78 protein-coding genes, 1 tRNA gene and 2 pseudogenes are annotated in these 84,267 nt (G+C 69.8%); 21 read left to right on the top strand and 60 right to left on the bottom strand.

Annotated elements, in window-relative coordinates:
* Positions 1 to 537: 537 nt before the first annotated feature.
* Positions 538 to 1,587, top strand: a complete 1,050-nt coding sequence (locus AB0B89_RS03255; RefSeq protein ID WP_358547371.1) for an AI-2E family transporter — start codon at positions 538 to 540, stop codon at positions 1,585 to 1,587.
* A gap of 9 nt (positions 1,588 to 1,596) precedes the next feature.
* On the top strand, positions 1,597 to 2,268 hold the full coding sequence (locus AB0B89_RS03260; RefSeq protein WP_358547374.1) for a DUF6597 domain-containing transcriptional factor: 672 nt from the start codon (positions 1,597 to 1,599) through the stop codon (positions 2,266 to 2,268).
* Between the two features lie 93 nt (positions 2,269 to 2,361).
* On the opposite strand, the gene AB0B89_RS03265 is transcribed toward AB0B89_RS03260, so the two are convergent.
* The 5 genes from AB0B89_RS03265 to AB0B89_RS03285 form a co-directional block, all read right to left on the bottom strand.
* Positions 2,362 to 3,981: an AMP-binding protein gene (locus tag AB0B89_RS03265; RefSeq protein ID WP_358547377.1), complete on the bottom strand. Its 1,620-nt coding sequence runs from the start codon at positions 3,979 to 3,981 to the stop codon at positions 2,362 to 2,364.
* A gap of 75 nt (positions 3,982 to 4,056) precedes the next feature.
* Positions 4,057 to 5,301: a hypothetical protein gene (locus AB0B89_RS03270; protein WP_358547380.1), complete on the bottom strand. Its 1,245-nt coding sequence runs from the start codon at positions 5,299 to 5,301 to the stop codon at positions 4,057 to 4,059.
* A gap of 133 nt (positions 5,302 to 5,434) precedes the next feature.
* Complete coding sequence (locus AB0B89_RS03275; RefSeq protein WP_358547383.1) at positions 5,435 to 7,201, bottom strand: glycoside hydrolase family 18 protein; 1,767 nt, start codon at positions 7,199 to 7,201, stop codon at positions 5,435 to 5,437.
* A gap of 80 nt (positions 7,202 to 7,281) precedes the next feature.
* Entirely contained in the window at positions 7,282 to 8,619 is a 1,338-nt protein-coding gene (locus AB0B89_RS03280) for a cellulose binding domain-containing protein (protein WP_358547386.1), read from the bottom strand.
* A 137-nt stretch (positions 8,620 to 8,756) separates the two neighbouring features.
* Positions 8,757 to 10,316 carry a cellulose binding domain-containing protein gene (locus AB0B89_RS03285; RefSeq protein ID WP_358547388.1) on the bottom strand — a complete coding sequence of 520 codons (1,560 nt, stop codon included), beginning with the start codon at positions 10,314 to 10,316 and terminating at the stop codon, positions 8,757 to 8,759.
* A gap of 502 nt (positions 10,317 to 10,818) precedes the next feature.
* Between AB0B89_RS03285 and leuE the strand changes: the two genes are divergently transcribed.
* Positions 10,819 to 11,487, top strand: coding sequence for a leucine efflux protein LeuE (leuE, locus tag AB0B89_RS03290; protein WP_358547391.1), 669 nt, complete (start codon positions 10,819 to 10,821; stop codon positions 11,485 to 11,487).
* Positions 11,488 to 11,501: 14 nt separating this feature from the next.
* Here leuE and AB0B89_RS03295 read toward each other — a convergent pair whose 3' ends face one another.
* A complete protein-coding gene (locus tag AB0B89_RS03295; protein ID WP_358547393.1) occupies positions 11,502 to 11,840 on the bottom strand; it encodes a luciferase family protein in 339 nt (112 codons plus the stop codon).
* 278 nt (positions 11,841 to 12,118) lie between these two features.
* On the opposite strand from AB0B89_RS03295, the gene AB0B89_RS03300 reads away from it, so the two are divergent.
* Positions 12,119 to 12,775, top strand: a complete 657-nt coding sequence (locus AB0B89_RS03300) for a VC0807 family protein (protein WP_358547396.1) — start codon at positions 12,119 to 12,121, stop codon at positions 12,773 to 12,775.
* A gap of 83 nt (positions 12,776 to 12,858) precedes the next feature.
* Positions 12,859 to 13,578, top strand: a complete 720-nt coding sequence (locus tag AB0B89_RS03305; protein WP_358547398.1) for an SDR family oxidoreductase — start codon at positions 12,859 to 12,861, stop codon at positions 13,576 to 13,578.
* A gap of 32 nt (positions 13,579 to 13,610) precedes the next feature.
* On the opposite strand, the gene AB0B89_RS03310 is transcribed toward AB0B89_RS03305, so the two are convergent.
* From AB0B89_RS03310 to AB0B89_RS03320, 3 genes are all read right to left on the bottom strand, one after another.
* Positions 13,611 to 14,831: a cation:proton antiporter gene (locus AB0B89_RS03310; RefSeq protein ID WP_358547401.1), complete on the bottom strand. Its 1,221-nt coding sequence runs from the start codon at positions 14,829 to 14,831 to the stop codon at positions 13,611 to 13,613.
* Positions 14,832 to 15,069: 238 nt separating this feature from the next.
* The gene (locus tag AB0B89_RS03315) at positions 15,070 to 15,381 is read right to left on the bottom strand and encodes a hypothetical protein (RefSeq protein ID WP_358547404.1); all 312 of its coding nucleotides are present in this window, start codon (positions 15,379 to 15,381) and stop codon (positions 15,070 to 15,072) included.
* Between the two features lie 164 nt (positions 15,382 to 15,545).
* The gene (locus AB0B89_RS03320) at positions 15,546 to 16,454 is read right to left on the bottom strand and encodes an LLM class F420-dependent oxidoreductase (protein ID WP_358547407.1); all 909 of its coding nucleotides are present in this window, start codon (positions 16,452 to 16,454) and stop codon (positions 15,546 to 15,548) included.
* 164 nt (positions 16,455 to 16,618) lie between these two features.
* On the opposite strand from AB0B89_RS03320, the gene AB0B89_RS03325 reads away from it, so the two are divergent.
* Both AB0B89_RS03325 and AB0B89_RS03330 read left to right on the top strand, forming a co-directional pair.
* Positions 16,619 to 18,727, top strand: coding sequence for a hypothetical protein (locus tag AB0B89_RS03325; RefSeq protein ID WP_358547410.1), 2,109 nt, complete (start codon positions 16,619 to 16,621; stop codon positions 18,725 to 18,727).
* A gap of 51 nt (positions 18,728 to 18,778) precedes the next feature.
* Positions 18,779 to 19,216, top strand: a complete 438-nt coding sequence (locus AB0B89_RS03330; RefSeq protein WP_358547413.1) for a hypothetical protein — start codon at positions 18,779 to 18,781, stop codon at positions 19,214 to 19,216.
* 30 nt (positions 19,217 to 19,246) lie between these two features.
* On the opposite strand, the gene AB0B89_RS03335 is transcribed toward AB0B89_RS03330, so the two are convergent.
* From AB0B89_RS03335 to AB0B89_RS03345, 3 genes are read right to left on the bottom strand one after another with little or no spacing between them, the layout of a single operon-like run.
* The gene (locus tag AB0B89_RS03335) at positions 19,247 to 20,158 is read right to left on the bottom strand and encodes a sugar phosphate isomerase/epimerase family protein (RefSeq protein WP_358547416.1); all 912 of its coding nucleotides are present in this window, start codon (positions 20,156 to 20,158) and stop codon (positions 19,247 to 19,249) included.
* Entirely contained in the window at positions 20,155 to 21,303 is a 1,149-nt protein-coding gene (locus tag AB0B89_RS03340; protein WP_358547419.1) for a dihydrodipicolinate synthase family protein, read from the bottom strand. The genes AB0B89_RS03335 and AB0B89_RS03340 overlap by 4 nt, the downstream gene beginning before the upstream one ends.
* Positions 21,300 to 22,451: a Gfo/Idh/MocA family oxidoreductase gene (locus AB0B89_RS03345; protein ID WP_358547421.1), complete on the bottom strand. Its 1,152-nt coding sequence runs from the start codon at positions 22,449 to 22,451 to the stop codon at positions 21,300 to 21,302. Before AB0B89_RS03345 ends, AB0B89_RS03340 begins: the two co-directional genes overlap by 4 nt.
* A 324-nt stretch (positions 22,452 to 22,775) precedes the next feature.
* Here AB0B89_RS03345 and AB0B89_RS03350 point away from each other — a divergent pair.
* A tRNA-Met gene (locus AB0B89_RS03350) sits at positions 22,776 to 22,849 on the top strand.
* 77 nt (positions 22,850 to 22,926) lie between these two features.
* Here the strand turns inward: AB0B89_RS03350 and AB0B89_RS03355 are convergent.
* The 11 genes from AB0B89_RS03355 to AB0B89_RS03405 all read right to left on the bottom strand — a co-directional run bounded on the left by AB0B89_RS03355 (position 22,927) and on the right by AB0B89_RS03405 (position 37,946).
* Positions 22,927 to 23,826, bottom strand: a complete 900-nt coding sequence (locus tag AB0B89_RS03355) for an alpha/beta hydrolase (protein WP_358547424.1) — start codon at positions 23,824 to 23,826, stop codon at positions 22,927 to 22,929.
* A gap of 8 nt (positions 23,827 to 23,834) precedes the next feature.
* Positions 23,835 to 25,658, bottom strand: coding sequence for a prolyl oligopeptidase family serine peptidase (locus AB0B89_RS03360; protein ID WP_358547426.1), 1,824 nt, complete (start codon positions 25,656 to 25,658; stop codon positions 23,835 to 23,837).
* Entirely contained in the window at positions 25,634 to 27,466 is a 1,833-nt protein-coding gene (locus AB0B89_RS03365; protein WP_358547429.1) for an N-acetylglutaminylglutamine amidotransferase, read from the bottom strand. Before AB0B89_RS03365 ends, AB0B89_RS03360 begins: the two co-directional genes overlap by 25 nt.
* On the bottom strand, positions 27,466 to 30,024 hold the full coding sequence (locus tag AB0B89_RS03370; protein ID WP_358547431.1) for a carboxylate--amine ligase/circularly permuted type 2 ATP-grasp protein: 2,559 nt from the start codon (positions 30,022 to 30,024) through the stop codon (positions 27,466 to 27,468). The genes AB0B89_RS03365 and AB0B89_RS03370 overlap by 1 nt, the downstream gene beginning before the upstream one ends.
* Positions 30,025 to 30,186: 162 nt before the next feature.
* Positions 30,187 to 30,780, bottom strand: coding sequence for a YetF domain-containing protein (locus tag AB0B89_RS03375; RefSeq protein ID WP_358547433.1), 594 nt, complete (start codon positions 30,778 to 30,780; stop codon positions 30,187 to 30,189).
* A gap of 47 nt (positions 30,781 to 30,827) precedes the next feature.
* Positions 30,828 to 32,222: an FAD-dependent oxidoreductase gene (locus tag AB0B89_RS03380; protein ID WP_358547436.1), complete on the bottom strand. Its 1,395-nt coding sequence runs from the start codon at positions 32,220 to 32,222 to the stop codon at positions 30,828 to 30,830.
* An 81-nt stretch (positions 32,223 to 32,303) separates the two neighbouring features.
* Positions 32,304 to 33,119: an ABC transporter permease gene (locus tag AB0B89_RS03385; RefSeq protein ID WP_358547547.1), complete on the bottom strand. Its 816-nt coding sequence runs from the start codon at positions 33,117 to 33,119 to the stop codon at positions 32,304 to 32,306.
* Between the two features lie 44 nt (positions 33,120 to 33,163).
* Entirely contained in the window at positions 33,164 to 34,018 is an 855-nt protein-coding gene (locus tag AB0B89_RS03390; protein ID WP_358547438.1) for an ABC transporter permease, read from the bottom strand.
* Between the two features lie 4 nt (positions 34,019 to 34,022).
* Positions 34,023 to 35,285 (bottom strand): spermidine/putrescine ABC transporter substrate-binding protein, encoded by a 1,263-nt coding sequence (locus AB0B89_RS03395; RefSeq protein ID WP_358547441.1) that lies wholly within the window; start codon positions 35,283 to 35,285, stop codon positions 34,023 to 34,025.
* 8 nt (positions 35,286 to 35,293) lie between these two features.
* Positions 35,294 to 36,445 (bottom strand): ABC transporter ATP-binding protein, encoded by a 1,152-nt coding sequence (locus tag AB0B89_RS03400; RefSeq protein WP_358547443.1) that lies wholly within the window; start codon positions 36,443 to 36,445, stop codon positions 35,294 to 35,296.
* Positions 36,446 to 36,512: 67 nt separating this feature from the next.
* A complete protein-coding gene (locus AB0B89_RS03405; RefSeq protein ID WP_358547445.1) occupies positions 36,513 to 37,946 on the bottom strand; it encodes a gamma-aminobutyraldehyde dehydrogenase in 1,434 nt (477 codons plus the stop codon).
* A gap of 265 nt (positions 37,947 to 38,211) precedes the next feature.
* On the opposite strand from AB0B89_RS03405, the gene AB0B89_RS03410 reads away from it, so the two are divergent.
* Positions 38,212 to 38,712: an Lrp/AsnC family transcriptional regulator gene (locus AB0B89_RS03410; protein ID WP_358547447.1), complete on the top strand. Its 501-nt coding sequence runs from the start codon at positions 38,212 to 38,214 to the stop codon at positions 38,710 to 38,712.
* Here the strand turns inward: AB0B89_RS03410 and AB0B89_RS03415 are convergent.
* Complete coding sequence (locus AB0B89_RS03415) at positions 38,691 to 39,581, bottom strand: DivIVA domain-containing protein (protein WP_358547450.1); 891 nt, start codon at positions 39,579 to 39,581, stop codon at positions 38,691 to 38,693. The two genes, AB0B89_RS03410 and AB0B89_RS03415, sit on opposite strands and share 22 nt — an antisense overlap.
* A 112-nt stretch (positions 39,582 to 39,693) precedes the next feature.
* Between AB0B89_RS03415 and AB0B89_RS03420 the strand changes: the two genes are divergently transcribed.
* A complete protein-coding gene (locus AB0B89_RS03420; protein ID WP_358547452.1) occupies positions 39,694 to 40,416 on the top strand; it encodes an ATP-binding cassette domain-containing protein in 723 nt (240 codons plus the stop codon).
* 8 nt (positions 40,417 to 40,424) lie between these two features.
* Positions 40,425 to 41,096 (top strand): hypothetical protein, encoded by a 672-nt coding sequence (locus AB0B89_RS03425; RefSeq protein WP_358547455.1) that lies wholly within the window; start codon positions 40,425 to 40,427, stop codon positions 41,094 to 41,096.
* A gap of 25 nt (positions 41,097 to 41,121) precedes the next feature.
* Here AB0B89_RS03425 and rnhA read toward each other — a convergent pair whose 3' ends face one another.
* Complete coding sequence (rnhA, locus tag AB0B89_RS03430) at positions 41,122 to 41,595, bottom strand: ribonuclease HI (protein ID WP_358547458.1); 474 nt, start codon at positions 41,593 to 41,595, stop codon at positions 41,122 to 41,124.
* Between the two features lie 319 nt (positions 41,596 to 41,914).
* Here rnhA and AB0B89_RS03435 point away from each other — a divergent pair, with 319 nt between their 5' ends.
* Positions 41,915 to 42,169 carry a hypothetical protein gene (locus tag AB0B89_RS03435; protein WP_358547461.1) on the top strand — a complete coding sequence of 85 codons (255 nt, stop codon included), beginning with the start codon at positions 41,915 to 41,917 and terminating at the stop codon, positions 42,167 to 42,169.
* Positions 42,170 to 42,201: 32 nt separating this feature from the next.
* Here the strand turns inward: AB0B89_RS03435 and rlmN are convergent, their stop codons facing one another.
* Positions 42,202 to 43,305, bottom strand: a complete 1,104-nt coding sequence (gene rlmN / locus AB0B89_RS03440; RefSeq protein WP_358547464.1) for a 23S rRNA (adenine(2503)-C(2))-methyltransferase RlmN — start codon at positions 43,303 to 43,305, stop codon at positions 42,202 to 42,204.
* Positions 43,306 to 43,413: 108 nt separating this feature from the next.
* On the opposite strand from rlmN, the gene AB0B89_RS03445 reads away from it, so the two are divergent.
* Positions 43,414 to 44,445, top strand: coding sequence for a suppressor of fused domain protein (locus AB0B89_RS03445; RefSeq protein ID WP_358547467.1), 1,032 nt, complete (start codon positions 43,414 to 43,416; stop codon positions 44,443 to 44,445).
* 23 nt (positions 44,446 to 44,468) lie between these two features.
* Here the strand turns inward: AB0B89_RS03445 and AB0B89_RS03450 are convergent, their stop codons facing one another.
* The 8 genes and pseudogenes from AB0B89_RS03450 to AB0B89_RS03485 all read right to left on the bottom strand — a co-directional run.
* Positions 44,469 to 45,473 carry a phosphatidate cytidylyltransferase gene (locus AB0B89_RS03450; RefSeq protein WP_358547469.1) on the bottom strand — a complete coding sequence of 335 codons (1,005 nt, stop codon included), beginning with the start codon at positions 45,471 to 45,473 and terminating at the stop codon, positions 44,469 to 44,471.
* A 167-nt stretch (positions 45,474 to 45,640) separates the two neighbouring features.
* Positions 45,641 to 46,198, bottom strand: coding sequence for a ribosome recycling factor (gene frr / locus AB0B89_RS03455; protein ID WP_358547471.1), 558 nt, complete (start codon positions 46,196 to 46,198; stop codon positions 45,641 to 45,643).
* A gap of 9 nt (positions 46,199 to 46,207) precedes the next feature.
* Complete coding sequence (gene pyrH, locus AB0B89_RS03460; protein WP_358547549.1) at positions 46,208 to 46,906, bottom strand: UMP kinase; 699 nt, start codon at positions 46,904 to 46,906, stop codon at positions 46,208 to 46,210.
* Between the two features lie 131 nt (positions 46,907 to 47,037).
* Positions 47,038 to 47,871: a translation elongation factor Ts gene (gene tsf / locus AB0B89_RS03465; protein ID WP_358547473.1), complete on the bottom strand. Its 834-nt coding sequence runs from the start codon at positions 47,869 to 47,871 to the stop codon at positions 47,038 to 47,040.
* 114 nt (positions 47,872 to 47,985) lie between these two features.
* Positions 47,986 to 48,900 carry a 30S ribosomal protein S2 gene (gene rpsB, locus AB0B89_RS03470; RefSeq protein WP_358547476.1) on the bottom strand — a complete coding sequence of 305 codons (915 nt, stop codon included), beginning with the start codon at positions 48,898 to 48,900 and terminating at the stop codon, positions 47,986 to 47,988.
* A gap of 289 nt (positions 48,901 to 49,189) precedes the next feature.
* Positions 49,190 to 49,975 (bottom strand): CoA transferase, encoded by a 786-nt coding sequence (locus AB0B89_RS03475; protein WP_358547552.1) that lies wholly within the window; start codon positions 49,973 to 49,975, stop codon positions 49,190 to 49,192.
* The gene (locus tag AB0B89_RS03480) at positions 49,954 to 50,229 is read right to left on the bottom strand and encodes a hypothetical protein (RefSeq protein WP_358547559.1); all 276 of its coding nucleotides are present in this window, start codon (positions 50,227 to 50,229) and stop codon (positions 49,954 to 49,956) included. Before AB0B89_RS03480 ends, AB0B89_RS03475 begins: the two co-directional genes overlap by 22 nt.
* Before the next feature lie 67 nt (positions 50,230 to 50,296).
* Positions 50,297 to 51,040, bottom strand: a pseudogene (locus tag AB0B89_RS03485) (hypothetical protein); the annotation flags it as partial.
* Positions 51,041 to 51,299: 259 nt separating this feature from the next.
* On the opposite strand from AB0B89_RS03485, the gene AB0B89_RS03490 reads away from it, so the two are divergent.
* A complete protein-coding gene (locus tag AB0B89_RS03490) occupies positions 51,300 to 52,079 on the top strand; it encodes a peptidoglycan DD-metalloendopeptidase family protein (RefSeq protein WP_358547478.1) in 780 nt (259 codons plus the stop codon).
* A gap of 23 nt (positions 52,080 to 52,102) precedes the next feature.
* Here the strand turns inward: AB0B89_RS03490 and dprA are convergent, their stop codons facing one another.
* The 17 genes from dprA to AB0B89_RS03575 all read right to left on the bottom strand — a co-directional run bounded on the left by dprA (position 52,103) and on the right by AB0B89_RS03575 (position 67,838).
* Complete coding sequence (gene dprA / locus AB0B89_RS03495) at positions 52,103 to 53,221, bottom strand: DNA-processing protein DprA (RefSeq protein ID WP_358547481.1); 1,119 nt, start codon at positions 53,219 to 53,221, stop codon at positions 52,103 to 52,105.
* A 422-nt stretch (positions 53,222 to 53,643) separates the two neighbouring features.
* The gene (locus AB0B89_RS03500) at positions 53,644 to 55,191 is read right to left on the bottom strand and encodes a YifB family Mg chelatase-like AAA ATPase (RefSeq protein WP_358547484.1); all 1,548 of its coding nucleotides are present in this window, start codon (positions 55,189 to 55,191) and stop codon (positions 53,644 to 53,646) included.
* Complete coding sequence (locus AB0B89_RS03505; protein ID WP_358547487.1) at positions 55,192 to 55,545, bottom strand: YraN family protein; 354 nt, start codon at positions 55,543 to 55,545, stop codon at positions 55,192 to 55,194.
* A gap of 364 nt (positions 55,546 to 55,909) precedes the next feature.
* The gene (locus AB0B89_RS03510) at positions 55,910 to 56,233 is read right to left on the bottom strand and encodes a DUF2469 domain-containing protein (protein ID WP_030511723.1); all 324 of its coding nucleotides are present in this window, start codon (positions 56,231 to 56,233) and stop codon (positions 55,910 to 55,912) included.
* 39 nt (positions 56,234 to 56,272) lie between these two features.
* Positions 56,273 to 56,935, bottom strand: a complete 663-nt coding sequence (locus AB0B89_RS03515; protein WP_358547490.1) for a ribonuclease HII — start codon at positions 56,933 to 56,935, stop codon at positions 56,273 to 56,275.
* 162 nt (positions 56,936 to 57,097) lie between these two features.
* Positions 57,098 to 57,727, bottom strand: coding sequence for a signal peptidase I (gene lepB, locus AB0B89_RS03520; protein WP_358547493.1), 630 nt, complete (start codon positions 57,725 to 57,727; stop codon positions 57,098 to 57,100).
* A 187-nt stretch (positions 57,728 to 57,914) separates the two neighbouring features.
* A complete protein-coding gene (gene lepB, locus AB0B89_RS03525) occupies positions 57,915 to 58,793 on the bottom strand; it encodes a signal peptidase I (protein ID WP_358547496.1) in 879 nt (292 codons plus the stop codon).
* A 153-nt stretch (positions 58,794 to 58,946) separates the two neighbouring features.
* Positions 58,947 to 59,312: a 50S ribosomal protein L19 gene (gene rplS, locus AB0B89_RS03530; RefSeq protein WP_358547499.1), complete on the bottom strand. Its 366-nt coding sequence runs from the start codon at positions 59,310 to 59,312 to the stop codon at positions 58,947 to 58,949.
* A 162-nt stretch (positions 59,313 to 59,474) separates the two neighbouring features.
* On the bottom strand, positions 59,475 to 60,272 hold the full coding sequence (trmD, locus tag AB0B89_RS03535; protein ID WP_358547554.1) for a tRNA (guanosine(37)-N1)-methyltransferase TrmD: 798 nt from the start codon (positions 60,270 to 60,272) through the stop codon (positions 59,475 to 59,477).
* A gap of 23 nt (positions 60,273 to 60,295) precedes the next feature.
* Positions 60,296 to 60,811: a ribosome maturation factor RimM gene (gene rimM, locus AB0B89_RS03540; RefSeq protein ID WP_358547502.1), complete on the bottom strand. Its 516-nt coding sequence runs from the start codon at positions 60,809 to 60,811 to the stop codon at positions 60,296 to 60,298.
* Positions 60,812 to 60,932: 121 nt separating this feature from the next.
* Entirely contained in the window at positions 60,933 to 61,175 is a 243-nt protein-coding gene (locus tag AB0B89_RS03545; RefSeq protein WP_358547504.1) for an RNA-binding protein, read from the bottom strand.
* A gap of 1 nt (position 61,176) precedes the next feature.
* Complete coding sequence (rpsP, locus tag AB0B89_RS03550; protein ID WP_358547506.1) at positions 61,177 to 61,641, bottom strand: 30S ribosomal protein S16; 465 nt, start codon at positions 61,639 to 61,641, stop codon at positions 61,177 to 61,179.
* A gap of 198 nt (positions 61,642 to 61,839) precedes the next feature.
* Positions 61,840 to 63,396 carry a signal recognition particle protein gene (gene ffh, locus AB0B89_RS03555; RefSeq protein ID WP_358547509.1) on the bottom strand — a complete coding sequence of 519 codons (1,557 nt, stop codon included), beginning with the start codon at positions 63,394 to 63,396 and terminating at the stop codon, positions 61,840 to 61,842.
* A gap of 123 nt (positions 63,397 to 63,519) precedes the next feature.
* Complete coding sequence (locus tag AB0B89_RS03560; RefSeq protein ID WP_358547511.1) at positions 63,520 to 64,080, bottom strand: ATP/GTP-binding protein; 561 nt, start codon at positions 64,078 to 64,080, stop codon at positions 63,520 to 63,522.
* Between the two features lie 10 nt (positions 64,081 to 64,090).
* Complete coding sequence (locus tag AB0B89_RS03565; RefSeq protein WP_344949353.1) at positions 64,091 to 64,474, bottom strand: DUF742 domain-containing protein; 384 nt, start codon at positions 64,472 to 64,474, stop codon at positions 64,091 to 64,093.
* A gap of 5 nt (positions 64,475 to 64,479) precedes the next feature.
* Positions 64,480 to 64,893, bottom strand: coding sequence for a roadblock/LC7 domain-containing protein (locus AB0B89_RS03570; protein WP_358547557.1), 414 nt, complete (start codon positions 64,891 to 64,893; stop codon positions 64,480 to 64,482).
* Positions 64,894 to 64,898: 5 nt separating this feature from the next.
* Positions 64,899 to 67,838, bottom strand: a complete 2,940-nt coding sequence (locus tag AB0B89_RS03575) for a nitrate- and nitrite sensing domain-containing protein (RefSeq protein WP_358547514.1) — start codon at positions 67,836 to 67,838, stop codon at positions 64,899 to 64,901.
* 686 nt (positions 67,839 to 68,524) lie between these two features.
* On the opposite strand from AB0B89_RS03575, the gene AB0B89_RS03580 reads away from it, so the two are divergent.
* The 5 genes from AB0B89_RS03580 to AB0B89_RS03600 all read left to right on the top strand — a co-directional run bounded on the left by AB0B89_RS03580 (position 68,525) and on the right by AB0B89_RS03600 (position 73,004).
* A complete protein-coding gene (locus tag AB0B89_RS03580) occupies positions 68,525 to 69,505 on the top strand; it encodes an ABC transporter substrate-binding protein (RefSeq protein ID WP_358547517.1) in 981 nt (326 codons plus the stop codon).
* On the top strand, positions 69,502 to 70,275 hold the full coding sequence (locus AB0B89_RS03585) for an ABC transporter permease (RefSeq protein ID WP_358547519.1): 774 nt from the start codon (positions 69,502 to 69,504) through the stop codon (positions 70,273 to 70,275). Before AB0B89_RS03580 ends, AB0B89_RS03585 begins: the two co-directional genes overlap by 4 nt.
* Positions 70,272 to 71,111, top strand: coding sequence for an ABC transporter permease (locus AB0B89_RS03590; protein WP_358547522.1), 840 nt, complete (start codon positions 70,272 to 70,274; stop codon positions 71,109 to 71,111). Before AB0B89_RS03585 ends, AB0B89_RS03590 begins: the two co-directional genes overlap by 4 nt.
* Before the next feature lie 9 nt (positions 71,112 to 71,120).
* Positions 71,121 to 71,903, top strand: a complete 783-nt coding sequence (locus tag AB0B89_RS03595) for an ABC transporter ATP-binding protein (RefSeq protein ID WP_358547524.1) — start codon at positions 71,121 to 71,123, stop codon at positions 71,901 to 71,903.
* Between the two features lie 96 nt (positions 71,904 to 71,999).
* The gene (locus AB0B89_RS03600) at positions 72,000 to 73,004 is read left to right on the top strand and encodes a methyltransferase (protein ID WP_358547526.1); all 1,005 of its coding nucleotides are present in this window, start codon (positions 72,000 to 72,002) and stop codon (positions 73,002 to 73,004) included.
* 40 nt (positions 73,005 to 73,044) lie between these two features.
* Here AB0B89_RS03600 and AB0B89_RS03605 read toward each other — a convergent pair whose 3' ends face one another.
* The 6 genes from AB0B89_RS03605 to AB0B89_RS03630 form a co-directional block, all read right to left on the bottom strand.
* The gene (locus AB0B89_RS03605; protein ID WP_344949369.1) at positions 73,045 to 73,641 is read right to left on the bottom strand and encodes an ATP/GTP-binding protein; all 597 of its coding nucleotides are present in this window, start codon (positions 73,639 to 73,641) and stop codon (positions 73,045 to 73,047) included.
* Positions 73,622 to 73,963 carry a DUF742 domain-containing protein gene (locus tag AB0B89_RS03610; RefSeq protein WP_358547529.1) on the bottom strand — a complete coding sequence of 114 codons (342 nt, stop codon included), beginning with the start codon at positions 73,961 to 73,963 and terminating at the stop codon, positions 73,622 to 73,624. The genes AB0B89_RS03605 and AB0B89_RS03610 overlap by 20 nt, the downstream gene beginning before the upstream one ends.
* 143 nt (positions 73,964 to 74,106) lie before the next feature.
* On the bottom strand, positions 74,107 to 74,520 hold the full coding sequence (locus AB0B89_RS03615) for a roadblock/LC7 domain-containing protein (RefSeq protein WP_214413570.1): 414 nt from the start codon (positions 74,518 to 74,520) through the stop codon (positions 74,107 to 74,109).
* Between the two features lie 5 nt (positions 74,521 to 74,525).
* On the bottom strand, positions 74,526 to 77,702 hold the full coding sequence (locus AB0B89_RS03620; RefSeq protein ID WP_358547532.1) for a nitrate- and nitrite sensing domain-containing protein: 3,177 nt from the start codon (positions 77,700 to 77,702) through the stop codon (positions 74,526 to 74,528).
* Between the two features lie 239 nt (positions 77,703 to 77,941).
* On the bottom strand, positions 77,942 to 79,372 hold the full coding sequence (locus AB0B89_RS03625; protein WP_358547534.1) for an aminobutyraldehyde dehydrogenase: 1,431 nt from the start codon (positions 79,370 to 79,372) through the stop codon (positions 77,942 to 77,944).
* Positions 79,373 to 79,450: 78 nt separating this feature from the next.
* Positions 79,451 to 80,728, bottom strand: a complete 1,278-nt coding sequence (locus AB0B89_RS03630; RefSeq protein WP_358547536.1) for a glycosyltransferase — start codon at positions 80,726 to 80,728, stop codon at positions 79,451 to 79,453.
* Between the two features lie 134 nt (positions 80,729 to 80,862).
* Between AB0B89_RS03630 and AB0B89_RS03635 the strand changes: the two genes are divergently transcribed.
* Positions 80,863 to 81,477, top strand: a complete 615-nt coding sequence (locus AB0B89_RS03635) for a TetR family transcriptional regulator (RefSeq protein ID WP_358547538.1) — start codon at positions 80,863 to 80,865, stop codon at positions 81,475 to 81,477.
* An 11-nt stretch (positions 81,478 to 81,488) separates the two neighbouring features.
* Here the strand turns inward: AB0B89_RS03635 and AB0B89_RS03640 are convergent, their stop codons facing one another.
* Genes AB0B89_RS03640 through AB0B89_RS03650 form a run of 3 tightly spaced genes read right to left on the bottom strand, consistent with a single transcriptional unit; the run spans position 81,489 to position 84,089 of the window.
* Positions 81,489 to 82,553, bottom strand: a complete 1,065-nt coding sequence (locus AB0B89_RS03640; protein ID WP_358547540.1) for an ABC transporter ATP-binding protein — start codon at positions 82,551 to 82,553, stop codon at positions 81,489 to 81,491.
* The gene (locus tag AB0B89_RS03645; protein ID WP_358547542.1) at positions 82,550 to 83,323 is read right to left on the bottom strand and encodes an ABC transporter permease; all 774 of its coding nucleotides are present in this window, start codon (positions 83,321 to 83,323) and stop codon (positions 82,550 to 82,552) included. Before AB0B89_RS03645 ends, AB0B89_RS03640 begins: the two co-directional genes overlap by 4 nt.
* Positions 83,316 to 84,089 (bottom strand): ABC transporter permease, encoded by a 774-nt coding sequence (locus AB0B89_RS03650; protein WP_358547545.1) that lies wholly within the window; start codon positions 84,087 to 84,089, stop codon positions 83,316 to 83,318. Before AB0B89_RS03650 ends, AB0B89_RS03645 begins: the two co-directional genes overlap by 8 nt.
* 83 nt (positions 84,090 to 84,172) lie before the next feature.
* Between AB0B89_RS03650 and AB0B89_RS03655 the strand changes: the two are divergent.
* Positions 84,173 to 84,267, top strand: a pseudogene (locus tag AB0B89_RS03655) (GNAT family N-acetyltransferase); the annotation flags it as partial.

Consider the following 84,267-nt stretch of genomic DNA (forward strand, 5'->3'; position numbering starts at 1 on the left):
CCACACACCCGCAAAGGCGCATGAAAGACGGAGGTATGCATATTCATGCACTGGCTTTTAACACACTGTTGAGTTCTCAAGAAACGGACGCGTACACCATCACCCGAACCTTCAGCAGGTCCGAACTCCGGGGCTTCCATCTCGTATGTCTTCATCCTACAAGGCCGTTTAACCGGGAGCAAACCGCGCCTTTCCAGGCACTTGACTTCCAGTCACCCGAACCCGCTAGGATTCAGACCACCCTGTCTCCAGGGCAACCCCCCTAACTTACCCGATCGATCCTGGTGGCGCAAACGCCGCCCGGTAGATCTTTAAAGGGGTACCGCCATCATCACCGACCAGCGCCCACGCCGCATCCACCAGAAGTGGAGAGCGGGGTTGTTGGCCGGGCGATGCCGACGACAAAAGATTAGCAGTCTCCGGCCAGCTCTCGATCCACAACGAGCAACGATCGAGTAGAACCTTCCGGCCCTCGCGCCAACGTCAGTACAACAAGCGGTAGAAACAGACGATTCCCCGAACGGATTGAGGCAGGCCGTGAGCGATCGAACGGTACCCCGCGCACTGATCATGTTGCTCGTCGCCGCCACGGCCGTCATCGTCCTGGCCGGCATCAAGGCGATCGACACGATCGTCGGCCCCGTCGTGCTGGCGCTGGTCCTGACGATCGCGGTGTCCCCGATCAGGGGCTGGTTGAGCCGCAAACACGCGCCTGGCTGGCTCGTCGTCGCGGTCCCGCTCGCGGTGGTCATCGTCGTCCTGCTCGGCATGGTCGCGATCCTCACCACCGCCGTCGTGCAGATGGCCGTGCTCGTCCCCAGCTATTCGGACCAGTTCAACAAACTCGTGGCCGACGCGCAGCGGTGGGCGGCCGAGCACGGCATCGCGCCGCAGGTGAACAAGGCCATCCAGTCGCTCGACCCCGGGAAGATCTTCGAGTTCGCCCAGGGACTGCTGTCCAGCGTGCTCGGCGTGGTCTCCAGCCTGCTCCTGATCGTCATCCTCCTGCTGGCGATGAGCCTGGACGCCCCGATCATCTCCCGCGTCATGTCGGCCGCGTCCGCCGAGCGCCCGGCCATCACCAGGGCGCTGACGACCTTCGCCGAGAAGACCCGCCGCTACCTCCTCGTCTCCACGATCTTCGGTTTGATCTGCGCGGCGCTGGACGTCGTCGCGCTGTACGTGCTGCAAGTGCCGCTCCCCCTGCTGTGGGGGGTGCTGGCGCTGATCACCAACTACATCCCGAACATCGGTTTCGTCATCGGGTTGGTGCCACCCGCCCTGCTCGGGCTGCTCACCGGGGGCATCCGGACGATGGTCCTGACGATCATCGCCTACATGGTGATCAACATCGTGGTGCAGTCGTTCATCCAGCCGAAGTTCCTCGGCGACGCGGTGGGGCTGACCACGACGGTGACATTCTTGTCACTGATCATCTGGGCGACGGTGCTCGGGCCGATCGGAGCGCTTCTCGCCATCCCGCTCACCCTGCTCACCCGGGCCCTGCTGATCGACAGCGACCCGAGCGCCAAGTGGTCGGGCGCGCTCGTCTCGGGCGAGATACCGAACGACCAGCCACGCTCGTAAGCTGCACACATGTACGTAGCGTCGGCGCCCGGCCCCTCGCTGGCCGGCCGCGTGGCCTGCCTGTGGACGCAGGACGCCGTGGCCCCTCTCGTCCAGCGGGTCGTTCCCGATGGCTGCGTCGATCTCATCTGGGGTCCCCACGGGCCGCACGTCGCGGGCCCCGACACGGGTCACTTCCTGGCGAGACTGGAGCCGGGCGAGCGGTTCACCGGCATCCGCTTCCGCCCGGGGGCTGTGGGCGAGGTGTTCGGCGTGCCCGCCGAGGGTCTCAGGGACCAGCGGGTGCCGCTGGCCGATCTGCCCACCTTCGAGCTCCGCGGGCCGGACGACCTACAGCGCGCGGTGGCGGCACGGCTGCGTGAGACGCCGGCGCCGGAGGAGTGCGCTCCCGCCATCACCCGGGCGCTCCGGCACGGCTCGACCGTCGCCCGGGTCGCGTGGGATCTCGGTCTCAGCGAGCGGCAGCTGAACAGGCGGTGCGTGCGGGCGTTCGGGTACGGGCCCAAGGTCCTCCAGCGCGTCGTGCGGTTCCAGAGGGCGCTCGCGCTGGCCAGGGCAGGGGCGCGACCGGCCGACGTGGCGGCCGGGTGCGGCTACAGCGACCAGGCGCACATGGCGAACGACGTGCGACGCCTCGCCGGTGTCCCCCTCGGCCGGTTGCTCTCGGGCGAGACCGCCTGACCCTGGCGCGGGGAACACAAACCGAGAACACAAGCGGGGAACACAAGCGGAGACCGCACGCGGAGAACGCACGGAGATCGCGACAGGGAGTGCTCACAGCAGGAAGTGCTCCCGGCCCGACTCGCTGAAGCGCTTCCTGAGCTCGGCGCGGTCGGCGCCGGTCATCGGCATGTAGCGCGGTTCCCGATCCGGCCGCCAGAAGACCGGGTCGGCGCACTCCCACCGTTCTCGGCGCAGGCCCGTCTTGTCCACCTTGTTGGTGGGCGTGAGCGGCATCGCCCCTGTGATCCGTACGAACCGGGGCGCCCACTTGGTCCCCAGATCAGGCTGATCCACGAGGAACGCCGCGAAGCGTCCGGGGTCGAAGGGGCCGGAGAGTTCGAGTGTGGCCATCACCTGGTCGCCGGTCCGCGCGTCCGGCACCGCGTACACCGCGCACATGATCACCGGCGCGTACCTGGCGAGGATGCGCTCGACCGGCGCGGCGGCGAAGTTCTCGCCGTCGACGCGCAGCCAGTCGGCGTCCCGGCCGGCGAAGTAGAAGTATCCGTCCTGGTCGCGGTAGCCGAGGTCGCCACTCCAGTACCAGCCGTCGCGCAGGCGCCGGGCGTCGGCCTCGGGATTGTTGTAGTACCCCTCGAAGGTCGCGCCCCGCCGGACGATCTCGCCGATGGCCTCGTGGGCGTTGACCAGCCTCCGCGTCTCGTCGAAGACGGCGCGGGGGCATTCGTGACCGGTCTTCGGGTCGTGGACGGCGAGGTCGGTGTCGCCGGACGCGAGCCCCAGGGCGTCCGGCGGGGTCCCCGGCGTCTTGCTGATGGAGATCACACCCTCGCTGGAGCCGTATCCCTCGATGGTGCGGCAGCCGAACCGCCGGCCGAACTCGGTCATGTCGCGTGCCGACGCCTCGGTGCCGAACGCGGCGGCCAGCGAGTTGTCCGCGTCGTCCGGACGTTCCGGCGTGGCCAGGATGTACGCGAGCGCCCGTCCCACGTAGTTGAAATACGTAACCCCATATTTCCGGATATCGGGGAGGAAGCCCGAGGCGCTGAAGCGCCGGCGCAGTGCCACGGTCGCTCCCCCGTACGTCGCCATGGCCAGGTTGGCCATCACGGCGTTGCCGTGGAACAGCGGCATGGCGGCATAGGTGACCGCGCCGCGGCCGATGCCGAACGCCATGCCATGCGCCGCGATCATCGCCAGGCGGCCCTGGGAGCAGATGACCGCCTTCGGCGCGCCCGTGGAGCCGGACGTGAACAGCAGGAGCAGCGGGTCGGATTCCGCGACCGTACGGCTCGCGCCCTCATGCGAGTCCAGGGAAGACCGGTAGCCGGGCGAATCCGCGAGCAGCACCGGGACGCCCAGGTCCATGCCGTTGAGCAGGCTCGCCCGCCCGGAGTCGGTGACCAGGAACAGGCAGTCGGTGTGCCGGATGTCGGCGGCCAGCTCGGCACCGCGCCGGGTGGGGTTGACCCCCACCACCACAGCCCCGGCGAGGGCCGCGCCGAAGATCCAGAAGACGTACTCGGGGACGTTGTCCAGCAGGACGCCGACGTGGAACGGGCGCCCGGGATCGCGCATGGCCAGCGCGAACGCCGCCCGCCTCCGCGCCTCGTGGACGACCCGCGCCCATGTGTAGGTCTCGTCCTCGAACCGGAGGCCGGCGTGCCCGTCGTGGGCACGCGCCTCCACCAGCTCCGCGAAGGTCGGCACTCCCTGATTTTGAGCAAGCGCTTGGTGCTCGTCAACCGTCCCCGTGAGGTACGGCCGCGAGCGTGCCCGCGGGGGTCAGGCCGAGGCGGCGACCGGCGAGCGGGGAAGCTCGGCCGGGACGAGGGACGAGCGCCCGGTGCGTCGGGCACCCCATGGCATGGCGGCGACCAGGACCGGAAGGAGCACCGCGGAGCTCATCGCCCACGGCTCGTGCAGGTACCACCACTTCTCGTTGTCGAACTGCGTCAGGTAGAGATACCCGACCGCGGCCCAGGTGGAGGCGCCGATGACGGCGGGCCAGGCGAACCGCGTGGGCCTCGCCACGAGGAACGGCATGAACCACATGAGGTACTGCGCTCCGAGGCGCGGGGTCACCACCATGAACGCCAGCAGCAGGGCCGTGGTCAGGTCGATCGGATCGGCCTTCCGCCACAGGAACCCGACGACGAGCAGCGTGGCGTAGATCATCCACTGGCCGTAGCGGGCGAGGTCGGCGTCGAGCGTCCAGTCGCCGCCCACCATGAGCGCCGTCCACCCCCACTCGCCCACGATCGGGCGCACGTCGCCGATGGTGCGGATGACCGTGGGCAACTGGGAGAGGGACGTGCCGGCGCCGATCGGCAGGGTGACGAGGAAGAAGACGGGCGCCACCCCGGTCGCGAAGAACGCGTACGCCCGGGACCGCAGGTCGGGCAGGAACAGCAGCATCCCGGGAACCAGCCAGATCGGCCAGCTCTTGGCGCACAGCGCGAGACCCATCAGCAGGCCCGCGACGATCGCGTTGCGGACCGGCCGCGAGGTCCTGGCGTTCCTGGCCACGATGAAGGCGGCCACGCCGAAGACCAGCGAGACCGGCTCGACCTGGCCGTGCACCGACGCGACCAGCAGCGCGAGCGGGTTGCAGGCGTACTGGAAGGCGCGGAGCCTGGCGTCCCTGCCGCCGGCCAGCTTGCCGACGAGAGGGATCAGGATGATGTCGGAGACCACGGTGACCAGGCGACCGGCGACTTCCCACGGGATGTGCATCCACAGGAGTAACCCGTAGACGTACGGGATCGTCGGAAGGAAGTGCCAGCCGCCGTTGCTCTCCAGGACCGGATCCTTGTGGGCGAGGATCGCCTCACCCGCCGGTTTGAAGCTGTTCACGAAGTCGACCGGTTGCCAGGTGTCGGTCGCCGACAGGATCATGATGAGGACGCGGAAGCCGATGCCGATCGCGAGAGCGACGGCGAGAGACGGCTTCCAGCCCTTCCACTGTGCGACGACCGCCAGCACGACACCTGATACGAGGACGAACCCCGTGAGAATTGCGTAGTCCATGACGCTCACTAGCCTGCCGGACGACAGGCCAAACCGACCACTCGGGCACGAAAATTGGCACCATCTATCCAGAATTGTTCACACAAAGAAGTGTTTTGACTCCAATGGGTGACGATGGCATGGTCAGTGTGCATCAGGGGAGCGCGTTGAGGTAGGCGCGGTGGTTGAGTGAGAACTCCGATCCGTTGTACCTGTCCCAGTTGATCGACCACGTCATGAGGCCGCGCAGGCTCGGGTAGACCCCGCGCGGCCGGTAGGGACCGCAGTTGGTCCCCTTCGCCAGGCAGTCGAAGGCCTTCTGGACCTCCGCCACCGCGGTGAAGCCGTTCCCCGCGTACGGCGCGGCGGGCAGGCCGATGGCGACCTGGTCCGGGCGCAGCGCGGGGAAGACGTCGGCGGCGTTCCCTCGCACGGGGAAGCCGGTGAGCAGCATGTCGGTCATGGCGACGTGGAAGTCCGCCGCGCCCATGGTGTGGTACTGGTTGTCCAGCCCCATGATCGGACCTGAGTTGTAGTCCTGCACGTGGAGCAGGGTCAGGTCGTTGCGCAGGGCGTGGATCACCGGCAGGTACGCGCCGGAGCGAGGATCGGCCCCGCCCGTTCCCGAGCCGTAGAACTGGTACCCGAGTTGCACGAAGAAGGTCTCCGGAGCCATGGTCAGCACGAACTTCGTGCCGTATTTGGCCTTGAGGGTCCTGATGGCCGAGATCAGGTTCACCACGGCCGGGGTCGTCGGGTTCCTGAAGTCGGTGTCCCCCGCGTTGAGCGACAGCGAGTGGCCCTCGAAGTCGATGTCGAGCCCGTCGAGGCCGTACTTGTCGATGATCGCGCCGACCGACCTGACGAACGTGTCACGCGCGGCGGTGGTGGTGAGCTGCACCTGGCCGTTCTGGCCGCCGATCGAGATGAGCACCTTCTTGCCGGCCGCCTGCTTGGCGCGGATGGCGGCGGTGAAGTCGGCGTCGCTCTCGACGTTCGGGCACTCGCCGGACGGGCACCGGTTGAAGCGGATGTCGCCCGAGGTCACGGAGGTGGGCTCGCCGAAGGCCAGGTCGATGACGTCCCAGGCGTTCGGGACATCGCTCATCCTGATATATCCGGAACCGTTGGCGAATGACGCGTGGAGGTACCCGACCAGCACCCGCTTCGGCAGGGTGTTGGGCGGCGGTGGCGTGGTCGAGGGCGTGCCCGTCACCTCCGCCGACCTCGCCGACTCCCCCGCCGTGTTCGAGGCGCTCACCGCGAACCTGTAGGCCGTGCCCGAGGTCAGCCCCGAGGCGGTGTAGGTCGCCCCGGTGGGGGTGCCGATCTTGGTCCCGTCCCGGTAGACGTTGTACGCGGTCGCGCCCGTGGACGCCGACCAGCTCAGCGAGACGCTGGAGGCGGTGGTGCCGGTGACCGCGAGCCCTGCCGGCACGGCCGGGACCTGGGTGCCTCCGCCGTCACCGGCGGGCCCGTCCAGCACGATGTCGTCGGCGTTGTAGGTGCCCGTGCCGTACCAGCCGTTGACGTAGACGGTGACCGACGTCGTGGCCGAGCCGGTGGTGAACGACGTGGTGAGCTGGGCGTACGCCGAGCCGGGGGTGCCCCAGGTGCTGACGTCGGTGGTGCCGGTGCCGAGCGCGCCGAGGAAGACGTAGCTTCCCCGGACCCACGCCGACAGGGAGTACGACGAGGACGGCTTCACCCTGACCGTCTGGGAGCAGCGGGCGTAGTCGCTGCCCGCCGGGGTGGCCTCCAGCGCGGAGGCGCCCCCGTGGACCGGGCTGGTGACGGTCTTCGCGGTGGACGCGCAGGTCCAGCCGCTGAGCCCGCTCTCGAACCCGGGGTTGGCGGCGATGTTGGCCGCCAGGGCCGCCGTGGCCGGGACCACCACCCCGAGAGCCAGCGCGGCCGTCACGGCGACCGCCTTGAGCCGGGACAGAGGGCCGGCCGCCCTGAGACGTGAGAGGGACGCGGCTGGGAGGCGTGAGAAGAAGGTCATCCGTTGTACCCCGCGAAGATCTTGGAGAAGTCGTACGGCGACTGGGCGATGTTCGTGCACATGTAGAGCGCTCCGAAGCAGGCGTTGCGGTCGCGGGTCATCTCCCAGAAGGCCAGCTCGCCCAGGTGCCTGGTCGTGGCGAAGGCCACGAGCTGCCGGGCGTCGGCCTGGTCGAAGAACCGCCCGTCATCGTTCTGGCCGACCATCGGGGTGACGCCGACCATGCGCCAGATCTGGGCGTCGGTCCTGCCGGGGTAGAGGGACCTGAGCTGGGCGAAGGTGCTCTGCGCCGCCTGGACCGCCGCGTCGCCGTAGTCGGCGGACCGGTAGTAGTCCATCGCCATGACGTTGACGACGTCCAGTGCCACGCCCGCGTCGCGCGCCGACCTCACGACGTTCAGGCCGTCGGCGGTGAGCCCTTCGGGCAGGACGGGCAGGGTGAGCGAGATCCTCAGGCCGGGGTTGGCCTGCTGGAGGCGGGCCAGCGCCTGCGACCTGCGGTTCACCGACACCGGGTCGGCCGTGGCCGCGCCCTCGATGTCCAGGTCGACGTACTTCAGCGCGTACGCCTTGACGACCGCGTCGTACTCGGTGAACAGCGCGTTCACGTCCGAGCACGCCTGAGCCAGCTCGATGCCGCTGGCGCCGCCGAAGGAGATCTTCACGTCGCCGCCGCCCGCGCGGATCGCGTCGATCTGGTCCTTCGCCCAGCCCTGGCGTGGGTCGTAGGCGTTGAACCACATCGCCTTGCAGGAGGAGGCGGTGATGAAGGCCAGGGTGAAGTTCTTCAGACCGGACGCCGACCTCATCGCGGGGATGCTGGGGGTCGGCCAGGCGCCCATGTCGACGTACGGCGCGTGGAACAGTGATCCCGGGCTGCCCGGCGGAGGCGTCGTGGTGGTGGTGGGAGTGGGCGTCGGGGTGGGAGTGGGGCCCGTTCCGCCGGAGCAGGAGGCGCCGTTCAGCGTGCACCCGGCCGGCGCGCCCGTACCGCTCGCCACCCAGCCGAAGGTGGTGGACGCCCCGGGGGCCAGCGTGCCGTTGTACTCGCGGTTCTTGAACGTGTAGTGGTCGCCCGACCGGGTCATGAGCGCGTCCCAGTAGGTCCCTGCCGTGGTTCCGGACGGCAGGTCGAAGGCGACGGTCCAGCCGTTGAGCGTCGCGGAACCCGTGTTGGTGATCGTGAACTGGCCGTTGTACCCGGTGTCCCAGCTCGACGTCTTGGCGAAGACGGCGGTGTCGGCGTACGCGGGCCCGGGGACGGCGAGCGCGGCGGCGACGGTGAGGAGCACCGTGGCGGCGGCGAGGGTCCAGGAAGCGGGGCGCGCTCTCAAGACGCAACCTCCCGAGGGTGAGGATTGAGGTCACAGCCCCCGCACCCCGGGGCGGGCCGGGGTGCGGGGGGATGGGTGTACGGCCCGCGCATCCCCTTGGGGGGACGGAGCTGCGCGGACCGTACGGTCATCGGGGGCTAGAAGCCCGCTGTGATCGAGGTGAACTGCCAGTCGCTCTGGCTGGTGCCGCTGCAGGACTCGTTCACGCCGCCGCCGGGGCAGGGACGGTCGCGGTTGACCGACCAGAAGGCCAGGCGGGCCAGGCCCTTGGACTTGGACCAGTCGCGGATCTGGGTCCAGATCGCCGGGGTGGTGAGCTCCTGCTGGTCGGACAGGCCGTTCATGCCCGAGATGCCCATGTGGGAGTAGGCGGTGGCGTCGGACCAGCCGAAGGCGGTCTTCAGCGCGTTCTTCAGGCCCTCGGAGGCGTTGACCGTGTTCTGGTACATGTTCGCGCCGCCGCCGAAGTCGAACGGCATGATCGTGAACACGTCGATGTTCGCGCCGAGCGCCGCGGCCTGGTTGATCAGGCGGGTGCCGTAGTACGTCGGACCGGTCGTGCTGGTGCCGAACGTGACGATCGTCTTGAGACCGGCGTTGTTCTGCTTGACGATCTTCAGCGCGTTGAGGATACGGTCCTGAACGGCCTCGTTCTCGAACTCGTCGCTGTTCTCGATGTCGATGTCGATGGACTTGAGGTTGTAGGCGCTGATGACCTGCTGGTACGCGGCGGCCAGTGCCTGCGGGGTCGAGCAGTTCGGGCCGAGTTTGTTGCCGCTCCATCCGCCGAACGACGGGACGATCTCGCCGCCCGCGGCCTTGATCTGGGAGATCGTGGTGGCGTCGACGCCGCCCTGGAGCGGGCGCTGGCCGTCCCACGCGGGGTTGCAGCCGCCGCTCGACAGGATGAAGGCCATCGTGAACGCCTTGATCCCGGTCGCGTTCATCACGGACGTCGCGCTGGGCGGGTTGCCCCAGCCCATGTAGAGGTAGGGCTGGCCCTTGCCACCGCCGGGCGGCGGGTTGGTGCAACCGGTGGTCGTGCCGGTGACCGAGCCGCCGGCCGCCGACTCACCGACCGAGTTGTACGCCTTCACGGTGTAGGTGTGGGTCGTGCAGGTGCCGAGAGAGCCGATCGTGGCGGAGGTGCCGGTGACCGTGGCCTTGACCGTCGTTCCCTCGTACACGCGGTAGCCGGTGACGGTGCCGGTCGACGCCCCCCAGGACAGGGAGATCGACGTGTTGGCGGTGCCGGTGATGCTGGGGGTGCCCGGGGCGCCCGGGGCGCCGGGGTTGGTGGTGCCGCCCGAGCAGGAGGCGCCGTTCAGCGTGCAGTTCAGCGGCGCGCTGAAGTTGCCGGGGCTGCCGTTGAAGCCGAAGCTGGTGCTTGCCCCGGCGGCCAGGGTCGGGGCCCAGCTCGGGTTGGAGAAGGTGTAGTGCTGGCCGCTCCTGGTCATCACCGCGTCCCACGAGGTGGTGACCGAGTAGCCGGCGGGCAGGTCGAAGGCGACGGTCCAGCCGTTGAGGGCGCTGGAGGTGCCGTTGGTGACCGTGTACTTGCCTTCGAACCCGCTGCCCCAGTCCTGGGGCTTGGTGAAGGTCGCGGTCGCCGAGGCCGCGAAGGCGGACCCTGTCGTCATGACCAGTACGGCCGCCGCGGCGACCAGAGCCGCGACGCATAGACGGATAAATCGCATTGAAGCTCCTCTTTGAGCCGGTACGACCGGTGCGCGCCGTGCCGGCGGGGGGTGCGAGGGCGGCCCGTGAAGGCCTAGAAGAGGGGTGAACTCGTGGGCCGGGTGGTGGTGGGGCGGCGGCTCACGCCATTGCGTTTCCGCAGCTCAAAGCCTGGTCAGCTCAGGAGGGGGGCGGGCCACGGACGACTCCGTTGGTCATTTCTTTTAGGAAAGTTTCCTAAGAGTTGCCGCGATCGTAGCCCCGCGTCCGCGCGCCCACAAGACCCAAACTCCATGGTTTTCCCGCAGGCAGGGACCTTCTGACAAGGCGTACCGGCTGGTCTACCCGCCTGCCTGGACACGTACGGTCCGCGCCATGGGAGGGCACGCCTGAACCGGCGCCGCCGGAACCCGGTGACGGCCCGCTCCAGGAGCCGCCCGGCGAGCGCCGGGGTCAACGGGGCCCGGGCGGCAGGTCCAGGTATAACGTGATGTATCCCCTCGGACTCTGGAGCTTGGCGGCATGTTCTTCGGCATCACGAATATCTGGGCCTACGTCGTCGGGGCGTTCCTGATCATCCTTCTTCCCGGCCCGAACTCGCTGTACGTGCTGTCGGTCGGCGCACGGCGCGGCGTGCGGACCGGGTACCGGGCGGCCACCGGGGTGTTCGTCGGCGACACGGTGCTGATGGTGCTGTCGGCGGCCGGGGTCGCGTCGCTGCTCCAGTCGACGCCGCTGCTGTTCAACGTCGTGAAGTACGCCGGCGCGGGTTACCTGGCGTGGATCGGGATCGGCATGATCCGGGCCGCGCGGAGATCCTGGAGGAGTGAGCGCGGTGAGCCGGGCGAGGAGGGGAGGCGGGAGCCGGTCGAGGCCGTCGCGGACCTCACCGACCCGTTCAGGAAGGCCCTCACGGTCAGCCTGCTCAACCCGAAGGCGATCCTGTTCTTCATCTCGTTCTTCGTGCAGTTCGTTGATCCGCACTATGGCGCCCCGGCGCTGTCGTTCCTGATTCTCGGGGCGATCTGTCAGCTCTTCAGCGCGATGTATCTCTCTACGTTGATCTTCGGCGGCGTCTACCTGGCGAGCCAGTTCCGGCGGCGCAAGAGGCTCTCGGCGGGTCTCACCTCGGGAGTGGGCGCGGTCTTCCTGGGCTTCGGCGCCAAACTGGCCACCACCAGCCTCAGCTGACCTTCACCGCGCCGCTAGTCCTGGTTGACCTTCAGCGCCACGCTCACCAGCGAGAGGAACATCTCGGCGCCGGCGCGGTCCTCTATCTGGACTCGGATCCATCCGGAGCTGCGGCCGGGCGTCACGCGGTTCGAGTCGGCCAGGACCCTGGCCCACCGGTCGATGACCGGGGCCGTGAGCAGCAGCTCGGCGGTGTCGTCGCCCGACATGCGAATGATTTCACGCCCCCGGGTGCGGAACTTTATGGCCCTGCGGGTACGACTGACCGCGAGGTCGGGCCAGCGTGTGAGCTGGACGGCGACATCGGCCACGCAGCCGGCGGAGCGAACATGCGTGCGTGTGAGCACTGCCATAACTTCATGCTCGCGGGCCGCTCGCCCGGTGGAAACCCTCTGTTCCCGAACCGTTATCCGATGTTCAACCACTCCGGGAGGGACGGGCATAACCGCAGCTCGGGTAGTTGATCCATTAAAACGATCTTTTTCCTCATATGTACCGTTTAATCAGACATTGGGTACGGTGGGCAACCAATGACCGCAATCCGGTGTTTCAGGGGAGTTTCGCCGTTCCCATCTCCGGGTAGTCGCGGAAGCCTTAGCGTCGGTCCTCCGTCTTCCTCCCTGGGAGAAGCATGAACGCACCGTCCTTCACGCTCCCGAGGATCACCGCGCTGCTCAGGCAGGCCGTGCCGAAGCTCCTCGAAGGCGTGGTGGCCCCGCTCGCCGTCTTCTACAGCGCCCTCGCCCTGCTCGGACTCGACGGGGCGCTGATCGCCGCCGTCACGTGGGTGTACACCGGAGTGCTCTGGCGGGTGATCCGCCGCCGGCCTGTGCCGGGCACGATGATCCTCGCGGCGATCGCCATCACCGCCCGTGCCGCGCTGGGCTGGTGGACGGGCAGCGCCGTCGTCTACTTCCTGCAGCCCGAGCTCGGCACCATCTGCATCAGCGTGGCCTTCCTCGCCTCGGTGCGGCTGAACCGGCCCCTGGTCCAGAAGCTCACCCTCGACTACATCCACCTGCCCTCGACCGTGCTCGGGCACGAGCGGGTCAGGCGGTTCTTCGCGCGGATCACGCTGCTGTGGGCGTTCGTGCTGATGGCCAACTCCACCGTCAGCATCTGGCTGCTGCTGCACCAGTCGATCGGCACCTACCTACTGGTACGCACATCGGTGGTCGCGGCCATCAGCGGCGTGGCGGTCGGGTTCTCGATCTACGCGTTCCGCCGGGTGCTGCGTCGCCTGCACGCCGACACCCCCGCGCCCGTCCTGGCCATCACCGCCGGATAGGGCGCCGCGGCGCCGACCGGCCGCGTGGGACGTACGCGGGTGGGCGAGGATGGGTGCGTTTCCACCGTGGAGAGGACAGACATATGGGATGCGCACTCGTCACCGGGGCGTCGCGGGGACTCGGCGCGGTCATCGCCGAGCGGCTGGCGGCGGACGGCTGGAAGGTCGTCGTCAACTACGCCCACGACACCGCCGGGGCGACCGCCGTGGCGGAGCGCATCGGCGCCGCGGCCCACGTCTCCCGCTTCGACGTGACCGACGAGGAGTCGGTGCTGCGGGGCGTCGCCGAGATCCGCGAGAGCGCCGGTCCGATCAGCGTCGTGGTCAACAACGCGACCGGGCCCCAGCCGATGATGCCGATCGAGAAGCAGACGTGGGACGACCACCTCGACCAGCTCCGGTTCTTCGTGAAGGCGCCGCTGCTGCTCCTGCACGCCGTCCTGCCCGACCTGCGGGCCTCCGGAGGGGGCCGCGTCATCAACATCGGCAGCGAGGTCGCCGACCTGGGCAACGCCGACTTCGGGCACTACGTGTCGGCCAAGGCGGCCATGCACGGCCTCACCCGTTCCTGGGCGCGCGAGCTTGGCCCGCTCGGCATCACGGTCAACACCGTCGAGCCCGGCTGGATCCCGGTGGAGCGCCACGAGGGCTCCGACGTGAGCGACTACCGCGACGCGCTGCCGCTCCGCCACATGGGGGTGCCCGCCGACGTCGCCGAGGCCGTCGCGTTCCTGGCGTCGCCGGGCGCCGCGTTCATCACCGGCCAGCGCCTCGCCGTCAACGGCGGCAACACCATGAGCTAGGGCGGCGGGCCTCCCCACCGGGGCCGTCATCCTCAGCGAACCGTCCCGCGTACGTCGCTCGCGGTGACCTCGCGGTCCCGTGACGGGAACAGCGGGGCAGGGAGCAGGCGGACCAGCGCGCCCGAGCGTCCCGCGAGCAGCGGGCCGAGGATGGCCAGGACGAACACGTAGCCCGCGATGAAGGGCGCCAGCCTGCCGTCCAGCCCCGCGGCGATCGCGAGCGTGGCCAGGATCAGCGCGAACTCCCCTCGCGACAACACGGTCAGCCCGATGTTCACCGCCGCCTGCCTGTCGTAGGAGTGCAGGCGGGCCGCGATCGCGCCGGCGGCGATGTTCAGCACGAACGTCAGCGCCACGGCGATGACGACGGGGACCACGACGGGCCCGAAGTCGCCGGGGGCGATCGAGAGGCCGAACGAGAAGAAGAACAGCGCCGCGAACGCGTCGCGCAGCGGGTGGACCAGGGTGCGGATCCGCCCGGCCCCCTTGGTGTTCGCCAGGATGAGACCGATCATGAAGGCGCCGATGGCGTCGGAGACGCCCAGTTCCTCCGCGAGCCCGGCGGTGAGCACGGCGAGGCCGGTGAACATCACCACGAGCAGCTCGTCGTCCCTGGTCTCCACCAGCCTGCCGACCACGCGGCTGCCCCACCGGGCCACGGCGGTCAGCGCGATCAGGAACGCGAACGCCTTGCCGAACGCGACCGCCGCCTCAGCGAGGTCATGCGCGCCGCCCAGCACCGGCTGGAGCAGGGCGAGGTAGAGCGCGAGGAAGACGTCCTCCACGACGATGATGCCGAGGATCAGGCGGCTCTCCGGGTTGCCCAGGCGCTTCAGGTCGACGAGCAGCTTGGTGACGATGGCCGACGACGAGATGCCGATGACCCCGGCCAGGACCAGCGCCTCCCTGCCTCCCCAGCCCACCGCGAACCCGAACGCCAGGCCGCCCCCGACGTTCAGCAGCAGGTAGATCCCTCCGGCCGCGAGCAGCCGCCCGCCGCCCTGGACGATGTCGTCGAGCGAGAATTCGAGGCCCAGATAGAAGAGCAGGAAGATCAGGCCGAGCGCGGCGACGACCTTGAGGTCGGCCGGGTTGTCGACCAGGGCGAGCCCGGGGGTGTGCGGGCCGAAGATGATGCCCGCCAGCATGAAGAGCGGGATGGTCGGCAGCCCGATCTTGGCTCCGAGCCGGGCGACGACCCCCGCGGCCAGGAAGGAGCCGCCGAGGGCGACGAGCTCGTCAGCCAGTGCCATGGTGTCTCCCCTCGCGGGTGAAGACGGGCAGGGCGGGGACGTGTTCGTGGGTCATCGGAAACCTCCGGCAGGTCGTCGTCAGGGTTTCGAGGTGTGGTCCCTGGAGCGCGCGTCACGGCAGGCCTCGCCGCGCGCACCGCTGGAGGGCCGCGCCGTCGCGTGGACGATCTACGGGTACCTCAGGCGCGCGGGATCGCCGCGGCTCCCCGATCAGAGGGGAGCGCGTGACGGCGAGGCGTCAGGGACCCTCGGCCGGAGGGGCGCGGGGGCGGGAGGGCCGGTGCGCCGGGGGTACGGGCGCGCGGGTGCCCCGGTCGCGCGGTACGAGCCCGCGTGTCCCCGCCTGCGGGCCGTACCCGGCGGGAGGCGGCGTGTCCGCCCAGCCGATCTGCGGCGGGACGATCCGGTGGGCCGTACCCGGGATCACCTTGACAAGGAACGGGCCGTCGGCGGCCGTGACGTCGGGTGACCGGTCGTGGGCCCCCGCCGGCAGGGCGCTTCTGAGGCCGTAGGCGGCGACGGCGGCGATCAGGAGCGCGAGCGCCGCCAACGCGAGAAAGGGAACCGCTCTGGGAACGGCGATCGCATCCGATCGTCTCCTCAAGCGCCCGGTCCCCTTTCCTCAGGTGGACCAATTTTAGCATTTGACCCCAAAGCCACCATCCGGGCGATCTTCTCCCTGCCCGGGACGGTGGCCCGGGGACGACCGTCCTTCTAGGCGACGAGGGTCTTGAGGAAGTTCCTGGTGCGCACCGCGTCGTCGCCGGAGACGAATGTCGCGGCGGCGAAGTCGGTCACCCCGATGCCGGCGAGGGCCTCGATCTGACCGGCCACCTCGTCCTCGTCGCCCACGATCGCGACCCCGGACGGACCCGCGGCGCCCTCGCGGTCGAGCATCGCCCGGTAGGACGGGAGCTGGCCGTAGATGGCGAGGACCTCGTCGGCGTGGGCCCTGGCGGCGTCCTTGTCAGCGGTCACGGCGACCGGAAGCGCGCACACGATGCGGGGGTCGGGGCGCCCTGCGGCCCGCGCGGCCTCCGTGATCGATGGGACGACGTGATCGGCGACGGTCTTGGGCCCGGTCATCCATAGCACGGTGCCGTCCGCCATCTCGCCCGCCAGGCGGAGCATCCGGGGCGCCAGCGCGGCGATCAGCACGGGGACGGTGCCCGCTCCCGGGGTGCCGAGGCCCATGTGCGCCTTGAGGGTCTCGCCGTCGAAGTCGGCCTGCTCGCCGCGCAGGAGGGGAAGCAGCACCGAGAGGTACTCCCGCATGTGCCGCGCCGGCCTGTCGAAGCTGTAGCCGTACATGTTCTCGATCACGATCTGGTGGGACAGGCCGATGCCGAGCGCGAGCCGTCCGCCGAGGGCCGTGGCGGTGGTGAGGGCCTGCTGCGCGAGGACGGCGGGGTGCCGGGGGTACGTGGGCACCACGGCCGTGCCGAGCTCGATGCCCGGCACCCGGCTTCCCGCGACCGCGAGCGCGGTCAGCGCGTCGAGCCCGAAGATGTTCGAGACCCAGGCCGAGGCGAAGCCGTCGTCGGCCGCCCTGGCGATGCGCTCGCCCAGCTTGGTGATCGCGTCCGGACCCGAGGGTTCGTTGAGATAAAGCCCGATGCGCATTGTCCTACCCATCTGAACCGAATGAAGTTCTAGTTTGGCTCCGTCATCGTACGCCGCCGGTCCCGTCGACGGCGGGCCGGTGAGCGCGGCCGTCGAGACTATTTTGAGGCAAGCTCATATACTGGCCGACTGGTCCCGCTGCGGTGTGGAGGCAAGCACCGATCATGACGGCGAAGAAGACGATGACGGGCCCGGGTGGTCAGGAGCGGAACGAATCGGCCGTCTCGTTCGCGTGGCTGGCGGACGCCCTCGGCGCCGGATCGGCGGTGGTCCTCGACCGGTGGGCGGAGGCCCGCGACGGCATGCGGCGGTCGCGGCACCGCCTCGTCCCCGCCTCCCCGGGCTCTGTCTCCGATCCCTGGCTGGCCAGGGGCGTACGGGGCGTCGGCACCGGCGGCGTCGCCCCTTCCTGGAACCCCCCGGACAGGATCGACGAATGGCCGGACCACGACGTGAACGCGCTGGTGAAGGGCGTTCCGTCCACCGCGTGGCGCACGCGGCACGTGTCCCTCCCATCAGGCCGTGGAGAGGGCGGGTGTGACGCCGCGGACGCCGTCACCCGCTTCCAGCGCATGGAGGCCGGGGACGTCCTGCGCGAGCACGTCCGTACCTGGCTGAGCTGCGCCGTCGGGCCGCTGCTGCGCGACGTCATGCTGACCCCGGAGTGCGGGCAGGGCGCTCTGAGCGAGGACGCCGCCGCCCGGCTCGCGATCCCACGCCAGATCAAGCTCCCGGCCCGGTGGGCGGCGGCGAACGAGTTCGCCGAAAGGCCCCTCGACCTGCTCTACAACCTGGAGACGTCACCGGACGGGCGGCTGTCCTTCCTGGACGCGGCCGACGTCAGGGCGGGCCAGGGGGAGGTCTGGCGCGGGTACTGGGCCTGGCTGAGCGCCGACGTCCGCTTCGGGGAGATGGCGGAGGCGCTGCGGCTGGCGGCGCGTCTCATGCGCAGCCGTCCCGTGGTCGAGGGCCTGCTCCAGACGGCGGACTCGGACGACCCCCAGCTCAGGATGATCGCTCCGGCGGTCGCGCGGCGATGGCTGCTCACGCTGAAGGCGATGGCCTGGCTGGAGGAGGCCGCGCGCGAACCGTGGACCCATGTGCGGCCGAAGGATCTGGCCTGCTTCGCCTTCAACGCCGTGAAGCCCGCCTGGCGGCGCCGCGTCGTCGGTATCAGCCACCGGTCGGACGACGCCAAGCGGGCCCTGCGCCACCTGGAGCTCTGGTCGTCCAGCCGGTGCGCGATCGACGCCGGGTACGTCCCCTCCTGGGAGACCAACACCGGGATGGTCTGGGCCCTGTACGGCACGACCCCCGCGATCGTACGGGTGCGCTCCCCCGGCTACGGCGAATCGGTCTGGTGCCTGCGGGAGGCCGAGCTGACCCGCCATCTCGTCGAGCGGGCCGACTTCCTGCCGGAGCGGTGGGTGCTGGACGTCGAACCGGCCGACCTCGGCGCCTTCGACGCGGCCTACTCCGCGTGGGACCGTGAGACCCGCGGCTCCGAGACCGTCCCCGTGGTGCTGCCCGAGTTCCCGCCCTCGTGCCGCGTGTGGACGCCGAGCCCGATGCCGGTCTGGGAGGCGGCGATGCTGCGGGCGAGCGCGGCCCTGCGTGTGATCAACACCATGCTGGCCGGCGCCGACCTCACCAACCGCTTCGTCGCCGAGTTCCTGCTCGGCGGCGTCGAGTTCCCCGGCCCCGCGCCGACCGCCGGCCCGGGGGGCTGGAGGGACTACCGGACGGTGTTCCTGCGGTTCCAGGCGCTGTGCGCCGCCGACCCCGCCGAGCCGGGGCTGCGGCTGCCGCAGGGGTACGCGGCCGAGCAGATGGCCCTGGACCTCGACATGCTGCAGAGGATGCCCGACCTGAGCACCGGGACGGCGGACCTCGGTGACCTGCTGGTCGCCTTCGAGTTCCTCCGCACCGAATGGCCGCTCGTGCCCGACGACCACATGGGACGGTTCCTCGCCGTCGACTGCCGAGGCCTGACCCGCGAGCGGTGGGCGCGGGACGAGCGGCTGGCGCTCCAGCGCGGGCTCCTGGCCATCCGCGCGCCCGTCCCCGTGTGGATCATCCAGCTCGCCGGGCAGGCGGTCGAGGACTGGGGGATCCCCGGAGACCACCCGATCTTCACCGAGCACTTCCCTGGGCAGTTCTCGTGGATGCTGGAGGGCTCGCTCGACCGTCGCGGAGCGCAGTCCCTCTTCCCGGCCAGCTCGGGGCTCGAACTCTCGGCCGACGTACGGCACCGCTGCCGCGAGGGCGGTTGAGCACCCCCCGGAAGCGAGCCGCGCGGCCGGATGATCGGTAAAGTGGCGCGGATGCGACGTGTCGGGGTATGTGCCCTCGTTCTGGTGCTGGGCACGGCGTGCGGGGGCGGGCTGACGCTCGCGGAGACGACCGGCGTCCTTCGCGAGGACGCCGCGGTGCTGAGCCGTATGGATCTCGACCACAAGGCCACGGCCTTCACCGACGACCGCTCCGGCTGCGAGGCGGGCACCCGGCGGAGCGTCTTCACGATGACCGGCGACCTGCCGCGGGGCGCCGACCCGGCGGCGGCCTCGGCGGCGCTGGCCTCCACGGTGGCCACCGAGTTCCGCACGATGGGCTACCAGGAGGCCGAGGGCCCGCACGCGCGGTTCGGCGTGAACGTCAGCGTGCTGGAGAAGCAGTCCCTCGGCATCGTGTTCACGGTGACGATGCGCACCGATCCACCGAATGTCGATATATCGGGTAAGACCGGCTGCCTCCCCGAGTGATCACGCGAAGCCGCCCGAGAGCCGCACACCTTAGAGGACCTCGGTGACGTAGCGGCGGATGAGGGTGGCGATCACCTCGTGTCCGTCGGCGGCCCACACGTCGGCGTTGAAGATCTCCACCTCGATCGGCCCCGCGTACCCCGCGGCGTCGACGGCGGACCGCAGCGGCCGGAAGTCGATCACGCCGTCGCCCATCATGCCCCGCCCGAGCAGCACGTCGGCCGGAAGCGGCACGAGGAAGTCGCAGACCTGGAAGCTCGCGACGCGCTCCCCCGCCCGCGCGATCTGGTCGAGCACGTCCGGGTCCCACCACACGTGGAAGGTGTCGACCACCACCCCGACCGCCTCTGCCTGCCACCGGGACGCGAGGTCGACGGCCTGGCCGAGCGTGGAGAGCACGGCCCGGTCGGCGCAGTACATCGGATGCAGGGGCTCCAGCGCCAGCCGTACCCCCGCGCCGAGGGCGTACGGGACGAGCTCGTCCAGCGCCTCCCCGACCCGTGACCGGGCTCCGGCCAGGTCACGCGAGCCGCCGGGCAGCCCGCCGACGACCAGGACCAGGCAGTCCGCGCCCAGGGTGGCGGCCTCGTCGATCGCCCGGCGGTTGTCCTCCAGCGCGGAGGCGAACCCGGCCGGGTCCTCGGCGGTCAGGAAGCCTCCCCGGCACAGCGACGACACGCGCAGGCCCGCGTCCCGTACGAGCTTGGCGCTCGCCGCGAGGCCCTGATCGGCGACCTGCTGACGCCAGAGCCCGATCGCGGGTATCCCGAAGCGGGCGCACCCGTCCACGGCCTCCGCCACCCCGAACCGGCGCGTCGTCCACTGGTTCAGGGAGAGCCTGGCCAGGCGCGGATCCCCCGGCGCGGGCGTCTCGATCGCGGCGGGACGGCCGCTCGGCACGTCCACGGCCGGGCGGCTCGCGCTCCCCCCACGGCCGGTCACGCGGCCACCCCCGCCGTGGCGAGCAGGGCGCGCATGCGGGACTCGGCGAGATCGGGGTCGGGGAACAGCCCGGCCTGGTCCGCCAGGCGGAACACCTCGGCGAGGTGGACGATCGAACGGGCCGACTGCGCCCCGGCGACCATGGCGAACGCGTCCTGGTGCCCGGCGAGCCACGCCAGGAACACGATGCCCGTCTTGTAGTTGTACGTCGGCGCCTCGAAGATCTTGCGGGACAGCGGCACGGTCGGCTCCAGCAGTTCCCTGTAGCGTCCGTTCTCCCCCGCGTCCAGGGCCTGGAGCGCGGCGGAGGCGGCGGGGGCGATCGCGTCGAAGATGCCGAGCAGCGCGTCACTGCCCGACTCGATGAGCGGGGCGTAGTTGAAGTCGTCCCCGGTGTAGAGCCGCACGCCCGGCGGAAGGGCGGCGCGCAGCCGTACCTCGTGGCCGGCGTCCAGGAGCGAGACCTTGACCCCGTCGACGCGGGAGGCGTTGTCGCGGATCAGCGCGAACAGCGACTCCGTCGCCGCCTCGACGTCGCGCGAGCCCCAGTAGCCCCCAAGGGCCGGGTCGAACATCTCGCCCAGCCAGTGCAGGATCACCGGCCGGTCCACCTCGGCGAGCAGCTTGCCGTAGACGGCGTGGTAGTCCTCGGGCGTATGGGCCAGCGCGGCGAGCCTGCGGCTGGCCATGAGGATCACTCCGGCCCCCGCCGACTGCACGAGGTCGATCTGCTCGGCGTACGCGCGCAGCACGTCCTGCGGCGTCCGGGCGTCCGGCGCGTGGTCGGTGCCCGCCCCGCAGGCCACCAGCTCGGCCGGGTCGCCGAACGCCGCCGCCTCCCCGGCCGTACGCCTGATCAGCTCGCGCGTCGCGGCCCAGTCGAGGCCCATGTTGCGCTGGGCGGTGTCCATGGCGTCGGCCACGCGGAAGCCGTACGACCACAGGTGCCGCCGGAACCGGAGCGTGGCCTCCCAGTCGACCGCGGCGGGCGCGCCCGGCGTGTTGTCGCCGAGCGGGTCGGCGACCACGTGCGCGGCCGCGTACGCGACGCGGGAGCGGGGCGGCCCGGGCGGGCGGGGCCGGTCGACGGGCTCGCGCGGTTCGTAGGCCGAGAGCGTTCCCCCGGCCGTGGGCAGGACGATCACAGGGCGATCTCCGGGAGCTCGACGCGGCGGCCCTCGGCGGACGACCGCAGCCCCGACTCGGCGAGCTGCACGCCCCGCGCCCCGGCGAGGAAGTCGTGCGGGAACGGCGTGTCCTGGACCACGGCGCGGACGAACATCTCCCACTGGGTCTTGAACCCGTTGTCGAAGTCCCCGTTGTCGGGGACCTCCTGCCAGTCGTCCCTGAAGGAGTGGGTGACCGGGAGGTCGGGGTTCCAGACGGGCATGGGGGTGGTCCCCCGGTGCTGGATCCTGCAGCCGCGCAGACCCGCGACCGCGCTGCCGTGCGTGCCGTCCACCTGGAACTCCACCAGCTCGTCCCGGTTCACGCGGACGCACCAGGACGAGTTGATCTGGGCGACCGCGCCGCCCGCCAGCTCGAAGATGCCATAGGCGGCGTCGTCGGCCGTCGCCTCGTAGGCCCGCCCGGTCTCGTCGACCCGTTCCGGGATGTGGGTGACCACGCGCGCGGTGACCGCCTCGACCCGGCCGAAGAGGTTCTCCAGCACGTACGACCAGTGGCAGAACATGTCGAGCGCGATGCCGCCGCCGTCTTCGGCGCGGTAGTTCCACGACGGCCGCTGGGCGGGCTGCCAGTCGCCTTCGAAGACCCAGTAGCCGAACTCGCCGCGCACCGAAAGGACGCGGCCGAAGAAGCCGCCGTCGAGCAGGCGCCTGAGCTTGAGCAGGCCAGGCAGGAACAGCTTGTCCTGCACGACGCCGTTCCTGACGCCGGCGCTCCGGGCGAGGCGCGCGAGGGCCATGGCCTCCTCCAGCGTCTCGGCCAGCGGCTTCTCGGTGTAGACGTGTTTGCCGGCCTCGATGGCGCGCGTGATCGCGCCGACGCGCGCCGGGGTGACCTGCGCGTCGAAGTACAGCGCGTTGTCCGGGTCGCGCAGTGCCCCGGCGAGGTCGGTCGTCCAGTTCTTGAGGTTGTGCCGCTCGCAGAGCTCGCGGAGCTTGTACTCGCTGCGGCCGACCAGGACCGGCTCCAGCAGGACCCGCTCGCCGCCGCCGAGGTCGACGCCGCCCTGTTCGTTGACGGCCAGGACCGAGCGGACCAGGTGCTGGCGGTAACCCATGCGACCGGTGACACCGTTCATCACAACGCCTAGGGTCTGTGTGGTCACCCAGGGCCTCCTTTGCTTGGAAAGCGTTTTCCGTGTGCCGCCCGGCGGGCCGGACACCAATCCCTCGTGCTCCGCCGCCGTTGAGGACGCGAGCGCTTCCCGACGCTGGGAAAGCGCTTTCTCGGCGTACCGTAAGTTCCGTTCACATCACGGTCAAGGGGGTCGGCGCACAACATGCCCGGACGGCCGCGGGGGGCGGGCCGCCGGGGTGCCGCCCGCGACGGCCTCCCGTGTCCTCAGCGGCACAGCTTCTCAACGGCGCGGTCGCGGGCTCACGCTCGGTTTGCGTCCCCGGCGATCAGCGGTATGGTTGTGACACACCGACGCGGGGTGGAGCAGCTCGGTAGCTCGCTGGGCTCATAACCCAGAGGTCGCAGGTTCAAATCCTGCCCCCGCTACAAAAGAAGGCCCTGGTCACCGGTTTCCGGTGACCAGGGCCTTCGGCTTTCCGGGGCCGGAGATCGGAAACCCGATCTCAGAGGTGCTCGGTGAGAAAGCGGGTGGTCTCGGTGACGGCCCGCGTGACGTAGGGCTCGGTGTCGTAGAGGTCGATGTGGAGCCTGGCGTCGAGCCACACGAGCCTCTTCGGCTGGTCCATGCGCTTGTACGCCTCCTCGGCCCCCTCCGGGGAGCAGAAGGCGTCGACGACGCCGTGCACGATCAGGCCGGGCTTGGGTGACAGGAAGTCGGCGCCCATCATGTTGTCCACGGTGATCAGCTCGCGGATGGACGTCCGCGTGATCGTGTTCTTCCACGACGGGGACGCCGACCGCTCGGTTCCGTAATAGGCGAACGGCTCCTCCCCCTGCATCGCCGCCTCGCCGAAGAGGGCCACCGCCGGGAAGTACTCCACCTGGCCCCCACGGTCCTGCCGCTCGAAGACCTCGGTGAAGGAGGCCAGCGCCTCCTCGTAGCCCTCGTCGGACATGCCGGACCGCATGGCGTACGGGTTGTTGTACGCGCCGGCGATGCCCACGAATGCCTTCACCCTCGGGTCGAAGGCCGCGAAGCGGAGCGCGTACCCCGCGCCCAGGCAGATGCCCACGGCGCCCACGCGCTCGCCGTCCACCTCGGGAAGGCCACGCAGGTACGACACGGCGGCCCGCAGGTCGCCGAGCTTCCCCTGCGGGTCCTCGTGGTGGCGCGGTGTGCCGCCCGACCGTCCGAAGTTGCGGTGGTCGAACGCCAGCGTGACATACCCCGCCTCGGCGAGCCGGGCCGCGTACAAGCCCGTGACCTGCTCCTTCACGCCCGTGAGTGGCCCGGTGAACACCAGTGCCGGATGCGGGCCCCCGCCCTCGGGCACCCTGAGGTCGCCGGCGAGCGTGATGCCGTCGGCGGTGAACTCCACCTGATCAGCCATTCGGTCAGCCATGCCGGAAGTCAACCGCGAAAGTCGCCGGGCTGTTCCTCGAACCACCGCCCGAGCCACGCGACGACGGCCTCCACGAACGCGATCTTGTTGGCCGTCCTGACCGTCTCGTGGCCCTCGTCGTGGAAGAGCAGGTAGCGGCACGGGACGCCGCGCGCGGTGGCCTCGGCCACGACCTGCTCGGCCTCGTACACGGGCACGTTGGTGTCCTGCGCGCCGTGGACGACGAGCAGCGGCGCGGCCAGCCGGTCGAAGGAGTGGATGGGCGAAAGGGCCCGCAGCAGGTCGCGGTCGGCCACCGGGTCGCCGTACTCGGAGACGGCCGCGGCGGCGATCCACGGCTCGGTGCGGGCGTAGAAGGTCGCGAAGTCGGCCATGCCGCACACGTCCACCCCGGCGCGGAACAGCTCGGGGTAGGTCACCAGGGCCGCGAGCGTCAGATAGCCCCCGTACGAGCGGCCCATGCAGGCCACCCTGCCGGCGTCGGCGACCCCCGTCCGCACGAGGTGGTCCACGCAGTCGGCCACGTCGTCGATGGCGTGGAAGCGCAGCGCGTGGTTGTCGGCGTCGAGGAAGGCGCGCCCGAAGCCCGAGGAACCCCGGACGTTCGGCGCGAGCACGCTGATGCCCGCCGCCAGGAGCCGCTGGAAGAGCGGGTTGAAGGTCGGCCGCTCCTGGCTTTCCGGGCCGCCGTGCAGGTAGATCACACACGGCGTGCGGGACGGCCCGGCGCGGTACAGCCAGCCGCTCAGCTCCAGGCCGTCCCTGGCGGGAAAACAGACCAGCTCGGCCTCGATCTCGTCGGGCAGGGGGTCGTCACCGGCCACACGGCGGTAGGCGCCGGTCGCGAGGTCGCACAGCAGGACGTGCGAGGGCGTGGAGGGGCCCTCCCCCGCGATGACGGCCAGCGTGCCGTCCAGGGACAGCCGCGCGGAGCTGATCACGTCGACCGGCGGCGGCGGGAGCGGCCGGGTGCCGCCCTCGACCAGGTCGGCCACCTCCAGTTCGGAGCGGCCCGCGACGTTCCAGACCAGCAGGGCGACCGTGCCGTCCACGCTGACGGAGAACCGGTCGAGCTCGGCGTCGAGACGCTCGGCGATCACCTGGGGGGCGCCGCCCATGGGCATCGCGAGCAGCGCCATACGGTCGCGGCCGGCGTTGGAGCGGATGTAGGCCACCTCTCCGTCGGGGGACAGCGCGCCGAGGTCGGTCGTGGGCGGCAGCAGCGGCCGTTCCTTCCCGAAGGGCAGGTCGGCGACCGACATCTCGCGCATGCCGCGCGGCCCGTGGCGCAGCAGCACCCGGCGGTGGTCGCGGCTCACCGCGCTCGGCCACATCAGCGGGCCGGCCGCGATGGTGTCGCGGTGGCCGAGTCCCGCGTCGATGAGCACGGCCTCCGTCGAGCCGGACCCGGCCAGCTCGGCCACGAGCAGGGTCGAGCCCTGCCCGGTCCACCGCACGAACACGGCGGAGCCCCGCGCCGGGGTGTCCGTCGGCCCGGCGAGCAGGCGGCGGTCGGTGCCGTCGGGCCGTACGGCCCACACCTGGGTGTGCTCTCCGCCGCCCGGCGAGACCAGGACGGCCAGCCACTCGCCGTCCGGCGACCAGAGCACGTTGCCGACCGGCTCGGGGCCGGTGTCGATCACCCGCGCCCGCGGCGGTGCCGTGGGCGCTTCACGCCCCCCGGCCGCGTACTCGGGCAGGAGCTGGACCCAGGCGCGTGGCGAGCCGTCGCGGTCGCTGACGAACGCGACGGCCCGGTTGTCGGGCGACAGGGCGGGGAACCGGCAGATCCACGAGACGTCGACGGTCAGACTCCTTGTGCTTGAAGCCACATCTCCAGGAGTCCAAGTTGCCACAACGCGTTGGCTCCCAGTGTGGTTCTGTGGTCATCGGGCGCGGCGAGAAGCTTGTCCACCGTCGCGGGACGGAAGAGGCCGCGCGAGCGGGCGGTCGGCCCGGTGAGGGTGTCACGCACCATCTCCAGGAACGGGCCGTGGATGTGGCGGATCGCCGGCACGGGGAAGTAGCCCTTCGGGCGGTCGATGACCTCGTCGGGGACGATGCCCCGGGCCGCGGCCTTGAGCACGCCCTTGCCGCCTTCGGCCAGCTTGAGCTCGGGCGGGCACATGGCGGCCAGCTCGACCAGGTCGTGGTCGAGGAACGGGGTGCGCGCCTCCAGCCCGAAGGCCATCGTCATGTTGTCGACCCGCTTGACCGGGTCGTCCACGAGCATGACGCCGGTGTCCAGGCGCAGCACGGCGTCGAGCGCGGTGTCGGCGCCGGGCATGGCCAGGTGCTCGCGGACGAACGCGCCGCTGACGTCCTCGCCGAGCAGGTAGCCGGGCCCGAGGATCTCGGCGAGTCCCTCGTGCGCGCGGTCGAAGAAGACCTTCGCGTACACGTCGGCCGCGTCGCCGCGCGGCACGTTCTCCATCGGCGGGTACCAGTCGTAGCCCGCGAAGACCTCGTCGGCGCCCTGGCCGGACTGCACGACCTTGACGTGCCGCGACACTTCCTCGGACAGCAGGTGGAAGGCGACGCAGTCATGGCTGACCATGGGCTCGCTCATGGCCGCGACGGCGTTCTGGAGGGAGGGCAGGAGCCGCAGGTCGTCCACGAGGATGCGGTGGTGGTCGGTGCCGAACCGCCGGGCGACCAGGTCGGAGTAGACGAACTCGTCCCCGGACTCGCCGCCCGCCGCGTGGAACCCCACGCTGAAGGTGGCGATATCGCTCTGCCCCTCCTCGGCGAGCAGGGCGACGATCAGGCTGGAGTCCAGTCCGCCCGACAGCAGCACGCCCACCGGAACGTCGGCCACCGTGCGCCGCCGCACGGCCACCCTGAGGGCTTCGAGGACGGCCTCACGCCACTCGACGGGGCCCATCTCGCCCCTGGCGCTCTGGAGCACGTCCAGCTGCACCGCGCCCGGCTGGAGCACGCCCGGCTCCCGGGGACGCGTGAAGGCCGGGTTCCAGTAGTGGTCGTCGTGCGCCGTGCCGTCGGGGTCGATGGTCCGTACGGTCGCGGGCGGCAGCTTCTCCACGCCGGTCAGGATCGTGCGGGGCGAGGGCACCACAGAGTGGAAGGTCATGTAGTGGTGCAGTGCGACGCGGTCGACGTCGGTCCGCACTCCGCCGCCGGCGAGCAGCGCGGGCAGGGTGGAGGCGAACCGCAGCCGCGCCGCGTCACGGGTGAGGTAGAGCGGCTTGATGCCGAGCCGGTCGCGGCCGAGCACCAGCCGCCCGGTGTCCCGCTCGGCGACGGCGAACGCGAACATGCCCTTGAAGTGGTCCACGCACCTGCGGCCCCAGTGGCGGTAGGCCTTCAGCAGGACCTCGGTGTCGGAGGTGGAGAAGAACCGGTAGCCCTCCCCCAGCAGCACCTCGCGCAGTTCGCGGTAGTTGTAGAGGCAGCCGTTGAACACCCCGACCAGACCTGCCTCGGCGTCGACCATCGGCTGCGCCCCGCGGTCGGACAGGTCGATGATCTTCAAGCGGCGGTGGCCGAGCGCCACGGGGCCCTGCGCCCACAGGCCGGTGCCGTCGGGCCCGCGCGCGGCCATGGCCGCCGTCATGCGCTCGACGGCTCCGACGTCGGCCACGCGGCCGTCGAAACGGATCTCACCGCTGAGGCCGCACATCAGACGACCTCCCTCAGCAGCCAGGTGTCCTTGGCCCCGCCGCCCTGCGAGGAGTTGACGATCATGCTGTCGGGCGGGGCCACGCGGGTCAGCGCCGCCTGTGGGACGACCGGGTCCCTGCCGGTGAACACGAACGCGCGCAGGTCGATCACATGCGGGCGCAGGCGCTCGCCGTCGAAGGTGGGGTGCGTGGACAGGGCCACCGTCTCCTGCGCCACCCAGCGTTCCGGAGCGGCGAGGATCTCCTCGCGGATCGCCTTCAGCTCGTCCGCCGAGGCGTCCTGGCCGATGATCACCCCCTGGCCGCCGAAGCCGTCGACCGGTTTGACCACCAGGTCGTCCAGCCGGTCGAGCACGTGCTCGCGGTCTTCCGAGTCGCGGCAGAGGTAGGTCGTGACGTTGGAGAGCAGAGGACGTTCTCCCAGGTAGTAGTCGATGAGGCGGGGCACGTAGCGGTACAGGCTCTTGTCGTCGGCGACGCCGTTGCCGGGCGCGTTGGCCAGCGTGAGCGTTCCCCGCTCGATCGCGTCGAGGAGCGCGGCCCCGATCGGGCTCGCCAGGAGGCCGTCCTCCTCGATCCTTCGGTAGAGCACGTCCACGCGCCGCCCCTTGGCGTACACGACGCCCTCTCTGACCTCCAGGTCGGCGGGCTCGGCGAGGACCACGTCCATCTCCTCGGCGAGCGTCCGGTGCTCGTAGTACGCCGGGTCGTCGGGACCCGAAGTGATCACGCCGAGGGTGGGGTCGCCCACGGGCGAGGCGGCGAGCAGCGCCTCGCGCAGCAGGGACGCGGTGCCCTCGGGGTCCAGGACGGCCGAGCGGTCGAGCTCAGGAAGGACGTGGGCCGCCATCCGGCGGTTGCCCACCGCGTAGCCGATGCCCGAGGGCACCCGCAGGTTGTCCTCCAGCACGACCCACCGTCCCGCGCCGTCGCGGGCGACGTCCAGCCCGGCGACCGAGCATCTGATGGCCCCGCTGTGCACCCGCCAGCCGGCGGGCCGGTAGCCGGGCGACTCGTCCACGGCCCAGGCGGGAAGCACCCGGTCCTTGATCACCTCGCGCCTGCCGTACACGTCGCGCAGGAAGGCCTCCAGTGCGCGGACCCGCTGCGGCATCCCGTCGCGGATCTTCGCCCAGTCGTCGGCGGCGATCAGCCTCGGCACGAGGTCGACGGGCATCTTGCGGGACAGGTCGGTCGCCTCCTGGTCCGCGGCCTCGCCCTCCAGGCCTTCGTCTCCCCCGACCTGGAACGTCATGCCGGACTCGCGCATGTAGCGGTTGCGGGCGATCTCCCGCTCGCGCAGCTCCACCGGGCCGAGCCGGTCGAACGCCTTGAGGACCGGCTGGTAGGGCTCTCGGACGGTGCCCTCGATCACGGCCTCGTCCTGTACCGCGTCGTAGCCCTTGAGCAGGCTCGTCTCCAGGCCGGGGTTGGGGCCGCCGAACTCGGTCTGCCAGCCGTCCGAGCGGGTCTCGGCCACCAGGAGGTCGACGATGTCGGACAGCGTCCCGCCGTTCTCGATCACCCGCCGCTGGCGGGCCGCCGAGCTGCCCCTGCCCAGGGTCTCCTCGGCCAGCGTCGTCACGAGGTCCCAGTCGCCCGTCGCCTCCAGCTGGGGGCGCAGCCCGTCCAGCATCCGCCTGATCACGTCGGCGGCCGGCATCGCCGTGCCCTCGACCGGGTCGACGAGCGTGCCTTCGAGCCCGGAACGGGCCGAGCGCCAGGTCGCCGCGCGGACGATCTCCATGCGGATCGGCGGCGTGGGGTCGTCGTTCTCGATGGCGTGCAGCTCGCGCAGGACCACCGCGCGGAAGACGCCGGCCAGCAGGACGACCTTGCCCACGCTCGGGCAGGCGTCGCACATGCGCAGCTCGACCGTGGAGACGTGCGCGGAGGGGCGCACGTCGAAGTAGATCATGCCCGGGTCCATGATGACTCCGGACCGTACGAGGTCCGCGACCATCTGGTCGTACTCGGCGGCGGACGCGAAGTGGCGGACCGGCCCCGTGGTGGGCCAGCGATTCCAGACCAGGGTGCGGTAGCTGGCGTACCCGCTGTCGGCTCCGAGCCAGTACGGCGAGCTCGCGCTGAGCGCCAGCAGTGGCGGCAGCCAGGGGGAAACGCGGTGCGCCACCTCGACGGCGAGGTCGCGGTTGGCGACGTCCACGTGTACCTGGGCGCCGCAGATCAGCTGCTCACGGGTGAGGAGCTGATAGTCCTCCAGCATCTGCTCGTACCGGGCGTCCGGCGAGATCTTCAATGCCGCCGGGTCCACCAGGGGCACCGCCCCCGCCGCCACGATCCCGAGCCCGAGGCCGTCCGCCGCCTCGATCACCGTGCGGCGCAGGGCGGTCAGGTCGTGCCCGAGATCCTCCAGGCGCACGTACGGACGGCTGTTCGACTCCACCACCGACCGCTGCAGCTCCTGCGTGAAGCGCTCTCCCGGCAGCCGCTGAAGGAGATGACCGGCGCGTGGAACGAGGTGGCGCGTGTCGAGGTCCACGACGTGGAACTCCTCCTCGACGCCAACGGCGACCGACTCCGCGAGACCCGTCATTCCACCATCCTCAAAAAGTCCATCGACCAGGGGCGTTTGATGGGCTTCTGCCCACAAACCGCCTAAATGCACGTCACGACGGAACTCTTCGAATTGTGATTTCCCCGGCACGGGGCGACGGCGACGCGCGCGGGGGAAGACCGGCGCTCGGTCGTGGGCGCCTCAGGAGCCGGCGCGGGGACGGCCGCCGCCGGTGGCCACGAGGGACGCGAGCATGGCGTCGATGGCGTCGAGCCGGCGGTTCAGGTCGGCGATGTCCGCCTTGTTGGCGCTCTGCTCCTCGGGCTTCAGCGTGAGCACGAGCTGGCCGGTGCCTGCCAGCTCGCCGACCGCGACCTCGCTCATGTCGTCGCCGTTCTGCATCCGGACCGCGTGCTCCAGCTCCTGGGTCTGTAACGCGAGGCGGCGCAGGTTCCCGGCCACGGGCCGGCCGTCCCTGATCACGATGGTGGACGTTCCCTGCAGCAGTCGAGAGACCCGCTCGTAGCGCGCCGACAGGTGGTTCAGCAGCTCGTTGGTGGCGACCAGCGTGAGCGCGCCGACCACGCCGCCGGCCAGGCTGTCGTCGTTCCCGATCACGGCGTTCTGCACGACGTTGGAGAGCAGGAAGATGACCACGAAGTCGAAGGTGCTCAGCCCGGCCAGGTTGCGCTTGCCCACCAGCCGGAAGATGAGCACGATCAGCGCGTAGACCAGCACGGTGCGAAGGAGCTTCTCGGCCACGGGGATCTGGAACGTCAGCATGTCGTGCCACACGGAAGGCCTCCTCGTCGGGCTGATCGTGCCACCCTAAGCACGCGCGCCTAGGAGTCGAACCCCAGCCCGAACCTGTCCAGGGTGCGGAGCCAGAGGTTGCGGCGGCCCTGGTGGGCGTCCGCCCTGGCGATCGACCAGCGGGTGAGCTGGATGACCCCCGACCTGATCGGCTCCGGCGGGAACGGCACGGGCTTCTCGCGCACCATCTGAAGCTCGGTGCGCTCGGTCGGCTCCCCGGAGAGCAGGTCGAGCATCACGTTGGCGCCGAACCGCGTCGCCCCGACGCCCAGCCCCGTGTAGCCGACGGCGTACGCCAGCCGTCCCCGGTGGGCCCTGCCGAAGAACGCGCTGAAGCGGCTGCACGTGTCGATCACGCCGCCCCAGCGATGGGTGAACCGCACGTCGGCGAGCTGCGGGAACGTCGTCGCGAAGTGGCCGGCCAGGGTCGCGAAGGTCGCGTCGCGCTGCTCGTACTCCTGCCTGACCATGCCGCCGTTGTAGTACACGGCGTCGTACCCGCCCCACAGAACGCGGTTGTCCTCGGTGAGCCGGTAGTAGTGGAACTGGTTTGCGCCGTCGCCGATGCCCTGCCGGTTGCGCCAGCCGACCGACTCCAGCTGGGACGGGCTCAGCGGCTCGGTCATCAGCGCGTAGTCGTACACGGGCACCAGGAAGTTCCTCAGCCTCCCGAGCAGCGGCGGGAACACGCCCGTACCGAGCGCGACCTTGCCCGCGCGCACCCTGCCGTGCGGGGTCGTGAGCTCGATGGCGGCGCCGTCGTCCTTGAGCGAGCGGACCGGGCTGTGCTCGTAGACGCGCACGCCCAGCGACAGGCACGCCTCCCGCAGGCCCCATGCGAGCCGCGCCGGATCGATCATCGCGCAGCCGTCGCGGTCCCACTGCCCGCCCACGTAGGTCGGGGAGCCCACCTCGGCGCGCACCTGGTCGGCGTCCAGGAGGCTCACGTCCATGCCCAGCTCGCGGGCGATGCCGGTGTCCTCGGCCAGGCCGTCGAGCTGCCACGGCTCGGTGGCCACGTGCAGCTCGCCGGTGCGCTCGAACGAGCAGCGGATGCCGTACCTCGCGACGGCCCGCTCGATCTCGTCGAGGTTCTCCTTGCCCAGCCGTACGAGCGTGGAGATCTCCTGGGGCCAGCGGGCGAGGCCGTTGCCCAGCCCGTGGGTGAGGCTGGCGACGCAGAAGCCGCCGTTGCGCCCCGAGGCGGCCCAGCCGACGCGCCTGCCTTCCAGCAGCACGACGTCGAGGGAGGGGTCGCGTTCCTTGGCCATGAGGGCGGTCCACAGGCCGGAGAACCCGCCGCCGACCACTGCCAGGTCGGCGGCCGTGTTCTCGAAGAGCCGCCGCAACGGCTCGGGTTTGTCCGGACTGTCCAACCAGTACGGCTTACGCTCCGCGTCAGCCAGTGCTTTCAGCGGATCCACGCTTCCACGTCCTTACGAACCACATCGGTCTTGCCTGCCCGGCGGGACCGGTGTCCCGTGCCGGGGGTCTGCCGCCGCGCGTCAGCTTCGGCGACGGGAGGTCACCGTGTTGACCACGGCGATCGCCACGCCGACCGCGAAGATCAGCGTGCCGAGGATGTTGACCTGCGGAGGCACGCCGATGCGCACGGCTCCGTAGATCCACAGCGGGAACGTGATGGTCGCGCCGCTGGTGAACTGGGTGATGACGAAGTCGTCGATCGACAGCGCGAAGGCGAGCAGCGCGCCGGAGACCACGCCCGGGAGGATCATCGGGAACGTGACCCGCCAGAACGTGATCCACGTCGAGGCGCCGAGGTCGCGCGCCGCCTCCTCGATCGACCCGTCGAGGCCCACCACGCGCGCCCGTACGGTCACCGCGACGAACGACACCGAGAACAGCACGTGCGCGAGCACGATCGTCAGGTACCCGGTCTGCACGCCGAGGGCGACGAACAGCGACAGCAGCGAGGCCCCCATGACCAGCTCGGGCGAGGAGATCGCGGCGAACATGATCAGGTTGGTCGGGCCCTGTCCGCGGAAGCGGTACCGGCCGAGGGCGATGCCGAGCAGCGTGCCCAGCACGGTGGTGACCAGGGTCGCCACCAGGGCGATGCTCAAGGAGTTCACCACGGCTGTGGTGAGGTCGGGGTAGTCCCCGAGCCGCCCCCACCACTTGAAGGTGAAGCCCTGCCAGCTGACATTGGACTTGCTCTTGGTGTCGTTGAAGCCGAACGCGATCATCACCGCGATCGGCGCGAACAACCACAGGAGGATCAGCCACGTGTAGCCGAAAAGCAGGCGGTCGCCCCAGCGGGAGCGCCGGCGGCGACGCGCCCCGATCGAGGGCGCGGGCATGCCGTTCGTGGCCTGTGTGGGGAGCGCTGGGCTGACTGGACCGCTCATCGCGCCGCTGCCTCCAGGACGTTATCGGTGCCAAGTGCCTTGGCGTAGACGAAGATGCCGACGAGCATCGCCGCCATCAGCGTGAACGACAGGGCCGCACCGACCGGATAGTCGTTGTTCACGAGGTACTGCGTCTGGATGACGTTGCCGATCATCGTGTTGGCCGGGCCTCCGAGGATGGACGCGTTGACGTAGTCCGAGGTCATCGGGACGAACGTCATCAGGACGCCGGCGAACACGCCCGGGAGGGAGAGCGGGAGCACGATCTTGGTGAACGACGTGCGCCATGTGGCGTACAGGTCCTGCGACGCCTCCACGACCCGCGGGTCGACCCGCTCCAGTGCCACGTAGATCGGCAGCACCATGAAGGGCAGGTAGTTGTAGGTCAGGCCTCCGATGACGGCCGCGGTGGTCGCCAGCACGTGGAAGTCCTGGGGCAGCAGGCCGATGTTCTTGAGCGGCTCCAGCAGGATGCCGTCGTCGGCGAGCAGGAACTTCCACGACACGGTGCGGAGCACGAACGACACGAAGAACGGCAGGAGCACCAGCAGCAGGTACGTCGACTTGCGGGCGCCGCCCTTGAAAGCGATCCAGTACGCCATGGGGTACGCGATCACGATCGCCAGGATCGTCCCGATGGCCCCGTAGGCCACCGAGCGCACGAACTGAGTCTTGTACTCCACCAGGGCGTTGCTGAAGTTGGCGAAGTGGAAGGTCTGCAGGAAACCGTTGACGACGTCGCCCTCCATCGTGGAGACCGAGGCCATGAAGACCAGCGGCACCACCAGGAAGATGACCAGCCACAGTCCGCCCGGAAGGACGAGCAGGTAGGGAGCGATCTTGCGTCTCATGGTCCTAGCCCTGGGTGATCGGCTGGAAGATGCCTTGGAAGACCTTTTCCTCGGCGTCGGTGAGGCTCTTGTACGACCGGACCCTGGCCAGGTCGGACTCCGAGGGGTAGATCAGCGGACTGTCGGCCATCACTTCGAGCGCCTTCTTGTCGTCGCCCTTGGCCGTGGCCGCTTCCGCCTTGACGAGGTCCCGCGTCGAGGGAACCGGGGTGATGTAGGTGATGTACTCCGCCAGCGCGGCAGCGATCTTGGGCTGGTAGACGTAGTCCATCATCGCCAGCGCGTCGACCGGGTTCTGGGCGGTCTTCGGGATGCACATGTTGTCGGTCCAGATGTTGCCGCCCTCTTGGGGGACGACGAACTTCAGGTTCTGGCCTTCGAGATTCTGCTGGTAGATGTCGCCCGACCAGGCCATGGTCACCCAGATGTCCCCGCGGGCCAGCGCGTCGACCCAATCCTGTTCGTAGTATTTCCGGACAAGTCCAGCATCGCGCTGCTCCTGGAGTTTCTTCCCGGCCTTCTCCCAGTCGGCCTGGACCGACTTGTCCGGGTCGATGCCCAGGGCGAACATCCCGAAGTTCGCGACCTCCTGCGTGTCGACGAACATGCCGACCTTGCCCTTGTACTTCGGGTTCCAGAGCTCCTGGATGCTGGTGATCTCGCCGTCGACGTACTTCGGGTTGTACGCGATGCCCGTCAGGCCCGACTGCCACGGAACCGTGTAGGTGTTGCCCGGGTCGTAGCTCGGGTTCTTGAACCTCGGCCCCGCGTTGGCCGCGAAGTTCGGCAGCTTGGAATGGTCGAGCGGTACCAGGTAGCCGAGATCCATGGCCTTGCCGAGTTGGAGGCCGTTGGTCATGACCATCAGGTCGAACCCGATGTCCTGCCCGGCTGCGAGCTGCGGCTGGATCTTGCCGAACCAGGTGGAGTTGTCCTGGACGGCCTCCTGGTAGGTCACCTGGATGCCGGTGTCCTTGGTGAACGCCTCCAGGGTCGGGTACCGCTTGCCCTCCTTGTCGATGTACAGGGGCCAGTTGGCGAAGCGCACCAGGCCGTTCTTCTTCTTGCCGGCCCAATAGCTCGCCACGGCGTCCTGCTGGGGTGCGGCGACCTTCCGGCCGGGGATGCTGCAGGCCGTGAGCGCGAGGGCGGCGGCGGACATGCCGGCCATTCGCAGTGCTTCTCGCCGGGTGAGACGCGAGCCGTCGCGGTGACGGGCCCGCGTCAGCCCACGCAGGAACGCGGGGTCACGCGAGGGGTCGTTCATGGGGACTTTCAACTTCCAATCGCGTACGAGTGCTGCGGCTGCCACGACAGCCAGACGGAGTCACCGCGCTCCGCCGTGATGCTGCTGTCCCTGGCGTTCTGCTCGAAGACCGTGAACTCGGCGCCGCCGGCGAGGTTCACGGCGTAGCTGTTGTAGGTGCCGAGGTAGACGACCTCGGCCACGGTTCCGCGTACGGCGCTGAGGTCCGCGCCGGGCTCGTCGTGCGAGATCCGGATCTTCTCCGGCCGTACGGTCACCTCGACCGCGCCGCCCTTGAGGGTGCCGTCGGCCACCGGGACCAGCACCCGGTCGCGGTCGCCGATCCTGATCGTGGCCGTACCGTCGCTGACCGCCTCGGCCGTACCGCTCAGCAGGTTGGAGGTGCCGATGAACCCCGCCACGAACTTGGTCGCGGGACGCTCGTAGATCTCCCTGGGCCCGGCGAGCTGCTCGACCAGGCCGTCGTTCATGACGGCGATGCGGTCGCTCATGGTGAGCGCCTCGTTCTGGTCGTGGGTGACGTAGACGAACGTGATGCCGACCTCGCGCTGGATCCGCTTGAGCTCGATCTGCATCGCCTGGCGGAGCTTGAGGTCGAGCGCGCCGAGCGGCTCGTCAAGGAGGAGCGCCCGGGGGTTGTTGACCAGGGCTCGCGCGAGCGCGACCCGCTGCTGCTGGCCACCCGACATCTCGCGGGGGCGCCGCTTCTCGCGGCCGGTGAGGTCGACGATCTCCAGCATCTCGCCGACCCGGCGCTTGATCTCCGGGTCGGGTACGCGCTTGCGCCGGAGGCCGAACGCCACGTTCTCCCAGACGTTCATGTGGGGGAAGAGCGCGTAGGACTGGAAGACCATGTTCACGTCGCGCTTGTTCGGCGGCACGTCGGTGACGTCCTGCCCCTGCAGCCGTACGGCACCCCGCGAGGGGTCCTCGAACCCGGCGATCATCCGCATCGTGGTTGTCTTGCCGCAGCCGGACGGCCCGAGCATGGAGAAGAACTCGCCCTCAGCGATCGACAGGCTGACGCCCTTGACCGCCTGTACGACCTCACCATGCGCTAGGTATTCCTTGACGACTCCGTCGAGTTCGATGGCGGGCACCGGGGAGATGTCGGAGGCGGCCGCGGAGGCCGCCTCCTTGCCCGCCTGGATTTCGGTCATTCCAGGCTATCCCTCTTCTATGTCGGCAGCCGCGCGCCGTTGCCGTGCGTCCGTGCTGCCGCGATGATCATTCACCGATGTAGTGCATGACGTGCTTGACCCGGGTGTAGTCGTGCAGGCCGAAGACCGACAGGTCCTTTCCGTAGCCCGAGTGCTTGAACCCGCCGTGCGGCATCTCCGACACGAACGGGATGTGGGTGTTCACCCACACCACGCCGAAGTCGAGACGCCGGGACATGCGCATCGCACGGCCGTGGTCGGAGGTCCACACCGAGGCCGACAGGCCGTACTTGACGTCGTTGGCCTTGGTGAGGGCCTCGGCCTCGTCGGAGAAGGTCTGGACGGTGATGACCGGGCCGAAGACCTCGGTCTGGATCATCTCGTCGTCCTGCCGGAGGCCGTCGACGACGGTCGGCTCGAACAGGTAGCCCTTCTCGCCGATGCGCCTGCCGCCGGTGACGACCTTCGCGTGGCCGGGCACCCTTTCGAGGAAGCCCTCGACCCGGGCGAGCTGGTTCTCGTTGTTGAGCGGGCCGTAGTAGGCGTCCTCGGTGTCCAGGCCGCCGGTCTTGGTGGCCGCGGCCGCCTCGGCCAGGGCCGCCACGAAGGGCTCGTGGATGCTCTCGTGCACGAGGACGCGGCAGGCGGCGGTGCAGTCCTGGCCGGCGTTGTACAGGCCGGCTCCCGCGATCGCCTCGGCGACGGCGCCGAGGTCCTTGACGTCGTCGAACACGACGACCGGCGCCTTGCCTCCGAGCTCCAGGTGCACGCGCTTGAGGTCCTCGGCCGCGGACTTGGCGACCTGCACGCCCGCGCCCACCGAGCCGGTGATCGCGACCATCGACGCGGCCGGGTGGCCCACGACCCTGGCGCCGGTCTCCCGGTCGCCGACGACGACGTTGAACACGCCCGCCGGGAGGATCTCGCCCAGGATCTCGGCCAGCTTGACCGTGGAGACCGGGGTGGTGTCCGACGGCTTGAGCACGACCGTGTTGCCCGCGGCCAGCGCCGGGGCGATCTTCCAGACGGCCATCATCATGGGGTAGTTCCACGGGGTGACCTGCCCCACGACGCCGATCGGCTCGTGCCGGATCACCGAGGTGTGGTCGGCGAGGAACTCACCGGAGGTGGGGCCCTCCAGCGTGCGCGCGGCGCCCGCGAAGAAGCGGAAGTGGTCGGCGGCGGGCGGGATCTCGTCCTCGGCCATGCGCGCACGGGGCTTGCCCGTGTTGAGGCACTCAGCCTCGACAAGCTCCTCGCCGCGTGCTTCGATGGCGTCAGCGATCTTCAACAGGTAACCGGCACGCTCGCCCGGCGTCGTCTGTCCCCACGACTCGAACGCGGCTACCGCCGCGGCGTAGGCTGCGTCGACATCCTCCTGGCCGGAGACCGGCGCCTGGAGGTAGACCTCCCCGGTGCTCGGATCGATCACATCGGAGAACTGGCCGCTCTTGGCGTCCGCGAGCTCACCGTTGATGAAGTTCTGCAGACGGGTGGTCAACGTTGACCTCCTCGTGAGGTGGCTGAGTTGTCGCGACTCTGACAGAGGTCAGAGTGAACGACAAGGGATTTCGTCGCGAATATATCAAATTGCTACGAAATCGCTTGACAGGGGACGGTGAACTGACAACATGTCGCACCAGGACGGCAACACGGCGGGAACGGCCCCGTAATCAGTTTGCGGTAGGCGACGGAGTGCCTGGTCCGCCGGCCCGGACGGGGTTCCTTCGCCGGGGCCGGCAGGGTGTTAGGGAGGACGCACGGAGATGACGACGCCGCCGAAGGCCCGACGGGACAACAACCACGACGCCAGGCCGGGTCCGGTGGTTCTGGACGAGATCTCCAAGCAGATCATCGAGGAACTGCAGGCGGACGGGCGCAAGCCGTACGCCGCCATAGGTAAAGCCGTGGGACTGTCGGAGGCGGCGGTGCGCCAGCGCGTCCAGCGCCTGCTCGACGCCGGGGTGATGCAGATCGTCGCCGTAACCGACCCGCTCACCCTGGGCTTCCCCCGGCAGGCGATGATCGGCATCAAATGCGAGGGCGACCTGGAGACCGTCGCCGACAGGCTCTCCTCCATCGACGAGATCGACTACGTCGTCCTCACGGCGGGGTCTCTCGACATCATGGTGGAGGTCGTCTGCGAGGGCGACAACCACCTGCTGGAGATCCTCGGCAAGATCCGTGCCATCCCCACCGTCCGGGCGACCGAGACCTTCGTGTACCTCAAACTGCGCAAGCAGACCTACTCCTGGGGCACTCGCTGACCCTGCCCCTGGCCCTGCTCCTGGCCCGCGGCCAGGGCGCCCTTGCGGTCGAGGACGTCGGCGATCTCCGCGAGGAAGGCGTCCACCTGGGCCACGGCGTAGCCGGTCTTGAACATCACGGTCGAGAACGTCGCCACCCTGACCTGTTCGGCGGTGAGCGGGTGGTCGGTCGTCCCACGCAGGGTCGCGACGATCCGGTCGAGGAACACGTCGACCTCGTCCTCGTTGTACCCGGCCCCGAGCCGCCCGGGGCGGAACAGGACGCGTTCGACCCGCACCGCCTGCGTCTCCAGCCAGGCCTCCATCAGGGCCTCGGCGACGGGCCGCTGCCCGTTCGGGGCCTCCGGCGACTTCGGCCCGCCCGGCGTCTCCCCCAGCCCCGGCAGGGTGGGCGCCTCGTCGTCCTCCTCCACCGGATCTTCCGTGGAGTCGTGGCGTCCGCCGGGCACCTGGTGGCGTCCGACTTCGACCCGCTCGGTCCAGGCGTCCGGGCGCCTGCCCGCCACCCACTCCCCCGGGAGGTCCCCCGGCGCCGGCCGCACGGGAAGGTCGCCGAACCCCCCGGCCACCGGACTTCCGAGGATCTCGCCGGATCGCTCCATCACCGGTGCGGCCTGGGGAGACTCGGGGGCGGGAGCGCCACGGGTCTCGACCGCGACCACGAAGGCGTCCAGCGCGTAGTCGACCGCCACCTCGTTGTAGCCGCCCAGCTTCGTGTCGAAGCGCGCCATGCGGATGTCGTCGGCCGTGACCGGGGCACCCTCCAGCAGCCCTCGCCCCAGCGTCGCCTCGATGCGCACGATCAGCGCGTCGACCTGGTCGGGGTCATATCCGGTCCGCACCCCCAGCACTCGTGGAAAGCGGTTCACGCCTAATCCTCCCGGTTCACAACCCCGCATTTATTTCTCTTCTTTACCATTCTGGGGGGATGACATGGGGAAATCCAGACAGTTACCCGTTCACGGGTAAGCTTCCGAAACTATGCGGCTCGCGAACCTCTCCTACCGCTACGCCCGCCGCGCCCCCTGGGTCCTGCACGAAGTGGACCTCGACCTGCCCCCGGGCACGGTCGCCGAGGTGACGGGGCGCAACGGCGCGGGCAAGTCCACGTTGCTGAGGCTGCTGGCCGGCACCGCGCGCCCGAGCCGCGGTTCGGTCTCCGGCCGTCCCGCCGTCGTGGGGTACGCGCCCGAGATCTTCCCGGTGGACCAGCCGTTCACGGTCACCGCGTACCTGTCCCACATGGCGGCCGTCCGAGGGGCCGCGGCGACCTCGATGGAGCCGTGGGTCGAGCGGCTGGGAATGGCCGCGCTCCTCGACGTGCCGCTCGGCGATCTGTCCAAGGGCAGCGCCCACAAGGTAGGGCTGGCGCAGGCCCTGCTCGTCCCACCCGGCCTGCTGATCCTCGACGAGCCGTTCTCCGGCCTGGACGAGCAGACCCGCGCCGAGCTTCCCCGCGTCATCGACGAGGTCGTGGCGGCCGGAGGCATCGTCGTGGTCAGCGACCACCAGAACGGCCTCGCCGGGCACCCGGGCGTCACCCACCTGAAGGTCGAGAACGGCACAGTCCAGGCCGCGACCCCCGGCGGGGCCCCGGCCCGAGCGATCATCGAGGTCCTGGTGGACGCCGGCGAAGCCGAGGCGGTGGCCCGGAAGCTCCAGGCCGAGGGCTACGAGGCCAGGATCCGAGGAGAGGCGCGATGAGGCCGGCGATGTCGCTCACACGGTTCAAGATCTCGGCCTACCTGAGGTCCCACCGCATCGTCCAGCCGTTCGTGGGGCTGCTGGCCGTCATGATCATCCTGTACTCGTCCCGCGTGGCCGTCGGCCAGGAGCTTCCCTCCTACGCCGACTCGGCCGCGCTGCTCGTCCCCGTCTTCGCGTGGGCGACCAGGGGGCTGCTCGACACCGAACCGGACGTGCAGCGTCTGATCTCGATCACGGCGGTGGGGCGGCCCGGCCGCGAGGTGGCGAGCGGCCTCGTCGCCTCGGTGGCCGTCAGTTGCGGCCTGGCCTTCCTCGCCCTCGTGCTGCCACTGGCCATCGGCTTCCGCGCGGTGCCCGGCACGGCGGTGCTGATCGGCGGCCTCGCCCTGCACGTGCTCTCCGTGCTCACCGGCACCGTCCTCGGCGCGCTCTCCAGCCGCCCGATCCTGCCCGACCCGGCGACCTCGGCCCTGACCATGCTCGGCGGCTACGTCGCGATCCTGCTGCTCAGCCTCGCGCCCATCACCTGGCTCACGGTGCCCATCATCAGCTGGATGCGGGCGGCGGGCCAGGACGCCTTCCTGAGCCGGTCACTCCCCGGCCTCGCGACCGTGACCGTCTTCTGGTGCTCCATCGCCCTCATCACCTACATCAGCCTCCGCCGCACGCGGCCATAGCCGGTCCTGTCGCTCCCCGTACGGGTCACTCGCCTCGCGCGCTGTTCGCGCCGCGGCGGGCGAGGGCGTCGGCGCGTTCGTTCTCGGGGTGCCCGGCGTGGCCCTTGACCCAGATCCACTCCACGTCGTGACCCACGGTGGCCGTGTCCAGCCGCTGCCAGAGGTCTGAGTTCTTGACCGGCTGCTTGGCCGCGGTCTTCCAGCCGTTGCGCTTCCAGCCGTGTACCCATTTGGTGATGCCGTTGCGGACGTACTGGCTGTCGGTGTGCAGGCGTACGGCGACCGGCCGCGTCAGGCTTTCCAGCGCCATGATGGCGGCCATCAGCTCCATACGGTTGTTGGTCGTCTGGGGCTCGCCGCCGAAGATCTCCTTCTCCGAGCGGCCATAACGCAGCACGGCTCCCCATCCACCCGGCCCGGGATTGCCGCTGCACGCGCCGTCGGTGTAGATGTCCACGGCCTTTCCGGCCGCCTTCTCCTGGTCCTGCACAGCCGGCATGCGCTCCTGCCCATCTGTCTCACGGTCGGCATCAGTCCTACCATTCCATCCGCCCGCACCAGGCCCCCCTCCACACCACCGACCGGCCACGCCGCTCCAGGCCGCCCTCCCCACTTCCCGCCGGCATCTCCACGACGCGGACGAGTTGCGGCGAGCCCTGGCGTCCAGCCGACATTTCGGCTAATGCGGGCATATCACCAATCTGGAATTCGTCCCGCGCATAATCCGGGATCACAGGAAGCGGCTTCCCGCCGGGCCGGTGGGAGCTTGGAATAAGTTCGGGAGCCGAAAACCTGTTTCCGTCGGCAGGAGTAGGCCCATGGGCAGTTCAGAAGGCCGGGTTCTGGTCATTGTGATCATCGCGACGGTTCTATTCGTCGTCGGGCGGCGCTTCCAGCGGACGGTGGACACGTGGGCGGGGTGGGGCAAGGCGGTGAAGAACGCCGCGGAAGCGTCGGCGAAGATCCCCGGCGCGAAGTCCGCGGCGTGGGCCGCGTTATGGCGCATGGTCATGATCGGGGCAGGGACGCTGGCCCTACTCGCCTTGATCGCCAACGCGTTCCGTTACATCTGAGGCTAGATCTGAGGCCCGTACATCTCCGGTGGCTATGCCTCGGGGGTGGCGGCGGCGAGCTGGCCGCAGGCGCCGTCGATCTCGCGGCCCCGGGTGTCGCGCACGGTGACGGCCACGCCGTGGGACTCCAGGCGACGGACGAAGGCACGCTCGTCCTCGGGTCGTGAGGCCGTCCACTTGGAGCCGGGGGTCGGGTTGAGCGGGATCAGGTTGACGTGCACCAGCTTGCCCTTGATCAGCCGGCCCAGTAGGTCGGCCCGCCATTCCTGGTCGTTGATGTCCTTGATCAGGGCGTACTCGATCGAGACGCGCCGCTTGGTCTTCGCCGAGTAGCTCCAGGCGGCGTCCAGCACCTCGCCGACCTTCCAGCGGGTGTTGACGGGGACCAGCGTGTCGCGCAGCTCGTCGTCAGGCGCGTGCAGGGAGACGGCCAGCGTCACCGGCAGCCCCTCGTCGGACAGCTTCTCGATCGCCGGGACCAGGCCGACCGTGGAGACCGTGACGCCCCTGGCGGAGATGCCGAGCCCCTCGGGGGCGGGGTCGACGATGCGGCGGACGGCGCCGATCACGGCCTTGTAGTTGGCCAGAGGCTCGCCCATGCCCATGAAGACGATGTTGCTCACCCGTCCGGGGCCGCCGGGGACCTCGTCACGGGCCAGCGCGCGAGCGCCCGCGACGACCTGCTCGACGATCTCGGCCGTCGACATGTTGCGGGTCAGCCCCGCCTGCCCGGTGGCGCAGAACGGGCAGTTCATGCCGCATCCGGCCTGGGAGGACACGCACATGGTCACGCGGTCGGGGTAGCGCATCAGCACCGACTCGACCAGCGCGCCGTCGAAGAGCCGCCACAGGGTCTTGCGGGTCATGCCGTCGTCGCAGGCGATCTCGCGGACGGAGGTCAGCAGGCTGGGCATCAGCTGCGTCACCAGCTGGTCACGCGACGCTGCCGGAAGATCGGTCATGTGCTCGGGCTCGGTGGTCAGCCGCTCGAAGTAGTGCCGGGACAGCTGATCGGCGCGGAAGGGCTTCTCGCCCAGCTCCGCGACGGCCGCACGGCGCTCCGCCATCGACAGGTCGGCCAGGTGACGAGACGGCTTTGCCCGTCGGGGGGCGACAAAAGTTAGCTCGGCGGACATGTCCTTCTCTTAACGGTTTGCCAGAAGCTGCACGGGACAGCCATTCGGTGTGATCTATTGCGATCCTCGGCCGATCGGGGAGACGTCCACCGGAAAGGCGGATGAGCGTTGGGCACCACCGATGTCATTCTCACCGACACCAGCCCCTACGGCAGTCGCGCGGTGACCGTCGAATACGACGGGGTGTCCTCGGTAGCTTACCTGCGCGACGCCGAAGGCGGGATCCATGGGGCCGTGTGGCTCGCCAACCATGTGCAGGCGCCCTCTTCCGTCGATCTCGGCCGGATCGATGCCGGCCAGGCCCCCGTGATGCCCGTGGCGAACACCCGCGTCCCCGGGGGCACGCCGCCGTTCACGGCCGGCGAGCTGGAGGTGCTGTGGTTCGAGGAGGGCGACGGTGCCGCCCTGTACCGCAACGGCGAGCTCCTGGCCGTCATTCCCGGCTGGTCGGATCTCGAACGCGGGATGCCCGGCTACGCCAAGGACGCCGTCGGGGACTCCCCGTTCGCCTGGTCCCTCGACGAGGCGCTCGAAGGGCTCGCGCCGAGGATCGCCAGGGCGCGCTCGTACTGGGAGTGGCGGCACGGCGACGGCTCCTGGCCCTCGTTCCAGCAGTTCGTGATGAGCCACCTGGACGCCAGGGTCGGCCCGGCCGCGAGGTACTGGGACATCGGCGGCGACCGGCTGCCGACCGTGGGCATCACCGAGCGCCCCCAGAACGGGTACACGATGCTCTCGACGGTCGGGATGAGCTGCCAGCGCATGCCCACGGTGGAGCAGTACATCGAACGGCCCGACACCTACGCCCGCATCGAGCTCGCGATCGCCACGCGCGGAGAGGTCACGGAGGCGGCGCGGCTCTTCCTCTGGCTGGCGCGCTACCCCTGGCACTCGGTCACCTGGCTGGGCCACGGCCACACCGCCCGCTGGTACCGGGAACCCGCGTCCTTCCCGCTGGGTCCGGGCTACCAGGGGGTTCTGATGCTCGACACGGTGCCGGGTTTACCCGACCTGTCGGGCTTCGCCTTGGGCGGCGACGAGGTCCGATGGCTCTGGCTGGTACCCGTCACCGATCAGGAGCTCCAGGTCGCCGCCGACCAGGGCCACCAGGCTCTGTCCCTCTCCGGACGCATCCCCTGACGCTCTGGAGCGTCCGAGAAGGCTCACATCGGCACGAAGACCGCCAGGAGCAGCCAGACCGGCACAAGGGCGGCCAGCAGGGAGTCGAGGCGGTCCATCAGGCCGCCATGGCCCGGGAGCAGGTTGCCCATGTCCTTGATGCCGAGATCACGCTTGATGACCGACTCGACCAGGTCGCCGAGGGTGGCGCACACGGCCACCACCGCACCGACCACGGCACCCTGCCAGAACTGGCCTTCCAGCAGGAACCGGACCAGCAGCGCGCCACAGACGACGCAGGCCAGCACCGACCCGGCGAACCCCTCCCAGGTCTTCTTGGGACTGATGGCCGACATCTGGTGCCTGCCGAACAGGATTCCCGCGAAGTAGCCGCCGATGTCGCTGCACACGGTGACGGCGATGAAGATGACCACCCGGTCGGACCCGTCGGGCTTGGACAGCATCAGCGGGACGAATCCGGCGAGCAACGCGGGATACACCGATGTCAGGACGCTGGCGGCGGCGTCACGGACGTACCCCTCCTGGCCCTGGAACATCCTCCAGGTGAGCACGGTGAGCACGGTGAGCGTGAAGGCGCCGAGCAGCCAGATCGGGCCGCCCCAGTACGCGCCGGCGACCATGGCGGCGAAGCCCACCAGCACCAGCCGCACCGGCACGCGCATGTCACGGACGGCGAACGCACGGACCATCTCGACGATGCCGATGCCGACAGCCGCCACGAGCACGAGCAGGAAGAGCGCCTTGACGGTGTAGAGCGATCCGATGACGGCGGCCCCGAGGGCGACGCCGACGCCGATGGCCGCGGGAAGGTTGCGCCCCGTACGGATGCGGCCCGGCTTGGCGGCGCCCCCCGGAAGATCATCCGGCGGGTCCGGAGGTTCCGCGGACCCCGTGGGGCCTTCGGGGTCGGCGGCGCTCCCGAAGCTCCCGCCGGCGTCTGCGTGACGCGCCCCGGGATCCTCGGGCGGGCGCTCGTCAGACCGATGGCCTCGGGCCGGCCCGGTTCCGTCCGCCTCCGTACCTTCCACAGTGATCCCACTCTCGTACCCGTCAACCACGCTCGGCGGCCCACTCTGCCAGTACCGCCGGGCGGCGGGGAGGGAGCGTGGTGGGCCGGAACGCGGCGAAGGCGCTCCCCCTCGCGGCTAACACCGGAGTGGAAGCGCCTCGACCTGACCTGCGACTGCTACCGCGCTCAGACTTCGAGCAGCTCGGTTTCCTTGTGCTTCAGCAGCTCGTCGATCTTGGCGACGTGCTTCTGGGTGAGGTCGTCGAGCTCCTTCTCGGCCCTGCGGACCTCATCCTCACCGGCTTCGCCATCCTTGATCATCTTGTCAAGGGTCTCCTTGGCGTGGCGGCGGATGTTGCGCACCGAGACCTTGCTGCTCTCGGCCTTGTTCCTCGCGACCTTGATGTACTCCTTGCGGCGTTCCTCGGAAAGCTCGGGGAACACCACGCGGATCACCGCGCCGTCGTTGCCGGGGTTCACCCCGAGGTCGCTGTCACGGATCGCCTTCTCGATGGCGGTCATCGAGCCCTTGTCGTAGGGCTGGAGGATGACCATGCGTGCCTCGGGAACATGGAACGAGGCGAGCTGCTGCACCGGGGTCGGCGACCCGTAGTAGTCGACATTGATCTTGTTGAACATGGAGGGACTGACCCTGCCGGTGCGGATCGCCGCGAAGTCCTCCTTGGCGACTCCGACCGCCTTGTCCATCTTCTCCTCGGCTTCGAAGAGGGTTTCCTCGATCACAGCGGCTCCCTATTTCCCTGCCGGACTCACCAGCGTGCCGATCTTTTCACCGCGGACCGCCCGCAGAATGTTCCCCTCGCCCATCAGGTCGAAGACGACGATGGGCAGGCCGTTGTCCATGCACAGACTGATCGCCGTGGCGTCCATGACCCCAAGGCCCCGCGTGAGGACCTCGCTGTAGTCAAGTTGGTCGAAGCGTACGGCATCGGGGTTCTTGCGGGGGTCTGAGTCATAGACCCCGTCGACCTGGGTGCCCTTCAGCAGCGCCTCCGCGCCGATCTCCAGAGCGCGCTGGGCGGCACAGGTGTCGGTGGAGAAGAACGGCGAGCCGAGCCCGGCGCCGAAGATGACCACGCGACCCTTCTCCAGGTGGCGGATCGCGCGCCGGGGCAGGAACGGCTCGGCGACCTGCTGCATCGTGATGGACGTCTGGACGCGGGTCTCGATGCCGCGCTTCTCCAGGAAATCCTGGAGGGCGAGGCAGTTGATGACGGTGCCGAGCATGCCCATGTAGTCGGCCCGGGCGCGGTCCATTCCCCGCTCGGAGAGCGCGGCGCCGCGGAACATGTTGCCGCCCCCGACGACGACCGCGACCTGCACTCCCTCACGAACGGCCTCGGCGACCGAGTCGGCGAGCTTGGCGACCACCACAGGGTCGATGCCCAGCGGCTCGGCGCCCGCGAACGCCTCGCCGGACAGCTTCAACATGACGCGCTTCCACCGTAGCGGCCAGTTGTACGACGAAGCCGCCGACGTAGCGGGTTGTTGGTTCTCCTGCACGACGGCGGCCTCCTCGGCGATGTTCACGAAGCTGGTCAGGTCCCTCTTTGGGGCTAAGCCTATGCCTGACCGACCTTGTAGCGGGCGAAGCCCAGGACCTTGACGCCCGCCTCGGACGCGACCTTGGCGATCGTCTTCTTGGGGTCCTTGACGAAGGACTGCTCAAGAAGCGTGAAGTCCTTGTACCAGCCGTTGACGCGGCCATCGACGATCTTGGCGATCGCGGCCTCCGGCTTGCCCTCCTCGCGGGTCATCTGCTCGAAGACCGTGCGCTCCTTCTCGACCACGTCGGCCGGGACGGCGTTGGGGCTGAGGTACTTCGGGGCCATCGCGGCGGTGTGCTGGGCGATGTCCTTCGCGACCTCGGGGTTCGGGGTGTCGAGCTGGACCAGGACGCCCACGGTCGGGGGAAGCTGGGGGTCGGTCTTGTGCATGTAGGAGGCGACGTAGCCACCCTCCAGCACGACGAAGCGACGGACCTCGATCTTCTCGCCGAGCGCGGCGTTGGCCTCGTCGAGGTGCTCCTTGACGGTCTTGCCGTCGAGGTCGGACTCGAGCAGGCTCGGCACGTCGGACGGACGGGCCGCCAGGACGTGGTCGACCACGCGGGCGGCCAGCTCCTGGAAGCGCTCGCCCTTCGCGACGAAGTCGGTCTCGCAGTTGAGCTCAAGCAGGGCGCCGAGCGCCTCGCCCTCGTGCTTGACGGCGATGAGGCCGTTGGAGGCGGTGCGCGCCTCGCGCTTGCCGACGTCCTTGGCACCCTTGACGCGCAGGATGTCGACGGCCTTGTCGAAGTCACCCTCGGACTGCTCAAGCGCCTTCTTGCAGTCCATCATGCCGGCGGCGGTCGCCTCACGAAGCCGCTTGACGTCGGCCATGTTCACGGAAGCCATTGTCTTTTCCTCGTCGAGTCGTCGTGGATCGGGTGGGTGCGCCCTGTTCGGCACACCCACCCGGAAGAGCCTTGCTTGCCGTACGAGTGGTGCCCGTACGGTCTGGCGCGAGTCTCAGGCCTGCTGCTCGGTGCCCTCGCCGGCCTCGGCCTCGGGGGCGGCCTCCTCCGCGGGGGCCTCCTCCGCGGCGGGAGCCTCGTCGGCGACAACGGCCTCGGCGACGGGAGCCTCGGCGGGAGCGGCATCCTCGTCACGGGCGAGCAGCTCGCGCTCCCACTCGGCCAGCGGCTCGGCGACGGCGGCACCGGACGGCTTGTCGTCGCCGCGGTTCGCACCGGCGCGGGACATCAGGCCGTCGGCGACCGCGTCGGCGACCACCCGGGTGAGCAGGCTGACGGCGCGGATCGCGTCGTCGTTGCCCGGGATCGGGTAGTCGACCTCGTCGGGGTCGCAGTTGGTGTCGAGGATCGCGACGACCGGGATGTTGAGCTTGCGGGCCTCGCTGATCCCGATGTGCTCCTTCTTGGTGTCGACGATCCAGACCGCGCTGGGAACGCGGGCCATGTCGCGGATACCGCCGAGGGTGCGCTCCAGCTTGTCCTTCTCGCGGCGGCGCATCAGGAGCTCCTTCTTGGTGAGCCCGGAGCCTGCCACGTTGTCGAAGTCGAGCTCCTCGAGCTCCTTCAGGCGCTGAAGCCTCTTGTGCACGGTGGAGAAGTTGGTGAGCATGCCACCCAGCCAGCGCTGGTTGACGTACGGCATGCCGACCCGCGCGGCCTGCTCGGCGATGGCCTCCTGGGCCTGCTTCTTGGTGCCGATGAACAGGATGGTGCCGCCGTGGGCGACGGTCTCCTTGATGAAGTCGTAGGCGCGGTCGATGAAGGCCAGCGACTTCTGCAGGTCGATGATGTAGATGCCGTTGCGCTCGGTGAGGATGAAGCGCTTCATCTTCGGGTTCCAGCGACGGGTCTGGTGCCCGAAGTGAACACCGCTTTCAAGCATCTGCCGCATGGTGACGACGGGGGCCATGAGTATGGTCCTCCTGGGTAGAGCGCCGTGAAGGCGCGTGCCTCGGTTGTATGCGGGAACCTGCGGTTCCCGCCCTGACGCCCTGAGTCGCCCCATCCGGATCAGGACCCGGACCGAGAGGACGATTCGCCTGTGGGCGTGCGAAGTCGGCCCGTCTGACGGGCCACCAAAAAGTGTACCCGGAACCCGGCCGCGCCCAGCCCACCGGACAAGCTTCCGGCCCCCTTCCTGGCGCACAGCCGCAGCCTTGGCCCAAGCAGGCGGATGTTGCCGAAGCGAAGCCGAAGCCCTAGCCCCAAGCGGGCGGGTGCGCTCCCCTGCGGGGCGGCGGTGACGACCAGTACGGCCTGACGCCATCGACCCTCCCAGGGGCCTTGACGTAGGTCAGCCTGCCGAACGGACTCTCCATCTCCCCCAGCAGGTCGTCCACCTCCGGCTCAACCGGATCGCCCGCTTTCCCCTTGAACGGATCGCCTCCCTCCAGTCCGTGGCCGGGGTCATCCACGCGGCCGAACCCGTCCAGCCAGAGTGCGGTACGGGCCAGGGCTACCTCGACGTGCCAGGAACCCCCCTCGGCCTCCCGCCGCGACAGCCCGGCGATCACGCCCAGCGCGGCGAGCCACCCGGTGGCATGGTCGAGAACCTGGGCGGGAAGCGGTACGGGCTTTCTGCCCGCTCCACCCTCGTGGGCGATACCGCACGCCATCTGCACGAGGCTGTCGAACCCGCGCCGGCCCGCCCAGGGACCGCGCGAGCCGTACGCGGAGACGTCGACGCAGACGATCCCGGGTCTGATGACGGCCAGCTCCTCCTGACCGAACCCCAGCGCCTCCAGCGCTCCCGGCCGGTACGACTGGACGACGACGTCCGCGCCCGCGACCAGCTCCCTGAACGCCGCGGCTCCTTCCTCGGTACGCAGGTCAAGCTCGCAGGACCGCTTCCCGAACGCCGTGCTGATCACCAGCCCCGGCACCTCGGGCAGATGAGCCGCTCCGACGCGCAGCACCTCGGCCCCGTAGGCCGCCAGCGTCCGGGTCGCCACCGGCCCCGCGATCACCCGAGTAAGATCCAGCACCCGAATCCCCGCCAGCCACCGCCCTTCCCCCCGGGGACCACCCCCGGCAGGCCCCCCTCCACCGACCCCAGCACGTCCCAGACGTCCCAGCCCCACCTCGGCCCCGACGCCCCGGAACCCGTCGTGACCCACATCGACCGCAGCACCTCCCGGACGACCAGAGCCGACCTCAGACGTGGCTTGACCCCGACGGTGACGACCCATCTCAGACGCGGCACCACCGACATGACCTGGCTCGACCGCTCGCGCGGCATGACCCAGACGGTGGAGACCGATGAGGGAAAGCTCCGCGACGGCTCGGCCCTGGGGGTGCTCCTGCCATTCCGCACGGCTCCGCATCGCGGCCGCGCACCCTCCCGCCTCCGTCACGGCCTGCTCCACGCCCTGCGCCGTACGACGGGCACAAGCCTCGGCGACATCGGCCCTGTCAGCTCCGGAAGGAAGATCGAAGACGTGAAGCACGGCGTCCCGGTGATGATCGAAGTTGCAGTGCAGCCGGACCCAGCCATCCGCCGTACGGTAGTCACCCGACAGCGGCGCCCACCCGACGGACAGCTCTCCGTCGACGCGGAAGTATCGCTCGTCCCGAAACGCCACAGCGGCCTCGCGAACATCCACAGCGACAGCGGCGTCGCGAAGATCCACAGCGACCTCAGCCTCACCACCGCCAACGCCACCGTTCTCGCCGGCCGCCGACCCAGTGCTCACGCTCGACGCCGCACCAGGATCACCCTCCCCCAACCGCACACCCGGCCCACCCGAATCTCCCGGACCACGACCACCCGGACCACCCGAAGCACCCGAAGCACCCGAAGCACCCGAAGCACCCGAAGCACCCGGGAAGGCGGACGACACCTCGGAGGACCGGTTCCGCTCGAATAGGGCGACGGCGGCGGCTACCGCACCCACGCATGCCGCAGCGGCCGTTCCGACCCTGAAAGGGGTCGGAAAAACGGGATCTTCACCCGTCACCTGGACGGGAGGCAGTTCCAGGCCCACCTCGACACCCAGTTCCTCGATGACCTTCCCGACCGCCATCCGGACACCTCCCAGCGCGCCGCGCATATCCCGTCGCGACCAACCTGACCGGTGGGCCCTCCGCACCGTCGCAGAAGCCCTGACGGTCCTCCGTCCCGTCGCAGAGGCCCTGACGGTCCCCCGCGCCTCGCAGAAGCCTTGACGGTCCCCCGCGCCGTCGCAGAAGCCCGACGGTCCCCCGCACCTCGCAGAAGCCCTGACGGTCCCCCGCGCTGTGCTTGGAGGCTTATGCACAGAACGGCGCTCGGCCGTCCTCGACACAGTCGGTCCAGGCCAGTGTCCTCCTGTGCGACCTTTTCAGATCCGCCTGCTGGCGGTGTTCCTGCTCACGCTCACCTCCGCCTCGGCGACTCCCCCGACCCGCGGCATGGCCGCCGCCACCAGTAGCCCCGCCACCGGTAGGCCCGCCACCGGTAGGCCCGCCACCAGTAGCCCCGCCACCGGCAGCCCCGCTGCCCACAGCCCCGCTCCTCTCGGCTCCCTCGCTCTCAGTCCCCTCGCCCCCGTCCCCATCACTCGCGTCCCCGCCGCCATCGGCCGGGACTCCGTGGATCCGAGTACGGCCGAACAGGGTTTCCCGTCCGATGAACCGCGACTCCCAGGCCCGCTTCCCATGGCCACGGCGGGCCCGATGGCACCCTCGACCGCACGGCCCCGATGGCGGCTCCCGCTTGACGGGGCTCCGAAGATCATGCGCCGCTTCGCCCCTCCAGCGCTCGCGTGGCTTCCCGGTCATCGGGGAGTGGACCTCGCCGCCCTTCCGGGACAGGTGGTCAGGGCGGCCGGCCCAGGCACCGTGGGCTACGCCGCACCACTCGCCGGACGCGGGGTGGTCATGATCGTTCATCCCGGAGGACTGCGCACCACGTACCTGCCCGTTCACGCGTCGGTCCGGCGCGGGCAGGCGGTCGAGCTTGGAGACGTCATCGGCGTCGTCGAGGAGACGATCAACCACTGCCCGGTGTCCTGCCTGCACTGGGGCCTGATCAACGAAACCCGCTACCTCGACGCCCTCCTCCTCGTCGGCCTCGGACAGGTACGCCTCCTCCCCAGATGGCCCCGCTGACCCACCCCAGCCGGATGGGGGTGCTACTTGCCTCGGCGGAGGCGCCAGCCTCGGTTGGCACGCTCGATGTATCCGGCGGCGGCGAGGGCCCCGAGGCAGCGCAGCACCGTCAGAACATCGACGCCGGCCGTGACCGCGATCGTCGCCGGGCCGGCGCCGACGCGTGCGGGCACCGCCTCCAGGACGCTGCGGGTCTCGTCGTCGAGCGCGTCCCGTGGCAGCACAGGCCCCCTCGGATCCGGCGCGAGGTCGTCGCCTATCGCTCCGACCAGCTCGATCACTTCGCGGGCCGAGGTCACGCACACGGCCTCCGCCCTTCGGATCAGCCGGTGGCACCCGGCAGAGTTCTCCGACGTGACCGGGCCGGGCACAGCCGCCAGGTGGCGTCTCAGGCTGATGGCATGGCCGGCGGTGTTGAGCGCTCCGCTGCGAAGGGCCGCCTCCACGACCACGGTGCCCCGGGAGAGCGCGGCGATGACCCGGTTGCGGACGAGAAAGCGCGGCCGCGTAGGCCGGACGCCGAGAGGGCACTCGCTGACGACCACGCCCCTCCGCCGGATCGCGGTGAAAAGATCCTGGTTGGCGGCGGGATACGCGATGTCGGTGCCACAGGCCAGCACCGCGACGGTCCGCGCGGCACCGGCCAGGGCTCCTCGGTGTGCCGCCGCGTCCACCCCGTAGGCGCCACCGGAGATCACCGTCCAGCCCGCCTCGCTCAGCCCCGCGCCAAGCTCCGCTGCCACGTGGGCGCCATAGGGCGTGGCCGCCCGGGACCCCACCACGGCCACGGAGCGAAGGCAGGAGAAGCGCAGATCAGCGTTTCCATGGAGCCAGAGGCCCAAGGGTCGCTCGGGCCCCAGGTCGTCGAGCTGAGTCGGCCACTCCAGGTCGCCTGGAACGATCAGGCGGGCACCCAGCTCTCCTCCCTCGGTAAGGTCCGCGATGGGATCGGCCGCCGGAAGGCGTGCCCGCCACGCCCCGAGGATGCGGTCGACGTCGGGTGGACGCCCCTTCCTGGTCATCAGCTCTTCGACGAACCCGGGATCGAGCCGTCCCAGCCGCACCTGCCCGAGGGCTCCCTGGGGCCCGTACGCGGCGACCAGCCTTCCCATCAGACCGTCTCCGGCGTCCGCCACGCGCATGAGCGTCACCCTGGCCAGTCGCCCCGCGTCCCACCGAAGGCCTCCATCGTCCCAGGCATCGCCGACGCCGGCGCTCCGAGAACCGAGGCTCCGCCGGCGCTGGTCGGGTGGCCAGGCATGCGGGTGCCCACCGGGGCCGGGCGTGCGTGATGCATCGGAGCCGGGGAGGGGAGGAATCTCGGGCCCCGGCTTCCCCTCGGTGTCCGCCCTGATCTGCGTGCCAGGGCCTGAGCTCTCACCTCTGCCGGTGCCGGTACCGGTACCGGAGGCGGTGCCGGTGCCGGTACCGGTGCCGGTGCCGGTGCCGGAGGCGGTTCCGGAGGCGGTTCCGGCGAGGGGTCCAGAGGACGCGGTGGGGGCTCCGGCCGGCGTGGGGTCTGCTGCTGGGACGGGATTTCGGTCGGGGGTGGGATGGGTGTCGCTCATTCGGCACCCAGCCAGAGGCCCAGGGCGGTGTTGGTCTCCGCCACGTCGGGTCTGTCCTTGCCGATGAGGTCGGCGAGGGTCCACGAGACGCGTATGACACGGTCGAGTCCGCGAGCGCTCAGCTCTCCGGTGTCCAGACACCGGTAGAGGGGCGACATCGCGGACGGGGACAGCCGGTAATCGCCGTGCAGCACCGCGGTGGGAATCTCGGCGTTGCACCTCCACGGCGTGCCCGCCAGCCGCTTGAGCGTGCGCTCACGGGCCATAGACACGCGCTCGGCCACGACCGCGCTGGGCTCGATGAACTGGCGGTCGGACAGCAGCTCGCGCCTGGTCGAGCGGGCGAGCCGCACCTTGACGTCGATGCGATCGATCAACGGCCCCGAGAGACGGGCGAGGTAGCGCCGGCGCTGATTGGGCGTGCACCGGCAAGGACTCTCCGGAGTGGACGGCTGGGCGCAGGGGCAGGGGTTCGCGGCGAGGACCAGCATGAATCGGGCGGGGAACGACACCGTGCCCGCGGCCCGTGCCACGGTGACCTGACCCGACTCCAAGGGCTGGCGGAGCGAGTCGAGAACCCGGGACGGGAACTCCGGCGCCTCGTCGAGGAACAGGACGCCCCTGTGGGCGAGGGAGACGGCCCCCGGCCGGATCACACCGCTGCCCCCGCCCACGATGGCGGCGATGGTGGCCGTGTGGTGAGGCGCCATGAACGGCGGGTGCCTCAGCAGCGGGCGCCCCGGCGGCAGGACGCCCGCGACCGAATGGATGGCGGTGACCTCCAGTGCCTGGTCGCGGTCGAGAGGCGGGAGCAGGGTGGGCAGCCGCTCGGCGAGCATGGTCTTCCCCGTGCCGGGCTGCCCCATCATCCAGAGGTTGTGGCCCCCCGCGGCGCACACTTCGAGCGCATGGCGAGCCATGGCCTGACCGGCGACATCGGACAGGTCGGGCGAAGGCCCCGCCGACACGTCCGGACCCGTCGACGGCGAGGGCTCGACGGTGTCGGGCAGTGTGGGCATGTGGGCCTGATCGCCACTGCGCAGCCATTCGACCAGCTCGGCGAGGGTGAGCACCGGCACCACGGTCAGACCCGGGACAAGGCCTGCCTCGGCGGCGTTCGCCGCGGGGACGACCACGCACTTGGCCCCCGCCTCGACCGCCGCCACCACCGCGGGCAGGACTCCCCGCACGGCTTTGACGGTGCCGTCGAGCCCCAGCTCCCCCAGGAAGAACGGGAGCGAGATCCGCTGTCTCGGGACCAGACCGGCCGCCCCGAGCAGCGCGATCGCGATGGCCAGGTCGAACAAGCTGCCCCTTTTCGGCAGGCTGGCGGGGAACAGGCTGACGGTGACCCGCGCGTCCGGCCAGGCGTACCGGCTGTTGATCACCGCCGAGCGGACGCGGTCGCGGGCCTCGCTCAGGGCCGTGTCGAGCATGCCGATCAAAGTGACTCCGGCGATGCCGTGGCCCACGTCGGCCTCCACCTCGACCACGTGACCGCTCACCCCGACCAGTGCCACGCAGCGCGTGCGGGCGACGGCCATCTAGGACACCCCCCGGTCGTGCCGGATGGAGAACTCCCCGGCGAACCGCTCCAGCGCGATCACGTCGATGCGGATGGAGGCGAACCATTCGGGCTGGCCGCTGAGCCACCTGGCCGCCAGCGTGCGGAGCCGTGCGAGCTTCGCCGGGGTCACGGCCTCGAACGCGGTGCCGTGGCTGCGGCCCGAGCGGGTCTTGACCTCCACGACCGCGAGAACGGGCCCGTCACGGGCCAGGATGTCGATCTCACCCTCGGGGCACGACCAGTTTCGCTCCAGGATCTGCAGACCTGCTGCCCGCAGGTAATCGGCGGCGAGTTGCTCGCCGTGTCTTCCAAGCTCGTGCGTCGCGGCCATGGGACCACCTCCGGCCCCGACCTTCGCGCACGCCACGCACTCGCCCGGCTACAGAACCGGGCTCTGTGGACGGCAAAGCGCTGGGCATCGGCCTGTGGACGACCGCACCCGAACCGGCCCCCTGTGAACGACCCGCGACTCAGACCCCGTCCACCAGGTACGCGGAGAATTCTCGAAGATCCTCAGGTCCAGCCGCCTCCAGGACAGCGGACGACCCGGCCTGTGGACAACCGCGTCGGCCACAGAGACCTCAGCCTCGGCAGCTCACATCAGGCGTTGGCGTGCCCTCCGAGGGAGCGCGCGCCGGTTGAAGGACCCTCACCGTGGGTCCTGAGGTCGTAAGGGTGGCTGGGGGGACGCGTCGTCAGCTGGAGAAGCCTTCCTTGGGCATTTCCAGGTCGGGTTTGGCCAGCTCTTCCACGTTGACGTCCTTGAACGTGACGACGCGGACGTTCTTCACGAACCTCGCGGGGCGGTACATATCCCACACCCAGGCGTCCTGCATCTTGACGTCGAAGAAGACATCGCCGTTCTCGGCCGTGCGTACGTCGAGATCGACGGAGTTGGTCAGGTAGAAGCGCCGCTCGGTCTCGACGACATAGGTGAACAAGCCGACCACATCGCGGTACTCCCGGTAGAGCTGCAACTCCATCTCGGTCTCGTATTTCTCGAGATCCTCTGCGCTCATCCCGGTCCTCCACTTCCCGTCCTCCCCCGGCGCGACCAATCAGGCGACACCGGCCCCCACCCCATTCTCGCCTATCTCACTGCCCGCTCCTGACCGCACCACCGAGTTCACTGTTACAAAGGAGAACCGATGATGTGGACTTGGGCCATGAGCGGCGAGTGCTCGCCGGTGCCCGGCCGTGACGTACCCCTTGTGCTCGGCGAAGCCGTACTGGGGATAGCGGCCGTCCAGCGAGGTCATCATGCGGTCCCTGGTCACCTTGGCGACGATGGACGCCGCCGCCACGCACGCCGAGACCTGGTCGCCCTTCCACACGGCCAGAGACGGCGCGGGCAGACCGGGCACCGGGAATCCGTCGATCAGAACGTACCCGAGATCGCACCCGAGACCGGCGACGGCCCGCCGCATCCCGGCGATGTTGCACTTGTGCAGGCCGCGCGCGTCGATCTCCTCGGGCGGGATGACCACGACCTTCACCGCCCGCGCGGTCGCGAGGACGCGGTCGTGGAGAACCTCGCGCCGGGCCGGAGTGAGCACCTTGGAGTCCGCCAGGCCGTCGATCTCGGATCCGAGGACCACCGCGGCCACCACGAGAGGACCTGCGCACGCTCCCCGGCCGGCCTCGTCGACTCCGGCGACCGGCGCCAGGCCGCGCCGTGCGAGCGCGCGCTCGTACCCGAAGAGCCCGGAATCCCGCCGCACGATGCTGGGGCGAGGGCGAAAAAGAACAGTCATGAGACAGGCGGCTCGGCGCCCCGCCGCGAGGGAGAAGACCTGCGGGAGAGTCGAGCCCCCTGGCCGATCAACGGCGATACGAGCGCGACCATGGGGCAAGCCTACGCCCCAATCGGCCGAAGGGGTACGCTATCGCACCTTTGAGAACGTCTCGGGAACCGGCAATGTGCCCACCCTCGACAGCGGCCAGTAGAGCATGAAGGCTCTGCCGATCACGTCGTCGGTGGAGATCGTGCCGTGGTACCCATCGTCCATGAAGGCGCGGGAGTCCTCCGAGGCCGCGCGATGGTCTCCCATCAGCCACAGCCGGCCCTTCGGAACGGTGAGGTCGAACTTCTTCTGCGACGGGAAGTCCTGCGGATTGAGATAGGACTCCTCGTCGAGCGCCACCCCGTTGACCGTGATGCGCCCCTTGGCGTCACAGCACTTCACGTGGTCACCGCCGATGCCGATGACACGTTTGATCGTGGTGCTGCCGTCCCAGCCCTTGAAGACCACCACCTCACCACGCCCGAGGTCACCGGACAGCCGGTTGACGATCACCCTGTCGTTGATCAGCAGGGTGTCCTCCATGGACTCGGACGGGATCCAGAAGGAGTCCAGGACGAACAGGCGCGCCAGGACCGCGACGGCGACCCCGGCGAGCACCAGCAGGACCGACTCCCGCCAGCCGGACTTCTTGGCCCCCGCCGGCTCGTCCTCCGCCGGGGACGTGGCCTGCACGTCGTCGGGCTCCGGCTTCTCCTCGATGACGCTCATAGAACCGCGGGGCGATCCCCGGCGTCCGCCAGGGGGAGGGAGCCCCTTCTCCTTCATGTGCATTGGGGGATGACTTCGGCGCCGCGTGACGGCCGGGCGGCCGTCAGGGGACCGGGAAGGACCCTCCTGTGAGAGGAGAAGGCCTCCTCCGGCTTCGGGAAGGCTCGGAAGACTCGGAAGGCGAACGTCAGTAGGACCGGCCGCCGGCCCGGTCGAGCACGCGCCGGCGTAGCCGCACCAGGGGGAACGCCCCGGCGAATCCGAGCAGCAGCGGGGAGGCGCCGCCGGCCAGGGCGGCGGTCTTCAGCGCGGCCTGGTTGAAGGTGTCGGGGATCGGCAGCGTCGTCGCGCGGGAGAACGGCCACACGATGACGAACGCCCGCCCGACGACCTTGTCGGCGGGAATCGCCCCGCCGCCGGGGTCGCCCTGGTGGGACCGGGAGTCGTAGGAGACCGAGCGGTGGTCGCCCATCACCCACAGGCGGCCCTTCTCCACCTTGATCTCGAAGAACTTCTGCGACGGCTGGTCGTCGGGGTAGAGATAGGCCTTCTCTTCCAGGGGAACGCCGTTGACGGTCACGCGCCCTTTGGAGTCGCAGCACTTGACCGTGTCGCCGGGAATGCCGATGACGCGCTTGATGTAGTCCTTCTCCCCCGGGACCACGCCGAAGGCCGTGCCGACCCAGCGGAAGAAGCCCGCCACGGGGTTGGACGGCTCGGGCACCTGGATCTCGCTGGCCCAGGAGTCGACGCCGGAGAACACGACGATGTCGCCGCGCTCGATGTCACGGGTGTGGTATACGAGCTTGTTGACGAGCACCCTGTCATTGACCAGCAGGGTGTTCTCCATGGACTCGGATGGGATGTAAAAGGCCTGGATCACGAAGCTCTTGATGATGAGCGCCAGGACCAGCGCGACCACCACCAGAACCGGTAGCTCGCGCCAGAAAGAGCCTTTTTTCCCCTTGCCGTCTTTGGCTGCCGACTTGGTGTCTTCCGCGACCACGTCTACCTCGTCCTCGACGGGGCGGCGCGGACCGCCGGCCCCCTGGCCATCGCTAGTCATCGCTGTCGAGCCTAAATGATGCATGCTCCCCGGCGGGTCGCCGACTCGGCATGGCATCCAAAGAAACTCGGCGACCAGGCCGGATGCAGCGACAATCCGGCTCAGCAAAATGGCCCGCATCCCTGACGGGTGCGGGCCACGCGTGGTGCGAGCCTACTTGGCGGTCGGCAGCGCGTCGCGCTTCTCGCGGATGCGGGCCGCCTTGCCGCGCAGGTCGCGCATGTAGTACAGCTTCGCCCGGCGGACGTCACCGCGGGTCACGACCTCGATCTTCTCGATGACCGGGCTGTGCACCGGGAACGTGCGCTCGACGCCGACGCCGTAGCTCACCTTGCGGACGGTGAACGTCTCGCGGGCTCCACCGCCCTGGCGGCGCAGCACGAATCCCTTGAAGACCTGGATACGGGACCGGTTGCCTTCAACGACGCGGACGTGGACCTCGAGCGTGTCGCCCGGGCGGAAGCTCGGGACGTCACTACGTACGGAGGCCTTCTCAAGCTCCTGGATCAGCGTGTGCATGACAGCGGTTCCTCATTTGAAGCGAGCGCTCGGAGGTCCGCCCGGCCATGCCTGAGGCACGGCGACGAGGAAGACACGAGCACTGGGCTGATTACGACTCGGATGCCGGGCCCGTCTGCCCGGAGCGGCCACGCCGACCACAAGTCAGTTGGCGGCAGCGATTCAGTTTGCCATATCTTCCGGCGGGACGCGAAACGAAGCGTCGTCGAGGACCTCACGATCATGCTTGTCAAGGCTTTGGGGGTCGAGTCGCGCGGCCAGTTCGGGTCTTTTGGCGACCGTACGGCGCAGCGCCTCGTCCCGCCGCCACCGGGCGATCGCCCCGTGGTTGCCCGAGAGCAGGATCGGCGGCACCTCGTGCCCGCGCCAGACGGGCGGCTTGGTGTAGACGGGGCCTTCCAGGAGGCCGGCCATGGTCCCGGGCGCGAAGGAGTCGTCGGCCACCGAGCCTGCGTTGCCGAGCACTCCGGGCAGCAGGCGGCCGACGGCCTCGACCATGACCAGCACGGCGGCCTCGCCCCCGGCCAGCACGTAGTCGCCGATGCTGACCTCGTCGAGGCGCAGGCGCGAGCCGTACTCGGCCATGACCCGGGAGTCGATGCCCTCGTAGCGGGCGGGCGCGAAGAGCAGCCAGGGCTCCTTGGCGTACTCCAGGGCGACTTCCTGGGTGAACGGCCGTCCACTGGGCGTCGGCACGATCAGCCGCGGCGGCCCTTCGCCGGAGACAGAGCCGGAACCGGCGACCGCGTCGATGGCCTCGCTCCACGGCTCGGGCTTCATCACCATGCCGGGACCGCCGCCGTACGGCGTGTCGTCCACCTTGCGGTGGACGTCGTGGGTCCAGTCGCGGAGCTGGTGCACCCGGATGTCGAGGAGACCCCGCTGGCGCGCCTTGCCGATCAAGGACACGTCGAGCGGGGCGAAGTACTCAGGGAAGATCGAGATGATGTCGACGCGCATGCCCACCGCCGGCCGTTCCATGATCAGACCGTCTCGCCGGGATCGAGCAGGCCGGGCGGGGCGTCCACGACGACACGCTTGGCGTCCAGGTCGACCTCGGGGACCAGGGGCTTGACGAACGGGATCAGGACCTCTCCCTGCTCGCGCTGGATCACAAGGAGGTCCTGGCCGTGGTGCAGGACGTCGACGATCTCGCCGACGGCCTCACCGGTGACCGTCACCACGGACAGGCCGATGAGCTGGTGGTCGTAGAACTCGTCGGGGTCGCCGGGCGGCGGGATCTCGGAGGAGTCGATCACGAGCATGGTGTCGCGCAGCTCTTCGGCCTCGCTGCGGTCGGCGACGCCCTCGAAGCCCAGCACCAGGATGTTCTTGTTCCAGCGCATGCGCTCGACGACCAGCGGCCCGGCGCCCGCCGGGTCGGTCGCCAGCGAGGTGCCGGGGGCGAAGCGCGACTCGGGGTCGTCGGTGCGCACTTCGACGGTCACCTCGCCACGGATGCCGTGCGGGCGGCCGATGCGGCCGACGACGAGCTGCACGTCGCTCCTCCTTCGAACTTCGAACTTCGAAAGTCGTACTGATGCCCCGAGAACCGCGACAGGGGACCGCCCGGCTGCCGGGGGTCCCCTGCCCAGAGGGTTCGTGGCCTCTGAGGTCTTGTTACCGGGCTTCGTTGAGGTCGAGCAGGTCGACCCTGACGTACTTGCCGTCGGCGAGGGCGTTCACAACCGTGCGAAGCGCCTTCGCCGTGCGGCCACCGCGGCCGATGACCTTGCCGAGGTCCTCGGGATGAACCCGGACCTCGAGGACGCGCCCGCTGCGGATGCGACGGGCACGAACCAGAACGTCGTCGGGATGCTCGACGATGCCCTTGACCAGATGCTCGAGGGCTTCCTCAAGCACCTCAGGCCTCGCCTTCCGGCTTCTCCTCCGCGGCCGGCTCGGCCGGGGTCGCGGGGGTCTCGTCGGCCTTCACGGTCTTCTTGGGCTTGCGCGCCGTGGTGGCGTTGCCGCTGCCGGTGTCGCCGGCGAGCGACTCCTTCGCGGCGGCCTCGTAGATCGCGTGACGGTCGGCCTTGGGCTCGGCGACGAGCAGAGCCGGAGGGGCCGCCTCGCCCTTGAACTTCTGCCAGTCACCGGTGAGCTTGAACAGCTTCAGCACCGGGTCGGTCGGCTGCGCGCCGACACCCAGCCAGTACTGCGCCCGCTCGGAGTTCACCTGGATGAACGACGGGTTCTCCTTGGGGTGGTAGAGGCCGATCTCTTCGATCGCACGGCCGTCACGCTTGGTGCGGCTGTCCGCCACCACGATGCGGTACTGCGGGTTGCGGATCATGCCGAGCCGCTTGAGCTTGATCTTGACTGCCACGGGTGTGGTCTCTCCTGGACTTTCGAGCGTGGGTGAGCGGGCGTCTCGCCGAGTGGGGCACGACGGGATGACCGCCCGAGGGACAAACGTGACTCGCGGGGGTGAGAGGGCACCCACGGTCACGGTGTTCCAACATGCCATTCTGCCAGACGATCGGAGTGCTGTCCGAATCGCCGCGCAATCAGCGGGTGAGCGCGGCTACTTCTGGCCGGGCAGCCGGAGCTTCGAGGGGTCGAAACCCGGCGGGAGCTCGATACCGGGCGGAAGCTGGCCGCCGAGGCCACCGAGACCGCCGAGGCCCGGAGGCAGCTGCGGCGCGCCCGAGCCGCCGTCTGCCGCCCCCGCCTTGCCGAGCGCGGCCTTGCGCGGGTCGCCGCTGACGCGGCGGCCCTTCTTGACCTTCTTCTGGACGGCCTTGCCCTTGCGGCCCCCGGGCATGCCCGGGATGCCCATGCCTCCCGCCACCTGCTTCATCATCTTCTGAGCGTCGAAGAAGCGGGTGACCAGGTTGTTGACCTCGGTGACGCTGACGCCGGAGCCACGCGCGATGCGGGCGCGCCGCGAGCCGTTGATGATCTTCGGCTCCTGGCGCTCGGCCGGGGTCATCGAGCGGATGATCGCCGCGACCCGGTCGAGGTCGCGCTCGTCGACCTGGTTGAGCTGGTCGCGCATCTGCCCCATGCCGGGCATCATGCCGAGGAGGTTCTTGAGCGGCCCCATCTTGCGGACCATCATCATCTGCTCAAGGAAGTCGTCGAGCGTGAAGCCGTCGCCGGAGGCGAGCTTGCCCGCCATCTTGGCCGCGTCGGCCTCGTCGAAGGTGCGCTGCGCCTGCTCGATCAGGGTGAGGATGTCGCCCATGTCGAGGATGCGCGACGCCATGCGGTCGGGGTGGAAGGCGTCGAAGTCCTCAAGCTTCTCACCCGTCGAGGCGAACATGATCGGACGGCCCGTGATGTGCCGCACCGAGAGCGCCGCGCCGCCGCGGGCGTCGCCGTCGAGCTTGGTGAGCACGACGCCGTCGAAGCCGACGCCCTCCATGAACGCCTGCGCGGTGGTGACGGCGTCCTGGCCGATCATCGCGTCGACGACGAAGAGGACCTCGTCGGGGCTGACGGCGTCACGGATGTCCGCGGCCTGCTTCATCAGCTCCTGGTCGATGCCGAGGCGGCCGGCGGTGTCGATGATGACGATGTCGTGCTGCCGGCGCCTGGCGTGCTCGATCGACTCGCGCGCCACGGCGACCGGGTCGCCGACGCCGTTGCCGGGCTCGGGCGCGTACACCGCGACCTGCGCCCGCTGCCCGACCACCTGGAGCTGCTGGACGGCGTTGGGCCGCTGCAGGTCGGCGGCGACCAGGAGCGGGGCGTGGTTCTGCTCGCGCAGCCAGCGGGCGAGCTTGCCCGCCAGCGTGGTCTTGCCGGCGCCCTGGAGGCCGGCGAGCATGATGACGGTCGGCGGGTTCTTGGCGAACCGCAGCCGCCGGGTCTCGCCGCCGAGGATCTGCACAAGCTCGTCGTTGACGATCTTGACGACCTGCTGGGCGGGGTTGAGCGCCTGGGAGACCTCCGCGCCCCGGGCGCGCTCCTTGACATGGGACACGAAGTCCTTGACGACCGGCAGCGCGACGTCCGCTTCGAGAAGAGCGATGCGGATCTCGCGACAGGTCGCGTCGATGTCGGCGTCGGACAGCCTCCCCTTGGACTTCAGGGAGGAGAAGACCGATGTCAGCCGGTCGGAAAGCGTCTCGAACACGTGATTGGCCAGCCTCTGCGCTACGGGTCGTCCGGGGTTTGCGTCTGCGACTCGACCTCCCAGCCTATCCGCTCCGCGGCCCGGTCACGCGTATCCAGCGGGGGGCAGGGAGGTCCGGCGCCGCTAGCTTCTCCAGCCGGGTACGGACACCCGCATCGTCAGAGCGTGCTCGACCAGGGCGATGAGCGTGCTCTTCACCGAGTCCCGCTGCCGGGCGTCGGTCCGTACGATCGGGATGTGCGGGCCCAGGGTGAGGGCGTCGCGCACCTCCTCGTCCTGGTGCGGGTGGTTGCCGTCCCAGCCGTTGAGCCCGATGACGAACGGCAGCTTCGCCTCCTCGAAGTAGTCGACGGCCGGGAAGCTGTCGGCCAGCCGCCGCGTGTCGACCAGGACCACCGCGCCGATGGCGCCCCTGACCAGGTCGTCCCACATGAACCAGAACCGGTGCTGCCCGGGGGTGCCGAACAGATAGAGGATCAGCTCGCTGTCCAGCGACACACGGCCGAAGTCCATCGCCACCGTCGTGGTGGTCTTGCGTGGAATGAGGCCCAGGTCGTCGATGCCGGCACTGGCGTCGGTCATGACCGCCTCGGTGGTGAGGGGGACGATCTCGGACACGGCGCCCACGAAGGTCGTCTTACCGACGCCGAACCCGCCCGCGACGACGATCTTGGTCGACGTCAACCCGCCACGGCTAGAGCCTGCGAAGTCCACTGAGAACCCTTTCGAGCAAGTTGAGATCCGGCTTCCCGGCGTCCAGCTGCGGCTGATGCAGCTGGACCAGGCCTTCGGCGGCCATGTCCGAGATGAGCACCCGGGCCACGCCGAGCGGCACCCGCAGGAGCGCGGAGATCTCGGCGACGGAACGTACCTGGCGGCACAGCGAGTTGATCGCCTGGTACTCCGGGATCAAGCCGGAAATATCTTGGTAAGCCGGAATCGTGGAGTGAACCAGCGTCTCCATGGCCAGATGCGTCCGCGGCGCCGAGCGCCCTCCGGTGACTGTGAAGGGACGGACGGGCGACGACGGTTCCTGTTGGTACCGTCGTAACCCGTCCTCCCAACCAGGACCGCCCATGAAGGTCACCGCGGTGACGACGCCTGAAGCTCGGCGCGCACGGCCGGGGTCAACACCTGACCGGCGCGCTCGACCATCAGCGTCATCTGGTACGCCACCAGGCCCATGTCACAGTCCGGGGCGGCCAGCACGGCCAGGCACGAACCATCGCTGATCGACATGATCAGCAGCAGCCCCCGCTGCATCTCCACCACGGTCTGGGTGACCGCGCCGCCCTCGAAGACCCGGGAGGCTCCCTGGGTCAGGCTGATCAGGCCGGCGGCCACCGCCGCGAGCTGGTCGGCCCGGTCCTTGGGGAAGCCCTCGGAGTACGCCAGCGGCAGCCCGTCGGAGGACACCACCACCGTGTGCGCCACCCCCGGCACGCCCCGGACGAAGTCGGTGATCAGCCAGTTGACCCCACGGGCGCCTTGGCTCAGCTCTCTCACTTGTCCTCCTTCTCGCCCTGAATGCGCCGCAGCTCGGCGTTGAACGCCACCTCGTCCTCGCTCAGTTCCCCACGGGCCACCGCCCGGCCCTGCCGGATGCCCTGCTGGAAGCTCGACAGCCGGCTGCGCGCCCGGTCGGGCGACAGCGGCGGCATGGCGGGCGGGGGCGTCGCGGCGGCCTCGGGAGTGCCGGCCGACCCGGGCACCAGGTTCGCCTTGGGGACCCGCTTGGGCAGGCCCGCCGCGGTGGTCCCGTCGCGCACCGGCTCCTGGACGGCCGCCGCCGCCTGCCAGCCCGCGTCGGCGGGGATCTCCTGCCAGCCGGTGGAGGCCTTCTCCTTGTCCGGGTCGGGGTCCACGCGCCGGAACCAGGCCGACTCGACGGACGCGAAGATCGGCAGGAAGTCGTCCTCCTGCTCCATGGGAGAGGAGCGCACGGCGGGAAGCGGGCCGGTCACCGCGTCCAGATCCGAGGTGTCGTACCGGCGCGGCCGCAGGCGGGACGGCAGTTCCCCGCCCCTCGCGCCGGGTCCTGTGGGAGGCCCGGCGAGCCCGCCCTGTCCCGTGGCGGGTCCCCCGAACGAGCTCGGCCCGGACGGCGCGCCGCCGAAGCCACCCGAACCGGTACCGGAGCCGCCGAAGACACCCGAACCAGTGCCAGGGCCTCCGAAGCCGCCCGAACCGGTGGCCGGGCCGCCGAACGGGCCGGAAGCCGGGCCCGCGTACCCGCCCGAGCCTGTGGGAGGACCGCCGTACCCGCCACTGGGACCGGTCGGCGGTCCGCTGAAACCACCCGAACCAGGGGGCGGTCCGCCGAAAGCGCTGGAACCCGGACCGTACAGCCCGCCCGAGCCCGTGGCGGGACCGCCGTACCCGCCGCTCGGACCGGTCGGCGGGCCGCCGTACCCTCCGCCACCGGTCATGGGGCCGAGAGCGCCGCCACCGGTGGTCGGGCCGAGGGGTCCGGACCCGTTGGAGGGTCCGAACGCGGGCGGCTCGGTGAACGGGCCGGACGCGGTCGGGAAGTCGAACGCGCCGTTGGCCGGGGTGGCCGAGGCGAACAGGCCCTGTCCCGCGGGTTGGCCGGTGGCCGACCAGGCGGGAGTCCCGGACCCCGCGAGCGACTGCGCGCCCGGGGCGACGCCGGCGCCGACGGGATGCGCGGGCATGCCCATGAGCGTCTCCGGCAGCAGGACCATCGCGGTCAGGCCGCCGGTGTCGTGACGGCGCAGTTGCACGCGGATGCCGTTGCGCAGCGCGAGCCGGCCGACCACGAACAGGCCCATCCTCCGCGACACCGAGACGTCCACGACGGGCGGGTTGGCGAGCCGCCAGTTGGTCTGGGCGAGTTCCTCGTCGGTCATGCCGATGCCGGCGTCGGTGATGGAGATCATCACGCCGCCGCCGTCGATGCGGTTGGCCGACATGGTGACCCTGGTCTCGCGGGGAGAGAAGGAGATCGCGTTCTCGACCAGCTCGGCCAGCAGGTGGATGACGTCGTTGACCGCCTGCCCGGCGATGGAGGCGCCGGTGGGGACGTTCATCGCCACCCGCTCGTAGTTCTCCACCTCCGACAGCGAGGCCCGGGTGACGTCCAGCAGTGGCACCGGCTGGCTCCACCGGCGCGCGGGCTCCTGACCGGCGAGGACCAGGAGGTTCTCACTGTTGCGCCGCATGCGGGTGGCCAGGTGGTCGAGCCGGAAGAGGTCCCCGAGCCGGCTGTCGTCCTGTTCGCCCTGCTCCAGGCCGTCGATCAGCGTGATCTGCCGTTCCACCAGGGTCTGCGTGCGGCGGGAGAGGTTGACGAACATGGCGCTGACGTTGCTGCGCAGCTGGGCCTCGTCGCTCGCCAGGCGGATCGCCTCGCGGTGGACCTCGTCGAAGGCCCGGGCCACCTCGCCGACCTCGTCGGCCGAGGCGACGCCGATCGGCTGCACCTCGGGTGGACCGGTGTTGCCCTCGGACTCCCGGAGCTTCTGCACCATCTCGGGCAGGCGGCGACCGGCGATCTCCAGCGCCTCGCCCCGTAGCCGCCGCAGCGGGCTGACGAGCGAGCGGGCCATGACGATCGTGATGGCCAGGACCAGGATGAGCAGGATGGCGACGATGGCGATGTTGATCGCGGCCTGGCTCTGGTCGCCGCGCGCCAGCTCGGCCGCGCGGTCGACGATGGAACGGCCCAGGGCCCGCTGCACGTCGTGCATGCGGTTCAGGCCCTCGCTGGCGGCGTCGAACCAGAAGTCGGTGTCGCTGGCGCCTCCGCCGCTGATCCCGCTCAGCGGCTGGTTCTCGCGGGTGAGCTCCAGGATGCGCTCGACCAGGCCGGCGGCCCGGTCGATCTTCTGGCCGCTGACGGTGTCCGCGTACATCTGCCGCTCGGCGAGCGTCGCCCGGGAGAAGAACACCTTGAGCTCGCTGGCCTGCTCCGCACGGGCGGCGTTGAACGCCTCAAGCTCCGCCTGGGTGAACCGGCGGGCGGTCAGCGCCACGGCGACGAGACCTCGTTGCCTGGACGCCTGCTCGGCGGCGCGGGAAAGCGACGCGAGGGAGGACGCGCTGGCGTCCAGCGTCTCGTCCGTGCTTCCGCGAGCCGTCTCGTCGAAGACGGTGAGCAGGTCGTCGAGAACGAGGGAGTACTTCTGGAGCGCCGGAAGCGCGGGAAGCTGTGAGTCGGTGATCGTCGTGCGCAGCGAGCGGAGCTCGGTGAGCCGGTCGAGCAGGCGGGAGACGACCTGGCGGCCGATCTCTCCGAGGGCCGGCTCCACGACCTTCCTGCGGTCCTGGACGATCTGGACGGCCGCGTCGACCGCGTTCCGCTGGTCGGTGAGCTTGGCCTGACTGCCGCGGCGGCCCGCGGCGACGTACCTCGCGGAGACGTCGCGTTCCAAGTCGAGCTGGTGGCCGAGGTCGCCCAGGTTCGTGACGAACTCGGCCACGGTCCGGACGCGTTCATATTCGGTGGCGCTCTGAACCGACGTCGCCACTCGCAGGCCGCCGAGCAGGACCGCCACCAGGGTGGGTACCAGGACCAGTGCGATGAGGCGGGTACGTACCCGCCAGTTACGCAGAGCGAGCAGACTTCCCGTCCCGTGACGCGGTTCGGATGGAGCACCCGTCTCGGAACGCGGTCCGTCTGCGTCCGTTTTGGTACCGCGACCGCTCTCGATTGTTGCTGTCCTCACTGGTCGCAACCTCTCGCCAGCTGGTCTGCTTTAGGGGGTAAGGGGGGTAAGGGGACTTGCTCATGTGACGCATGACAAGTCAAGGGGCAATTGGAGCATAAGCCTATGAGTTCGACCAACAGCCATGGGCCGTTAGAACGATCCAATCCATTTTTCGGTCAATGAGAATCACGCTCGGTAGTGGAGGGGGAGTTCACGAGGGCCGTGACCAGGCAACTTACCCGCCATGTCACCAAATTTGCCGTTACGGCGATCCAAAAGCCCATACTTCACATAACACTAACTACTGGTCAAACTGGACTTTTTTACGAGTTTCATGACATAGGCGGCTTGTGCGTGTTAGTTCCGATCTTCCTCCGCTAGGCTTCACGCTCGCCGTGCCACAACGGTCTCCTCAGGAGCAGCAGGCACTCTTCCCCCACACCCAAAAGGACTCCTCAATGAGAAGACTCAGGGGTCGTACCTTCATCATCGGCGCCGTGGCCACTCTGGCCCTCGCGGCATGCGGAAGCTCGGACACGGGTTCGAGCGCGTCCGGTGGAGGGCTGGAAAAGACCACGATCTCGGTCGGCGTCCTCGCCATCGCCGACGTCGCAGGACTCTACATCGCGAACCAGAAGGGCTACTTCAAGGAGGAGGGCCTGACCGTCAAGCCCGAGGTCCTCCAGAGCACGCAGTTCGCCATCCCGAAACTTCTCAGCGGCGGCCTTGACCTGGCCCTCGGCAACTACTTCTCGATCATCTCCGCCACCGAGAAGACCAACGACAAGTTCAGGTTCGTCTCCGACACCTTCCAGGCCAAGAACGACGTCTTCGACATCGTCGTCCCCAAGGACTCCCCGATCCAGTCGGTGAAGGACCTCAAGGGCAAGAAGATCTCCATCGCCTCGCTGAACAGCATCGGCGAGCTGGCGGTGGGCTCCACCCTGCGGGTCGCGGGCCTCGACCCCAAGGCCGACGTGACCTACATGCCCATGGCCTTCCCGCAGGCCCCCGCGGCGCTGAAGGCCGGCCAGATCGACGCGGCCTGGCTGACCGAGCCCTTCCTCACCGGCGTCCAGAAGGACATGGGCGCTCGCAAGATCGCCGACACGATGACCGGCGCGATGGCCGACTTCCCGATCGCGGGCTGGACGGCCACGGAGGACTGGACGAAGAAGTACCCGAAGACGATGGCCGCCTTCCAGCGGGCCATCCTGAAGGGCCAGCAGGACGCGTCGGCCGACCGCAAGGCCGTCGAGCAGGCGCTGCCGAACTACAGCCCCATCAAGCCGGAGGTCGCCTCCGTCATCAACCTGGGCGCCTACCCGACCTCCCTCAGCGCGACCCGGATCCAGCGCGTCGCCGACCTGATGTTCGAGTACGGCTACCTGTCCAAGAAGATGGACGTGACCCCCCTGCTGGTCCCGCTGCCTCAATGATCGACCGCCGAGTGGTCCGCGGCGCCGCCGGCGCCGCGGTCCTCCTCATCGCCGCGGAGCTGGCCGGGCGCTCCGGCCTGATCGATCCGGTACTGCTCCCCCCCGTGTCCACGGTCCTGGCCGCCGCGGGGGGGCTGGTGGCCGACACGGAGTTCTGGACCGACCTCTGGGGCACCGTGACCGTCTGGGCGATCGGACTGCTCATCGCGATCGTGATCGCCGTGCCGCTCGGGGTGCTGCTCGGCACCCTTCCCCGCGCCGAGCTGGCCGCCCGCCCCATCGTGGAGTTCCTGCGGCCCATCCCCTCGGTCGCGCTCCTCCCCCTGGTCACGCTTCTGATCGCGGACGGCCACAGTGTGAAGATCACCGTCATCGTCTTCGCCGCCTCGTGGCCCGTCCTCATCAACACCATGTACGGCCTGCGGGACGTCGACCCCGTCGCCAAGGAGACGCTGCGCAGCTTCGGCTTCGGACGGCTCGCCGTGCTGGGGCGGGTGTCGGTGCCGAGCGCGGCGCCGTTCGTCCTCACCGGCGTGCGGCTGGCCGCCGCCGTCGGCCTCGTCGTGGCGATCAGCGCGGAGCTGGTGGCCGGCGGCACCGACGGGATCGGCGCCTTCATGATCCGGGCGGGCTCGGGTCTTCGTACGGATCTCATCCTGGCCGCGACCCTGTGGGCGGGAATCCTCGGGCTCGCCGCCAACGCGCTGCTCGTGCGCGTCCAGCGGCGGGCCTTCCGGTGGCACAGCGCAAGGGCCGGAGGTGGCACATGACCACGACGACCGCCGAGGGCCGTACGCGGGAGGGCTCTGCCTGGCGAGGCGGCCTGACGGCCGTGCTGACCAGGGTCTGGCTGGTGCCCATCGCGATCGCCGCGTGGGAGCTGGGCACCCGGCAGGCGGGCTCCACGTACTTCCCGCCCCCCTCCGAGATCGTCGCTCGCATGTACGAGCTGTGGTTCTCGGGCCCGGCGTCCCACCTGTTCCTCACCGACCAGGCGCTCGACAACTTCCCGCCCAGCCTCGCGCGCCTGTTCGGCGGATGGGCGCTGGCGTCCGTCCTCGGCATCGGCCTCGGGATCGCGCTCGGGCGCTCGCGGACGCTGTCGGGCTATATCGACCCGCTCGTCGAGTTCGGCAGGGCCATCCCCCCGCCGACCCTGATCCCCCTGTTCATCATCATCTTCAAGATGGGCACCCAGATGCAGGTGGCGACGATCGTCTACGGGGTGATCTGGCCCATCCTCATCAACACCATCGACGGAGCGCGCTACGTGGACCGCGTCCACGCCGACACGGCGCAGGTCTTCGGCCTCGGACGGGCGCAGCGGCTGTTCCGCATCACCCTGCCGGCGGCGGGCCCCAAGATCTTCGCGGGGCTCCGGCTCAGCCTCTCCCTGGCCGTGATCCTGATGGTGGTCTCCGAGCTCGTCGGCAGCACCAACGGGATCGGCTTCCAGCTGATGTTCACGCAGCAGAACTTCGACCTGTCCGGGATGTGGGGCGCGATCGTGATACTCGGCGTCCTGGGCCTCCTGTTGAACGCGTCCTTCCTGGCAGTCGAACGACGCGTCCTTTCCTGGCACCGGCGAGCCCGGCAGACAACCTGAGGAAGCACCGTGCTCGATGTCGTCAACCTGAGTCACACCTACGGCGAGGGCCCGAACGCCCACCATGCCCTCGGAGGAATCGACCTCAAGGTCGCCGAGGGCGAACTGGTGTGCGTCGTCGGCCCCTCCGGCTGCGGGAAGTCCACGCTGCTGCGTTCCATCGCGGGGCTGATCCAGCCCACCGAGGGACACATCCGGATCAGGGACGTCACGGTCGCGGAGACGCCCGGCGATCTGGCCGTCGTCTTCCAGGACTACAGCCGGTCGCTCTTCCCCTGGATGTCGGTCGGCGACAACGTGGCCCTGCCGCTGCGCCGCCGCGGCAAGGACCGGGCGGCGCGCCGCGCCGCCGCCGCGGAGGCACTCGAAGAGGTCGGCCTGGGCGGCGCCTCCTCGAAGTTCCCGTGGGAGCTGTCCGGCGGGATGCAGCAGCGCGTGGCGATCGCCCGCGCCCTCGCCTACCGGCCGTCCCTGCTGCTCATGGACGAGCCTTTCGGCTCGGTGGACGCCCAGACGCGTGAGGACCTGGAGGACCTGGTCCTCAAGGTCCGCGAGCACCACCGCATGACGGTCCTGCTCATCACCCACGACATCGACGAGAGCGTGTACCTCGGAGACCGTGTCGTGGTCCTCACGCGCTCACCGGCCAGGGTCGCGGGTGAGCTGCCCGTGAACCTGCCGTTCCCCCGCGACCAGATCGCCACCAGGGAGCTTCCGGCCTTCGTGCACCTGCGTGCCGAGGTGGGCCGTCTGGTCCGCGACAAAAAACGGGCTCCCTTGTTCCAGGCCTAGGACCAGGCCTGCCCATCCCCGGGGAGCTCCCCGGGGATGATTTCTCACCGAATTTCTCACCGACTTTCTCACCGACTGGAACTGACTGGAGTGGAAATGACCGACCCCGGAACCCTGATCTGGGACGTCCTTCGCGGCGGCTGGCGTGTCGCGGCACTGAAGACCATGGTCGACCTCGACTGCGCCGCGCACCTGAGCGAGGGGCCGCTCTCGGTCTCCGAGCTGGCCGCCCGTTGCGGGGCTCACGGCCCCTCCCTTGGCCGCGTGCTGCGGACCCTGGCCGCCATCGGCGTGGTGGAGACCGTGGGCCAGGACACCTACGCGCTGACCGAGTCGGGGGCCATGCTCGCCGCCGACTCGCCCCGGTCGCTGCGCAGCGCCGTGATCGCCAACACCGATCCGACCATGTCGTACGCGATGACCGAGCTGACCGAGACCGTGCGCACCGGCCGGTCGGCGTTCGTGGAGCGCTACGGCATCCTGTACGACTACCTGGCCACCGACCCGGAGCTGGGACGGGTCTTCAACGACTTCATGACCGGCCGGGCGGTCCCCATGGCCGAGGGCGTGGCGTCGCTCTACGACTTCTCGGGCGTCGGCACGCTGATGGACGTCGGAGGCGGGCGCGGGCACATCCTGGCGGCGGCGCTGCGGGCGAACCCCGGCCTTCGCGGCGTGCTGTTCGAGCTTCCGCACGTCCTGCCGGACGCGCGTGAGGCCTTCGCCTCCTGGAACCTGTCCGACCGGTGCGACTTCGTGACCGGTGACTTCTTCTCGTCCGTCCCCGAGGGCGCCGACGCCTACCTGATGGGCAGCGTCATCCACAACTGGGACGACGCGGACGCGCTGCGCATCCTCAAGGTCGTGAGGGCCGCCATGGGCGACGACAGCAGGCTGCTGCTCGTGGAGATCGTCGTGCCCGACGACGACACCCCGCACTTCGGCAAGGACCTGGACATGCGCATGCTGGGCCTGTTCGGTCAGGGGCGCGAGCGCAGCAGGTCGGAGCACACGATGCTGATCGAGAAGGCCGGCATGAGGGTGACCGACGTGATCCCGCTGCCGTTCAACGCCAGCCTCATCGAGGCTACCCCCATCTGACCTGGCCGGTCACCGCCGGTGGCGGTTCCAGGCCGGAGGCTCAGCGGCCTCCCCAGCCGGGAACCGCCACCCGCATCGTCAGGGCGTGCTCCACCAGCGCGATCAGAGTGCTCTTCACCGAGTCGCGCGAGCGGGCGTCGGTCCGTACGAGCGGGATGTGCGGGGCGAGCGTCAGCGCCTCGCGCACCTCCTCGTCGGCGTGGGCGTAGCGCCCGTCCCAGCCGTTGATGCCGACGACGAACGGGAGCTGGGCCTCCTCGAAGTAGTCGATCGCCGGGAAGCAGTCGGCCAGCCGGCGGGTGTCGACGAGCACCACGGCGCCGATGGCGCCGCGGACCAGGTCGTCCCACATGAACCAGAACCGGTGCTGTCCCGGGGTGCCGAACAGGTACAGGATCAGGTCCTGGTCGAGCGACACGCGGCCGAAGTCCATGGCCACGGTGGTGGTGGTCTTGTGCGGTGTCAGACCCAGATCGTCGATGCCGGCGCTGGCGTCGGTCATGACCGCCTCGGTGGTGAGGGGGACGATCTCGGACACGGCGCCCACGAAGGTCGTCTTGCCGACGCCGAACCCTCCCGCGACGACGATCTTCGTCGACGTCAGCGCCGCGCCGCGGCTAGAGCCTGCGAAGTCCACTGAGAACCCTTTCGAGCAAGTTGAGGTCCGGCTTACCCGTGTCCAGCTGCGGGTGGTGCACCTGGACGAGGCCCTCGCCCGCCATGTCGGCGATCACGACACGGGCCACGCCGAGGGGCATGCGCAGCATCGCGGCGATCTCGGCGACCGACCGCACCTGGCGGCACAGCGTGCTGATCGCCTGCTTCTCCGGAGTGAGAGTTGAAAGATCCTGGTGTAGCGATGTGGCGGAGGACACGAGCGCCTCCATGGCAAGCGAGGTCCGGGGAGCGGTACGCCCCCCGGTCATCGCGTAGGGCCGGACCAGGGAACTCTGTTCCATCGGTTCCGGCGCGGGAAGAGGCGCCGCCGCGCCGGAAAACCGGCGGGCGTCCTCGATCGGCGGGTACGAGGATCCACCGCTCAGCGGATCTCCGTCATCTGTCCAGCCGCGGCGTGCCACAGCGTCCTCCTGTCATCGGCCTCTCACCTGGGTTGAGACGCCTGGAGTTCGGCACGCACAGCCGGGGTCAGCACCTGACCGGCACGCTCAACCAACAACGTCATCTGGTATGCGACCAAGCCCATGTCACAGTCGGCTGCGGCCAGCACGGCCAGACACGAACCATCGCTGACCGACATGATCAGCAACAGGCCCCGCTGCATCTCCACCACGGTCTGGGTGACCGCTCCACCCTCGAAAACCCGGGAAGCGCCCTGCGTCAGGCTGATCAGCCCCGCGGCCACCGCCGCGAGCTGGTCGGCCCGGTCCTTGGGGAAGCCCTCTGAGAAGGCCAGTGGCAGCCCGTCGGCCGAGACAACGACAGTGTGCGCCACGCCTGGGACGTTGTTCACAAAGTCGGTGATCAGCCAGTTGACTCCACGGGCGGCCTGGCTCAGCTCCCTCACGAGTCCTCCTTGTTGCGTTCAACGTTTCTATTGGGGGAAAGGTCGTCGTTGAGCTCACCGCGGGCGACGGCCCGGCCTTTCCTTACGCCCTGCTGGTAGCTCGACAGCCGGCTGCGCACCCGTTCGGGGGAGAGCGACGGCTGTGGAGAGAAGACCGACGGACCCGGGTCGGCCGACCCGGGCCCGAGATTGGCCGTGGGGACCCGCTTCGGCAGCCCGGACGAGGTGATGCCTCCGAGGGAGGGATCGGCCGCCGCCTGGGCCGCCTGCCAGCCCGCGTCGCCCGGAGACGACCAGGCCCTGGACTCCGCGGGGTCGACGACGACGGCTTCCTCGGCCTGCTCAGGCGCCTGCGCCGCGGAGTGCGCCGTCTCCTCCTGCCGCCGGGCTTCGGGCTGGCGGGGATCAGGTTCCAGGTCGGAACGCCTGAACCAGTCGGACTCCACTGCCGCGAAGATCGGCAGGAACTCCTCTCCCCCGTCCAGGGGTGAGCTGTGGACGGCGGGAAGGGGGCCGGTGTGGTCCATGTCGGGGACCGCGCCGAACGAGCGGCCCGACCTGTCGAGGGGACCGGTGGAGGAACCGCCGGTCAGCGGTCCGGAGTAGCCGCCGCCCGACGGGGGCCCCGCGTATCCGCCGCCGGTGATCGGCCCGGAAGGGCCGCCGCCGGTGATGGGGCCGGTGTGCCCGCCGCCGGCCGAGGGGACGGCCGGCCACGAGGCGGTGTCCTGGTTGGCCAGGTCGGACGACCATGAGGGAGCGCTGTCACCGCTGCCGGGGGCGGGGGTGTCGGCGGGCCACGGGGTGTCGATGGGCGGGTTCGGGTTGAAGTAGCGGTCGAACGGGTCCTGCTCGTCCGCGGCCTCCGGCTCGAACGGGTCGCGCCGCTCACCGGAGCCCTCGAACGGGTCGCGCCGACCGGGGGCCGGGCGCTCGAACGGGTCACGCTCGAACGGTCCGCGTTCGAAGGGGCCCCGGTTCAGCGGTCCGGCGGTGGCGCCGACGCCAGGGGCGTCCGCTCCGAAGACCGGGGCGCGCATCCCGCGCGAGGATGAGGCCTCGAAGCCGCCGGGAGCGGTGAAGGCACCGGTGTCGAACGACGACTGCGTAGGGGCGCCGAAGTGGCCGGCGCCCGCCATCGGCCCTGCGGCCTCCACGGGCATCCCCGGCATGCCAGGGAACTGCGGCGCGCCGGGCGCGGACAGCAGCGTCTCGGGCAGCAGCACCATCGCGGTCAGGCCACCGGTGTCCTGCTGGCGGAGTTGCACGCGGATGCTGTGGCGCAGCGCCAGGCGGCCGACCACGAACAGGCCCATTCGGCGGGACACGGAGACGTCCACGACCGGCGGGTTGGCGAGGCGCCAGTTGGACTCGGCCAGCTCGTCGGCCGTCATGCCGATGCCGCTGTCGCTCACCGAGATCATCACGCCGCCGCCGTCGATGCGGTTGCTCGACACGACGACCTTGGTCTCGCGCGGGGAGAAGGAGATGGCGTTCTCCACCAGCTCGGCGACCAGGTGGACGACGTCGTTCACGGCCTGGCCGACCACGGCCATTCCCGACTGCACGCGGACGTCGACCCGCTCGTAGTTCTCCACCTCGGAGAGCGAGGCGCGGACGATGTCGACGATCGGCACCGGCTGGCTCCAGCGGCGAGCGGTCTCCTGACCGGCGAGGACCAGGAGGTTCTCACTGTTACGCCGCATGCGGGTGGCCAGGTGGTCGAGCTTGAACAGGTTGCCCAGCCGGTTCTCGTCCTGCTCGCCCTGCTCCAGGCCGTCGATGAGGCTGAGCTGGCGTTCGACCAGCGTCTGGCTGCGGCGGGAGAGGTTGACGAACATCGAGTTGACGTTGCTTCGCAGCCGGGCCTCGTCGCCCGCCAGGCGGATCGCCTCGCGGTGGACCTCGTCGAAGGCCCGGGCGACTTCTCCCATCTCGTCGCGAGAGGTGACGCCGATGGGGACCACCTCGGCGGTCGGGGAGCTTTCCGTGCTCTCCCGCAGCCGCTGGACCGTCTCCGGCAGCCGTACGCCGGCGATCTCCAGTGCCTCGGCGCGCAGCCGGCGCAGCGGGCGGGTGAGGGAGCTCGCCACGACGGCGGTGATGATCAGGACCAGCAGCAGCAGGACCAGGATCAGGCTTCCGGAGATCATCGCCTGGCGTTGTGCCTGCTCCTGCAGCGCCTGGCTCTGCTGGACGACCGAACCGACCAGCCGCTCCTCGACCTTGCGCATCCGGTCGGCGACGGCCGTGGTGGAGGTGTACCAGGTGGCGGTGTCGTCGCGGCGGATCGGGTCGAGGTCCTGGATCTCCTTGAACTGGCGCAGCTGCGCCAGCGCGAGGGCGCGCATCCAGTCGGCCTTGTCGACCTGCTGTCCCTTGACGGTGTCGTTGTAGAACTTCACGTCGGCGGGCGTCGCCTCGGCGAGGAACGTCGCCGTCTCGCTCTGCTGGCGGCTCCAGGAACCGGGGAAGTTGACGAAGTCGTCGTAGTCGAACCCGCCGCCGGTGGCGTTGAGGGTGACGAGGCCGACCGTCATGAGGCCTCGCTGCTGGGCGACCTCTTCCTTGGCGCGGCTGAGGGCGCCGAGGGCGATGCTGTCACCGAACAGGCGCTGGTCGTTGCCCGAGGTGCCGAGCTCGCTCTGCATGGATCCGAGGACGGTGATGAGTGAGGAGTACATGCCGAGCGCGGCTCGGGAGGGCACGCTCGCGTCCGCGATACGAGTACGGAGACCGGGGAGACCTTCGAGCCAGCGGCGGATCTGCTCGGCCTCGGACCGGACACGCGCGGTGTGGGAGGTGTCGAGGCCTGACACGGCGGTCAGGACCGGCTCTCTGGCCCTGTCCACGACGTCCTGCTGAGCCCGTACCCTCTTGAACCGCGCCTGGCGCCGCCCCTCGGCGATGTACCACGCCGTGAGGTCGCGTTCCCTGTCCACCTCGTGGATGAGGACGTCGATCTTCTCCACGAGCGCGGCCACCTCGGTGAGGCGGCGGTAGTCCGAGGAGGTGGCTATGGCGTTCGTGAGCTGCACGGCGCCGAGGATGACGCCCACGATCGTCGGGATGATGATGAGGGCCACGAGACGCGATCGGACGCGCCAGTTCTGGAGCCGGAGCCAGCTACCGCTCTTCGGCGTGCGCGCCATGGCCGGCCCGGACCGCTCCACACGGTCACCTGGACCTGGGTTACCCCGAGGGTCTTCTGTCCTCACTGGTTTTCGCAACCTCTCACCGAGCCTGGCGTGCAGGGGGGTACGTCACGCGCGAGGCGCATGAGACGTCCGAGACATCCATCAGGCGAGGGTAATTGGAGCACACCCGTACCAGATCGGCCAACAGAACATTCACGGACATACGACAACAGATAAACAGTTAAATGGATAAATCCCCCTTCTCGCTTCCGTAACTATGCGGGACGGAAACCGTCACGGGCCTCGGCGGCGGCATGTTTGATCATCAGGTGCCTGGTCACTGAATATTCCTGTACCGCTTCCTGGCTCATGTCCTTGCCGAAGCCGCTGCCCTTGACGCCTCCGTGCGGGGCCTCGGACGCGATCGGCAGGTGGTCGTTCACCCAGGTGACGCCCACGTCCAGCCGATGGGCCACCCTGAGCGCCCTCGCCACGTCGCGCGACCACACCGACGACGCCAGCCCGTACGGGGTGTCGTTGGCGAGCCCGACCGCCTCGTCCTCGCCCGAGAACGGGAGCACGACGAGCACCGGCCCGAAAATCTCCCCCTGGACGATCTGACTGGCCTGCGCCGCGCCCGCGATCAGCGTCGGCGGGTAGAAGAATCCCGGCCCCTCTGGTATGGTGCCGCCGCACACGATCCGGGCGCCCTCGGCCGCGGCGCGTTCGACGAAGCCGTGCACGCGCGCCCGGTGCCCTTCGGAGATGAGCGGCCCGATGTCGGTGGCCGCGTCCCAGGGATCGCCCATCCGTATCGCCTGGAGCGTGTCCCTCAGCGCTTCCACCGTCTCGGCGTACACCTCGCGCTCGACGTAGACGCGTGTCGCGGCCGTGCAGTCCTGGCCGGTGTTGTACGTGGCGCCGAGGGCGACGCCCTTGGCCATCTCGGCCAGGTCGGCGTCGGCGAACACCAGCGCCGGAGCCTTCCCGCCCAGCTCAAGATGCACGCGCTTCAACCCGGAGCCCGCGTCGCCTTCGTCCCCTGCCGCGCGCCGCATGACGGAACGGCCGGTCTCCGTCGAGCCCGTCACGCTGATCATGTCGATCCCGGGGTCCCCGACCAGGGCCTCCCCCACCTCGGCGTCGCCGGTCACGACGCGGACGAGGCCTTCGGGGAGACCCGCCTTCGCGGCCAGCTCCGCCAGGCGCAGCGTCGTGCCGGGCGTCTGGGGAGCGGGCTTGATGACGACCCCGTTCCCCGCGGCGAGCGCGGGCCCGAGCTTCCAGATCGCCATGACCAGCGGGAAGTTCCACGGCGCGATGGAGGCCACGACGCCGATCGGGCGGCGCACCAGCACCGAGGTGTAGCCGGAGCTCAGGACACCCGCGCCGGTCCCCTCCAGCGAACGCGCGGCGCCCGCGAAGAACCGAAGGTTGTCGGCGGCGAACGGCAGCTCGCCGTCACGGAACACCGTGGCGGGCTTGCCGGTCTCGCTCACCTCCAGCCGGGTCAGCTCCTCCGCGTCGTTCTCCACGAGGTCGGCCAGGCGCAGCAGCACGCGTGAACGCTCCGCCGGTGTCGCCTTCGACCACTCCTGGTAGGCGCGCCGGGCTTCTCGTACGGCTTCCGCGACCTCACTGAGCGGGGTGTCGGGCACGCCTGGCAGGCGCTCACCGGTGGCGGGATTGATGGGTGTCCTGCTCATGGTGCTCTTTCCTTGGTGCTTTCGGTGCGGCCGGTCCCCGTGCCGGCGTGGCTGCGCGGGGACCGGCGAAGGTGGTGCTCAGACGGTGCCGTTCGCCGTCCGCTCGATGAGGTCGGCGGCCCTGCGCAGGCCGTCGCGACCCCGGATCTCCTCGCCCGCCCCGGCGAGGCGGGCCCGCAGCCCGGTGTCGCCGATCAGCCTGTCCAGCGCGCCGACGAGCTCCTCGTCGGTGAAGGTGTACGTCGACAGGCGCACGCCGTAACCGAGCTCGTCGACGCGCTGCGCGTTGTCGTACTGGTCCCAGAAGAGCGGCAGCAGGATCATCGGCTTGCCGAAGTGCAGCGCCTCGGTCGTGGTGTTGTTGCCGCCGTGCGTGATGACCACGTCCACCAGGGGGATGATCTTCGTCTGCGGGACGAACTCCGCGCCCCACATGTTGTCGGCCAGCTTGATCTCCTCGTGGAGCGGGCCCTTGGAGACGATGTAGCGGTGCGGCGTCGTGGCGAGCACGTCGACCACCCGCTGCATCAGCTCCACGTCCGCCGAGCCGAGCGAACCCAGGGAGAAGTAGACCAGCGCGCCGTCACGGTCGGCCAGGGAGGCGGGCAGCTCGAAGGAGTCGTCGGTCTCGCGGACCGAGGAGTCCAGGCGGTGCCACGACTCGCCGAGCGGGCGGGCGTCGGTGTAGTCGGCGATCTCGGGGAACACGTAGAGGTTCAGGTCGCCCTCGTGGATGAACTCCAGCTCGGGCAGCGCGGGGGCGCCCTGCTCGACGACCCACTCGTTGAAGGCCGTCCAGATGTCGCGGTGGGTGCGGTCGTACTCGGCGCGGAACGCGTCCCACTCGGAGGAGTCGCCTGCGGGAAGGCCGCTGAACACCGGCGCGACGCCGTCGCCCTTCACCTCCAGCGGGTTGCACGAGACGATGCGGACGAAGGGCTTGCCCGCCGTGAGCAGCGCGGGGAACGTGATCACGTTGTCCTCGACGATCACGTCGGGGTTCACCCGCTCGATGATCGCCTTGAGCTGCGGCTCGCAGTACTTGGCGCCGTCGATCAGGGCGTCCCAGATCGGCTTGGTGACGGTCTCCAGCTGCGCGAGGGTGGACTTGCGGTACTCCGGCGCGGTGTCGCGGATGAAGTCCTTCCAGAACTGGCCGGCGTCCTGCTCCTCCTCGGCCGGCGGGGCCAGGTCGACCAGGTCCTCCTCGAAGCCCAGCGCCGTCAGCTTGCCCTTCCACGACGCCTCGGCCGCGAACACCACGCGATGACCTCGGCGGCGCAGGATGTCCCCGATGCCGACGCAGTTGTTCGTCGGCCCGTAGGCGCTCTCCGGCATGAACAGGATGGTGGCCATCAGCACTCCATGGAAATTGAAGGACGATTCAAATACATGTCGGCACGGTAGGTCAAATACCAGGCTTGTATGGTCTGAAGCCAATGAGTCGCTTTAGACTCCAACTTCAACAACGGGGCACAGGGGAGGCTGGAATGAGCTCGCGCAAGAGCCGGGCGGACCGGCGGGTGGACCTCATCGAGGCCGCTCGACGGGCGATCCTCCGTCACGGCACCCAGGGCGTTCATCTCACCCACGTGGCCGAGGAGGCCGGGCTGACGTCGGGCGCGGTGCTCTACCACTACCCCGACCTGAGTGAGCTGCTGGTGGAGGCCCACCACGCCGGGATGGAGCGGTTCTACGAGGTGCGCGTCAAGCGGGTCGCACGGCTGAGCGACCCCGCGGAGAAGCTGGTCGTCACGATCCGCTCGGGCCTGCCCGTCGGGCCGGACGACCCGGGCGTGCGGCTGCTCAACGAGCTCGGCGGCGCGGCTGCGCGCAACCGGGTGTACGCCGTGCTGCTCACCACGCTCTACGACCGGCAGGTCGCGATGTACCAGTCGATCCTGGACACCGGCTCGGCGCTTGGTGTCTTCAGCCTCACCGGCGACTCGGTGGTGATCTCGCGGAACCTGGTGGCGCTGGAGGACGCCTACGGCTACCGCATCACCGCCCGCCACCCGGTGATCGGTCCCGACGAGGCGGCCGAGAACATCCTCAGCTACGCCAGGACCGTCACCGGCCACGCGCTCGAATCCGCCGCTCACTGACCCCACGACCGTCACCGGGCGATCAGTACCGCGTCCGGTGCGGACCAGCCGAGGCCGACCTCCGCGCCCGCGCGCACGCGGGTCGGCCCCTGCGCGGCGACCAGGATGGGCCGGACGTGGCCGGGCACCCGCACCGCGATGTGGGACACGCCCCCGTAGAAGCTGACGTCGGCCACGACCCCGCGCAGGATCCCGTTCTGGACGAGCCTGATCGACTCCGGCCGTACGCCGGCCAGGGCCGGGGCGCCGGCGGGGAGCCCTCCCTCGGCGGGAAGCAACCCGAGACCGGGCACCGATAGGCCGCCGCCGGCGGCGGTCCCCTCGAACAAGTTGTTGGCCCCGATGAAGTCCGCCACGAACGGCGTGCCCGGCCGCTCGTACAGCCGTACGGGCGCGTCGATCTGCTGGACCCGGCCCGACTCCAGGACGGCGATCCGGTCGGCGAGCGACATCGCCTCCTCCTGGTCGTGGGTGACCACGACGAAGGTGATGCCGACCTCGTGCTGGAGCCGCTTGAGCTCCAGCTGCATCTCGGCGCGGACCTTCTTGTCCAGCGCGGACAGCGGCTCGTCCAGCAGGAGCAGCCGGGGGCGCTTCACGATGGCCCTGGCCAGCGCGACCCGCTGCCGCTGCCCGCCCGAGAGCTGGTGGGGACGGCGGTTCGCGTGGTCGCCGAGGCCGACCGTCCCGAGCACCTCCTGAACCCGTGACCTCACCTCGCCCCGCGCCAGGCCCTCGCGCTCCAGTCCGTACGCGACGTTCCTGGCCACGCTCATGTGGGGGAACAGCGCGTAGGACTGGAACATCAGGTTGACCGGGCGGCGGTGCGCCGGGCGCGACAGCAGGTCGGCCCCGTCGAGGGTGACCGAGCCGCGGTCGGGCGACTCGAACCCGGCGAGGATGCGCAGCAGCGTGGTCTTGCCGCAGCCGCTCGGGCCGAGGAGGGCGAAGAACTCGCCCTGGCGGATGTCCAGGGTGACGTCGTCGAGGGCGACGACGTCACCGAACCTCCGGGAGACGCCCTCGATGCCCACAAGCGTCTGGGGTGCGGCGGGCGCCTCGGGAAGAGCACTCATGTCAAGGACTCCGTCAGTCGGGTCATCCGCTGGGCGACGATGATCACGGTGAAGCTCACCGCGAGCAGGATCGTCGCCAGCGCGTTGATCTCAGGGGTGACCCCGAAGCGCACCATCGAGTAGATGACGATGGGCAGCGTCGGCTCGGTCGGGGCCGCGGTGAAGAAGGCGATCACGAACTCGTCCAGGGACAGCGTGAACGCCAGCAGCGCGCCGGCGGCGATGCCGGGCGCCAGGGTCGGCAGCGTGATCCGGGTGAACGTCGTCAGCGGCGACGCGCCGAGGTCGCGGGACGCCTCCTCCAGCGAGGTGTCCGCGTGCGTCAGCCTGGTCCGCACGACGGCGGCCACGAACGCCATGCCGAACACCGTGTGGGCCAGGATGATCGAGTGAAGGCCGAGCGTCATCTTGACGGCGGCGTAGAAGACCAGCAGGCCGATGCCGACGACGATGTCGGGCAGGATCGCGGGCAGCAGGCCGAGCGCGTCCAGCAGCCGTGACCGGGTGTGGCGCGCCATCCCCACGGCCAGCAGCGTGCCGAGCACCGTCGACAGGACGGTGGACCCGACGGCGACGATCAGCGTGTTGACCAGGCCGGTCCTGATCATCTCGTCCCCCGCGAGCTCCCCGTACCACTTCAGGCTCACGCTCTCGAAGACGTACGGCGACTTGCCGGAGTTGAACGACATCACGACGAGCACGATGATCGGCGTGTAGAGGAAGACGTAGGTGGCCCAGAAGGGCACGTAGATCAGCCGGCGCCTAGGCACGACGGCCCTCCGACCCGCCGTACACGCGCGACGCCCAGGCCTGCAGGAACAGCAGGATGATCAGCACGGCGATCACCGCGAGCGCGAGCGTCGAGCCGAACGGCCAGTCTCGCGCCTTGAGGAACTGGTCCCTGATCAGGTTGCCGACCATGATCGAACGCCCGCCGCCGAGGATCTCGGGGATCACGAAGTTGCCGAGGCAGGGCACGAAGACGAAGACGCATCCGGTGAGGACTCCTGGCACGGTCAGCGGGAGCGTCACCGACAGGAACGTGCGCGCCGGGCGCGCCCCGAGGTTGGCCGACGCCTCGCGCAGCTGCGGGTCCAGCCGCTCGATCGCCGCGTACAGCGGAAGGATCATCAGAGGCAGGTAGGAGTAGAGGAGGCCGGTGACGATCGTGCCCTCGTTGTAGAGCAACTGGATCGGCTTGTCGATCAGGCCGATGCCGGTGAGGGTCTCGTTCACCAGGCCGGGCCCGCTGAGCAGGATGACCCAGGCGTAGACCCGGATCAGGAAGTTGGTCCAGAAGGGCATGACGATGGCGATCAGCGCGATCGTCTTCCATTTGCGCGGCAACTGGGCGATGACGTAGGCCGTGGGGTAGCCGATCAGCAACGCGACCAGCGTCGTCACCGCGGCGGTCCTCACCGAGCTGACGACGATGTCGAGGTAGAGCGGGTCGAACAGGCGGCTGAAGTTCTCCGGGGTCGCCTCGTAGACCACCCCGCCGAACCGGCCCCGCTGGAAGATCGTGTAACTGAGCACGAGCGCCAGCGGGACCAGCAGGAAGACGATCAGGTAGCCGAGCCCCGGACCGAGGAACGCCAGCCTGGCGCCCGCTGTCGCGAGCCGATCCCCGGCAGGAGCTGGTCGTGGCCGAAGCGGACGGCGAGGTCGTGGGCACGATGCAGCTCACGTTCATCCCGGGGTTGTCCCGCAGGGG

This window comes from Sphaerisporangium sp. NPDC049002, from assembly GCF_040649355.1.
Taxonomy (GTDB): domain Bacteria; phylum Actinomycetota; class Actinomycetes; order Streptosporangiales; family Streptosporangiaceae; genus Sphaerisporangium.

What these genes read in the sequence shown, in the direction of transcription:
- AB0B89_RS03260 (WP_358547374.1), top strand. Translation starts at nt 1,597, where the DNA reads ATGTACGTAGCGTCGGCGCCCGGCCCCTCGCTGGCCGGCCGCGTGGCC.
- AB0B89_RS03270 (WP_358547380.1), bottom strand. Translation starts at nt 5,301, where the DNA reads ATGGACTACGCAATTCTCACGGGGTTCGTCCTCGTATCAGGTGTCGTG.
- AB0B89_RS03285 (WP_358547388.1), bottom strand. Translation starts at nt 10,316, where the DNA reads ATGCGATTTATCCGTCTATGCGTCGCGGCTCTGGTCGCCGCGGCGGCC.
- leuE (WP_358547391.1), top strand. Translation starts at nt 10,819, where the DNA reads ATGTTCTTCGGCATCACGAATATCTGGGCCTACGTCGTCGGGGCGTTC.
- AB0B89_RS03295 (WP_358547393.1), bottom strand. Translation starts at nt 11,840, where the DNA reads ATGGCAGTGCTCACACGCACGCATGTTCGCTCCGCCGGCTGCGTGGCC.
- AB0B89_RS03300 (WP_358547396.1), top strand. Translation starts at nt 12,119, where the DNA reads ATGAACGCACCGTCCTTCACGCTCCCGAGGATCACCGCGCTGCTCAGG.
- AB0B89_RS03305 (WP_358547398.1), top strand. Translation starts at nt 12,859, where the DNA reads ATGGGATGCGCACTCGTCACCGGGGCGTCGCGGGGACTCGGCGCGGTC.
- AB0B89_RS03310 (WP_358547401.1), bottom strand. Translation starts at nt 14,831, where the DNA reads ATGGCACTGGCTGACGAGCTCGTCGCCCTCGGCGGCTCCTTCCTGGCC.
- AB0B89_RS03320 (WP_358547407.1), bottom strand. Translation starts at nt 16,454, where the DNA reads ATGCGCATCGGGCTTTATCTCAACGAACCCTCGGGTCCGGACGCGATC.
- AB0B89_RS03325 (WP_358547410.1), top strand. Translation starts at nt 16,619, where the DNA reads ATGACGGCGAAGAAGACGATGACGGGCCCGGGTGGTCAGGAGCGGAAC.
- AB0B89_RS03330 (WP_358547413.1), top strand. Translation starts at nt 18,779, where the DNA reads ATGCGACGTGTCGGGGTATGTGCCCTCGTTCTGGTGCTGGGCACGGCG.
- AB0B89_RS03355 (WP_358547424.1), bottom strand. Translation starts at nt 23,826, where the DNA reads ATGGCTGACCGAATGGCTGATCAGGTGGAGTTCACCGCCGACGGCATC.
- AB0B89_RS03365 (WP_358547429.1), bottom strand. Translation starts at nt 27,466, where the DNA reads ATGTGCGGCCTCAGCGGTGAGATCCGTTTCGACGGCCGCGTGGCCGAC.
- AB0B89_RS03370 (WP_358547431.1), bottom strand. Translation starts at nt 30,024, where the DNA reads ATGACGGGTCTCGCGGAGTCGGTCGCCGTTGGCGTCGAGGAGGAGTTC.
- AB0B89_RS03385 (WP_358547547.1), bottom strand. Translation starts at nt 33,119, where the DNA reads ATGCCCGCGCCCTCGATCGGGGCGCGTCGCCGCCGGCGCTCCCGCTGG.
- AB0B89_RS03390 (WP_358547438.1), bottom strand. Translation starts at nt 34,018, where the DNA reads ATGAGACGCAAGATCGCTCCCTACCTGCTCGTCCTTCCGGGCGGACTG.
- AB0B89_RS03395 (WP_358547441.1), bottom strand. Translation starts at nt 35,285, where the DNA reads ATGAACGACCCCTCGCGTGACCCCGCGTTCCTGCGTGGGCTGACGCGG.
- AB0B89_RS03400 (WP_358547443.1), bottom strand. Translation starts at nt 36,445, where the DNA reads ATGACCGAAATCCAGGCGGGCAAGGAGGCGGCCTCCGCGGCCGCCTCC.
- AB0B89_RS03410 (WP_358547447.1), top strand. Translation starts at nt 38,212, where the DNA reads ATGACGACGCCGCCGAAGGCCCGACGGGACAACAACCACGACGCCAGG.
- AB0B89_RS03420 (WP_358547452.1), top strand. Translation starts at nt 39,694, where the DNA reads ATGCGGCTCGCGAACCTCTCCTACCGCTACGCCCGCCGCGCCCCCTGG.
- AB0B89_RS03425 (WP_358547455.1), top strand. Translation starts at nt 40,425, where the DNA reads ATGTCGCTCACACGGTTCAAGATCTCGGCCTACCTGAGGTCCCACCGC.
- rnhA (WP_358547458.1), bottom strand. Translation starts at nt 41,595, where the DNA reads ATGCCGGCTGTGCAGGACCAGGAGAAGGCGGCCGGAAAGGCCGTGGAC.
- AB0B89_RS03435 (WP_358547461.1), top strand. Translation starts at nt 41,915, where the DNA reads ATGGGCAGTTCAGAAGGCCGGGTTCTGGTCATTGTGATCATCGCGACG.
- rlmN (WP_358547464.1), bottom strand. Translation starts at nt 43,305, where the DNA reads ATGTCCGCCGAGCTAACTTTTGTCGCCCCCCGACGGGCAAAGCCGTCT.
- pyrH (WP_358547549.1), bottom strand. Translation starts at nt 46,906, where the DNA reads ATGTTGAAGCTGTCCGGCGAGGCGTTCGCGGGCGCCGAGCCGCTGGGC.
- tsf (WP_358547473.1), bottom strand. Translation starts at nt 47,871, where the DNA reads ATGGCTTCCGTGAACATGGCCGACGTCAAGCGGCTTCGTGAGGCGACC.
- rpsB (WP_358547476.1), bottom strand. Translation starts at nt 48,900, where the DNA reads ATGGCCCCCGTCGTCACCATGCGGCAGATGCTTGAAAGCGGTGTTCAC.
- AB0B89_RS03480 (WP_358547559.1), bottom strand. Translation starts at nt 50,229, where the DNA reads ATGCCGCGCGAGCGGTCGAGCCAGGTCATGTCGGTGGTGCCGCGTCTG.
- dprA (WP_358547481.1), bottom strand. Translation starts at nt 53,221, where the DNA reads ATGCGCGTGGCGGACGCCGGAGACGGTCTGATGGGAAGGCTGGTCGCC.
- AB0B89_RS03500 (WP_358547484.1), bottom strand. Translation starts at nt 55,191, where the DNA reads ATGGCCGTCGCCCGCACGCGCTGCGTGGCACTGGTCGGGGTGAGCGGT.
- AB0B89_RS03505 (WP_358547487.1), bottom strand. Translation starts at nt 55,545, where the DNA reads ATGGCCGCGACGCACGAGCTTGGAAGACACGGCGAGCAACTCGCCGCC.
- AB0B89_RS03510 (WP_030511723.1), bottom strand. Translation starts at nt 56,233, where the DNA reads ATGAGCGCAGAGGATCTCGAGAAATACGAGACCGAGATGGAGTTGCAG.
- lepB (WP_358547493.1), bottom strand. Translation starts at nt 57,727, where the DNA reads ATGAGCGTCATCGAGGAGAAGCCGGAGCCCGACGACGTGCAGGCCACG.
- lepB (WP_358547496.1), bottom strand. Translation starts at nt 58,793, where the DNA reads ATGACTAGCGATGGCCAGGGGGCCGGCGGTCCGCGCCGCCCCGTCGAG.
- rplS (WP_358547499.1), bottom strand. Translation starts at nt 59,312, where the DNA reads ATGCACACGCTGATCCAGGAGCTTGAGAAGGCCTCCGTACGTAGTGAC.
- trmD (WP_358547554.1), bottom strand. Translation starts at nt 60,272, where the DNA reads ATGCGCGTCGACATCATCTCGATCTTCCCTGAGTACTTCGCCCCGCTC.
- AB0B89_RS03565 (WP_344949353.1), bottom strand. Translation starts at nt 64,474, where the DNA reads ATGGGCGGTCCTGGTTGGGAGGACGGGTTACGACGGTACCAACAGGAA.
- AB0B89_RS03580 (WP_358547517.1), top strand. Translation starts at nt 68,525, where the DNA reads ATGAGAAGACTCAGGGGTCGTACCTTCATCATCGGCGCCGTGGCCACT.
- AB0B89_RS03585 (WP_358547519.1), top strand. Translation starts at nt 69,502, where the DNA reads ATGATCGACCGCCGAGTGGTCCGCGGCGCCGCCGGCGCCGCGGTCCTC.
- AB0B89_RS03590 (WP_358547522.1), top strand. Translation starts at nt 70,272, where the DNA reads ATGACCACGACGACCGCCGAGGGCCGTACGCGGGAGGGCTCTGCCTGG.
- AB0B89_RS03600 (WP_358547526.1), top strand. Translation starts at nt 72,000, where the DNA reads ATGACCGACCCCGGAACCCTGATCTGGGACGTCCTTCGCGGCGGCTGG.
- AB0B89_RS03610 (WP_358547529.1), bottom strand. Translation starts at nt 73,963, where the DNA reads ATGGAACAGAGTTCCCTGGTCCGGCCCTACGCGATGACCGGGGGGCGT.
- AB0B89_RS03625 (WP_358547534.1), bottom strand. Translation starts at nt 79,372, where the DNA reads ATGAGCAGGACACCCATCAATCCCGCCACCGGTGAGCGCCTGCCAGGC.
- AB0B89_RS03630 (WP_358547536.1), bottom strand. Translation starts at nt 80,728, where the DNA reads ATGGCCACCATCCTGTTCATGCCGGAGAGCGCCTACGGGCCGACGAAC.
- AB0B89_RS03635 (WP_358547538.1), top strand. Translation starts at nt 80,863, where the DNA reads ATGAGCTCGCGCAAGAGCCGGGCGGACCGGCGGGTGGACCTCATCGAG.
- AB0B89_RS03640 (WP_358547540.1), bottom strand. Translation starts at nt 82,553, where the DNA reads ATGAGTGCTCTTCCCGAGGCGCCCGCCGCACCCCAGACGCTTGTGGGC.